87 protein-coding genes, 1 tRNA gene, 2 pseudogenes and 1 riboswitch are annotated in these 111,640 nt (G+C 38.3%); of the genes and pseudogenes, 63 read left to right on the forward strand and 27 right to left on the reverse strand.

Annotated features, from left to right (window positions below):
* The first annotated feature begins 83 nt into the window (after window positions 1-83).
* Complete coding sequence (locus tag H4J69_RS08955) at window positions 84-773, forward strand: tetratricopeptide repeat protein (protein WP_182251936.1); 690 nt, start codon at window positions 84-86, stop codon at window positions 771-773.
* 206 nt (window positions 774-979) lie between these two features.
* Here the strand turns inward: H4J69_RS08955 and dmeF are convergent, their stop codons facing one another.
* On the reverse strand, window positions 980-1,897 hold the full coding sequence (gene dmeF / locus H4J69_RS08960; protein ID WP_182251937.1) for a CDF family Co(II)/Ni(II) efflux transporter DmeF: 918 nt from the start codon (window positions 1,895-1,897) through the stop codon (window positions 980-982).
* A gap of 102 nt (window positions 1,898-1,999) precedes the next feature.
* Here dmeF and H4J69_RS08965 point away from each other — a divergent pair, with 102 nt between their 5' ends.
* The 7 genes from H4J69_RS08965 to H4J69_RS08995 all read left to right on the forward strand — a co-directional run bounded on the left by H4J69_RS08965 (window position 2,000) and on the right by H4J69_RS08995 (window position 12,510).
* Window positions 2,000-2,275, forward strand: coding sequence for a metal/formaldehyde-sensitive transcriptional repressor (locus H4J69_RS08965; RefSeq protein ID WP_182242684.1), 276 nt, complete (start codon window positions 2,000-2,002; stop codon window positions 2,273-2,275).
* 138 nt (window positions 2,276-2,413) lie between these two features.
* The gene (locus H4J69_RS08970; RefSeq protein ID WP_259366448.1) at window positions 2,414-2,764 is read left to right on the forward strand and encodes a hypothetical protein; all 351 of its coding nucleotides are present in this window, start codon (window positions 2,414-2,416) and stop codon (window positions 2,762-2,764) included.
* Between the two features lie 286 nt (window positions 2,765-3,050).
* Window positions 3,051-4,520 carry a TolC family protein gene (locus H4J69_RS08975; protein WP_182251962.1) on the forward strand — a complete coding sequence of 490 codons (1,470 nt, stop codon included), beginning with the start codon at window positions 3,051-3,053 and terminating at the stop codon, window positions 4,518-4,520.
* Entirely contained in the window at window positions 4,517-6,112 is a 1,596-nt protein-coding gene (locus H4J69_RS08980; protein WP_182251938.1) for an efflux RND transporter periplasmic adaptor subunit, read from the forward strand. Before H4J69_RS08975 ends, H4J69_RS08980 begins: the two co-directional genes overlap by 4 nt.
* A gap of 2 nt (window positions 6,113-6,114) precedes the next feature.
* Window positions 6,115-9,234 carry an efflux RND transporter permease subunit gene (locus H4J69_RS08985; RefSeq protein WP_182230789.1) on the forward strand — a complete coding sequence of 1,040 codons (3,120 nt, stop codon included), beginning with the start codon at window positions 6,115-6,117 and terminating at the stop codon, window positions 9,232-9,234.
* Window positions 9,235-9,400: 166 nt separating this feature from the next.
* A complete protein-coding gene (locus H4J69_RS08990) occupies window positions 9,401-11,041 on the forward strand; it encodes an acetolactate synthase large subunit (RefSeq protein ID WP_404842491.1) in 1,641 nt (546 codons plus the stop codon).
* Window positions 11,042-11,100: 59 nt separating this feature from the next.
* Window positions 11,101-12,510 (forward strand): aldehyde dehydrogenase family protein, encoded by a 1,410-nt coding sequence (locus H4J69_RS08995; protein WP_182251939.1) that lies wholly within the window; start codon window positions 11,101-11,103, stop codon window positions 12,508-12,510.
* A 141-nt stretch (window positions 12,511-12,651) separates the two neighbouring features.
* On the opposite strand, the gene H4J69_RS09000 is transcribed toward H4J69_RS08995, so the two are convergent.
* On the reverse strand, window positions 12,652-13,425 hold the full coding sequence (locus tag H4J69_RS09000) for a hypothetical protein (RefSeq protein ID WP_182222616.1): 774 nt from the start codon (window positions 13,423-13,425) through the stop codon (window positions 12,652-12,654).
* A gap of 479 nt (window positions 13,426-13,904) precedes the next feature.
* On the opposite strand from H4J69_RS09000, the gene H4J69_RS09005 reads away from it, so the two are divergent.
* The 15 genes from H4J69_RS09005 (at window position 13,905) to H4J69_RS09075 (ending at window position 33,172) form a co-directional block, all read left to right on the forward strand.
* Entirely contained in the window at window positions 13,905-15,833 is a 1,929-nt protein-coding gene (locus H4J69_RS09005) for a prolyl oligopeptidase family serine peptidase (RefSeq protein ID WP_182251940.1), read from the forward strand.
* A gap of 104 nt (window positions 15,834-15,937) precedes the next feature.
* The gene (locus H4J69_RS09010; protein WP_182251941.1) at window positions 15,938-16,831 is read left to right on the forward strand and encodes a DMT family transporter; all 894 of its coding nucleotides are present in this window, start codon (window positions 15,938-15,940) and stop codon (window positions 16,829-16,831) included.
* A gap of 639 nt (window positions 16,832-17,470) precedes the next feature.
* Window positions 17,471-17,965 (forward strand): (2Fe-2S)-binding protein, encoded by a 495-nt coding sequence (locus tag H4J69_RS09015; RefSeq protein ID WP_070376774.1) that lies wholly within the window; start codon window positions 17,471-17,473, stop codon window positions 17,963-17,965.
* A 6-nt stretch (window positions 17,966-17,971) separates the two neighbouring features.
* Window positions 17,972-20,257, forward strand: coding sequence for a xanthine dehydrogenase family protein molybdopterin-binding subunit (locus H4J69_RS09020; protein ID WP_182251942.1), 2,286 nt, complete (start codon window positions 17,972-17,974; stop codon window positions 20,255-20,257).
* A 233-nt stretch (window positions 20,258-20,490) separates the two neighbouring features.
* Entirely contained in the window at window positions 20,491-20,871 is a 381-nt protein-coding gene (locus tag H4J69_RS09025; protein ID WP_182215932.1) for a VOC family protein, read from the forward strand.
* Between the two features lie 139 nt (window positions 20,872-21,010).
* Complete coding sequence (locus H4J69_RS09030; RefSeq protein WP_182215989.1) at window positions 21,011-21,421, forward strand: PaaI family thioesterase; 411 nt, start codon at window positions 21,011-21,013, stop codon at window positions 21,419-21,421.
* Between the two features lie 113 nt (window positions 21,422-21,534).
* A complete protein-coding gene (locus H4J69_RS09035; protein WP_182251943.1) occupies window positions 21,535-21,804 on the forward strand; it encodes a hypothetical protein in 270 nt (89 codons plus the stop codon).
* A gap of 442 nt (window positions 21,805-22,246) precedes the next feature.
* Window positions 22,247-23,695: an NAD(P)/FAD-dependent oxidoreductase gene (locus H4J69_RS09040; protein WP_220469599.1), complete on the forward strand. Its 1,449-nt coding sequence runs from the start codon at window positions 22,247-22,249 to the stop codon at window positions 23,693-23,695.
* A 54-nt stretch (window positions 23,696-23,749) separates the two neighbouring features.
* Entirely contained in the window at window positions 23,750-24,064 is a 315-nt protein-coding gene (locus H4J69_RS09045) for a DUF4144 family protein (RefSeq protein WP_182251944.1), read from the forward strand.
* 581 nt (window positions 24,065-24,645) lie between these two features.
* Window positions 24,646-29,349: an RHS repeat domain-containing protein gene (locus H4J69_RS20095; RefSeq protein ID WP_182251945.1), complete on the forward strand. Its 4,704-nt coding sequence runs from the start codon at window positions 24,646-24,648 to the stop codon at window positions 29,347-29,349.
* 559 nt (window positions 29,350-29,908) lie between these two features.
* The gene (locus H4J69_RS09055; protein ID WP_182215939.1) at window positions 29,909-30,064 is read left to right on the forward strand and encodes a hypothetical protein; all 156 of its coding nucleotides are present in this window, start codon (window positions 29,909-29,911) and stop codon (window positions 30,062-30,064) included.
* A 1-nt stretch (window position 30,065) separates the two neighbouring features.
* Window positions 30,066-30,491 (forward strand): hypothetical protein, encoded by a 426-nt coding sequence (locus H4J69_RS09060; protein ID WP_182215941.1) that lies wholly within the window; start codon window positions 30,066-30,068, stop codon window positions 30,489-30,491.
* 76 nt (window positions 30,492-30,567) lie between these two features.
* Window positions 30,568-31,224 carry an RHS repeat-associated core domain-containing protein gene (locus tag H4J69_RS20100; RefSeq protein WP_310733521.1) on the forward strand — a complete coding sequence of 219 codons (657 nt, stop codon included), beginning with the start codon at window positions 30,568-30,570 and terminating at the stop codon, window positions 31,222-31,224.
* Window positions 31,225-31,229: 5 nt separating this feature from the next.
* Window positions 31,230-32,015, forward strand: a complete 786-nt coding sequence (locus H4J69_RS09070; protein WP_182215943.1) for a tetratricopeptide repeat protein — start codon at window positions 31,230-31,232, stop codon at window positions 32,013-32,015.
* 332 nt (window positions 32,016-32,347) lie between these two features.
* On the forward strand, window positions 32,348-33,172 hold the full coding sequence (locus H4J69_RS09075; protein ID WP_182215944.1) for a hypothetical protein: 825 nt from the start codon (window positions 32,348-32,350) through the stop codon (window positions 33,170-33,172).
* A 228-nt stretch (window positions 33,173-33,400) separates the two neighbouring features.
* Here H4J69_RS09075 and H4J69_RS09080 read toward each other — a convergent pair whose 3' ends face one another.
* Window positions 33,401-35,584 (reverse strand): prolyl oligopeptidase family protein, encoded by a 2,184-nt coding sequence (locus H4J69_RS09080; protein ID WP_182215946.1) that lies wholly within the window; start codon window positions 35,582-35,584, stop codon window positions 33,401-33,403.
* Window positions 35,585-35,775: 191 nt separating this feature from the next.
* Between H4J69_RS09080 and H4J69_RS09085 the strand changes: the two genes are divergently transcribed.
* A complete protein-coding gene (locus H4J69_RS09085; protein WP_182215948.1) occupies window positions 35,776-36,621 on the forward strand; it encodes a carboxylate/amino acid/amine transporter in 846 nt (281 codons plus the stop codon).
* A gap of 214 nt (window positions 36,622-36,835) precedes the next feature.
* Window positions 36,836-37,270 carry a GNAT family N-acetyltransferase gene (locus tag H4J69_RS09090; RefSeq protein ID WP_182215950.1) on the forward strand — a complete coding sequence of 145 codons (435 nt, stop codon included), beginning with the start codon at window positions 36,836-36,838 and terminating at the stop codon, window positions 37,268-37,270.
* Window positions 37,271-37,348: 78 nt separating this feature from the next.
* On the opposite strand, the gene H4J69_RS09095 is transcribed toward H4J69_RS09090, so the two are convergent.
* Entirely contained in the window at window positions 37,349-38,230 is an 882-nt protein-coding gene (locus tag H4J69_RS09095) for a LysR family transcriptional regulator (protein ID WP_182215951.1), read from the reverse strand.
* A gap of 132 nt (window positions 38,231-38,362) precedes the next feature.
* Between H4J69_RS09095 and H4J69_RS09100 the strand changes: the two genes are divergently transcribed.
* Both H4J69_RS09100 and H4J69_RS09105 read left to right on the forward strand, forming a co-directional pair.
* Window positions 38,363-39,544, forward strand: coding sequence for an acyl-CoA dehydrogenase (locus H4J69_RS09100; RefSeq protein WP_182215953.1), 1,182 nt, complete (start codon window positions 38,363-38,365; stop codon window positions 39,542-39,544).
* Window positions 39,544-40,785, forward strand: a complete 1,242-nt coding sequence (locus H4J69_RS09105) for a CaiB/BaiF CoA-transferase family protein (RefSeq protein ID WP_182251946.1) — start codon at window positions 39,544-39,546, stop codon at window positions 40,783-40,785. The genes H4J69_RS09100 and H4J69_RS09105 overlap by 1 nt, the downstream gene beginning before the upstream one ends.
* A gap of 35 nt (window positions 40,786-40,820) precedes the next feature.
* Here the strand turns inward: H4J69_RS09105 and H4J69_RS09110 are convergent, their stop codons facing one another.
* Entirely contained in the window at window positions 40,821-41,642 is an 822-nt protein-coding gene (locus H4J69_RS09110; RefSeq protein WP_182251947.1) for a sterol desaturase family protein, read from the reverse strand.
* Complete coding sequence (locus tag H4J69_RS09115; RefSeq protein WP_182242641.1) at window positions 41,633-42,097, reverse strand: SRPBCC family protein; 465 nt, start codon at window positions 42,095-42,097, stop codon at window positions 41,633-41,635. The genes H4J69_RS09110 and H4J69_RS09115 overlap by 10 nt, the downstream gene beginning before the upstream one ends.
* A gap of 98 nt (window positions 42,098-42,195) precedes the next feature.
* Here H4J69_RS09115 and H4J69_RS09120 point away from each other — a divergent pair, with 98 nt between their 5' ends.
* The gene (locus tag H4J69_RS09120) at window positions 42,196-43,203 is read left to right on the forward strand and encodes an AraC family transcriptional regulator (RefSeq protein ID WP_182222433.1); all 1,008 of its coding nucleotides are present in this window, start codon (window positions 42,196-42,198) and stop codon (window positions 43,201-43,203) included.
* Between the two features lie 165 nt (window positions 43,204-43,368).
* Here H4J69_RS09120 and H4J69_RS09125 read toward each other — a convergent pair whose 3' ends face one another.
* A complete protein-coding gene (locus H4J69_RS09125) occupies window positions 43,369-46,608 on the reverse strand; it encodes a TonB-dependent receptor (RefSeq protein ID WP_182251948.1) in 3,240 nt (1,079 codons plus the stop codon).
* A gap of 553 nt (window positions 46,609-47,161) precedes the next feature.
* Between H4J69_RS09125 and H4J69_RS20105 the strand changes: the two genes are divergently transcribed.
* Together H4J69_RS20105 and H4J69_RS09135 are read left to right on the forward strand one after the other, a co-directional pair.
* Window positions 47,162-47,353 carry a transketolase-like TK C-terminal-containing protein gene (locus H4J69_RS20105; RefSeq protein ID WP_259366834.1) on the forward strand — a complete coding sequence of 64 codons (192 nt, stop codon included), beginning with the start codon at window positions 47,162-47,164 and terminating at the stop codon, window positions 47,351-47,353.
* 433 nt (window positions 47,354-47,786) lie between these two features.
* Window positions 47,787-49,424 (forward strand): endonuclease, encoded by a 1,638-nt coding sequence (locus H4J69_RS09135; RefSeq protein ID WP_182215966.1) that lies wholly within the window; start codon window positions 47,787-47,789, stop codon window positions 49,422-49,424.
* Window positions 49,425-49,659: 235 nt separating this feature from the next.
* Here H4J69_RS09135 and H4J69_RS09140 read toward each other — a convergent pair whose 3' ends face one another.
* Window positions 49,660-50,235 carry a TetR/AcrR family transcriptional regulator gene (locus H4J69_RS09140; RefSeq protein WP_259364916.1) on the reverse strand — a complete coding sequence of 192 codons (576 nt, stop codon included), beginning with the start codon at window positions 50,233-50,235 and terminating at the stop codon, window positions 49,660-49,662.
* 267 nt (window positions 50,236-50,502) lie between these two features.
* On the opposite strand from H4J69_RS09140, the gene deoD reads away from it, so the two are divergent.
* From deoD to H4J69_RS09185, 9 genes and pseudogenes are all read left to right on the forward strand, one after another.
* Complete coding sequence (gene deoD, locus H4J69_RS09145; protein WP_182251949.1) at window positions 50,503-51,207, forward strand: purine-nucleoside phosphorylase; 705 nt, start codon at window positions 50,503-50,505, stop codon at window positions 51,205-51,207.
* A gap of 35 nt (window positions 51,208-51,242) precedes the next feature.
* On the forward strand, window positions 51,243-52,796 hold the full coding sequence (gene xdhA, locus H4J69_RS09150; RefSeq protein ID WP_182230780.1) for a xanthine dehydrogenase small subunit: 1,554 nt from the start codon (window positions 51,243-51,245) through the stop codon (window positions 52,794-52,796).
* A complete protein-coding gene (xdhB, locus tag H4J69_RS09155; RefSeq protein ID WP_182215973.1) occupies window positions 52,789-55,161 on the forward strand; it encodes a xanthine dehydrogenase molybdopterin binding subunit in 2,373 nt (790 codons plus the stop codon). Before xdhA ends, xdhB begins: the two co-directional genes overlap by 8 nt.
* A complete protein-coding gene (xdhC, locus tag H4J69_RS09160) occupies window positions 55,154-56,092 on the forward strand; it encodes a xanthine dehydrogenase accessory protein XdhC (RefSeq protein WP_182215974.1) in 939 nt (312 codons plus the stop codon). Before xdhB ends, xdhC begins: the two co-directional genes overlap by 8 nt.
* Before the next feature lie 173 nt (window positions 56,093-56,265).
* Complete coding sequence (gene uraD, locus H4J69_RS09165; RefSeq protein WP_182215976.1) at window positions 56,266-56,805, forward strand: 2-oxo-4-hydroxy-4-carboxy-5-ureidoimidazoline decarboxylase; 540 nt, start codon at window positions 56,266-56,268, stop codon at window positions 56,803-56,805.
* 4 nt (window positions 56,806-56,809) lie between these two features.
* Complete coding sequence (gene uraH, locus H4J69_RS09170) at window positions 56,810-57,178, forward strand: hydroxyisourate hydrolase (RefSeq protein WP_182215978.1); 369 nt, start codon at window positions 56,810-56,812, stop codon at window positions 57,176-57,178.
* A gap of 1 nt (window position 57,179) precedes the next feature.
* Window positions 57,180-57,713 carry an ureidoglycolate lyase gene (locus H4J69_RS09175; RefSeq protein ID WP_182215979.1) on the forward strand — a complete coding sequence of 178 codons (534 nt, stop codon included), beginning with the start codon at window positions 57,180-57,182 and terminating at the stop codon, window positions 57,711-57,713.
* A 4-nt stretch (window positions 57,714-57,717) separates the two neighbouring features.
* Window positions 57,718-59,043, forward strand: coding sequence for a guanine deaminase (gene guaD / locus H4J69_RS09180; RefSeq protein WP_182215981.1), 1,326 nt, complete (start codon window positions 57,718-57,720; stop codon window positions 59,041-59,043).
* Between the two features lie 275 nt (window positions 59,044-59,318).
* Window positions 59,319-59,876, forward strand: a pseudogene (locus tag H4J69_RS09185) (EAL domain-containing protein); the annotation flags it as partial.
* 45 nt (window positions 59,877-59,921) lie between these two features.
* On the opposite strand, the gene H4J69_RS09190 reads toward H4J69_RS09185, so the two are convergent.
* Window positions 59,922-60,326: a MerR family transcriptional regulator gene (locus tag H4J69_RS09190; protein ID WP_182215982.1), complete on the reverse strand. Its 405-nt coding sequence runs from the start codon at window positions 60,324-60,326 to the stop codon at window positions 59,922-59,924.
* A gap of 103 nt (window positions 60,327-60,429) precedes the next feature.
* Between H4J69_RS09190 and H4J69_RS09195 the strand changes: the two genes are divergently transcribed.
* Window positions 60,430-61,662 carry an NADH:flavin oxidoreductase/NADH oxidase family protein gene (locus H4J69_RS09195; RefSeq protein WP_182215984.1) on the forward strand — a complete coding sequence of 411 codons (1,233 nt, stop codon included), beginning with the start codon at window positions 60,430-60,432 and terminating at the stop codon, window positions 61,660-61,662.
* 189 nt (window positions 61,663-61,851) lie between these two features.
* On the opposite strand, the gene H4J69_RS09200 is transcribed toward H4J69_RS09195, so the two are convergent.
* Complete coding sequence (locus tag H4J69_RS09200; RefSeq protein WP_259364918.1) at window positions 61,852-62,499, reverse strand: alpha-ketoglutarate-dependent dioxygenase AlkB; 648 nt, start codon at window positions 62,497-62,499, stop codon at window positions 61,852-61,854.
* Between the two features lie 396 nt (window positions 62,500-62,895).
* Here H4J69_RS09200 and H4J69_RS09205 point away from each other — a divergent pair, with 396 nt between their 5' ends.
* The 5 genes from H4J69_RS09205 to H4J69_RS20345 all read left to right on the forward strand — a co-directional run bounded on the left by H4J69_RS09205 (window position 62,896) and on the right by H4J69_RS20345 (window position 67,462).
* A complete protein-coding gene (locus H4J69_RS09205; RefSeq protein WP_182230784.1) occupies window positions 62,896-63,933 on the forward strand; it encodes an AraC family transcriptional regulator in 1,038 nt (345 codons plus the stop codon).
* 635 nt (window positions 63,934-64,568) lie between these two features.
* Window positions 64,569-64,838, forward strand: a complete 270-nt coding sequence (locus H4J69_RS09210; RefSeq protein WP_182218769.1) for a hypothetical protein — start codon at window positions 64,569-64,571, stop codon at window positions 64,836-64,838.
* Window positions 64,835-65,209, forward strand: coding sequence for a hypothetical protein (locus H4J69_RS09215; protein ID WP_182218767.1), 375 nt, complete (start codon window positions 64,835-64,837; stop codon window positions 65,207-65,209). The genes H4J69_RS09210 and H4J69_RS09215 overlap by 4 nt, the downstream gene beginning before the upstream one ends.
* A gap of 104 nt (window positions 65,210-65,313) precedes the next feature.
* Window positions 65,314-66,342 (forward strand): two-component system response regulator, encoded by a 1,029-nt coding sequence (locus tag H4J69_RS09220; protein WP_182251950.1) that lies wholly within the window; start codon window positions 65,314-65,316, stop codon window positions 66,340-66,342.
* Window positions 66,343-66,607: 265 nt separating this feature from the next.
* Entirely contained in the window at window positions 66,608-67,462 is an 855-nt protein-coding gene (locus H4J69_RS20345) for a GGDEF domain-containing protein (RefSeq protein WP_182230785.1), read from the forward strand.
* Window positions 67,463-67,877: 415 nt separating this feature from the next.
* Here the strand turns inward: H4J69_RS20345 and H4J69_RS09230 are convergent, their stop codons facing one another.
* A complete protein-coding gene (locus H4J69_RS09230) occupies window positions 67,878-69,833 on the reverse strand; it encodes a GGDEF domain-containing protein (protein WP_182251951.1) in 1,956 nt (651 codons plus the stop codon).
* Window positions 69,834-70,343: 510 nt separating this feature from the next.
* On the opposite strand from H4J69_RS09230, the gene H4J69_RS09235 reads away from it, so the two are divergent.
* The 5 genes from H4J69_RS09235 (at window position 70,344) to H4J69_RS09255 (ending at window position 72,546) form a co-directional block, all read left to right on the forward strand.
* Window positions 70,344-70,541 carry a hypothetical protein gene (locus tag H4J69_RS09235; protein ID WP_182217376.1) on the forward strand — a complete coding sequence of 66 codons (198 nt, stop codon included), beginning with the start codon at window positions 70,344-70,346 and terminating at the stop codon, window positions 70,539-70,541.
* 126 nt (window positions 70,542-70,667) lie between these two features.
* Complete coding sequence (locus H4J69_RS09240) at window positions 70,668-70,838, forward strand: hypothetical protein (RefSeq protein ID WP_182217377.1); 171 nt, start codon at window positions 70,668-70,670, stop codon at window positions 70,836-70,838.
* Window positions 70,839-70,866: 28 nt separating this feature from the next.
* A complete protein-coding gene (locus H4J69_RS09245; protein WP_182217379.1) occupies window positions 70,867-70,956 on the forward strand; it encodes a hypothetical protein in 90 nt (29 codons plus the stop codon).
* A 207-nt stretch (window positions 70,957-71,163) separates the two neighbouring features.
* Complete coding sequence (locus tag H4J69_RS09250; protein ID WP_070376816.1) at window positions 71,164-71,637, forward strand: Dps family protein; 474 nt, start codon at window positions 71,164-71,166, stop codon at window positions 71,635-71,637.
* A gap of 234 nt (window positions 71,638-71,871) precedes the next feature.
* The gene (locus H4J69_RS09255) at window positions 71,872-72,546 is read left to right on the forward strand and encodes a hypothetical protein (protein ID WP_182251952.1); all 675 of its coding nucleotides are present in this window, start codon (window positions 71,872-71,874) and stop codon (window positions 72,544-72,546) included.
* 175 nt (window positions 72,547-72,721) lie between these two features.
* Here the strand turns inward: H4J69_RS09255 and H4J69_RS09260 are convergent, their stop codons facing one another.
* The 4 genes and pseudogenes from H4J69_RS09260 to H4J69_RS20120 all read right to left on the reverse strand — a co-directional run.
* Complete coding sequence (locus H4J69_RS09260; protein WP_182217382.1) at window positions 72,722-73,504, reverse strand: S1/P1 nuclease; 783 nt, start codon at window positions 73,502-73,504, stop codon at window positions 72,722-72,724.
* 188 nt (window positions 73,505-73,692) lie between these two features.
* A complete protein-coding gene (locus H4J69_RS09265; RefSeq protein ID WP_182251953.1) occupies window positions 73,693-76,083 on the reverse strand; it encodes an endonuclease in 2,391 nt (796 codons plus the stop codon).
* An 85-nt stretch (window positions 76,084-76,168) separates the two neighbouring features.
* Complete coding sequence (locus tag H4J69_RS20115) at window positions 76,169-77,440, reverse strand: alkaline phosphatase (RefSeq protein ID WP_259364731.1); 1,272 nt, start codon at window positions 77,438-77,440, stop codon at window positions 76,169-76,171.
* Window positions 77,420-78,607: pseudogene (locus H4J69_RS20120) on the reverse strand (endonuclease/exonuclease/phosphatase family protein); the annotation flags it as partial. The gene H4J69_RS20115 and the pseudogene H4J69_RS20120, both read right to left, overlap by 21 nt.
* A gap of 225 nt (window positions 78,608-78,832) precedes the next feature.
* Between H4J69_RS20120 and add the strand changes: the two are divergent.
* From add to pgi, 4 genes are all read left to right on the forward strand, one after another.
* A complete protein-coding gene (gene add, locus H4J69_RS09275; protein WP_182217387.1) occupies window positions 78,833-79,834 on the forward strand; it encodes an adenosine deaminase in 1,002 nt (333 codons plus the stop codon).
* A gap of 515 nt (window positions 79,835-80,349) precedes the next feature.
* Window positions 80,350-81,570 (forward strand): NupC/NupG family nucleoside CNT transporter, encoded by a 1,221-nt coding sequence (locus tag H4J69_RS09280; protein WP_070376818.1) that lies wholly within the window; start codon window positions 80,350-80,352, stop codon window positions 81,568-81,570.
* A 64-nt stretch (window positions 81,571-81,634) separates the two neighbouring features.
* Window positions 81,635-82,597: a transaldolase gene (tal, locus tag H4J69_RS09285; protein ID WP_070376819.1), complete on the forward strand. Its 963-nt coding sequence runs from the start codon at window positions 81,635-81,637 to the stop codon at window positions 82,595-82,597.
* A 62-nt stretch (window positions 82,598-82,659) separates the two neighbouring features.
* The gene (gene pgi / locus H4J69_RS09290; RefSeq protein ID WP_182217389.1) at window positions 82,660-84,312 is read left to right on the forward strand and encodes a glucose-6-phosphate isomerase; all 1,653 of its coding nucleotides are present in this window, start codon (window positions 82,660-82,662) and stop codon (window positions 84,310-84,312) included.
* A gap of 210 nt (window positions 84,313-84,522) precedes the next feature.
* Here pgi and H4J69_RS09295 read toward each other — a convergent pair whose 3' ends face one another.
* Entirely contained in the window at window positions 84,523-85,734 is a 1,212-nt protein-coding gene (locus tag H4J69_RS09295; protein ID WP_182217390.1) for a phosphopentomutase, read from the reverse strand.
* Between the two features lie 102 nt (window positions 85,735-85,836).
* Window positions 85,837-87,153: a thymidine phosphorylase gene (deoA, locus tag H4J69_RS09300; RefSeq protein WP_182217392.1), complete on the reverse strand. Its 1,317-nt coding sequence runs from the start codon at window positions 87,151-87,153 to the stop codon at window positions 85,837-85,839.
* Between the two features lie 271 nt (window positions 87,154-87,424).
* On the opposite strand from deoA, the gene H4J69_RS09305 reads away from it, so the two are divergent.
* Window positions 87,425-88,045: a hypothetical protein gene (locus H4J69_RS09305; protein WP_182217394.1), complete on the forward strand. Its 621-nt coding sequence runs from the start codon at window positions 87,425-87,427 to the stop codon at window positions 88,043-88,045.
* Window positions 88,046-88,149: 104 nt separating this feature from the next.
* On the opposite strand, the gene H4J69_RS09310 is transcribed toward H4J69_RS09305, so the two are convergent.
* Complete coding sequence (locus tag H4J69_RS09310) at window positions 88,150-88,329, reverse strand: DUF6435 family protein (protein WP_182217396.1); 180 nt, start codon at window positions 88,327-88,329, stop codon at window positions 88,150-88,152.
* A 138-nt stretch (window positions 88,330-88,467) separates the two neighbouring features.
* On the opposite strand from H4J69_RS09310, the gene H4J69_RS09315 reads away from it, so the two are divergent.
* From H4J69_RS09315 to lysC, 4 genes are all read left to right on the forward strand, one after another.
* Window positions 88,468-88,875 (forward strand): hypothetical protein, encoded by a 408-nt coding sequence (locus tag H4J69_RS09315; RefSeq protein WP_182217398.1) that lies wholly within the window; start codon window positions 88,468-88,470, stop codon window positions 88,873-88,875.
* Between the two features lie 90 nt (window positions 88,876-88,965).
* Window positions 88,966-89,250, forward strand: coding sequence for a hypothetical protein (locus tag H4J69_RS09320; RefSeq protein WP_070376826.1), 285 nt, complete (start codon window positions 88,966-88,968; stop codon window positions 89,248-89,250).
* 60 nt (window positions 89,251-89,310) lie between these two features.
* On the forward strand, window positions 89,311-89,718 hold the full coding sequence (locus tag H4J69_RS09325) for a GNAT family N-acetyltransferase (protein WP_182217399.1): 408 nt from the start codon (window positions 89,311-89,313) through the stop codon (window positions 89,716-89,718).
* Window positions 89,719-89,883: 165 nt separating this feature from the next.
* Window positions 89,884-90,082: riboswitch (Lysine riboswitch) on the forward strand.
* Between the two features lie 111 nt (window positions 90,083-90,193).
* Complete coding sequence (gene lysC, locus H4J69_RS09330; RefSeq protein ID WP_182251954.1) at window positions 90,194-91,546, forward strand: lysine-sensitive aspartokinase 3; 1,353 nt, start codon at window positions 90,194-90,196, stop codon at window positions 91,544-91,546.
* A gap of 74 nt (window positions 91,547-91,620) precedes the next feature.
* Here the strand turns inward: lysC and queC are convergent, their stop codons facing one another.
* The gene (gene queC / locus H4J69_RS09335) at window positions 91,621-92,280 is read right to left on the reverse strand and encodes a 7-cyano-7-deazaguanine synthase QueC (RefSeq protein ID WP_070376829.1); all 660 of its coding nucleotides are present in this window, start codon (window positions 92,278-92,280) and stop codon (window positions 91,621-91,623) included.
* 79 nt (window positions 92,281-92,359) lie between these two features.
* Between queC and queE the strand changes: the two genes are divergently transcribed.
* Window positions 92,360-93,034 carry a 7-carboxy-7-deazaguanine synthase QueE gene (queE, locus tag H4J69_RS09340; RefSeq protein WP_182217401.1) on the forward strand — a complete coding sequence of 225 codons (675 nt, stop codon included), beginning with the start codon at window positions 92,360-92,362 and terminating at the stop codon, window positions 93,032-93,034.
* Between the two features lie 4 nt (window positions 93,035-93,038).
* On the opposite strand, the gene pdsS is transcribed toward queE, so the two are convergent.
* Window positions 93,039-95,234, reverse strand: coding sequence for a proteobacterial dedicated sortase system histidine kinase (gene pdsS / locus H4J69_RS09345; protein WP_182251955.1), 2,196 nt, complete (start codon window positions 95,232-95,234; stop codon window positions 93,039-93,041).
* A complete protein-coding gene (gene pdsR / locus H4J69_RS09350; protein WP_182217405.1) occupies window positions 95,224-95,922 on the reverse strand; it encodes a proteobacterial dedicated sortase system response regulator in 699 nt (232 codons plus the stop codon). Before pdsR ends, pdsS begins: the two co-directional genes overlap by 11 nt.
* Window positions 95,923-96,118: 196 nt before the next feature.
* Here pdsR and pdsO point away from each other — a divergent pair, with 196 nt between their 5' ends.
* Complete coding sequence (pdsO, locus tag H4J69_RS09355; RefSeq protein ID WP_182251956.1) at window positions 96,119-96,919, forward strand: sortase-associated OmpA-like protein PdsO; 801 nt, start codon at window positions 96,119-96,121, stop codon at window positions 96,917-96,919.
* A 172-nt stretch (window positions 96,920-97,091) separates the two neighbouring features.
* Here pdsO and H4J69_RS09360 read toward each other — a convergent pair whose 3' ends face one another.
* The 5 genes from H4J69_RS09360 to H4J69_RS09380 form a co-directional block, all read right to left on the reverse strand.
* Window positions 97,092-98,900: an alpha-amylase family glycosyl hydrolase gene (locus H4J69_RS09360; RefSeq protein ID WP_182251957.1), complete on the reverse strand. Its 1,809-nt coding sequence runs from the start codon at window positions 98,898-98,900 to the stop codon at window positions 97,092-97,094.
* A 50-nt stretch (window positions 98,901-98,950) separates the two neighbouring features.
* The gene (gene malQ, locus H4J69_RS09365) at window positions 98,951-101,131 is read right to left on the reverse strand and encodes a 4-alpha-glucanotransferase (RefSeq protein ID WP_182251958.1); all 2,181 of its coding nucleotides are present in this window, start codon (window positions 101,129-101,131) and stop codon (window positions 98,951-98,953) included.
* Window positions 101,132-101,236: 105 nt separating this feature from the next.
* Window positions 101,237-103,390: a glycogen debranching protein GlgX gene (gene glgX / locus H4J69_RS09370; protein WP_070376836.1), complete on the reverse strand. Its 2,154-nt coding sequence runs from the start codon at window positions 103,388-103,390 to the stop codon at window positions 101,237-101,239.
* Window positions 103,390-105,678 carry a 1,4-alpha-glucan branching protein GlgB gene (gene glgB, locus H4J69_RS09375; protein ID WP_182251959.1) on the reverse strand — a complete coding sequence of 763 codons (2,289 nt, stop codon included), beginning with the start codon at window positions 105,676-105,678 and terminating at the stop codon, window positions 103,390-103,392. The genes glgX and glgB overlap by 1 nt, the downstream gene beginning before the upstream one ends.
* A 32-nt stretch (window positions 105,679-105,710) precedes the next feature.
* Entirely contained in the window at window positions 105,711-108,215 is a 2,505-nt protein-coding gene (locus H4J69_RS09380; protein ID WP_182251960.1) for a glycogen/starch/alpha-glucan phosphorylase, read from the reverse strand.
* Window positions 108,216-108,653: 438 nt separating this feature from the next.
* Between H4J69_RS09380 and H4J69_RS09385 the strand changes: the two genes are divergently transcribed.
* Window positions 108,654-109,685 carry a LacI family DNA-binding transcriptional regulator gene (locus H4J69_RS09385; RefSeq protein ID WP_182217413.1) on the forward strand — a complete coding sequence of 344 codons (1,032 nt, stop codon included), beginning with the start codon at window positions 108,654-108,656 and terminating at the stop codon, window positions 109,683-109,685.
* Window positions 109,686-109,769: 84 nt separating this feature from the next.
* Here the strand turns inward: H4J69_RS09385 and H4J69_RS09390 are convergent, their stop codons facing one another.
* Window positions 109,770-111,221 (reverse strand): MFS transporter, encoded by a 1,452-nt coding sequence (locus tag H4J69_RS09390; RefSeq protein ID WP_182251961.1) that lies wholly within the window; start codon window positions 111,219-111,221, stop codon window positions 109,770-109,772.
* 303 nt (window positions 111,222-111,524) lie between these two features.
* Between H4J69_RS09390 and H4J69_RS09395 the strand changes: the two genes are divergently transcribed.
* A tRNA-Ser gene (locus H4J69_RS09395) sits at window positions 111,525-111,615 on the forward strand.
* Window positions 111,616-111,640 lie beyond the last annotated feature (25 nt).

A 111,640-nucleotide genomic window follows, 5' to 3' on the forward strand; every position in this document is an offset into this window, starting at 1 on the left:
TGTTATATTAAATTTATTCAGATTTTAACCATGAGTTAAGTCTGGTTATATAAAACTTTTTTTACTTTATATGAAGGAATAATATGAAAAGTATCAAACTATTAGCGGGATTTTTAATTGGTTTTTTTTTATTTAATGCCAATGCGGAATCAGCAATAAACTATAGTTATTGTGAGCGCGATTGCAAAATGGAATATAACTTTTTTAAGACATATGCTAGAGAAGGTTCGTCTTTGGCAAACTTAGCGATGGCAATCATGAATTATAGAGGTCATGGGCGTGAAATAAATATACCTTTAGCCAATAAGTTACTGATCCGAGCAGCCAGAGATGGTGAGCCTGGTGCAATGTATCAACTTGCTTATAATATGATGTATGGTTTACACATGGAGCAAGATCTTGAAAAAGCACTCGTTTGGTTTAAAAAAACCGAAAGGTTTAATGTCTTAAACACTAAACGTAATGTTAGTTTGCTAACGCTGCTTTTAAATGAAGAGCAAGTTGAAAAACGACCTTCAATAAAAGCATTACTGAGTAAAGCGAGCCAAACAAAAGAAGAGCGGTTGTCTAACACAGAAAATGATGATGGCATCGAGCATATTGCAGTGACTCATCAGTTCTACTGGGATTATATTTTGTACAATGCCGAGCTGCAAACTTGCACGGTAAAATGTTTACCAACGTCATTCAATACCCTAGTTCCTTTAATTCATGTTGTTAACGAGCAAGCACTGTTGAATGAATTAACATTAGCGGTTAGCGCTAAAATTTAATAATCAATTAATAGCTAGATATTAACCATATGCTGTCAATGCTATGGGAATGGTTATAAAGCTTATCTCACATTAGCAACCCTTTTGGGGCTGCTAATGTGGCTGCATTTTAATTTTAAGGATGAAAAACATCGTAAAAGTAAATTTCAACTTTAACCGCTATTACATCATCAAGTCATAAAATTACCGATGTTTATCGCTTCAAGTTAGGTCATGCATTCACTTTGATCATGGCGTATTTCAATAGATATGTGTGATAACTGTGGTAAAAATCCTTTTAAAATACGTTCATATTCGTTTGAATCTAAAGGCTCGGCAGAGGTTACTTTAAGAATTGCTGCTTGGTGTGCGCTTGCTATTTTCCAAACATGAATATCGTTGATCACGCTATTTTTTTCACTTAATACCGCTGATATTTCATCCATGGTTGATTTCTTTATCGATTTATCAAGCAGTACTTCACTTGATTCTTTAATTAATCCATAAGACCAACGCAAGATAACGATGGCACCGACAATCCCCATGAGTGGATCCATCCATAATAAACCAATATATTTACCCACCAATAAGGCAACAATCGCTAATAAAGAGGTGAGGGTGTCCGCCAGTACATGAAAGTAGGCGGCTTTCATCGTATGGTCGTGCTGGTGATCGTGGTTGTGGTCATGGTGATCATCATGTAAGATGAAAACAGAGGCAACATTCACCACTAACCCTATAATCGCAACAACGATTGCTTCGTTAAAATGAATTGATAGCGGGGCTGACAATCGCTGAGCAGATTCAATTATCATCATCAATGCGACAATCGCTAATGCAATTGCACTGGCAAAACCACCTAAAGAGTTTACTTTGCCTGTTCCAAAACTAAAGTCTTTATTACTGGCATGCTTTTTAGCATAAGAGTAAGCAAAAATAGCAATAAGAAAAGCGGCAGAATGAGTGCCCATATGCCAACCATCAGCAAGCAGAGCCATAGAACCAGACCATGTACCAGCAGCAATCTCAAGTACCATAATGATGGTTGTTAGCCAGAAAACAATTTTTACTTTATTTTCATGAAGCTTACTGTCAATACCAAAATCGTGCGAGTGTTCCCACTGAATACCACTATCTTTTTTCATTAAATATCTCCATCGGTTGCTTAATGCAGTTAGTCATAGCATCAATATATTTTTTGAAATATACTATACCCTAGTATACTACAATTCAAGTAAAGGAAATTTATGTCACATACTGCCGCCGGAAATAAAAAGCTGCTTAGTCGTGTTAGACGAATAAAAGGCCAATCAATTGCTCTAGAGACTGCTTTAGAAGGAGAGCCCGATTGCATGGCTGTTTTGCAACAGGTTGCTGCAATAAAAGGTGCGGTTAATGGTTTGATGAAAGAAGTGCTAGAAGCTCATTTACGAGAGCATTTAGGTGCGGAGGATATGACAAAAGAGCAACGATTAGCAGAAGTAGAAGATGTTATTTCTATTCTTAAAAGTTACTTAAAATAATCACCGTAATTAACACCGATGAAAAGTAGTGATTAATATTTTTTATTGAATAAAAAAAACAGTTATGTAATCATTTATTATTATCATAATATTTTGTTGGCTACTTTGAGATTTCTTTTCCCTAAAACATTAATAGTATTGTTCGTATGTTTGGCCTTTGTTGGTCAGGCAATGGCGTCTACTAGTATGGCTTATCAAATGATAGGTATGAAGGTAATGAATGCGCAGCCACAAGATATGTCTATGATGGATCACAGCGACCACATTATGGCTAGTGACTCAACTGAGCAGTCAGAAAATACAAAAGAAGATTGTTGTACGTCTTCATGTAAATGCTCTGCTGGCGGTTGCTCTATGGTTATCGCATTTATCAAAGGTGTTGCAGGTAACGGACCTGTCGCTAATTTTTCAGCTAAGATTTTTTCTTCTTCTAGTTTGGCTTTAAGCCAACAACCAGCATCTTTGTACCGCCCACCAATATTAAGCTAAATACAGGATAAATGCCTCCAAATTTTGGACCATTTATATCATTACTCTTGTATTAGGCTCTTTTGATATTGCGTTGTTATAACAACTTATCACTGATAAAAAACCTAATTAATCAAAAATATTAATTGATATCCCTCTTGGAGGGGTTATGTTTTCAAAAAAATTCACACCAAAATTAATGGCAGACTTTGCTGTTGGCTCAGATAATAAAGTGCCTGCACTTGCTACTGTGACGCGACCGTTAACATGGGTTCTGACAAACGGTGTTCCATTAAGGAATATGCTGATGAATAATCACAACATCAATAGTAAGTTTTACTTAAAATACAGTGCAGGGCTGCTTGCTTTGATTGTCATTTCTGCCAGCGCCTCTGATGTTAAAATGGTTAAGAGCCCGCCACCATTGTCTTTTATAAAGGCAGTTAAGGTCGCTCAAAAAAATGATCCTTGGTTAACGGGGAATGTTCATCAACAAAACGCTCTTGAATCGATGAGCTCAGCTGCTAGTACCTTACCCGATCCTAAAATGTCAATTGGCTTGGCAAATTTACCGACTAACGGTTTTGACTTTGGCCAGGAAGGTATGACGCAAATTAAAGTAGCTATTTCACAAATGTTTCCACGTGGCGACAGTTTAGCGATTAAAAGCCAACAACTAAAAATTGAAAGTGAAGCGTTTCCCTATCAACGTAAAGACAGAGAATCAAAGGTTGCGGTTACCGTAGGAAGTTTATGGTTGGACACCTATCGAGTTCAGCAAAGTATTGTCTTAATTGAAAAAAACAGATCGTTATTTGAACAGTTAGCTGATGTAGCAACTGCAAGCTATTCATCGGCTTTAGGTAAAACTCGTCAACAAGATATTGTTCGTGCGCAATTAGAATTAACCTATTTAGAAGACAGGTTAGATAAATTAGCACAGCAGAAAAATCACTATGAAGGCATGCTTTTACCCTGGCTAAACACATTTTATAAGACGGGTAGTACAATAGATGAAACGTCATTACTAACTGACTTTTCTTCACATGATATTGTAGTCAGTCATCAATTACCGCAAATAGAGTTAATGAATAGTCACTTAGTTTTGAAAGAAAATTGGCTTACACCAGGAGAGTTGCTGCCATATTTTTCAAATCACCCGGCGGTTATTGCTGTCGATAAGAAGGTGACTGCGACCAAAACAGGGATAAATTTGGCGCAGCAAAAATATAAAACTGAATGGGGTGTAAATGCAAGTTATGGCTATCGTGGCGATGATGCTATGGGAGGAAGTCGCGCCGATTTATTCTCTATAGGCGTAACTTTTGACATCCCCCTTTTTACTGAAAACCGACAAGACAAAGAAGTTCAATCGGCGATATCTCAAGCAGAAGCGGTGAAAACCGAAAAGTTACTATTACTAAGACAACTGCTAGGTGCTTACTCGAGCGCCAAAGGAAGACTATTGCGCTTAAACGACAGACAAAATTTATATAAAAATAAATTATTACCACAAATACATGACCAAGCAGAAGCCTCTTTGACTGCTTATACCAATGATGATGGCGACTTTTCAGAAGTTGTTCGCTCACGTATTGCCGTGCTAAACGCTGAAATCGACGAGCTAACACTTAATGTAGAAGAGCAGAAGATAAGGCTTGAGCTTAATTATCTTTTTATTGGCGGTGCCAATTCGGTCGCTATACAAAACAAAAATAGCAAACTGGCTTTAGACAAAAGTAGACGAAATACGATTATTTCGGGAGAAAAACAATGAGCACATCTACCTCAACAAAATCCGCTAAACCATTAGTTCTTGGCATTATTATTGGTGGGATGCTGACTGTTGCTCTCACTAAACTTATCACTTCGGGCAGTAACTCAGTATCGGATGTTACGTCTAAAGAGAAAGTGCCACTTTATTGGGTCGCACCAATGGATGCCAATTATATCAAAGATAAACCGGGTAAATCACCGATGGGCATGGATTTAGTACCCGTTTACGATGACGGTGGCAAAGGACCCGATGAAGGTCCCGGCACCATTCGTATTTCACCTGATGTTGTTAATAATTTAGGCGTACGCACGGTAAATGTTCAATATAAAAAGCTCAATAGCCAAATTAATACCGTTGGTTATGTTACGTATAACGAAGATAAGCTTGTTCATATTCACCCTCGTGTACAAGGGTGGATTGAGAAGCTCTATGTGAAAGCGGTTGGAGATCCAGTTAAAAAAAATCAGCCATTATATGATATTTATTCTCCTGAGTTAGTTAATGCCCAAGAAGAGCTACTGCTGGCATTAGAGAGAAAAAATAATCGATTAATTAATGCGGCAGAAAATAGATTATCAGCACTACAGTTACCTAAACTAGCGATTAAAGAACTAAAGAAAACGCGAAAAGTACAGCAAAAAATAACTTTTTATTCACCACAAACTGGTGTTGTTGAAAGTCTAAATATCCGTGAAGGTTTTTTTGTAAAGCCAGGTACAACATTAATGTCGGTAGCTAATTTATCAGAAATCTGGGTTGAGGCTGAGGTGTTTGAAAGGCAAGCAAGTTTAGTTAAAACCGCGTTACCCGTTACCATGACACTTGATTATTTACCGGGTCAAAAATGGCAGGGACAAGTGGACTATATTTACCCAATACTTGATGCTAAAACACGTACTGTGAAAGTACGTTTACGTTTTAATAATGAAGCGGGTGACTTTAAGCCTAATATGTTTGCAGAAATTGCCATAGATACAACAAGTGATAAACGAACACTCATTATTCCTAAAGAAGCGTTAATTCGCACGGGTAATCAAGACAGAGTTGTTTTGGCATTAGGAGAAGGCAGTTTTAAGTCAGTTGAGGTTTCTGTTGGGCGTTATGGCAGTGACAGTGTTGAAATACTAACCGGCCTTACTGATGGCGATAAAGTCGTGAGCTCGGCACAATTCTTATTGGATTCTGAATCGAGTAAATCTTCTGACTTTAAACGTATGCATTATCAGCTGGAACAAACAACGTCTGACTCAAATGACTCAAATGACTCAATAGCGATGACGATGAGTGATAGCAATGATAACGTTATCAAAGAGAGTGTTTCCTCTGCAACAGTCAATGGTACCGTTATTTCGACCATGGTAAATCATCGAATGGTGACTATCGACCGAGAAGCCATTGTAAAATGGGATCGAGAAGCCGATAGAGTCGATTTTATTGTCGATGAAGAAGTTGATATAACCTTATTTTCAATCAATGCCTATGTGATGTTTACCTTTGAAGTTCGCGCGGGTAATTTTATTATTGTTAGTGCTATGGCAATGTCGGCACCTGGTGTCGATATAAATAACATGACTAACGACGAAAGGAAATAATGATGATCACTGCTATTATTCGATGGTCTGTTGGTAATCGTTTTTTTGTCTTACTTGCAACATTATTACTGGTGGCTGCTGGTTTATATTCTGTCAGCAAAACGCCTATTGATGCACTACCAGATTTATCTGATGTGCAAGTCATCATAAAAACAAGTTACCCGGGTCAAGCGCCACAAGTTGTTGAAGACCAAGTTACTTATCCCATTACTACAGCTATGTTGTCCGTGCCCGGCGCAGTTACGGTAAGAGGCTATTCATTTTTTGGTGACTCTTATGTTTACGTTATTTTTGATGAAGATACCGATCTTTACTGGGCACGTTCAAGAGTTCTTGAGTATTTAAGTCAAGTTGCCCCAAACTTACCCAGTGATGCTCGCCCTCAATTGGGTCCCGATGCTACAGGCGTGGGCTGGGTATATTTGTATGCCCTAACCGATAAAACTGGTCAACATGATTTAAGCCAATTACGGAGTTTACAAGATTGGTTCTTAAAATTTGAGTTACAAACCGTGCCTGGCGTTTCGGAAGTTTCTGCTATTGGTGGCATGGTTAAACAATATCAAGTACAAATTAACCCAGAAAAACTGCGTGCTTTTGGTATACCTCTCTCTCATATACAACAGGCCATTAAACAAGGTAATCAGGAAATAGGTGCATCAGTTGTTGAGATGGCAGAAGCCGAGTATATGATCAGGACAACAGGTTATATTAAAAGTGTCAGTGATTTAGAAAACATTCCGCTAGGGGTTAACGAGAAGGGAACACCGCTGTTATTAAAAGATGTTGCCGATATAGGCACAGGTCCGCAAATGCGTCGTGGTGTTGCTGAGTTGAACGGCGAAGGTGAAGTTGTTGGTGGTATTGTGGTGATGCGTTTTGGCGAAAACGCACAGCAAGTCATTAATCGTGTTAAAGATAAACTGGAAAAACTCAAAAAAGGTTTGCCCGAAGGCGTTGAGATAGTACCTGTATATGACCGCTCTGCCTTAATTGAACGCGCAGTAGATAACCTAGCCTACAAGTTGCTCGAAGAATTTGGGGTAGTCGCATTAGTGTGTATTATCTTCTTGTTTCATGTTCGCTCTTCTTTAGTGGCAATTATTAGTTTACCGGTAGGTATATTAACCGCTTTTATCATTATGCACTTGCAAGGGCTTAACGCGAATATTATGTCGTTGGGCGGTATTGCTATTGCTATTGGTGCGATGATTGATGGCGCCATTGTCATGATAGAGAATATGCATAAGCATATGGAAAAAACACCCTTAACAAAAGAAAATCGCTGGCAAATCGTCACAGAATCAGCCAGTGAAGTTGGGCCGGCATTATTTTTTAGCTTATTAATTATTACTGTCAGTTTTGTGCCGGTATTTACTTTAGAAGCACAAGAAGGACGAATGTTTGCTCCACTCGCTTTTACTAAAACCTATGCTATGGCGGCTTCTGCGGCGTTAGCTATTACCTTAGTTCCGGTACTTATGGGCTATTTTATTCGCGGTAAAGTGTTAGCAGAGCATAAAAATCCGGTTAATAGATTTCTGACCTTTATTTATATGCCAGCCTTGAAGAAGGTTTTACATTTTCCAAAAATCACTTTAGTTGCGGCATTAGCTGTGTTGGCTATTGGCATATATCCATTGGATAAAATTGGTAGCGAATTTATTCCACCACTTGATGAAGGTGACTTGATGTATATGCCGACAACCTATCCAGGGATTTCTATTGGTCAAGCTCGTCAACTTCTTCAACAAACCGACAAGTTGATTAAAACCGTCCCCGAAGTACAAACCGTGTTTGGTAAAGTTGGTCGAGCTGAAACCGCAACAGATCCTGCGCCACTGACTATGATAGAGACTTTTATTCAGTTAAAACCTCATGACCAATGGCGAGAGGGCGTAACCACAGAGAGCTTAAAGAAAGAACTTGATGCGTTAGTCAAACTACCCGGAGTAACCAACGCTTGGGTTATGCCTATTAAAACGCGTATTGATATGTTGGCAACCGGTATTAAGACACCGGTAGGCATAAAAATAGCGGGGCCACAACTGGACGTTATTCAAGAAATAGGTCAGCAAATAGAAGTCATTTTAGCCGAAGTTCCCGGCACAGCGTCCGTTTATTCAGAGCGAGTTGCCGGTGGCCGTTATATTAAAATAGATATCCAGCGCGCAAAAGCTGCTCGTTATGGCCTAAATATCGCAGAAATTCAACAAGTGGTAGCAACGGCTATTGGTGGAATGAATGTTACTAAAACGGTAGAAGGTTTAGAGCGATATCCCGTTAATTTACGCTATCCACAAGATTATCGTGATTCGCCTGAACAATTATCTTCACTGCCCATAGTGACGCCAAACGGACAACGTATTTCGTTAGGTGATGTTGCCAATATCATCGTAGAAAATGGACCTCCGGGCATTAAATCTGAAAATGCCCGACTCAATGGCTGGGCTTTTGTTGATATTGATGGCGTTGATGTCGGAACCTACGTTGAAGCGGCGCAACAGGTGATTGCTGATAAATTAATCTTGCCTGCTGGCTACTCTATTACTTGGGCTGGACAATATGAATATATGCAACGTGCTAAAGCTAAGCTGACTTATGTGGTGCCATTAACTTTATTTATTATTATTATTTTACTCTATCTGAATTTTAGGAACGTTATTGAAGTGGCGATGATTATGGGAACTTTACCCTTTGCGATGGTAGGAAGCATTTGGTTAATGTACTTAGAAGGCTTTAACTTCTCAGTTGCTGTTGGCGTTGGTTTTATTGCGTTAGCGGGTGTTGCTGTAGAGATTGGGGTTATTATGTTGGTGTACCTCAATCAGGCTTACCAATCGATGCTAAGTGAACATCGCTTAGAAGGTATCATCACTAAAAAAGAAGATGTACTACAGGCTGTTTTACATGGCGCTGGGATGCGTGTTCGTCCTGTTATGATGACTGCTGCTGCTATTATTGTTGGTTTACTCCCTATTTTATATGGCACAGGTACGGGCTCTGAAGTGATGAGTCGTATTGCCGCACCTATGGTTGGCGGTATGTTGAGCGCGGTTATTTTAACATTACTGGTTTTACCAACGCTGTTTTATTTATGGCGATCGTCATCGATAAAATAGTGGCGATAAAAATAGTTTAGCAATCACCCTAATATTCATCGAGGTTATGGCGTTTTAAAATAGCGCCCGTACTTTTAAGTCTCATTGATGGTAGGGTAGTTGGGTAAAGTTTTATAAAGCATTGTGTACAAACTAATGAGGGAAAACTATGAACGAAAATGACAAAATAAAAGCATCCGATTTATTTGTGCAAGCATTAGAAGCCGAAGGAGTCGATCATATCTTTGCTGTTCCCGGCGAAGAAAACCTCGATATGCTCGAGTCCCTTCGCAAGTCGTCGATAAAATTAGTGTTAACTCGCCATGAACAAGGCGCAGGATTTATGGCGGCAACTTATGGACGCTTGACTAATAAAGCGGGCGTTTGTTTGGCAACACTAGGCCCAGGAGCAACAAATTTAGCTACACCTGCGGCCTATGCTCACTTAGGTGGTATGCCCTTAATTATGATCACCGGACAAAAACCAATTAAAAAATCTAAGCAGGGCCAGTTCCAAATTATTGATGTAGTTGGCTTGTTTGACCCCATTTGCAAAATGTCTAAACAAATTGTCCATGGCAATACGATTCCGTCATTAGTGCGTGAAGCTTTCCGTCTCAGTGAAGAAGAGCGCCCGGGTGCTGTATTATTAGAGTTGCCTGAAGATATTGCTGCTGAAGATTGTACGGCAGGGATTATGACACCCCATAAACGTCATTATGCAGGTCCTAATGAGGTGGCACTCGAGGAAGCGGTTACGTTAATAAAGGCCGCTAAAATGCCGTTAATACTTATTGGAGCGGGCGCGAATCGTCAAAATGTTCGAGAGGCAATGTGTGATCTTGTTCACACAACACGTATTCCCTTTTTTGACACTCAAATGGGAAAAGGAGTTGTTGATGAACGCTCAAGTCTCTTTTTAGGCACTGCAGCGTTATCATCTGGTGATTATTTACATTGTGCGATTGAACGTGCAGATTTAATTATTAATATTGGACATGATGTTATTGAAAAACCGCCGTTTTTTATGGAGCAAGGGGGTAAAAAAGTTATTCATGTTAACTATAAATCTGCGAAAGTTGATCAAGTATATTTTCCTCAATCAGAAATTATTGGTGATCTCGCGGCGTCTGTGACTGCTTTAAAAGATAAGTTAGCAGGAGAAGTAAAGTTTGATAGAAGTTATTTTGATAAGGTAAAACTCGCCATAGATGAGCATCTTGAAGAAGGAGCTGACGATAATCGCTTTCCTATTATTCCTCAGCGCTTTGTTGCAGACATTCGAAAAGTCATGGGTGAAAAAGATATCATCGCCTTAGATAACGGTATGTACAAACTTTGGTTTGCCCGTAATTATAAAGCATATCAACCTAATACGGTATTACTCGATAATGCCCTCGCTACAATGGGCGCTGGTTTGCCATCAGGTATGATGGCAGCAATGTTAAACCCTGACCGACGTGTGATGGCAATATGCGGGGATGGCGGTTTTATGATGAATTCACAAGAATTAGAAACAGCAATTCGTTTAGGCTTGAACCTAGTGATCACCGTGTTAAATGATAACTCTTATGGAATGATCCGTTGGAAGCAAGCCAGCTCTGGCTTTGCAGATTGGGGCTTGGAATTTAATAACCCTGATTTTGTTAAATACGCAGAAAGTTACGGCGCAACAGGGCACAGAGTTACCTCTGCTGAAGATATTATTGCTACCTATGAAAAAGCATTCTCAGCGGGAGGTGTTCATCTTGTTGAACTACCCGTTGATTACTCTGAGAATCAAAGGGTATTGATTGATGAATTGGCAGCAAAGGTTTGTTTAATATAAACCTTTTGTCTTAATATCGCTTGTCAGCAAGCATTTTTTAACTTAATAAAGAGCAGATTATGGCCGACTTAGACAAAAATAGTACCGCTGAAACACTCGATGTGGTTAACCCTTATGACCAAACTTATGTAGGTTCAGTTCCAACGGTAACGTGGGATAAAATTGATGAATATTTAGAGACTGCCCAGCAACTCTTCAAAGATCGTAAGCAATGGCTACCTGCCTTTAAGCGGATAAGTATTCTTAAAAAAGCGGCGGTGTTAATCTCACAACGAGCTGATGAATTAGCGTTACTCATCGCAAGTGAAGGCGGAAAGCCGCTGGTCGATGCTCGTGTAGAAGTTACCCGAGCTATCGATGGTGTAGAGCTTTGCGCAAAAGAAATATCGGCATTAACGGGTAAGCAAATACCGATGGATTTAACTGAAGCCGGAGCAGGGCGAATTGCTTTTACCAGTAAAGAGCCTATTGGAGTTGTGGTTGCTGTTTCAGCCTTTAATCACCCACTAAATTTAATTGTTCATCAAGTAGCTCCTGCGATAGCTGCAGGTTGTCCGGTGTTAGTTAAACCGGCTCGAGATACACCATTATCTTGTCAGGTGTTCGTTGATATTATGCACGAAGCGGGATTACCACCTCAGTGGTGTCGCTTTATTACGTGCGAGACATCAACGTCTGAAAGAATGATCACTGACCCTCGCGTCGCCTTTTTTAGTTTTATTGGATCAGCCAAAATTGGTTGGATGTTACGTTCTAAATTAGCGCCAGGAACACGCTGTGCATTAGAGCATGGTGGCGTTGCCCCGGTTATTATCGAAGAAAGTGCCGATATTGCAGCAATGATCCCGAGTTTGCTCAAAGGTGGTTTTTATCATTCGGGGCAAGTATGTGTTTCTGTACAACGTATTTTTGCGCCTCGAAATAAAGCTCAAGCCATTGCAAAAATGCTAGCTGATGGCGCTGAAAAGCTCGTTGTCGGTAACGCTATTGATGAAACAACCGAATGTGGGCCATTAATTCGTCCCAAAGAAGTCGATCGTGTTGAAGAGTGGGTTAATGAAGCCGTGACTGGTGGCGCAACACTTGTTACCGGCGGTAAACGCTTGGGTGATACTACTTATGCGCCAACAGTACTGCTTGAACCGCCAGTTGATGCAAAAGTTTCTAACATGGAAGTTTTTGGTCCAGTCATTTGTGTTTATGGCTATGATGACATTGACCAGGCTATTGCTCAGGCTAATTCACTAGACTATGCTTTTCAGGCATCGGTGTTTACCAAAAATCTTGATGTTGCGATGAAGGCGATACAGGAATTAGACGCTACAGCTGTAATGGTCAACGACCATACTGCCTTTAGGGTTGATTGGATGCCTTTCGCTGGGCGCAAAAGTTCAGGATATAATACCGGAGGCATCGCTTACACTATGCATGATATGTCTCAGGATAAGATGGCCGTTATTAAGCTCTAATACAGTAAGCGCTAATACAGTGAGCTTTAATATAGTGAAATAAATAGTCTTTATAAAATAAAAGCGTCTTTAGTTGTTACCAAAGACGCTTTTTTATTCGCTCTATACGCACTTTCATTCGGCGCCTAGTCATCAAATACCTTACATCGATAAATCTTCACGTAATATGTAAATGTTATAAGAAATTTCATCAAAGTGTGATGACCATCTTTGCAGTACTTTTTTAGCTTTCTTTGGACTATCCAAATGTTTAGCTAGTAATTTACTAAACTTAATATCTGGTGGAGCCATAGCTCCATAAGTCATGTAAGGAATAGCCAGACTCATTTCAAGTGTGCCATTGACTCTGTCATACCATAACCAATTATATGGCCAATTTTCTTTTTTAGCCGCATCACTGATGATTTTCTTATCTTTTTCTAAAGCTTCGCTGTGTCCTAACTTCAGCTGATAGGTATTAACACCGATATATTTATAAGTAACATCTGCTGGCCAATGACTGTTGTTTAGATCATTTTCAGCGCGGTGGTGTTCATAATGAGAAATATATTTGCTGACATTTTTACGCCAGTTTTCAGAGGCTTTCGCTTGAATGTTCCACTGACGGTAATCATCAAGCTCTGACCAAGTATTGCAACAAGACCGAACGATGTAAGCATCCATATTTGCCCCCATATCAGCTTGATAAACAGACCAGCTTCGTGGGTCTTTCATTAATTTTCGATAGGCAATGTGGTCTATAAACGCTTGTTCAAAATTAGCTGTTTGTCCTGGTTTTGGTACAAATAACCACACATTAGCAATGTTTTTTACTGATTTTTCTTCTGCACTTACCGGTACTGACACCCAACCTAACATTAAGAACAAGGTTAATAGTACAAAATAAAATAATATTACTTTTAGATTTTTAGTCATGTTGGCTTCCTTTATATGATTGTTCATCCATGACAACCGCCAACAACTAAATGGAATATGGAAGAGTAATAATAATACAAAGTAATCGTATTATTATTTGAGTTGGTTCATCAAAAGTGTAGGTGAAAAATTAAATAAAAGCCATTTATTGAGGCATGCTCATGCAATAACTTTGTGCTTTAACCGTTTGAGTTACTGTTACTTGGCTTGTCGGTAAAGCCAGAAGATTTTCTGCTATTTATTACCTCACCGTTTTATCCAAGCAAGCGTTATGGATGCTTAATAAAAACTCATTTTATTATAATAAGTTAGCTATAAAGGCTATGGTAAAACTGTCGAATAAATATTGCCCTTTATTAAAACGCAAGGATATAATAAACAGAAATATAATAATAAAAGGATGTTCTGTGTATCCCCAAACAAAAAAAATACTGACCTTAGTTTTCATGTTTTTCAGTTACTGTTCCATGGCTATCGCGTTGGAAAATAAAAATATAGAAAACAAACTAGCGGTAAAAAACCTCGATATTAATACACTCTTTGAGGAAGACGATTACCGTGATGTTAGTTTATCTCCTGATGGTAAACACCTTGCTTTGATCCAAGATCAAAAAGGGACGCCTGTTCTTATCATCGTTGCTGTTGATACGATGAAAGCGATTAATCAAATTTCCTTTGCCAATAAAGACAGTGTCGGTCAATACCGATGGGCAAATAATGAAAGATTACTGGTTTTTCTTGCCAGTAAAAAAAGAAATCAAGAGAGGAAGGGCTACTATGGTGAAATTTATAGCATTAATATAGATGAAGATGAAGGTGACTTTATTTTTGGTGTCCGTTCACTTGTTCGTCGAGGAAAAATAAAAAAAGGCACTAAAGACCACGATTACGAAAAACATTTGGCGCATCCTGAAATAATCAGCATGTTAAAGGATGACCCCGAACATATCATTATTTCAACGTCACAATATAATGATAAAGGTATGTGGGTTTTTAAGTTAAATATATATGAGGGTCAAATAGAAACGTTAGCAAAAATTGAAGATAGCAAGGCAAACCATCAAACGACTCAGCTAGATTACTTCGATGAAAGCCAAGAGTTATGGCTTAGCAGCAACACGGAAGATGATGATATTACTATCGCGCGTTATGATTTTGATGATGAGTCTTGGTTGTACTATAAACCTAAAAATGCAAGCTCTAGCTTATCTATTATCAGTACTTATAAAGATCAAAAGCAACTAGTGGTAAGTGATTATTGTGGTAACGATACTATTTCTATTTGTTTATTTAATCCAAAAACTGAGCAATTATCGACGTTATATACCGTGGATGGTTATGATACCAACTGGCTTTACTTAGATAATCAAAGTAGACCTTTTGCCGTCTCTTACTTTGACGAGTACCCGCAATATAAAATTTTAGATAAAAAGCATCCTATGGCTGAAAAACTTTCGGACTTCTTAGGACAATTTGCCGGTTATCACATTAACGTTAGCTGGGATAAGACATTTGAGACCAAAGCCTTAATCTCTCTTTCGAGCGACATTCAACCGACCTTATGGTATTTATTTGACCGTGAAACCAATAAGTTGAGTTACGTTGCACATAGCAAGAAGGGTATTGATACTAAGAAATTACATCCGCAATACTCGTTTAAATTTGACGCAAGAGATAACACCCCCATTCAAGGATATATAACCTTACCAACAAAAACGACTACTGCCGCAGTACCTGCTGTTGTTTTAGTTCACGGTGGCCCACATGCTCGAGATTATTGGGGATTTAATCCAGAAGTTCAATTATTAGCTTCGAGAGGCTATGCAGTGGTTCAGGTTAACTATCGTGGTTCAACAGGTTTAGGTTGGAAATTTGAAGCCGCTGGTTTTGGCCAATGGGGAGATAAAATTCAGTATGACATTTTAGATGGCATCAATTATTTGGTCGACAAAAAATATATAGATAAAAGCCGTCTCTGCATCATGGGCGCAAGTTTTGGCGGTTATAGTGCTATTCAAAGCAGCATTATTGAACCTGATCTGTTTAAGTGTACTATTGCTCGATCAGGGGTTTATGACTTGCCATTATTGGTTGATCACGAAGAGCCTGAGGTAGCGAAAGTATTAATTAAAAGAGTCGGTCTAGAAAACATCCAAAAAGCCCATTCACCGATTCATAAGATTAATTTATTAAAAGCACCCGTTTTATTAGTACATGGCACCAAGGATGACAGAACACCTTTAGAGCAAGCAGAAGTATTACTTAAGCAATTAAAGAAGCATAACAAGTCGTACGAATGGTTTGAAATTGAAAATGAAGGGCATAATTTTTATAAGTCTGACAACCGAATTATATATCATGAAAAAGTGCTTCAATTTCTAAACAAACATAATCCGGTTACTTTATAATGGCTGCTCCCTTGTGCGCAATGGTATAAGGGAGATTTACTGGCTAATTGCAGCCAAGATATTACCTAAGTCAGTAATCTAGTGTTTTTTAAGTGGGATTTTTTTTGAACATCAATTTTATAAAAATTATTGCGAGTACTATTTTTGCCCTTTTAGCGTTTGCGGCAAACTCTGTGCTATGTAGGTTAGCATTAGGTGATAATGCCATTGACGCAAGCAGTTTTACTATTATACGGCTTCTTTCGGGCATTATTATATTAATTCTTGTGCTGCAACTAACACGTAAATCAAATGAAACAAAACCTAAATCTAAAGGCAGTTGGTTGGCGGCAGGTATGCTCTTTATTTATGCTATCGCTTTTTCATTTGGCTATATCTCATTAGATACAGGAACAGGCGCACTGATTTTATTTGGCGCAGTACAAATAACGATGATTATGGCGAGTGTAATTTCAGGTAATAAACTTCATTTTACTGAATGGGTAGGACTCATTATTGCATTTTCTGGCTTTGTTTATTTAATCGTGCCGAGCCTAGTAACACCATCATTTAAAGGCTTTATACTTATGGCTGTTTCAGGTGTTGCTTGGGGACTTTATACCCTTGCTGGCAGAACATCTAAAAATCCACTTAGTGATACCGCCTATAATTTTATGAGAACATCTCCTTTTATTTTAATACTGATAATTTTTGGACTTAATGATGCTCATATAACACCAATGGGAATATTACTTGCGGTATTGTCTGGTGGTATAGCTTCAGGCATAGGCTATTTTGTTTGGTATATAGCGCTGCGGGGACTCTCTGTTACACAAGCCGCTGTTGTGCAGTTGTTTGTACCTGTTATTGCTGCTGCAGGCGGAATAGTGTTTGCCAATGAACTGATTACATTACGTTTGGTTGAGTCATCCGCTTTAGTGCTTGGTGGTATTTTAACGGTGATCTTAGGTCGATACTATTTTGTTCAGTTAGCAGCAAAGAAGCCACCCATCACTTAATGCATGTTTTTAATCAGCACTCAGCTGACCATTATTGAAAAGTTAGCGTCTTAGCTTAACATTAATGCACATCGCCATTTATAATCGTTTAACCGCCTCATTCATACAACCGATAATCCCAAGGGTTAAGTGGGATTGATCCACATCACTGTGCAGCATCGCACGAAAGCTCAATAGTACCGAAATAGCCCAATAGTACAGTTATAGGGTTCGATCGTATGCGACATTCTTAAACTAAGTGACTACAATAATAGTAATTTTGTACTATTGTACCTTTTTGGTGATAGCGGTCCCGTCGAAAATAGCGCTAATTCTGATGGCGAACGCTTAGCTTAGTTTAATATTTTCCCTTAATGAGGAAAAATAAACCTAAGGTGCTAACCTATGAAGGTAGTAATAAATATTATTGCTCAAACTTTTGATTTTTTAGGCATAAGTTAACTATAAATAAACGCATCATTATATAATTATCAATAAGTTGTTCAAAGTTTATCTTAAGGTAGAAGTTTGCGCTGTTGAAAATAATTCAATCTGTTAATACAGAGATAATCAGAAATAAAAATCAGCTACTTTAATAAGTGGTGTACTTAATAAATAGATGAGTTGATAATTTTTTAGCTCAGTTTTGGAGAGAAAGTTATGATTGCATTCAAGTTAAATGGGAAAAATGTTTCCTCTACTGCAGAGGAAGACACGCCTTTATTATGGGTTATCCGTGATGAATTTGGCTTTAAAGGCACAAAATTTGGCTGTGGTATTGGAATGTGTGGTGCTTGTACTGTACATATCGATGGTGCGGCGATCAGAACCTGCTCTTTTCCATTAATAGCCGCCGCAAATAAAAATATCACCACGATTGAAGGTTTAGACAACAATCATCCATTACAGCAAACCTGGATCGATGAACAAGTACCTCAGTGCGGCTACTGTCAATCTGGACAAATTATGCAGGCCGCAACTTTGCTAGCCAGTAATACTTCGCCAAGTGACCAAGAAATTGTTGATCATATGAGCGGCAATTTATGTCGTTGTATGGCGTATATCCGTATTCAAAGCGCCATTAAAAGTGCTGCAGATGTTATGTCAGCCGATGTACAAACTTTTGATCCACGCTCTTCAACCCAACAATCATAAAGGCGTATGACAATGCAAAATATTAAAGATGCAAAAAACAATGTCAGCTTATCTCGCCGTCGTTTTTTAGTTGGTACGGTCAGTAGTACATTATTAATGGCTTTCGCCCCCCTAGCTAGCGCCGCCAATATCGGGCAAAGCCCACAAGAAACCCTGAAAAATAAATTGTTTTCGCCAACTGTATGGTTTGAAATTAACCCACAGGGCGATGTGAACATTAATATTGCTAAGGCAGAAATGGGGCAGCATATTGGTACGGCACTCGCACGTGTTGTGGCGGATGAGTTAGGCGCAGATTGGTCTAAAGTCTCTATTACTCATGTAGACACTGACCCTAAATGGGGTTATATGGTCACGGGCGGTTCTTGGTCAGTATTTCAAACGTTTAAGCCACTTTCTCAGGCTGGGGCAGCCGGTCGTATTGCGCTAATAGAAGCCGCGGCAAAAATATTGAATTGCCCAGCAGAGCAATGTCGTGTTGAAAATGGTGCAGTAATTTATCAAGAACAATCGTTAAGTTTTGGTGAAATTGTCACTCAGGGCACCTTTAATCGTGTCTTTACACCAAAAGAAATTGATGCCTTACCCTTAAAACCAGCCAGTAAAAGAACATTAGTCGGCAAGCCTAGTTTAGCCCTCGATATTCCCGATAAAACCAATGGCTCGGCGGTTTATGGTATTGATGTTGAGTTGGAAGGGATGGTTTATGCTCGACCTATTGTTCCACCAACACGTTATGGCACTAAGGTCACCAATGTTGATGATAGTGCGGCTAAAAAGGTTAAAGGTTATCTTGGCTATCATATTTTGCAAGACCCAAGTGAAAACATTCAGGGCTGGGTGAGTGTCGAGGCTGATACTTATTACGGCGCGATTAAAGCCGGCGATGCGTTAAAAGTAAGCTATCAAGCGGGTAAAACAGCCAAAGTTAGCGAGCAAGATATTATTAAAGAAGGTGAGCGTTTAGTTGCTGATGAAAACGAAGGTGGGTTGTTTATTAATGACGGCGACTTTTCAGCGGCGAGTGCTAAAGCAGATAAATCTATTAATGCTGTTTACCGCACGCATACCGCGTTACATTTTGCTTTAGAGCCAGTTAACGCAACGGTAGAAGAAAAAAATGGTCTGTGGCACGTTTATACCGGTAATCAATGGCAGTCGTTAACTTTGCCAGCGATCGCTAAAGCGCTACAAGTTTCAGATGAAAATGTTGTTATGCATCAGCAATACTTAGGTGGTGGCTTTGGTCGTCGTTTATTTGGCGATTATGCGATTCCAGCTGTATTAACGGCTAAAGCCATTGGCAAACCGGTAAAAATGGTCTTTACCCGAGAAGATGACTCTAGATTTGACCAACCAAGATCGCCTTCGGTTGTTTCGTTTCAAGCGTTATTTGATCAAAAAAATAAATTTACTGGCATGCAACACGCACTTGCTGCGGGTTGGCCAACCTTATCAATGGCGCCAGGGTTTATGCCTGAAAGTCTAGATAAAAAAATTCGTGTCGATATGTTTTCCACCAGTGGTGCAGATCATTGGTACAGCATGGAAAACCATCGTGTGCGCGTGGCTAACAATAGCCTAGCACAACAAACTATGTTGCCTGGTTGGTTAAGATCCGTAGGGCAGGGTTGGATTGTTTGGGGATTAGAATCATTTATTGATGAAATAGCGCATCAAAGTAAAATGGATCCTATTGATTTTCGTTTATCTATGCTTGATGGTTTAGGAAAGCAAGCGGGTAAAGCACCAGAAAGTGTTGGTGGTGCTAAGCGGTTAGCTCACGTATTAACTAGGCTAAAAGAAAAGACCGCCAATGTTAAGTTAGGAAAAAACGAAGCGATTGGTGTTGCGATAAGTGCGGGACAAGAACGTACCATGCCGGCTTGGATGGCTTGTGCCGCTCAAGTACATGTCGAACCTAGCTCTGGCACAATCACGGTTAAGAAATTGACTATGATTGCTGATGCCGGCGTTATTATTCATCCTGATGGCGCTTTAGCTCAAGTACAAGGGTCAATGCTATGGGGAACAAGCTTAGCATTACACGAACAAAGTCCGATAGAAAATGGTCAAGTAAGTAATCTTAACTTAAACACTTACACTCCATTAAGAATGAATGATGTACCTGAGCTTGATATTGAATTTGTTGAAAGCGAAGAGTTTCCTGTTGGCTTAGGTGAGCCAGGCGTTGTGTCAATAGCGCCCGCTATCGCCAATGCTATTTTTCAGATAACAGGAGTTAGAGTACGAGATTTACCTATTAAGTCAGCGGCGTTAGTAAGTACATAAAATATTATTAGTTTTTTGAATAGCTAATATGGTCAATAAGAAAGATGGTCATAGGTAATAATAACAAAGCCTTTTGTGTTGATAATACGTCACTAAAGGCTTTTTTTATAAGTCAGTAAAAGATAAGGTAGTACTCAATTGTCTTATTAAATTGGCTAACTAAAAAATAAATATTATAGCCGACAAGTTCAGTGGCCTTTAATAGCCTGATTAATATTAATAGGGAGAAAAAAATGTTCAGTCATATAATGATCGGCGCAAATGATGTCGCACAATCAAAGGTTTTTTATGATGCCATTCTTGGTGCCATGGGCCACGAGCCTGGTGTAATTGACGCCAAAGGTCGTTGTTTTTATTTTACCAAAAACGGAGTTTTTGCGCTAAGTAAGCCGATAGATGGTAAGCCTGCTAGTCATGGTAATGGCTCTACTATTGGTTTCGCAGCTGATAGTACCGCTATTGCTGATGCATGGCACGCAGCGGGTGTTGCTAATGGTGGTCGTGCGTGTGAAGACCTTCCGGGTGTAAGAGATGGAACGATAGGTAAGATTTATCTCGCTTATTTACGTGATCCCTCAGATAACAAAATTTGTGCGCTTCATCGAATCGTTTAAAAATAATTGTTAATTTTTACTACCATAATAATTTACAAAAGTAAGGGCAAAAACAGCTTTAAATATGTCCGAAATAGTGGCTTTTAGACATCTTACAGTCAGTATTATTTGCCTTTAGTTTAGTGTTTTTTGGAGAACTATCTTGGCGACTAAGCAAGAAGTAACAGACTTTATGAGAACAGAGTTTCCACAGGCCAAGTGCATTGTTGAAGCTGTTGGAGAACAATCAGCAATAATAAGGCATACCGTAGGTTTTGATGAATTAAGGCCAGGTGGAACTGTATCTGGCCCCGTGTTAATGACCGTTGCCGATTGTGCTCTATATGTGGCTATTCTTGGTGAAATAGGCATAGTTTCTCTTGCTGTGACCACCAGCCTAACCATTAACTTTCTGAGAAAACCCTCTTCAAGCAAAGATATTATTGGTAAATGTACCTTACTAAAAATAGGGAAGTCACTCATTGTTGGAGAGGTATCCTTATACTCTGAAGGTGATGTAAACCCTGTTGCACATGTTGTTGGAACTTATTCAATACCTAAAGCAAGATAAATTAAATAAGTCTATAAAGAAGCAGGGATAATTATCGTTCGAGCCTCATTTTGTATTACACTATTATCAACAATGACGTGTCACTTGACCTTCTGTTATGTCTTTAGGAACTTATGAAAAAAAATTCTATCCCACAGTTTATCGGTGTCATCATTAGTTTTGTTGCTATTTGGTTAGTTAATGATTTCTTTTTGGTTGATCAATGCTTAGATAATGGTGGTAGCTTCAATTACAGCAAAGGTGAATGTGTATTAGTTAATGGTGAAATACAAGCATCTGATTTAGGGAAGTACTTAATCGCCATCTATTTTTTTATGGGCTTATTAATTGCGTTGTCGGTTTCAATGCTCATTCAAAAAATATGTAAAACTGAGCAAGAATAAACACTATCGACTACTAATTTAATCGGCTATTAATTACTCTACCATTGGCGTTGGTTCTATATATGCTGAGCTGAACGCTAAAATAAAGGTAACATATTATACGATTACAAGTCGCTACGTTAAGTGGCGTATTTATTGAATATTGAATATGGGATCTTGAATCTATATATCCACTGTTTTTTCGCTATAGCGTTAATGTTTTCATCAAATGAATGTCTTCTTGATAAAAAGCAGTCTAAAATCCTAGCCCATCAGTTTTTCTTGCAAAATTATGGCTAAATAATTACTGCTATTATTAATTGCAACGATATAGTAAGCCATTTAATTGTTATAGCCTTAGTGAAATGTACCGCTTGGCATTTAACTCTAACATGAGTTGTTAACACGATTTTTCCGCAAAAGTGAAGTTAAAATCAGGTCAAATAAACAGGAACTTATAAAGTTGAACAACGAAGAAATTAATTGGACCATTTGTCAGCAGTGCCAAGGGCTTGGTCAAAAAAATAAAAGACCACGCAAAAAAATGCGACTTCAGTATCAGCGTCAGTTGGATGAATTTGAACAAAAACAAAGCGAAGGTACACCTCCAGTTCGTCCTAAGGGACATTTATTTGATTGTTTAAATTGCAATGGAACTGGCCTTGTTCAGGCGAAAGATATTACCACCGCAGATAAAGAAAACTACCCACATATTGCTATTATCGGCGGCGGTATAGGCGGTGTTGCGCTAGCAGTTGCTTGTTTACACCGCGGTATTCCTTTTACACTTTATGAAAGAGACAGTGGCTTTGATACTCGCTCTCAGGGTTACGGACTGACATTACAACAAGCCAGTAGAGCGATAGCAGGGCTTGGCATTTCTGTGTTAACCCAAGGCGTTATTTCAACTAGGCATGCTGTTCATACCACCACGGGTAAAGTTATTGGTGAATGGGGGATCAGAAAGTGGCACCCCTCTGCGGTGAAATCGTCGGTTAAACGAACCAATGTTCATATCGCTCGCCAATCTTTGCGTTTAGCTTTACTTAAGCAACTCGTTGGTGACAACCAAGTAAAATGGTGTCACCAATTAGTAGGTTATAAGGAGTCGCTGGCGGGAGGTGTTGATTTGAGTTTTCAGGTCGAAGGTGAATTGAAAAGCGCCAAGGCCGATCTTGTTGTTGGCGCCGATGGTATTCGCAGTTCAGTGCGAAAATTGCTGATAGCTGATGATAAAACACCTCTACGTTACTTAGACTGTATTGTTATTTTGGGTATTTGTCCTTTGGCGGCACTCGAAGGACTTAAAAGTTCACTGCTGGACTCAGCGACTGTTTTTCAAACGGCGAATGGTAATGAACGTATTTATATGATGCCTTATGCGTCTGACTCTGTGATGTGGCAGCTGAGTTTTCCGATGCCTGAAGCGGAAGCTAAGGCATTAAGCGCTAAAGGTCCTCAGGCATTAAAAGACGAAGCGTGTCGAAGAACTCAGTGGCATGAACCTATACCGCAAGTTTTAGCTGCTACCTTGGTGGCTCAAGTTTCTGGTTATCCCGTGTATGACCGGCCATTACTCGAAGCAGAATTATTGCAGCAAGGACAACAATCGACGCTCATTGGTGATGCGGCTCACCCGATGAGCCCATTCAAAGGACAGGGAGCAAATCAAGCGCTTCTCGATGCGTTGTCGCTTGCACGAGGCATATCGATAGGATGTCGGCCATTATCTCAATGGCGAGATGCTGGCATAAGGGAAAGTGTACTCAATGAGTTTGAAGAAGAAATGCTAGCGCGCAGTGCCTCTAAAGTGAAAGATTCTGCAGAAGCGGCAAAGTTTCTACATACCGACACTGTACTTCATGAAGGTGATGAACCTAGGGGCCGTTGCCTTCAAAGAGATGGCTTGTAAGTAAACCTTGACTGAGCAGGCTTGTTTTTTCCGTTATATTTATAGAGAGTTTTTATGATCTGTTGGCCATGTGTTTTAAAGTTAGAAGGCGAAGATGAGCTTACATATTTAGCCTCTGCGCTAGATTTTATTTCAGAATGTCAGGATTTAATTCTTAGCGATGAGGATTATGTTATAGATTCTATGGGTGTTTGCTATTTAATAGAATGTGTATCACAACAACGAGTGCTAGTTAAAAAAGGGCGAACAGTCATTATAGCGGAAGTTTTAGATTTGATCCGTGCTCATGAGTTTAGTAAGGCGGAGCTTTGTCTCACTAAAATATATTTTTTAACAGTAGCAGATGCTATTAATTCACTACGCTATTAAATCAAAGTGAACAGCTAATGAGTGGTACAACTGCAGAAAGCCTATCTATTAGGGTTAATTAGCGATTATGTTTTATATAAAACATAATAAATGCCTATCATTACGCGCTATCATTTATTTAATAGCATCATCATTTTGTTAATTAACTCATGATATCAAACACGTAAAATTATTTTATAAATACGCCTTTTATAAAACTTTATACACAGCCATAACTTTATTTCTTTTCTCTCATTAATGTCTACGCATAAATTGCTTTAGCGATATTTAGCAACTATATTTATTTTATGTTTACGTTATATTAACTTTTAATTTACTTTTTTGTATGGATAATGTACAGCTCTTAATATCCATACAACAAGTAAACAAAAAGTTATGCGAATATTTCATTATTTGAAATTGGAAGACTTAAGCATTTACAGCTTTAAATAAAATGAAATAATCTTTTAACCAGCGTTCGAAAAAGTAGATTAGTTTGGGTGTACCTGGTTAATTTATTGGCTGTCTTTTAACTTTTATTTATAAGTTATTAAAATAAGTAACTGAATATTATTGTAATTATTAATAGATAAGGGATTTCTATGAGATATTTAACGATAGCATTAATTTTACCTATAATGGCATTTGCTAAACAAATTCCATTCAATGAAGCAATGACTGCGGAAATTACTTCAGCAATTGTTAGCCAAAACTTACCAACAACGCACAAGTCATCAACAAAAATGTCTACTTTAGCTCCTCCTAGCGGTGGTGATCCCGGAGACGAACCTGGTGGGGATGCTTATGGTATTGCCAATGAAGATATCTTAGCGCGTATGTCTGTAAAAGATTCTGTTACGCCTTATACAACGGACTTACTTGGCGAGCATATTGACCTTAACTCTGGCACGATTGGATTTAGCCATACTGATTTGGTGGCTAAAGGGATTGGCCCCGACATTGTCATAGCTCGAAAGTTCTATCCTGAAGCTGCCGGTTTAACTGCTTATAATTCAGCTTTTTTTGATGATTGGTTACTTGAAATCCCCGCGATTCATACCACACTACTTTTTAATGGTTCTCGATATTCAGGTTCATGGGGAATAGGCAAAGAATGCTCTGGTTCCTTAAACCCTGGCGGAATTTCTGATCATGGTAACGTGTTTGAATCTCATGAATACTGGAACGGTGACTCTCTTATTTTACCGGGTCGGCAAGAGAAGTTAGTTGAAAAAAACGGTAGAAAAACAAAATCTAATTGGAAGTTCGATTGTTTTACTCGTTCAGGTGGCAATGGCGAAGGCTTTATCGGTCACTCACCCGATGGGCTTAAGTACACTTTTGACAAAATGAGATTAATATCCTCTAAGGGTATTTATCGAGATTATAAAGTTACTTCTCGGTATCAAGCCTTTATGTTGGCTTCAAAAGTAGAAGATCGTTTCGGTAATTGGATTCAGTATAATTATTCTGGTAACAAGCTAACTTCAATAACGTCCAGTGATGGCAGAACAGTTCTTATGACTTATGGAACGGGATCCCATCTAAATCATATTACTAAAGTTTCTTATAACGGACGTCATTGGACATATTCATATGGGAGTACGGAAGGGCTAGATTCTGTCACCAGACCTGATGGTAAAAACTGGGTTTTTGATTTAAGCCCATATAGAAATGCTAAACCAACTGTTGGTACCAGGAACGGTGACAAAATGGATGATTGTGTATACACCATAAATTATACACCAAAAAACAGTACTGCAAGTATCACACACCCTGATGGTGTAACTGGCACATTTCAATTTGAAGGAAAAGTTCAAGGAAGAAGTAACACGCTTGAAACCACTACTAGTAATAACGGTCCCTATATACAACCACAATGCTACGCAACCATGTCTATTATTGAAAAAGTGTTAGACGGACCGGGAATGTCCAAGATGACATGGAATTATGATTACTCAGAAAACACAGGTTTTGCCGCTAATGAAAATATCCAAAGTAGTATGTTATTAAAGGGTACATTACCGAGCAATATCAATAATAAAGATTATAAATGGACACAAGTAATAGCTCCAGATAACAGTCGAACAAAATACTATCATAACCGTGATTACTCCAGTTACTTAGACGGTAACTTAGTCGCTGTAGAAGAATTTGATACAAACGGTGCGATGCTACTCCAAACAAAGAAAACATTTACTCGTCAAAATATCGGTAATGTGGGATTTGAGTTAAGCAGTGGTGTTGCTCATTCAAACCGAGCGTTAATTGCTTCTGAAGTAAAAGAATACTATAGAGTAGGTGGTAAAGATGTTTTTACTCACCTAACCACCTCATATGATATTTATGGTAACCCAACGCAGGCACACCAATACAATGATGCTAATGGCAACAAACATAAATATATTCAAACCACCTATAATAATGATCCAACATACTGGCTAATTGGTCGGCCATATCAAACAAAGGTCTTTAACGGTACTATTTATGAAGAAGTAGCAAAAACGACTTATCACTCTGCTGCGGGGATCTACAAATCACAACCCGCTAACCAATACTCTTTTGGTCGTTGGCATACCAATTACACCTATTTATCAAATGGATTACCTAATAAAATAACAAGAAATGCCAATAATCAGTGGGTAAAATATTCAAATTATTATCGTGGAATTCCTAGAACTATTCAGACGCCTAAGAGCCGCAGTACAGTTTCTCAATATGGTTATCGAATAGTCAATGCCAATGCTCAGGTTACTCGAGTAACGGATTTTGAAGGTAACTGTGAAAACTACAGCTATAACACTTTAGGGCGGTTAACCTTAATAGACCCTTGTGACGAAGAATGGTCAAATACCAATATTTCATATTCACAGTCATCAGGTGGTATTGGCGTTCCAGGAACAGTTTCAGGTATGACGGTTCAAACGGTTAGTCAAGGTGACTACCGTAAACAGACTTTTTATGATGGACTATTGAGGCCATTGGCCGTAAAAGAGTGGGATAACGGCGATAGTAGTAATACAACAAGGTATGTAAGAACAAACTTTAACTACTTAAATAAACCAACTTTTCAAAGTCAGCAGACAAGTTCTGCGTCTACTTATTATGGTGTTAATTACAGCTATGATGGATTAGGGCGTCCAAAGACGGTTAATAACAATGCCATTTCAGGTCAAATATCTTATCGATATTTGGTTAATGACAAAGTAGAAGTTAATGATAATAAAGGCAATGTTACCACAACCACTTATTTGTCTTATGCATCACCTAGTCAATCAATGCCTATTTTAATTAGCTCACCCGCTGGTGTTAGTACAAGTATGGCCTACAATATCTACGGTAATGTTAGCAGCGTTAGCCAAGGCGGAGAGCATGAATACCGCGTTTATGATGATTATCAAAAGCTTTGTAAAGTTGTTAGAGAGGATGTTGGCCCGAGAGCTTATTCATTTGATAGTGTCGGACAGCTAAGCTGGAAAGCTTATGGAACGTCAATTAGCACTAGCACCACCTCGTGCGATAGTTTAGTAAGTAGTTCAAATAAAACGAATTACTTCTATGGGTACAGAGGAAATACTATTTCAGAAACATATGAGGATGATAGAGCAAACAAAAGCTTTTATTATGATAGAAATGGTCAGTTAATTACCCTTAATACCGGAAGTGTTGCTAGTCATTATTCATACAATAGTCTAGGGGGATTGGCCTCTGAAAGCTTATCTATAGACGGGAATACCTTCACCTTAACTTATCAAACGGATAATTTAGGTAATAAAAGTTCAATCACTTATCCCAGCGGGCAAGTGATGAATGTCAAGCATAATGCGTTAAGTCAACAATTGCGAGTGGGTAATTACGCAACAAATGCTAAGTATCATGCATTAGGTGCTATTAAGTCTCATAATTATAGCAATGGTTTTGTGTATTCTGCTACGCTAAACAGTGCTGGCTTACTTGCTTCAACCTATGATGTAAGAAGTGGTACTTATGCGATAAAACAAGCCATGACCTACGACTCAAATAATAATTTGACGTTCTTGGATGACCAAAAAAATAATGCCTATGACTTAAAAGCAACTTATGACGGGCTTGATAGGTTAAACCTGATCACCGATAGTTACTCGGGTACAGGAGATGTTAATTACGACACCAAAGGTAATATTACCTACTATAAAATAGGTTCTAAATCGATTGGGTATGCTTATGACAGCTTAAACCGTTTAAATTACACCACAGGAAGTAAATCATATAACTTTCTTTACGACAGTAGAGGGAATGTCACTTCAAATGGTCATGATAGCTTTTCGTATAATGTTGCCGGTCAAATGGACGAAGCAAGTGGTAATACTTATGTTTATGATGGCCATAACCGAAGAGTGAAAACAAACGATGGTTCAGGCTTAAGTTATTCGATGTACAGCTTATCTGGTCAGCTAATGTTTAGAAAAGTTGGTGGTGTTAACAAAGATTACTACCGTTTAGGTGGTAAATTAGTCGCCACAAAAAATACCAGTGTAGAATTCATTCATACTGACTATCTAGGCAGCCCCGCTGCATTTAGTAACTTAGCAGGAGTGATTATAAAAACTCTACACTATCAACCTTTTGGTGAAACGATTGGAACACAAAGTGATGATGTAGGTTATACCGGACATAAGTTCGATACAGATATTGGCTTAAGTTATGTGCAGGCACGATACTATGATCCAGTTATAGGGCGGTTTTATTCGAATGATCCGGTTGGTGTACGTGATATACATAGCTCTAACCGTTATGCTTATGCGAATAACAATCCGTATAAGTATATAGATCCTAATGGAATGCATAGCGCTGTCGCCCATGATAAATTAATATCCAATGCTTTAGGGAGTAGAATAAGTAAGCTAGATGTAAAAATAATACAAACGTCGAGTCGAGATTTTGACAAAAGAACTCAATCAGCAGCTGAATCATTTAAACATTCTATGGCTTCAAGTGCCCAAACTCCCGCAGAGGCAAAATCAGCCACTAATAAATTTGTAACAAACAAATTAGCTGATGCTAGAGATCTTCATCACAATGGAGATAGGGATGGAGCACTTAAGTTATTTGGGGAGGCTATGCACCCTGAAATGGATTCCTCTAGTAAGATGCATACAGATGCAAGAGGAATGCCTAAAGTTTGGACACCTTTGAATCCTATTGGGCATAGTCCAACAGATTGGATCGGTAATGAAACTTCAAATGAATTGACAAAAGAAATAATGGACTCGCAAAAAGAAATGATAAACGAAGCATATGACTCAGTATTTGGGCAGGAAGAATAATATGAAAAGTTTAACATTAAACTATAGGTCTTTTTTTTCAGCTTTACTAATTTATATCATTAGTTATATATGTACTTTCGTAGTGTTTACCGATGCTGATTGGGAGGTGTTTTTTAGCTATGTTGTGTGGAGTTGGTCGGGCGGAGGAGAAATCCCAATATTTATAAATATGATATCAATTGGAGTAACTATTTTACTAATATTTTTGGTGTTTATATTGAAATCTTTTAATAAAAAAAGTAACTAACTAGTCTTTAATTATATTCAAATTCTAAGGGAATGAGGGTTTACTTCGCACTCGCGGGTCTTTTTATTGTGTAAAATTAAAGTAATTAGGATTAGGTTGGTGTTTATTTACGTACATTTTTAAGCTGATAACTTTGATAGGAAGATTTACAAAGGACATTATCGTTCGGTTAAGACTCTGCTGAACGATAATCATCGTTAGCCCTGCAATTTTCTTGTTTGATCAACGGCTGCTGTTATTGAAGCAGTAGCAAGCAATGTTATTGAAACTAGCGCGAATAATATAATAAATTCAGTTTCAGGCTCCAATGAAATGCAAAATATTGATTCTCAAGGTGCCGCAACAAATGCTGTGGCAAATACAGCTACAACTAATACAACTAAATTAGCCGCGAGTAGTAAAAAAGTTGCAGTTATAACAGGTGCAGTTGAAGGTGTTAGAAAAGTAATGACGGAGGCTTTAAAATAAGATGATAAAACTTAAACACTTAATTTATATAAAAGAAATTAAATTATCACGGAAAAATTTTCCATGGACATTCTATGGACTCATTGGGCTGAATTTAAGTGTAATCGTTACTTCCATTGTAGTTGGGTTAGGAAAGAAAAAGGAACTTTTTGAAATTATTAGTGCTATGCCGTATGGTTTTTTAATTGTGACTTGTGTCAGTTTAGCAATATTTCCTTTTGTAGATATTTGGGAGAATATTGCTGACAGAGTTATGTGCTTGAATCTCGATTTAGATTATCAAACTGAGTTTTTAGATCGTTATGATATCAACACGCAAGAAAAAATTCGAGATGCATATATTAAAGGGCAAAAAGATAAAATTTCTGATACAAAAATTAAAGAAATAATTAATCAAATAAATCTAGTCTACGATAGTAAAGAATAGAAAACACTCACCCAAAATGGTTGTTTTTTGAATCCAAAAAATTAACTAGGCCATCCATAATAACTTTTGGTGAACAATTGGAACACAAAGTGATGATGTAGGTTATACCGGACATAAGTTCGATACAGATATTGGCTTAAGTTATATGCAGGCACGATACTATGATCCAGTTATCGGGCGGTTTTATTCGAATGATCCTGTTGGCTGGGTTCCTAGAAATCCGGTACACTCTTTTGGTAGATACACATATGCGAATAATAACCCTTATAAATATACTGACCCGACAGGTATGGAGGGTGAAGATTCATATAAAAGTGAAGTTCAAAAGCCAATACTCAAAGATATTACGGTTAAAATAGATCTTATAGTAACAATGGTAAATCTTGATGGTTCAATTACCTCAACCAGTGCAGACGGAACTACATCAGACACAGCGTCAACAAAACTTGATGAACTTGGCCCAATATCATTTGGCGCAAGTAAGGATAAAGCTACAGGAGAAACAACGCATAGTGTAGCGCTCGGAAAACAACTTGGGCCAGATGAGTTGAATGTTACTCCTTCAGTATCTGCTGATTCAAATGGTAATCTTACTGGTGCAGTTCTATTGAATGTTAGTAAAGTTGATCTAGCGGTTCAGGCACAAGTTCCTGCCTCTGGGATTGTTCACAACTTTAAAGTCTTACTTAAGCAGGCTGGGGATATCGCACTAACCTCTCCAACAGGGAATTAATAATCATGAAAGTATTGTTGTATTTATTCGTCATTTTGTATTGCGTAATTGGGCAAACCAATGAGAAGGTTGCTAATAGTGAAAATGATATTACTATAAAATATCAGGAGCTTAAAATGGCTGCTATTGACGGAGACATTAATAGTCAATATGAAATATTTAACTTTGTTAATAGTAACAATGATCCTAAATTAAATGAACATCTAACAGAAGCATTTAAATTTATGATTAAAGCTGGTGACGCAGGTCATACAGAAGCACAATTTACTATAGGTTCAATGTATCAAGCAGGAAACTTGTTGGAAAAAAATAGCGATGTTGCTCTTGGATGGCTTCTTGGGGCGGCTAAGAATGACCATAGAAAAGCACAACTTCTTGTAGGAAATAATTATTCTATTAGAGCTATTGATGCAACAGAAGCAAAAGTAAAAAATGAGAATAATGAATTAGCTATATATTGGTATGAAAAGTCCATTATTGATAGTTCCATAATGGCATTAAAGCAATATGGAATATTCCTTTTTATGATTGATACATTTTCGGCAAAAGCAGATAAATTGCTAAGTCAAGTAGCTGAAAGTGGTGATTCTGAAGCAATGTATTGGCTAGGTAAAATGTATGCTCATCGGTGGAATGATAACAAAGGGGATGTTGAGTTTGAACTTGCCCATTCATGGCTTGAAAAAGCGAAACTAAATGGGTATAAATCTCAAGAATTTATCGATGGATTAAATGAAAGGAAGAAGAATTACCTAGAAAGAATAGCAAAAGAGAATAAAGAGGAACAATAACTCCGCAGTTGAAAGTCTGTTTTATCACTTATTAGGCCACCCATAATAACTTATGCTGTTTTGTTTTAATAAACTAGACTTAAGTTACTTTTATTAAGTCGAGTGATTTTTATACCTAAACCTAGTTCATAACAAGTTAGTTTATTGGATACACCTTTTTATCTCATTTGCGGTCGCTCTGTACGCAAGACTTTTGTTTGTGGGGTTGATAATGAAAATGGGGCATAACTTGTATTTATAGATAGTTTTTTAATGGAATTTAGCGACTTACTTCTAATGGTAAAGTCACTAAAGATTTTTAAACATATAGTTTAATAAACCTGGAGAACAACATGAAAAAATTTACTACGTTTATAGCTCGCTGCATTATTTTAGTGTCGACTATCATCACAACATCGTATGCCAATGATCAGATAACAGATAAACAAATATATCAGTTAATGGATAAATCAGGGATAACCCAGTCAATTGAAGGACTACCGCTACAATTGCAAGCGATGGGACAACAAATGGCTTTAACGGCTAAAAATCCAGTTGAACATGAAAAATTTATGCAAGTGTTTGTATCGTCATTAAATCCTGATGTGATGCTAAACAAAATGACTGAAAACATAAGGAAGAATGTCTCATTAGCTGAACTACAGCCGATTCTTAAGTGGTTGGATAGTGATCTTGCTTCTCGCGTTATAAGTGCTGAGCTTCAATCTACCGATCCAAAGTTTCAGCAAAACTTAATGCTTTATATGGCTGAGTTGCAATCAAGCCCGCCATCTCCTGAGAGAACAAAAGTAATTATTCATTATGTTGAGTCATCAGAAATTGTAGAACAAGGGATGAATTTGATGATGGCGATGTTAGAAAATATGTTTGAAGCGTTGAAAATTACCCAACCAGAAAATGTTGAGCTTGCCACGCAACTCGATGCTCAATTAGAACAAATGGCGGTCAATATAAAGCCTTCAATGGAACAGCAAATGGTTTTAACGTCATATTTTATTTATCGTGACATCAGTAATGAAGATTTAAATGAATATAGTAATTTTTATAAGCAAGCTACCGGGAAAAAGTATTTGTCGCTGATGGTCGGTGCTATTGGCGATGGAATGAATGATTGGGGTACATCACTTATTCATCAAATATCAAAAGACAAAAGCTAGAGTTTTAAGGTTGTGGGTATTTAATTACCCATATTAGCCTCGCAAGGTACTTTAAATAAAGGTACAAAAATGAAGTTCCTTATAGCTATTGATGACAAGACCTGGTTACTGCCATTAATAAAAAGTCTGTTTAACGACGTTAAACAGACTTCAAAAAACCTACGGTGATAATTAGACAAAAGCTGCGAATTATCCTGCCACTATCATCAGTTTTACGCTATAAAACTGTTAATTACTTGCTAACTTTTGCATTAAATAAGTATGTTGCAGTGCGATTCGCTTGGCGGTTTCTTTAAGGTTGGCTGCAGCAGAGTGACCACCATCAATGTTTTCATAGTATAAAAATTTATGCCCTTGGTCTTCCATGCGTTTCGCTACTTTTCGAGCATGTCCCGGATGAACACGATCATCCTTAGTCGATGTTATAAAGAAGACTTCTGGATAATCTACAGCAGGGTCAATATTATGATAAGGCGAAATGCTCCGCAAAAACTTACCTTCAATTTCGTTTTCAGGGTCGCCATATTCGCCCATCCATGAGGCACCTGCTAATAGTGTATGATAGCGCATCATATCAAGCAGGGGCACAGCACATATTACCGCATTGAATAAATCTGGACGTTGGGTAAACATCACCCCCATTAACAAGCCTCCATTTGAGCCACCTTCGATACCTAAATGCTCAGGAGACGTTATTTTTTTGGTGATTAAATCTTGAGCGACAGCAATAAAATCATCATAAATACGTTGGCGATTGGTTTTTAAACCAGCCTGATGCCATTTAGGTCCATATTCGCCACCGCCTCTAATGTTGGCTAAGACATAGACACCGCCTCTTTCTAACCACAACTTTCCGCGAGTAGCCGAATAACTAGGGTTTAGAGAAACTTCAAAGCCGCCATAGCCATACAAAAGAGTTGGGTTTTTACCATCTAACTTTGTGTTCTTGTGTCGAACAACAAAGTAGGGAACTTGAGTACCGTCGGTTGAAGAAACAAAAAATTGTTCACTGACCATGCTTTCAGCATCAAACCAGCTAGGTAAAGATTTAGCTTTAGCTTTTTCGCCTGTTGCGGTGTTATAAGTATAAAGTGTGTCAGGATTAAGAAAGCTCTCTGCTGAAATAAAAGCAATTTCTTCTTTACTGTTGGTACTGCCAATTGAGACGGAACCATTAGCTGGAAAGTCTAATTTTTTAGAGGTCCATTTATTGTCATGCCAATCGAATTGATGAGCAGAGCCGGTTACATCATGGTAGATGCTCATCAGTACTTTAGATTTTGTGACGCCAAAGTTACCAATTGAAGATTTTTCATCAGGACTAAAAACAAGGTTAACAAGGTCAATTTTGCCATCATTCATAAAATCATCAATGTTAAAGCTGACTAAGTCGCCTAGTTTGAATTCACGCCAGTTTTCGTTTAATTTGACAATCATTTGCCCTTTAAACTCACCACTTAAATTTGATTTTTTAGGTATTGGTAATTTGATTTTTTCACTGATGCTGCCATCACTTTTGCGTGGAAACCAATAATACTCGGTGTCATAAAAGGTTAATGCCCGGGTAGTAATAATTTCGCGGCGGCCATCACTTAGCTCTGTTATACCCCCCCAATAGCCAACATCTGTTTGCTCGCCACGGTCAATTTCAACGGCACTCGATAACGCAGTACCGCGTTGCCATAGTTTAGAAACCATAGGGTAACCAGAAGTTGTCATGGTGTTTTCACCAAAATCAACCCCGATAATTAAGGTGTTCTTGTCTAGCCAATCTATACTGCCTTTACTTTCTTGGGTGATAAAACCATCGGTTACAAAAGTTTGAGTTTTGGTATTAAACTCACGTTGAATAACGGCATCTTTACCGCCATCAGAAAGGCTGACCATGCAAATTTCGTAATCAGGTGAAAGGCAGTTATTGCCTTTGTAGACCCAGTTTTTATTTTCACTTTTTGACAGAGCGTCAAAGTCTAAAACAGTTTGCCAAACCGGAATGTCTGAAAGGTAACTACTGAGGGTCGATTTTCTCCATATCCCCCTTTCATGTTGCTCATCTTGCCAAAAATTATGCACTTCTCCATTTCGATAAGACGCGTATGGAATTTTGTCTTTACTGTTAACAATCTCCAACACTTCGCTATTCATTTTTTCAAATAGAGGGTCTGCCATTAGGCGGTCGAGGGTGCGGGTATTCCAGCTTTTTACTTCAGTTAATGCTTTGTCACCTAAAACTTCCTCAAGATATAAATGATCTTGATCAGTTTTTCCTAAGGTGTCATAGGTAATAGTTTTATCAAGGTTTTCCACTTTCATTACGGGGGCCTTATTAGGTTCTTTATCATTTTGGCAAGCGGTGAGTGAAAGTGCTGCGCATAAAAATAGGGTTTTCTTGGGGTGATTCAATACAGACATAGTTCCCTTCTATTAAGATTTTGCTGAATATGCATCAATATAAGCAGAGTTCGGCATTACATTCAAGTCGCAGCTGAAATAATTGATTTTGCTTGGTTTAGTCTTTATATAGCTTGTTGCGATCTTTTATTGTTTATACCGTAATTAATAACAGATAGACTGCGGTCATTAATTACTTAACGATAGAATTTATGGGCTATTTATTTGCAGTTACCCTGCTATGGGCATTTTCATTTAGTTTAATTGGCGTTTATTTGGCAGGGCAGGTTGATGCATGGTTTAGCGTGCTTATGCGTATAACGCTTGCTACCTTAGTCTTTTTACCTTTTTTGAAATTAACACAAACACCAAAGCCCTTAGCGCTAAAGCTTATGATGATAGGCGCTGTGCAACTTGGCGTTATGTATAGCTTTTATTATCATTCCTTTTTATATTTATCTGTACCGGAAGTCTTATTGTTTACGGTAATGACGCCTATCTATATTACGCTATTAAATGATGCCCTTGAAAAACACTTTAACCCTAAATTTTTTCTAACTGCCGTTATCGCCGTCGGTGGCGCTGTAGCTATCCGTTATGAAAGTATTAACAGCAACTTTTGGACAGGCTTTCTGCTCGTACAAGCCGCCAACATCTGTTTTGCAACTGGACAAGTTACTTACAAACGCTTAATGGCTAATAGCAAGTTAGATGATAAAACGGTCTTTGGTTGGTTTTTTATTGGTGCATTAATCGTTGCTGTTGTTTGCTATGCCTTATTCGGCAATTCAGATAAATTACCCAATACAGCAACGCAATGGGGTGTCCTTATTTACCTAGGCATTGTAGCGTCGGGTTTAGGCTACTTTGGCTGGAATAAAGGTGCTACCTTAGTCAATGTCGGTGCATTAGCCGTGATGAATAATTTACTTATTCCAGCAGGTATTATTGTGAACGTACTTATTTGGAACAGAGATGCCGACCTAGTGAAGTTAAGCATTGGCGCGGGAATTATTTTAGCCGCATTATTATTCAACCATATAAATAATAGAGAATAGTATTTATAAAGGCTCTACTTATTGTTAGTTTCAACGTACGACTTTATTCAAAAGGGCAATGACTAAATTTAGTTGTCTGAAACAATGAACAGCGCTTTATAACGTGCTTACGGTTTCTCTTTTATTGATAAAAGATGATAAAAAGACTAGTCATTATTTTACGATAATAGTCGACAATTGTTAGCCACTTGTTGTGATGTTAAATAAGGAATATATGCAGAACTTTTCATGGGTCTACGACCAAGCCGACATTGATTGGCAGCAGTTATCAAGGTTATATCGTATTGCGCCTTTAGGTAATAAAGCCAAAGACGACCTTAATATTGTTTTTTCAAACAGTAAGTTTAAATGCTTTATTTATGAAAAACAAAAGCTTATTGGTGCAGGGAGAGCTTTAGCTGACGGACTTGATTGTTCATATATATGTGACGTTGCCATTCATCCTGAATATCAGGGGATGGGCTTAGGGCGTAAAATGATTAATCAATTAGTTGAGTTATCTTTCGGACATAAAAAAATAATATTATATGCTAATCCGGGTAAAGAAGGTTTTTATAAAAAGCTTGGCTTTAAACAAATGAATACGGCAATGGCTATTTTTAGTAATGAACAGCAGGCAATCGATGTTGGCATATTAAGTTCAACATAAGGTCAATCTATAAAGACCAAAACAACGAAGATAATTTTCTATGTTGCCTAAGCCTAAGCTATAGCCAGCAAAAAATACTTAGTTGATGGGATCGAGTGTAGAGGTTAAACAAGTCATAAAAGCTTTACTCGCTTTAGAAAGGTAATGATCTTTTTTCCATGCCAAACTCAATTTAAAGGCGAGTTTTGGTTCAAACGGAATTGATGTTATCTGCTGTTCATTTTGCAAAATACGCGATAAACAGGTAGTGATACCTACTTCATTGCGAACCAATGATTTTTGCAGTTCAATAAGATTCGTTTCCATACGTATGTCTAATGATAAGTTATGCGCTTTTGCATAGTGGCTAACCACTTCACGTAAAAAATAACCTTGATGAAACAACACCAGTGGCTCTTGACAAAATTGTGCCAATGATAAAGTTTCTTCTTTTGCTAGCGGGTGTGAAATCGCCATAGCAGCAACAATTTCCTCATCAATAAGCTCGGTATAACGCAGTTGTTGATTCTCTAAATCACCGCGGATCAAGGCTAAGTCGAGTTCGCCATTCATTAACATTTTCTCCAGTGCCGCTGTGCCTTGGTCAATCAAGTGTATTTTTATTTTTGGATACTTTTGCTTAAATGCCGTTAATACTTTCGGAAAATAATATGAGCCCATCATCGCGGAAACACCAAAGCGAATGGTACCTCGTTCTAAATCTTTCAGTTCTTCTAACTCTAATTCAACTTGTTTTGCTTGGCTTAATAATTGTGTTGCCAGTTTATAGAGCACTTCACCTTCAGCGGTTAATAAGGAGTTTTTATCGGTACGATTAATTAGCTTCAAACCAACTTCTTGTTCTAGCTTTTGAATAGCTATACTCAATGCTGGCTGAGCAATACCTATTTTATGTGCAGCCCGAGTAAAATTGCCTAATAAGGCTAATTGACAAAAATATGCTAAACGCTTTAAATTCATATTAAGCCTACTGATAAGTAAAAGTTATGATAAATATAATAACTATATATTATATTTATTTTTATTTTGAGGATAGAGTTAACGTATAAATATAAACTTTAGCGCATAACCGCCTACTAATGGAGTTACCTGATGAGCGACAAATTAACGCCTTTCAACTGGCAAGACCCGATGTTCCTTGATAATCAATTAACCGAAGAAGAGCGTATGATACGCGATACCGCTTATGATTATTGCCAAGAAAAATTGATGCCCAGAGTACTCGAAGCCAATCGACATGAACATTTTGACCGAGAAATAATGCGTGAATTAGGTCAATTGGGTTTACTAGGGGCTACTTTGCCTGCTAAGTATGGTGGCAGTGAAGTTAATTATGTTAGCTATGGCTTAATCGCTCGTGAAGTAGAACGCGTTGACAGTGGCTATCGTAGCGCGATGAGTGTGCAATCATCACTCGTTATGCATCCTATCTATGCCTATGGTACACAAGAGCAGCGGATGAAATATTTACCTAAACTTGCTTCCGGCGAATGGGTGGGTTGTTTCGGGTTAACTGAGCCTAATTCAGGTAGTGATCCTGCTTCAATGAGCACGCACGCCAAGAAAGTTGAGGGTGGCTATGCTTTAACGGGCAGTAAAATGTGGATCACCAATTCGCCTATCGCTGATGTGTTTGTTGTTTGGGCAAAGTTTGAAGGAATAATTCGCGGCTTTGTGCTTGAAAAAGGTATGACAGGGTTAACAGCACCGAAAATCGAGGGCAAATTTTCTTTACGTGCTTCAATCACTGGCGAAATTGTTATGGATAACGTTTTTGTACCCGATGAAAATATGTTCCCAGAGATTAAAGGCTTAGCAGGGCCTTTTGGTTGTTTAAATAAAGCGCGCTATGGCATCGCTTGGGGCTCTTTAGGGGCTGCAGAGTTCTGTTTTAATGCCGCAAGACTTTACACGATAGACCGTGAGCAATTTGGTCGCCCCTTGGCTGCTAACCAATTAATTCAAAAGAAACTTGCCGATATGCAAACTGAGATAAGTCTTGGTCTACAAGGTTGCTTACAAATGGGACGGTTAATGGATGCGGATCAATGTCCGGTTGAATTAATTTCATTATTGAAACGTAATAATTGTGGTAAATCGCTTGATATTGCTCGTGTTGCACGTGATATGCACGGTGGCAATGGCATCAGTGATGAGTATGGGGTTATTCGCCATATGATGAATCTTGAAGCGGTTAATACCTATGAAGGTACCCATGATGTTCATGCCCTGATTTTAGGTCGTGCCATTACCGGTTTACAAGCTTTTTGCTAATGACAGATACTCCTACAAACGTAAACCCTCCATCGGCATTAGCAGGTATCAAGGTAGTCGATTTAAGCCGGATACTTGCGGGGCCTTGGGCCTCGCAAATGCTCGCTGATCTGGGGGCTGAGGTGATAAAAGTTGAACGGCCAAAAGTAGGTGATGACACCCGCTTTTGGGGGCCTCCTTTTGTAAAACCCCAAACAGCCAGTCAACCGCCACAAGCGGCGTACTTTCATTGTGCTAATCGCAACAAGAAATCTATTGCCATTGATATTCAATGTCAGCAAGGTCAACAGATCATTAAAGATTTAGTGGCGCAGTCAGACGTTTTTATTGAAAACTTTAAAGTCGGTGATTTAGCTAAATATGGTTTAGATTATGCTGAGTTGAAAAAAATTAATCCTAATTTGGTGTATTGTTCAATTACTGGCTATGGGCAAACGGGTCCTTATGCTCACAAACCCGGTTACGATGCCATGATACAAGGCGAGGGTGGCCTGATGAGTATTACCGGTGAACAGCAAGGCAGTCCAATGAAGGTTGGGGTTGCAGTCGTGGATATTATGACCGGGCTATATAGCTGTAACGCTATTTTAGCCGCTCTTATGGCTAGGCATCACACCAAGTGTGGTCAATATATTGATATGGCTTTACTTGATGTTCAAACAGCAATGCTGGCTAATCAAGCGATGAATTACTTAACCACTAATGAAAACCCACCTCGATTAGGTAATGCACACCCAAACATCGTGCCCTATCAAACGTTTACCACCCAAGACGGTGACTTAATTTTAGCCATCGGCAATGACAGCCAATTTTCAAGGTTTTGTCATTTGTGTCAGCTAAACGAGTTTGCAGCAGACGACCGCTATAGCACGAATGCTCAACGGGTTCTTCATCGAGACGATGTGGTGTCGACATTGGCTAAAAAAATTAAGACACAAACAACGCAGTGGTGGATAGCGCAACTTGAATTGATATCAGTACCTTGTGGGCCGGTAAATACCCTAGAGCAAGTATTTGACCATCCTCAAATAAAACACCGAGCTATGGTTAAGCAACTGCCAAACGATGATGGCGATTTAATCGATGTTGTGGCATCACCCATTAATCTGTCGGCGACACCTCTGCAATACCATAGTGCAGCACCCGAGTTAGGACAGCATACCTACTTTGTTTTAAAGGATATGCTTAACTATGATGATGCCATTATCTCAAGTGCTTTTGAGCAAGGTGTTGTTGCTTAGTCGTAAGAACCAGCAAAGCTTAGCGGTTATCTCACTTATTTCTCTTTAACGGAGCTGGTCGGATAACCAAAGAGTACCTTCAGTTTTGCTTTCATGCCTTTACTGGTCAACATACTGCTTATTAAATAACGCCATTGATGAAAGGTAATCGTCAGTGGGTTATTACTGTGCAGTTGTCCAACAATACCGTATTTACAAGGTTTTCCAGATTCTTCTTCGGCAAAGGTGCCAAATAATTTATCCCAAATAATCAGAACCCCAGCAAAATTTTTATCAAGGTAACCTGCATTTATTGCATGGTGAACCCTGTGATGCGATGGGGTATTAAAAACTTTTTCGAACCACCCTAACTTATTCACAACTTGAGTGTGAACAAAAAATTGATAAGCCAAATTAAGTGCGACTACAGTAAATACGGTAATGGGGTCAAAACCTAGTAATATCATCGGCAACCAAAATAGCCACATACCGGCAAGCGGATACATTAAGCTCTGTCTAAAGGCGGTAGTAAAGTTCATTTTGGTCGAACTATGATGAACAACATGGGCGGCCCATAACCAATGAATATGGTGCGATGCCTTATGAAACCAATAATACAAGAAGTCTTGCAAGATAAAGGCGCCAAAAATACTGATAGGGGTTAGCGCTATATCAAATAGTCGATAATCATAAAGCCAATAAAAAAAGGGCATTAATATCAGTAAGGCGACAGCATCTGCACCTTGATGCATCAGAGCCAGTGCCGTGTTGGCGAAGCTGTCTTTGATATCGTAATAACGGCGATATTTAATAAATTCTAACGTAACAAAAATAATAAAGACTGGGCTTAGCGCCAGTAAAATAATTTCTATGGACATACCATGTCACCTTTAAAGTGTAACGCTAATTTTTTAAGTGCTTGCACTAAATCTTTTCTAATAAAAAAAGCCAGTATAAAGCTCGGTAACCACCAGGGGGCTTTGCAGCTAATATGGTAGGTAACTTCAGTGGTTGCTGGGATGCTACTATCTTTAGCCAAAGTATTTTCATTAAAATAAATGTCGCCGCGATGCTCTGCAACGGGTTTATTACCCATTATTTGATAACTTATGTGGTGATGGTCAGCGCTAATAATACGCTCAGAAAACTTAATGCCACTGATTTTTACTTGCCTAATAGCGCCTTTACCACCTTTTAGTTCATCTTTATTTTGTGGTTGAATCAGGCTAAAAGTTGCATCAAAAAAACGACTTAATTGATGATGCTCTAGCAAGGTCTCGCAAATTTGTTGCGGCGTTGCATTGATATTCTGTTTTAAGGTTATTGAGATCATAGTTACAACGCACCACTCTTGATAATTACCACTAGTATAAAAAAAACTTCCGTGGCAGACTTGCTCATAGATGACCATTTTTTAGCTTTAGGTGACAAATGACTACGTTGGCCGATCATTATTATACAAGTTGCCTTGATTACCTTGAAACGCTTGGTTTAGAGAGTCAAAGCGTTTTGTCAGCGATACACTTTGATGAATACGCTAATAAGCAAGCACAACAGTTAGCGCCTCGCATTAGTTTAGGCAGTTATAATGCACTGCTTGATTATGCGCAACAGACTCTAAATGAGCCAATTTTTGGATTTAAATTAGGTCAGCAGATCAGAGCCGCCGATTTTGGTGTGCTGGGTTATCTCATCGAATCGAGTAATAATTTAGCAAGCGCAATTTCATCGCTGTTAATTTATGACCGTTTGGTCGCTGATATCGGCAAGGCTGAATTTGAACAACAAGAAGATATTGCTATTATTCGATGGTTGCCAGACGCAAGCTGCAGCCCGCAGGCTATTTTACGTAATATGACGGCTTGGGTCAGTGTTATTCGCCAATTGCTTAACTCCCAGCTTTCACCTAGTTATATTTTTTTTACTGAGTCTTGGCCTGATATTGAAATAAAGAGACTCGCTGATTGGTTTAACTGCCCGATTAAAACTAATGCACAATATAATCAAATTATCTTTCCTAGTAGCTATTTAGCACTGCCTTTTAAAACTGATAACGCCGCTATTAATTTAGCACTTAAACAAGTATCGGCGCAGCAATTGTCAGGTTTTAAAAGCCAACAGTGCTTAGCCGAGAAAATAAGCCATCTCCTAATGGCTAAAAATGATTTGGACGATTGCAATTTAATACGCACAGCAAGTGCTTTAAACATGACAGTTCGAACGGTGCAACGTCAGTTAAAACAACAACAGACCTCGTTTGCTTATTTACTTGAAAGCGAACGCAAAAGGCGGTTACAAGGCTATATGGGTAAATATCCCTTAGGTACTATCGCCTTAAAACTTGGTTTTAACGATCAAAGTTCTTTTAATCGCGCATTTAAACGTTGGTATGGTTGCAGCCCTCTGTATTACTTAAAATATAAATTAATTAAAACATAAGCTTATTCTTCTGGGGACCACTAGATAAACCCCAGCAGGTAATGATATTTGTGAGCATTCTTATCAGTTAAAAGTTAGCCGTAAAATAAAAAAACGGCTTTGAATTAAATCAAAGCCGTTCGATTTTTATACAAAACTGTTATTAAGCAGTTTTACCGATTGGTATTAGAATTTGTAGTTAATACCTACCTTCATCTGCCAACCAGATGAGCCTAATACTGTTCGATCGTAACTGCGAGTATCAGAGCCATTATAAACTTTATCTATTTTATATTTACCATCACCATCTAAACCAGCAAAATCATAAATAGCTTGTTGTGGATAGCCCATTCGCTTTTCAACACCCCAGTCATCATTTAACATGTTAGCAAAATTGTTGACCATCAAGAATACTTCACCTTTATGACCTTCTGCAAAACCTGGGATCTGTTGCTTAATGCTTAGATCCATCGTTGTTACCCAAGGTTGTGTGCCAGTATTACGGTCAAGAATTTCACCTCGTTCGCTAATACCTGCTCGGTCTAAGAGTGCTTCTAACTCGTTCCATTTCATTCCTGAATCGGTCCAATTTACATTTGGATCTTCAGCACCTGTTGGAATGTACGCTAAGTAAGCCGAGTTTGAATAAAAGTCGCGAGTATCACCTAAGTCTTCATCTTGATAGTTACCTGTTACCCAGCTAAATGGACGGCCTGAACGACGTTCAAAGAATAAGTTGATATTGGTTTTATAACCGGTAAAAAACTCAGTTTCATAGCCTAAGTTAATTTTTAGGTTATGCTCAACTTCATAATTACCACGAGCAACGAAATCAATATTACGGCTTTTAATAACATTATTTTTGTAGTTACTTTGTGCGCGTGATGATGAGCCTGCGTGATTTTCTTCGATATCTTGATGAGCGTAAGACATGGTCATACTTAAGCCGTTGTCCCAACGCTTTGCTAGCGCTGTTGAGAAGATAATAGAGCGACCATTGTCTTGCGCGTTAGTCATTTGAATATCAAAGTTATCCTCTACATCACCGGTGTAACGGCTTTCATAGATTAGACGTTCACCATCAGCAGCGGTAATAGGATAAAGTAATGCGGTATTTTTCCAAACAGCTTCATTTTCTTTAACATGGTACATCAACTCTGTTGACCAGTTAAAGTTTTCGCCTAAGCCATCAATGTCAAAAGTGTAATCTGCGGCAATGCGGCTACGCCAACTTGAAGGGAGTTTGAAATTCGGGTCAGTATAGTTTGTACTACCAGCGCCTTTTTCAAGTGAGCTGATTATTTCGCTAGGAACATTGAAGTCAATCTCAACAAGTCTATCTTTATAATAATCTTCAACCACTTTACTTGATGCAGCAACCAGCGTAATACCGTCATTTTGAAATGGGTTGTTATACCAAACATTTGGGATACCACCTTGAAAACGACCAATACCCGCAGAAAGTGTTAGTTTTTCAGAGAATCTCCATTCAATATTAACCCGTGGTAAAATAATATCTAAACCGTCAAGATTTTCTTGATTAGTGTAACCGTAAGTTTCTTGAAATTTGCTATTAAGTGTTGGTTTGTCGCTTGATGATAATCGTTCATAACGAACACCTGCAGTAACATTGATATCGTCTGTTAGGTCGAAGTTGTCTTCAATATAAAAGGATAGTTGGCTACGTGAAACATCGTAAGCAAGGTCTTGAGTATCGCCGGTATAGGAATTTTGATAAGTAAATTCGCCATATCTAGCTAAATCACGTGCGGCAAAATCTTTAAAGCTTGCAAACTCCCAAGACCCTAGTGAATTAGCCCCAAATAAGTTGTATAAGTTTAAATCTTCATATTGGAGACCAAAATTAATTTCATGGTCATCCATCAAGTAAGTCGCATCTAACGACAATGTCAGGTTTTGAGTGGCTGATTCATTGGCATGACGGAACTGGTCTTGTCCAAAAACAAACTGTGGACCACGATATTCTGTAATAGCGGTTATTTCACCGATATCACTATTAGTATTGCTATCTGTTGCAACATCTTTGTAGCTTATGCCCATTTCAGTACTGAAGTCATTAGTCCAGTCTGAATAAATTTTAGTGGCGAAGTTATTAAATGTAGTTGCATAAGTATAGCGGTTTGATGCCATGCTAACGGTTGTACCACCGGTACCGGCATTTCGCTCATCTTGATCATCTTGCCATTGGTAGGTGAAATCAAGTCGGTGATCATCATTGATGTTCCAGCTTAATTTAGCTAATAACGTTTCATTGGTGTCTTCTTGATCGCCACCTAAAGAATCAGTGCGGCCATAAACATCAACTAAAATTGTATTGAAGTCATCAAATTGCTCTTGAGAAATGTCGTATTCATGGGTAGCGCCGCTGCCTTGGAAACCATAATCCATGGCCAACTCACTAGACCAGTTACTATAGTTAACAAAGAAAAATAGTTCGTCTTCTATAATAGGGCCGCCAACGTTAAAACCAAAACGTGATTGTGTTTTGATAGGGGCAACCGTTTTCGTAACAAATGTTTGATGGTCATCATCATCTAATATATTACGTACTCTGGGGTTCTTTTTATCAACGTCTGAATCAGTATAATAAACTTCAGTTGCTATATCGATTGTTTGAACATCACCAGCCATATCCGGTGTTGAAGTTTCAGCAAAGCCTGAAAATTTAAATTCATTAGATCCTGATTTAGTAACTGCATTAATGGTACCACCACCAAAGTTACCTTTTTGTGCTGAAAATGGTGACACATCGACTGATATTTGCGCAATAGCATCTAACGATATTGGTGGTTGCTCTGTTGGGTAGCCACCATAGTTAAGTCCAAAGTCATCATTCTGGCCAATACCATCAACGGTTAAACTGTTTGAACGTGGGTTACCACCAGCAATAATTAACTCGCCGTTACCATTAATACTTGCTAATGGGTTTAAACGGGCAATGTCTTTAATATCGCGGTTAAAACTTGGCGTATTCTGAATAAGCTCTGCTCCAAAAATACTGCTTGAACCACCTGATTTTTGAAGAAAACTTGAGCCTGTTACTTGAATACGTTCAATATTATCTGCTTGTAGTTGTTGGCTAATACGATGGGTATCACCAAGATTAAGAAAAATATTATCTAAAGTGGTATCACTATATGTGTCTGAATCAATAATAACAGTATAAGGACCACCCACACGTAAACCTTTAGCGGTAAAGGTACCTGTGGCATTTGTCATAAACTCACGGCTAGTTTTTGAAGGCTCATGAATAACGGTGATTTTAACATTACTAGCGGCTTCGCCCGTAGGGCTTAGAATTTTACCTCGCATTGAAGACGAGGTATCTGCAGCCATTGCAGAAGTCGATAAGCCAACAGCGATCACAATCGCACTGGCTATTTTTGACAGTCTTAGTTTGTTCATTTTATATTTGTTCCCTAAGTTTTTAAAAAGAACCAACGTTATTCTGTAACATTTTCATTGAAATATCAGTGATCCGTTAGTTCAAATAATCTCTATAAAATAATCAACGTTTCAAATAATTATTTTTACTCTTAAGCTTTATTTAGCAATGTTTTTCAATATCGAGCAGCATTTTTCTTCTATAGAGTCATCATTAAAATAATACTATCTTGTCATATGTGTCAAGTTTTACTTGACCAATTGGACAAGAAAATAATATTTTAAATAATAGTATCATAAACAATGAAACCTAAAGTAGGAGTAACCCTCTTGCCACGTAAAAAGTTAACTAATGCTATGTTTCCTTTGGGCAAGGAGAAGATGACCCAACGCATTAACCGATAGAACAACTAACCCATTTACCTACTATACCTAACCTGACAACTTGGCGTCCTTGTGATGCCACTGAATCTACTGTTGTTTGGAAAATGGCCTTTAAAAATCACCAGTGCATTAATTTTTTTACGTCAAAATTTATCAGCCATACCCCGCAATGAATCACAGTTAGCAAATATTGAAAAAAGGTGCCTGCGTATTAACCACTTGTAAAGGGGCACCAGAGGTTATCTTAATTGTGACAGGCTATGAAGTTGAACTTACTTTCAATGCTGGCAAAGTACTGACCGCGCAAGGACAAAAAGTACAAGTTGTTTCTATGCCATCAACCAATATATTTGATGAGCAAAGTAGCGATTATAAAGAATAAGTACTGCCAGTCGCTTTGACTAAACCTGTTGGAATTGAAGCCGCCCATAGCGATTTTTGGAGAAAGTATGTCGGTTTAAGTGGCGGCGTTGTTGGTCTTAGTCGTTTTGAGAGTTAGCTCCGGGTAAAGTATTAATGGCGTACTTTATCTTTACTGTTGATGAGGTTGTTAAAAAAGTTAACGTTTGGTAATAATAATTTAAAAGTAATGCCACAGCCATTAGATAATAATTTATGCTGTGGTATTAATATACAATCTGCACTATTACTTTTTGTTATTTGTTGACTACTTGGTTAAGATTATTTATCTTGGTGTCGTGTCAAATTTGCACTGTATTTGTGTACGTTTTATTCGGGTTTTATTACGGAGTTGCAAGCATTATGGATAATATAGGGAGTGTTACCATTATTTAATAAAAACATAAGGTATATAAATGAACTATAAAAATAATATTGCTGCTTTATTACTCTGTGCTACCAGCCACTATGCTGTTGCAGACGTTAATAATGGAAGCTTTGAAACATGGTTAGCAGGCTCCCCCTCGGGTTGGACGACGATTGATTCTGGTATTAGCGTGAATAAAAATACCACTGTTTTTCAAGAAGGTTTGAGTTCAGCTGAAATTACCGTTAATACCGGTACACAAGGTTCTACCGACATTCAACAACTGGTTAGTGTTGTTGCAGGGCAAACTTACGAATTTTCTGTTTGGGTTTACCATACAGAAGGTAGTATTAAAGCGCGTTTATATATCGATGGCTATCAGGGCTACTCGAATGAAAGTCTAGTTAATCAATGGCAACAAGTTACCCATAGTTATACCGCAAGCGCAACGTCAGATATTGCTGTTGGCTTACGTTTTTACGACATTGCCGGTTTTGATGGTTCTGAAATTGTCTATGTTGACTATTTTCAACCTACTCAAGCATCGGGCGGTGGGACAGGCAGTTGCAGTACCAATAATGTGACTTTTAGTTTAACCACAGATAATTACGGTTACGAAACTAGTTGGACATTAACAAACACGAGTAATCAAGAAGTTGCTAGTGGTAATAACTACGAAAGTTCGACCAGCTATAATGAAAGTTATTGTTTAGCCGATGACGATTATACTTTTACCATTAATGATACTTATGGTGATGGTATTTGCTGTACTTACGGCAATGGCTCTTATGAATTTTCCCTTGCTGGAACTGCATTAATTAACGGTGGTGACTTCAACAGTAGTGAAACCAAAACCTTTACTTTAGGTAACACAGGCGGAATTCCGGGTGGAGGAGGCAGTGGCTCAGGCACTTATTCTGGTACCTATTATGACGGCATTAGCTCGACATCAGGTTACCCGTTAAAAACAGAGCTTTATAATTTAATCAAAGATCATGCAAATCAGGGCTATTCAGCGCTATGGACCTTCTATGAAAACCATTCTTTGGATGTTTATTTTGAAAATGATGGCTCTATATTAGATATATATTCTGAAAATCCGCTGGTGAGTGACAATTATAATTTTATTAAAGTCACCGATCAGTGTGGTAATTATAGCGGTGAAGGCGGTTGTTATAATCGAGAACATACTTTCCCAAAAAGCTGGTTTGGCGGCAAAGTAGAGCCAATGAACTCTGATGTTCATCACATCTATGCAACCGACGGCTTTGTTAATTCGAAACGCGGTGGTTACCCTTACGGTGAAGTTGCCACAGCATCTTTTACTTCAACTAATAACAGTAAATTAGGCTCAGCAACCACGACTTTAGGTTATAGCGGTACTGTGTTTGAACCCATTGATGAATTTAAAGGTGATTTAGCCCGCGCACAATTTTACATGGCGACGCGTTATGAAAACTTGATTGGCGGCTGGCAGAATAATTCGGTGTATGGTGATGCTATTTTAGATGGTAGTAGTAATCAAGTTTTTGAATTATGGCAATTAGAAATGTTATTACGTTGGCATACCAATGACCCGGTCAGTCAAAAAGAAATAGATCGAAATGAAGCGGCACTTGGTCATCAAGGCAACCGTAATCCTTTTGTTGACCACCCTGAATATGTTGACAGTATCTGGGGTAATTAATTAAGGGAACTTCTCTTATTCATAGCTTTTAAAGTATTAGCTAGCAAAGTAACGTTAAGGCATTTCATTTTTAAAAGTGTAATGCCTTTTTATGTTCAGGATGAACGGTATGTCACGGTCACATGGATGTGAAGGAGAGACGATGTTCAGGATGGCCTCTCTCAGACATCCTGTCTTTCAAGGAATTAGTGCGTAATATTGCACGTCTAGCTTTATATCTATCAGTGTAAATTTTTTACTTACTGATACCACAACCTTTAAGAATTATCTGGGTAAGGGTTTTAGCCACTTGTTCAAAGTCTTCATTACTTAACTTATCTTTACCCATGGCTGCGTTAACTTGTGGGGCAAAATCAGCATAATGTTGCGTGGCTCCCCAAATAGTAAAGAGTAAATAAAGTGGATCAATTGGGTCCATCTTACCTTGCTTAATCCAGCCTTCAATAGTCGCTTTAACCTCATCTATCCAAGTTTTAAAACTGGTTTTTAAGTATTCCTGCAAGCGAGGAGCACCGTGTATAAATTCACCGGCAAATATCCGTGATGCTTCAGGATTAGTTTTTGAATACATCACCTTAGCAAGAATATAATCACCTAAGACTTTAGCAGGTTCTTCAGTCGAGGTAATAATGGATGAATCCCATAAGGTAAGAATTTCTAATAATATATCAGAGTAAATAGCTTCTTTATTTTTATAATAATAATGAACATTTGCCCGTGGGATACCGGCGCGTTCAGCAATGCCTTTTATTGATGCCCCTTTAAAACCATGCTCTAAGAAATCTTGCTCGGCAGCTTTTAAAATGATCAATTGATTCTTTTTTCTGACCCGCCCAGTTGATGACGTGTTTGGTTGTTGATTCTTTATTATTGGCATATTAATCAATCATCTTTGCAGCATTTATTAGCAGGGTGGCAAATATAAGCTATTTCAACAATAAAGTTAATAGTCAATTTAGGGTTTAATTTTAGTAGAATTATGATTTTACTTGACACTGGTGTCAGGTTATTTCTATTATGTGAAAATAAATAGCTATAAAATAATTAAAACATCTCTGAACTATTAGGAAAATTTATTATGCCAACACCACATATCTCAGCTAATGTCGGAGATTTTGCCGAAACGGTTATCATGCCGGGTGATCCCTTACGTGCAAAATTCATCGCAGACAACTACCTAACCAATGTTAAACAGGTCACCGAAGTTAGAAATATGTTTGGTTACACGGGCGAATACAAAGGTAAACGTATTTCAGTGATGGGCTCAGGTATGGGGATCCCTTCGATGTCTATTTATGCGACTGAGCTTTACCGAGATTATGGCGTTGAAAATATTATTCGTGTTGGTAGCTGTGGTTCAATTCGTGACGATATACAACTTGAAGATATCGTTATTGGTATGGGTGCCAGCACCGACTCTAATGTTAATCGTCAACGATTGAATAATTATGATTTTGCGGCTATAGCTAACTATGAGTTACTCGAAAAAGTGGTTAGCACCGCGAAGCGTTTAGGCAAAACGCCGAAAGTAGGTAATGTTTTTTCAGCTGATTTGTTTTATGTACCAGAATTTGAAGTATTCGCGAAGTTAGAACAATATGGCATTCTTGCGGTAGAAATGGAAGCGGCTGGTCTTTATGGCGTTGCCGCTGAATTAGGTAAAAAAGCGCTATGCCTGCTAACAGTAAGTGATCATATTAAAACGGGCGAAAAAATGTCAGCAGAAGATCGTCAGTTAAAATTTGGCGAAATGATTGAAGTTACTCTAGAAAGTATTCTTTAGTTTTAGTACGCATATTTGTATAGGTAATTAACCATATGTCAGAAAATAAAATTCAATTTTTGTTAAATAACGAACGTAAAGTTATCGAAAATTGTGATCCTAATATGACGGTACTCAACTATTTAAGAGAAGAGTTGAGTCGAAAAGGGACGAAAGAAGGTTGTGCTTCAGGAGACTGTGGTGCCTGTACAGCAGTGCTTGCTGAAGTGGTTCACTCAGCAAAAAGTCAAACAATAACCGAACATCTTAGCTATCAATCGATTAATACCTGCATTACTTTTTTATCTGCACTTCATGGCAAACAGCTTGTTACAGTAGAAGACTTACAGCAAGGAAATAAATTACATAGTGTTCAACAAGCTATGGTCGATTGCCATGGCTCACAATGTGGCTTTTGTACTCCTGGTTTTGTAATGTCACTTTTTTCATTAAAGAAAAATTTAGCGCAAGCCAAGTTTATTGATGCGACAGATAATTCTCCTGCTGTTGATCTAGACAAAGACATCGAGCATGGCTTAGCGGGTAACTTGTGCCGCTGTACTGGCTATCGCTCTATTACTGAAGCGGCAAAACAAGCTTGTGATAACAATGACGTTGATCAGTTTGAGCACGAGCAAGCGGCGACTATTAAGCAATTAAAACTCATAGCTCAGCAACAAGAAACTGTTGAACTGCACAATAATGGCAAGAGTCTTTATCTTCCTTATACCTTAGATAAATTAGCAAAATTGGTTGAACAATACCCGAAAGCTAAATTGTTAGCCGGTGGTACAGATTTAGCGTTAAGCGTTACCCAAGGTATGGCGCAAATACAAACCATGATTTCGATGAGCAATGTGCGCGAGCTTGCACAAATTAATGAAACAGCAGAAACTTTGTCTATTGGCGCTATGGTGAGCTATGAGCAAAGCCATCAGTTATTAAGCCAGCATTATCCAGAATTTGGTCAAATGCTTTATCGCCTTGGTTCAACTCAGGTGAGAAACTCGGGCACGTTAGGGGGAAATGTCGGTAATGCTTCTCCTATTGGAGACACGCCACCCGTGTTAATCGCCTTAGGTGCTAAGTTAGTGCTTCGCAAAGGCGAGCGTACTCGTGAAATATCTGTTGAAGATTATTTTGTTGATTACAAAGTAACACAACTCGAAAGTGGTGAGTTCATTGAACGTATTGAAATTCCAAAAGCTAACAGTAATAAACATCTCAAAGTCTTTAAAATATCAAAACGTTTAGATGACGACATCTCAACGGTGCTTGCCTGTTTCTATATTAAGTTTGCCAATAAAAAAGTGGCTAATATTACCATTGCTTTTGGCGGTATGGCAGGCATCCCAAAACGCGCTTTTTCCTGTGAACAAGCTTTAATGGGTAAAGAGCCCAGCGAACAAAATATTGCTTTAGCGATGACAGCATTAGCAAAAGACTTCTCTCCGATGTCAGATGTGCGCGCGAGCAGTGAATATCGCTTACAAGTGGCAAAAAACTTAGTGAGAAAATGCTTTTATGAACTAGAGCAAACGCATGCAGCAACCCGAATCGAAACCTTTGAAGTTGATACCTTTGAAGGGAAAGGAGTGACTCATGCGTAAATTAAGTGAAATTGATAAAGGTCTTGAAAGTAAAAAAAGTTCTGGCGCGGTTGGGCAATCGACCAAGCATGAAAGTGCTGAAATGCATGTTACCGGCAAAGCCGTTTATACCGATGACAAATTAGAGTCGTTAGGGCAATTGCATGCTGCTGTTGGTATGGCAACAATTGCCAGTGGTAATATTACCGCGATAGATTTATCGGCAGTACGCGCCGCCAAGGGTGTAGTTGCTGTTATTACCTTAGATGACATTGTTGGTCATACTGATATTGGTCCTGTTTTTCCGGGCGATCCAATACTCACCAAAGATGTCGTTGAATTTTATGGTCAAGCTATCTTTGCGGTCGCTGCGACGAGCCATGAGTTAGCAAAACAAGCGGTAGCGTTGGCAAAAATTGACTATAAAGAAAAAACACCAGTACTGACTATTAAACAAGCGTTAGAAGCTAAGAGCTTTGTTCGTCCACCGCATAGTATGAAACGTGGTGATAGTGCCACTGCTATTGAGCAAGCTAAGCATCAGCTGAGTGGTGAGATTACCATTGGTGGCCAAGAGCATTTTTATTTGGAAGGTCAAATAGCCAGTGTTATTCCCACCGAAGATGGCGGAATGACCGTTTATTCATCTAGCCAACATCCTGCTGAAGTTCAAAAACTTGTGGCAGAAGTGTTAGGTATCCCTTTTAATCGCGTCGTTGTCGATATGAAACGTATGGGTGGTGGTTTTGGCGGTAAAGAAACACAAGCGGCTGGTTGGTCTTGTTTAGCGGCGGTACTTGCTGATAAAACCCAAAAAGCAGTAAAGCTGCGTTTAAATCGTAGCGACGATATGATGATGACCGGTAAACGTCATCCTTTTGAAAATCATTATCAAGTAGGGTTTAATGGTCAAGGTGTTATTGAAGGCATAGATATAACGGTCAATGGTAATTGTGGTTACTCACCTGATTTATCAGATGCCATCGTCGACAGAGCCATGTTTCATGCTGATAATGGTTATTACTTGGACCATGTTAGTATTATCGGTAATCGTTGTAAGACGAATACCGCCTCCAATACCGCCTTTCGAGGTTTTGGTGGTCCACAAGGTATGATGATTATTGAGTGTGTCATGGATGATATTGCTTACTCTCTAGGATTAGACCCACTTGCTGTGCGTAAAGCTAACCTTTACGGTACAGATACGCGCAATATTACCCCGTACCATCAGCAAGTAGAGCACAATAATTTAGCTGAGATGATAACCAAACTTGAGCATAGCTCTCGTTATGCCAAGCGTTGCCAAGAAATTGATGAATTTAATGCCGGCAGTAAATTTCTTAAAAAAGGTATTTCACTAACACCGGTTAAATTTGGTATTTCGTTTACTGCTCAGCATCTTAATCAAGCAGGGGCGCTGATTAATATTTATACCGACGGAAGTGTTGATGTTACACATGGCGGCACTGAAATGGGCCAAGGGTTGCATACTAAAATTGCCCAAATCGTTGCACAAGTTTTTGGTATCGCCGTTGATAAGGTAAAAGTATCAGCAACGCGGACCGACAAAGTCCCTAATGCTTCACCAACAGCGGCTTCTTCAGGTACCGATCTCAATGGTAAAGCCGCTCAAAACGCTGCACAAACAATTAAACAAAGGTTAATTGATTTTGCTGTCGAGCACTTTGCTGTTGAGAGTAACGAGATAACTTTTAGTGACGATTTAATCGATGCCGGTGAACATAAACTCAGTTTTGTTGAGTTAGTCCAAAAAGCGTATTTTGCTCGGGTGTCTTTATCGTCGACCGGTTTTTATCGAACGCCAAAAATTTATTACGATCGAGAAAATGCCCAAGGTCGACCGTTTTTCTATTTTGCGATGGGTGCTTCAGTATCTGAAGTGTTAATCGATACGCTGACCGGTGAATACAAGTTATTACAAACCGATATCCTTCATGATGTTGGTGACTCTTTAAACCCTGCGATAGATATAGGCCAAATTGAAGGTGGTTATATTCAAGGCGTCGGTTGGTTAACCACTGAAGAATTACATTGGAATGATAAGGGACGTTTGTTAACGACTGGGCCGGCCACCTATAAAATTCCTGCTATTAGCGACGCACCAAAAGTCTTTAACGTTGAGTTGTTGAAAGATTCTCCTAATCGTGAAGCGACCATTTACCATTCTAAAGCGGTAGGCGAGCCACCGTTTATGTTGGCTATTTCTGTCTGGTCAGCGCTGCGCGCCGCTATTGCTAACTCTGTTGCTGCAAAAGATAGAGCCAAAGGTGTTATTCCGTCGCTTGATACTCCTGCCACACCAGAGCGAGTTTTAAAGGCTGTGCAATTAATAACCGCCCAGCAAGGGATGGACACTGATGAATAACCGACAAAGTTGGTCTGAAGCGGTTAGTTCATTAAAGATCAAAGGAGAGGCCTTTGTCTTGCTAACAATTATTGGTGTGCATGGCTCAGCGCCTAGAAATTCTGGTACTAAGATGGTGGTGAGTGCCAATAGCACTTATGACACTATTGGTGGTGGTCACTTAGAGTTTAAGTCTATCGCGATAGCGCAACAATTATTAGCAGACGAGGATAAGAATCAACATATCGAGCACTTTTCTTTAGGTGCTTCCTTAGGGCAATGTTGCGGCGGAGATTGTAGCGTATTATTTGAAAGCTTTGTAGCTTGTAAAACTCAAATAATGCTTTTTGGCGCCGGCCATGTTGGTAAAGCGTTAACGACCATCCTTGCTGACTTACCTTGCCAGCTAAAATGGGTTGATAATCGCCAAGAACAGTTTCCTGTTGAGATGCTGGCAAATGCGCCGGCTAATATTGAGTGTGTTGTTAGTGACAATCCGGTAGATGAAATAGCTAGCATGCCTGCAGGCAGTTTTTTTATCATTATGACCCACAATCATCAATTAGATTTTGAACTATGCCAGGCGCTGTTAAAGCGTGGTGATTTTGCGTATGCCGGTTTAATTGGTTCTGAGACAAAATGGAAACGCTTTCAGCATCGCTTAAAACATCGAGAATTTAGTCAGCAGGCTATTGAACAGCTCACTTGTCCTATTGGTTTAAGTGCCGTGCCGGGTAAACGTCCTATGGAAGTTGCGGTATCAATTGCGGCTGAAATTATTGGTTTATATCAAAAAGACGACCATGCAGGTCATCAGTCAACTACCGCGCAAGGTATCAGTTTCAAAGCGTTAACGCCGTTACTTAATAGCGCGACTAATCTCCATGTTACCGGTCGAAGCAAAAATAAAGTAACTGATAGCAAACCGATTACAGATAAGATTAATGAATAACTTTACCTTAGGTTCAACAGGCGTTTTTACCCTAGAAGGTATAAAAGCGGCAACACTTATTATTAACAGCGACAGGTTAAAAACCGCATAATAATGAGATCAAATTATATATTTATCCTAATAATGCTCTTAAGAAAAAGGGCATTATTGGTTACCTTGAATAAGGAAACGTTATGTCGATTATCGTGTTAAATGCTTTGCAACCTCAGGCGGCCCACTTGGCCTTTATGCAGTGCTGTACAGCCAATACTTGGGTAAGCCGCATGGTGGCTGCTATGCCATATAACAATTTAGCGGCGTTATCTGCACACGCTGATCTCAGCTGGAAAAACCTTACAGAAGCCGATTATTTGCAGGCTTTTGAAGGGCACCCTAAAATTGGCGATGTGTCTAGCCTAAGAGAAAAATACCGCTCGACAGAGAAAATTGCCGCGGGAGAACAATCGGGTGTTAACACAGCGACAGAACAAGCATTAAGTGAGTTAAAGCAATTAAATGATGACTATCAAGAAAAGTTTGGCTTCATTTTTATTGTTTGTGCCACAGGTAAAACAGCCACGCAGATGTTAGATATATTGGTAAAACGTTACGCTAATAATCGCGTGGAAGAAATCATTAATGCAGCAGAAGAGCAACGAAAAATATTTCAGTTAAGAATCAAAAAAATGATTGCTGAAACTGCCACTACTGCTTCAAACGTAAAAGAGACCTAAGTTTATGAGTCAAATAACTTCACATATATTAGACACTAGTCGCGGTAAACCCGCTGCTGGTATTACTATTTCTCTCTTTGAACTTAAGGGTTCAAATGATGGTGACAATAGTATCCAAGCACAGTGGTCACTTTTGGCACAAGGCCAAACAAACAGTGATGGGCGAGTGCCGGCCTTACTTGATAAAGAACGAATATTGCCTGCGGGGAGTTATCGCGTTCATTTTGCGATTAGTGATTATTTTAACGCGCTGAATGAGCAAGCTTTTTATCCCTATGTTGATATTGTTTTTGATATCAGTGGTGATGGTGAACACTATCATATTCCATTATTACTGACCGCTTTTGGTTACTCAACTTACCGTGGCAGCTAAGATGATTTTACATGCTAAACCACTAAGCCAAAAAGCGTTTCAAGCTTTTGGTGATGTGATTGAAGTCAATGATCAAGTAGAAAAAATATCAATAAATTATGGGCTTACACAAAGATATCATGCATTAGCGACGCTAGATGTTAGTGAGGAAGCAGGGCAAGGTATTATCAGTGTTTTTCGCTCGTCGCCTAAAGAATGCTGTCAGATCAACGCCGGTATAGGTCAAATAACCATTGACTGTATGGAACGTCATCCTTTATCAAGCCAGGCTTTTTATCCTTTGTCTGCTAACGCTTATTTGGTAGTTGTTGGACCTGCGGGCGAATTTGATGTGACTAAATTAGCCGTATTTCTTGCTACAGGCAACCAAGGTGTTAATTACCACAAAGGTACTTGGCATCATTATAGTTTAGCTTTAAGTGAAACCGCTGATTTTTTAGTTGTTGACCGAAAAGGTGTCGGCAAAAACTGCGATGAAATCGCTTTAGAAAATAAAATTACCATACATTTCAATTTAGATAACCGGAGCGATTAAGTCGATGTCAGTAAAAGCATTTCGCGGTGAGATTTTACATTTTGTCGAAGACCCAGCCTCGACGCCTTGCCAAGATAAAGAGCAAGCAGAGCAGAGCAGCTACCAGTATTTTGAAGATGGTATTTTGCTGATAGAAAATGGCAAGGTTAAACAGTTGGGCACAGCTAAAGCTATGTTGGCTGATTTAGAGCATTCCCTAGAGATTCAACATATTGAAAATGGCCTGATTGTCCCAGGCTTTATTGATACTCATATCCATTATCCTCAAACTGAGATGATAGGGAGTTATGGTGAACAATTATTACAATGGTTAGAAGATTATACCTTTCCGACCGAAAAAAAGTTTGCTGATAAAGCCTACGCCACTAAAATCAGTGAGTTTTTCCTCAATCAATTGCTTGCTAACGGCACAACAACCGCATTAGTTTTTGGCACTGTCCATGCTGAGTCAGTTAATGCCTTTTTTGAAGTGGCTTTAGCCAAAAATCTCCGCATGATTGCTGGCAAAGTGATGATGGATAGGAATGCTCCTGACTATTTACTCGATACCGCGCAAAGTAGTTATCAGCAGTCTAAGCAACTTATCAAAGATTGGCATGGTAAAGGGCGTTTGCAATATGCTATCACCCCAAGGTTTGCGCCAACCAGTAGTGATGAACAGTTAAGCTTGGCTGGACAACTATTAAAAGAGCACCCAGGTGTTTATATGCAAACCCATTTGTCTGAAAATTTAAAAGAAATTGAATGGGTTAAATCGCTTAATCCCGATTGCGAAAACTATTTAGATGTTTATAAAAAGCATCAATTACTTGGCAGTCGTAGTGTTTTTGCTCATGGTATACATTTATGTGATGCTGAATATAGCGACTTATCTCAATCTAATTCAGCCTTGTCATTTTGTCCAAGTTCAAATCTGTTTTTAGGGAGTGGTCTGTTTAAACTTGATGTTGCCCAGCAACACAATATTAAAGTGGGTCTAGGTACAGATATAGGCGCAGGAACCAGTTTTTCACTATTAGAGACCTTAAAAGATGCCTATAAAACGCAGCAGTTAAGAGGCAAAAAATTAGATTCATTACAATCTTTCTATTTGGCAACTTTAGGTGGCGCAAGGGCGCTAGACTTAGAAGGTACAGTAGGTAATTTTCAAGTGGGTTGTGAGGCTGACTTTATAGTCTTAGATTATCATGCAACACCATTAATGAAATTACGGTTAGAGCAGTGCCAATCATTGGCAGAGAAACTTTTTTCTTTCACTATATTAGGGGATGACCGTGCGGTTAAAGCCACTTATATACAAGGTGAATTAGCTGAGATTAATTGCGATTAGTGCTTACAATAAGATATGTAATAGCTAAAATTAATTTTACAGTTTTTACCTTTAGTGATCGGTTTTACTCAGGTTGGCGCGTTATTCGTGTCGACCACACTAATTACCGGTGCGACAAGACAATATTTCATCCTTCGTTAAACAATATCTAGATAGAGAATCAGCATCATTGCTCAACAAACAGCCTATCTGTTGTTCAGGTGATCATATTTAAGGTCATTAATATAAATTATTGAGTGTTAATTACTGATATACGGCTACAATCGAGTATGAAGGTTGATCAGCTTTGCCGAGTTAAAGCGATAGCTCTTGCCTCCAAGTTAAAACTTCAATCTATGCTCAGCATAAATTTTCTCCCCAACGCTATATATAAACCTGAGCGTTGCATTCGCACAACATTGGAGGCAGCCAAGAAGTATAGCTTTCCCATTGAAAAAATAATGTTTGAATTTACCGAAGTTGAAAAAATTGATGACACCGCTTTTATTAAGAATATTGTTGAGTCTTATAAGAAAATAGGCTTTAAAACTGCAATAGATGACTTTGGCGCAGGGTATGCTGGCTTGGGTTTATTAGCTGATTTTCAAACTAACATCGTAAAAATTGATATGGGGTTAATCCGTAACATTAATGAAGATAAAGTTCGTCAGTCAATAGTAAAAAATTGTTTAAATATTTTTAATGACCTAAACATTACTCCGCTTGCTGAGGGAATAGAGACTAAAGAAGAATACCGCTGTTTACGTGATTTTGGTATTGAACTAATGCAAGGTTACTTTTTTGCCAGACCGGGCTTTGAAAATCTACCTTTGGTTGACTTTAGCGACCTTTAATAATGAGAGCCTAACAAGCTGATTCATCAGTTTTTTATCCCTGTTTTACCTTTTATCTGCTGAAAGTATTTCGTCCACCGCTAAGCATTTACCTTGTTGCCAGCTCTCTTGTAAGCGTTGTTTAAATAATACTATTTCGTCTCGTTGTGCTAATAGTCCCTTAATTAAACTCTCTGCCTCAAGCAAGCGTATATCAAGTTGTTCGACTATTTTGTTGTGATCAAGTCCTTCAGTTACGCCACTATCTGCTAAAACATTTAAGATATCTGCCAATCTAAAACCTAGCCGCTTCGCACATTCAATCGTTGCTAAACGCTGCACACTATCTTGCGAATAATGTCGATAACCATTTATATTTCTTTGTATTTTAGGGAGTAATCCTTTGGCTTCATAAAACCGTATAGTAGAGGCTGTTATACCACTTATTTTTGCTAACTCGCTGATTTTCATCGGTACCTACTTTATGCGTATGTAAACTGTTGACATTAAAGTTAACTTTAAGCTTATACTTGTACAAAATCCAGCTCGTTAAACTTATTAACAGGAGTTCTACTTGAGTCACTCTGTATTTACACCGATAACTCTTCCTAATGGCGCAATTTTGCCAAATCGTTTAGCAAAAGCCGCCATGGAAGAAAATATGGCTGTTGAAGGCCATTTACCCGGCGATGATATTTTTCAACTATATAAAACATGGGCTGCGGGAGGTACTGGCCTGCTTATTACGGGTAATGTTATGGTAGATCACCGCGCAATGACCGGCCCAGGAGGTATTGCTTTAGAGGCAAATACACCCTTAGAGCCCTTTAAAAAGTGGGCTGAAATAGCAAGCAAAAATGGCACAAAAATATGGATGCAAATAAATCATCCTGGCCGACAAGTCTATGCTGCTATGGGAGGGCAAGTGTTTTCTCCCTCAGATATTGCATTGGATATGGGGAAGCATAGTCAGTTATTTAGTAAACCAAGTCCGATGACCGAGCTTGAAATTCAAGCGTTAATTCAGCGATTTGTTATCACAGCATCACGTGCTGTTGAAGCTGGGTTTCATGGTATCGAGATCCACGCAGCCCATGGCTACTTGTTATCACAATTTTTGTCGCCGCTGACCAATAAGAGAAATGATAACTGGGGTGGCAGCCTTGAAAACCGTGCTCGTCTCCTTTTTGAAATTGTTAAAGCGGTCAAGCTAGTTATACCTGAAAATATAGCGATAGCGGTTAAGTTAAACTCCGCAGATTTCCAACGTGGTGGTTTCGATGCACAAGATGCCTTAGTTGTGGTAAAAGAACTTGGCCATTTAAACGTAGATTTAGTTGAATTGTCAGGTGGTAGCTATGAAAGTCCAGCAATGCAGGGTAATACAGCTGATGGACAGCCCCTAAATAGAGAAGCTTATTTTCTTGAGTTTGCGAAAGAAATTGCCAAACAAGCTCCTATGCCAATTATGACAACAGGAGGGATTGTCCGTTTAGCGATTGCACAAAAAGTAGTAGATGAAGGCGTAGATATGGTCGGCATTGGCAGAGCGCTGGCCTTTAGTCCAAATCTTCCTCAACGCTGGAAAACGTCACCAGACGCGGTAGCCATTTTACCTCAAGTAAAATGGCAAGATAAAACTTTAGCCGCACTTGCAACTATGGCTATTACCAAACGTCAGTTACAACGTATTGGCAAAGGTAAAGCCCCAAAATTAAACTCATCACCATTATTTTCACTGATTTTTGACCAACTACGACTTAAAAAACTGACTAAAATCTATCGAAAAACTTATGAAAATGAATAGGGCATATTGATATTTTTTTAATCTTATATAAGGCATTGTCAACAGATAGTGTCGAGTAAGCCCGTTGATTAGCGGTTGACTAGGGCCTAAGGAAGTTGACAATAAAGCATAGTTTGACGGTTAATGGCGGCATATTCATCACCTTGCTTATATAAAGTGACGAAAATTACTCTTGTTAACGATAATACGTTATGTGTTAACAATCGTTCTAAACGTAAGGTTTATCCTTGCGTCTTTAATGAGTTTAGTTGGTGGTAAACGATGTAGCCAATGCTGTTGTGTTGGCCCTTTCATGACTAACAAACTGCCCGCTTTAAGGGGTAAGGTAATGACTTCTTTTGATATCTTGTGCTTAAAAGCAAACTTTCTTTCAGCACCAAAACTTAACGATGCAATCGCACCTTGGTCCTTTAAATCTTTTTCACCATCGCTGTGCCAAGCCATGCCTTCTTCTCCACTGTGATAAAGGTTAAGTAAGCATGAATTATAAGTTTCACCACTATGGCGCTCGACAAGTGCTTTTAATGAAAGCAAATCATCGGTAAAAGGCAACGCTGTTTTAGTAATATTTGAGTAGGTATAGCTAAAACATTCAGCAGCATGCCAAGCCACTTTTCTTTTTGTTTCAATAGTTTTGCCAAATATAACTGCTTGGTCACAACGCCAATCAATACCGTTAAGTAAGCGATTAAAGTAATAGTCGCTATCGTCTAAAGAGATAATTTCACCAAAATAATCGACATCACCATCATATGGCAAAAGATTAATCGGCTGTTCAAATAAAGATGAAAATAGATCCATGTCGATAACACTTAAATGAGAAGGTGAAGTAGCCATAGTACAGACAGCAGTTAATGAAAATGGGCTAAGCGTGTTTAAGTTAACACCCCCAAGCAATTACCTGAACTTTTTGAAAATAATAGCACAGTAGATAATAAAACTCATCGATACTTACGTCGCCACTTTAAAATTCAGCAATATTTACCACAATAAAACAACATTTTGTAGGGGGTTTCCCTGATTGAAGATGAAATTGGATTTAGATACTGTCTGAGCATAATAATATTCTGCAATTAAAAATGTCCTTAACGGTGAAGATAAAGACTTCGTGGGTTAAGACTAAAATTGTTAAAAAACATATGATTAATGTCTTAAGTAGGACCTTTACTGCAGTAAGTAGTTTTATCTAATACTCATTGTCAATTATGTAAGATAAATCTATTTTGGAAGCCCATGGACGTGGTTAAAAAACTAAATTATGCAATTATCCACCCAGAGCAAAATAGCTACGATATAAAGCAGTTCGTTGACGGTAGCTGGATACGTCTTATTTATATGGCGTTGCAACAACAAAATTTACCAGCAAACAAATTATTATCGTCAGTAGGTATTAACGTCGCTTCTTTACGTGAGTTAGATTCTATTCAACGGGACGTTGTGCTTAAGCTATATGATAATATTGCAGTATATTCAGGCTTAGATGCCTTACCTGCTGCAGTGGCTGCTATTTTTCAACTGCATTTCTTACGTCATACGGGTGTCATCGTAGCAGATGCTAAATCGCTAGGTGATTTATTAGAAAAAATTATTTTTGCTAGTGAGCAAATGAATAAATTGATTGAGGTCACTTTAGTCGTTAAGGGCGATTGCAACTTATTAGTTGTTTCATCGCGGGCAGAGCTGGTTAATGTCCATAGAACGACACTAGAAATTGGATTTTGTCTGGTTTATAAAATAATTAATCAAATATTTCCTGCCCACTTAGATATTATTTCAAAGATAACGCTTGATTTAAAAAGTCAAAGAAACAGCTTTGAAAAAACATTTGACTATCCGGTTACGTACACCGATAGCGGGAAATATGTCATTGTTTTTAAGAAAAATGTTCTTGCGACCAAAAATTTATTTTCAACGCACTCGATTGGTTTAGAGCCCTTCGTAGATAATAAATTGTCTAAAACTTATATTCAATTACTCTCTGATATTGAGAATTTAATGACAGAAAATATTGCTTCAAATAATCTAAATATCGTTTTTGTAGCTGAGCAGATGAACATTAGTGTCAAGACCTTGCAACGCCGTTTAAAACGCTTTAATACTGACTTTAGTACTTTATTGAAAACAAAAAAAATCAATCATGCGCAAATACTCTTAAAGCAAAATAAGCTGAATTTAATTCAAATTTCTTATCGGCTGGGTTTTAATTCGCCATCAAGTTTTTCTAGGGCATTTAAGAAATGGACAGGTGTTTCGCCATCAGATTATCAGTAAATAATGTACATCTTGGTAACTCAATAGTTGGCTATGTAACTCCCTGTCAGTTGGTATTAATTTAACGTAACTGTTTTCATTATGGTACTAGACACTTTAAACACTGAACACTTGCTCATAAAAGTTTTGTAGTTGTTGAATAGCCAATGAAATTACAATTTTCTCATTAAATCTACCCACCGTATTCAACTTTTATTAACATCAATAATTTTAACTTGTTTTACTGGGTTAACTCGCGATATTAAGGCGTTATTATTACCTGGTAATCTTTATTAATGATCTAAAAAGCTATATTGAAAACAGCTGACCCCATACTTATGTAGCTTAGTTGTTATAAAGATAATAATTATAAGTTAGCCACTTAGTGAGGTGTCTTTAGTTGTCTAGATAATGTCGTTACTGGTTAAGGATTATTCTAAATAAACGCTTATAGTTAGCTAAATAAAAGCGAGTTTAGTGAATCGTTTAATTGAAGACAAATTTATTGATCATCGTCGTTGTGGTCGTTAAGGCAAATATATTTAATTCAGGTATTAAAAGCTACTTGAGCACATCCAGTCGTATCCTATGATTTTATTATAGTTTTGGATAATAAATTTTTGCGACAAGGATAAGTAATATAAAGGAATATAATCATGAGAATATTACATACCGCACAAGTGCTTACACTATTATTTAGTGCTAGTGCACTGGCTAATGCAAACAATACTAGCATCGATATTACGGGTATTAGTCTTACCGAACTATTCAATCTTAAAATAACCTCACTATCAAAAAAAAAGCAGACTTTACATAAAGTCGCTGCCGCTGTGTATCTGCTTACTCATAATGAAATAGATTACCTTGGCGTGACTACCATCGCAGATGCACTAGGTTATGTTTCAGGTGTTGAGGTAGCATATTGATTCGAGTCGATGGGCATAAGATTACTTGGGTGGTTAATGGGCTAAAAGCAGTGGAAATATTTCCAAGTAAAACCTTTGATATTGTCTTGATGGATTTTCAAATGCCCATTATGAATGATGACTTTAAGTGTAAAAATATCGAAGCAGCACAACATCACCTGACTATTTTAACACATACCTTTACCCGCAGTTTGGCGTTAATCAACGGATTAGTTCAACCAACTAATAGCCGTCAACTTTACCCGGTTATGAGCAAGCTCGAAGCTATTGAACAAATTAAAATTCTACGTGAATTATTCAAGAACTTTCAGCTATTTGACCTGATTTTAAAAAAAATTAATTCAGCAATTGCCTCATTTAAACAATCCTGATGAGCTGACCAACAAGTTACGATGTGCTATTGCCGACTTTTATTTTGAACGAGGAGTCATAGCGTTAATCGATATTGAATTACTACCGAGCAAGGAGTCAGCAAATGCAGTTAACTTATAATGCTAAAGCGAAAATTTTGGTGGTTGATGATGAACCTAATAACCTACAGGTCATTAATCAAGTGCTAGTGGGAAATTATCAATTGGTGTTTGCTAAAAATGGCCAGCGTGCCATTGAAATTGCAATAGAGCAGCAGCCTGATTTAATTTTACTCGACATCATGATGCCAGAAATGGACGGTTATGAAGTCTGTCGAACATTAAAAAAGATTAAAAGTACCGCTCATATTCCTATTATATTTGTTTCGGCAATGTCTAATATGGAAAATGAATGTCAGGGATTTGAAGCAGGGGGCGTCGATTATATTACTAAACCGATATGCCCAGAAATAGTACGCGTCAGAGTGAAAACCCATTTGTCTTTGGTTGGGGTAAATGAGCTAAAAGAAAGCAGAATGCAAATTATCCAGCGGTTAGGACGAGCCGCCGAATATAAAGATAATGAAACTGGATTACATGTTATTCGCATGAGCCACTACTCAAAACTAATTGCTAGGGCTGCTGGTTTAGATGAGTTTTCTCAAGAAACACTTCTTAATGCTGCCCCAATGCATGATATCGGCAAAATTGGTATACCCGATCATATTTTATTAAAGCCGGGGAAATTAGATGCCAAGGAGTGGGCTATTATGAAAACCCATGCCAATATTGGTGCCGACATCATCGGCGAAAATGACTCTCCACTACTAAGTATGGCGCTTAGTATTGCTTTAACTCACCATGAAAAATGGGATGGCTCTGGTTATCCTAATCATCTTAAAGGGCAAGAAATTCCGTTGATTGGGCGAATCGTTGCTATTGCTGATGTCTTTGATGCCCTAACATCTGAGCGGTCATATAAAGCAGCATGGCCAGTTGATAAGGCTATTGCTCATATGAATTCAGTGTCGGGAAGTCATTTTGATCCCGATCTTATTAAACTTTTCAATGCGGTGTTACCGGATATTTTACTTATAAGAAATAAGTGGCCAGAGTTAAAGGCAAGTTCATCGTTTATTAACAAAGTATCTTAGTGATTTTGAAATTTCGTTATTTAAGATCACCATACTCTCAGACAAAAGCATTATTAATTGAAAAACTTCCAACAAACTAAATAACTAAAAATTAGTGGTTAAGTCGCCATTAGAGTTACGAGCGAGATAACAAAATGGACAGGCTTTATTCCTGCAGATTTTCAATTAATAATCTTCAGGTCGATACCTTTATAAAAGGATTAATATTTATGATTTTACTGATATTGAGAAGGTTGGTGACCACTTGTTTAATTTAAGTCATCGAGTGAATAAACCAATTTCGTTGTCTAGAAGTTTTCTAGATGTGATGCCGATACCCGTAGCAATATTTGATGTTGATGGTAAGTTGCTCCATGTGAACATTCAATTTTCACTATGGTTTACTCCTAACGCCGCCGAACTTAAAACCCTTAAGCAGGTATCAATGTTAATCAATGAGTTAATGTCTAATGAGCTGCAATTAATATTGTCAGATGTTATGACAAATAATCAAAGACGATACATCAGAGAAATAGCGATTAGAACTAACATTAAAGGCCACAAAACCTGTAAAACATCTTTTACCAATATTAGGTGTAATGATAAAAGTAATGGTGTGATTATGTTTTTTGAAGATAAAGACCGCGAAACTGAAAATATGGCACTTTATAAGGAGCAAGCTCAATTAGACCAACTTACAGATACCCTAAATAGGTTTGGCTTCTATGAGGCATTCAATAGGGTAACTCATCAATGTCTTAATCATAAATTTCTCTATGCGGTTATGATTGCTGACATCGATAAATTAAAATTATTGAATGATGTTAACGGTCATCAATATGGCGATATGGTGATAAAAAATACGGCGAAAGGGCTGTTAAAAGAACTGAGGACAGAAGACATTTTGGCGCGATGGGGGGGTGACGAATTTATCATTGTCTTGACTAATATATTTTCTGAAAATCATGTGACCAAACTTTCTGAACGACTAGCGAAAGGGGTTGATGAGTATAGTTTGGCGAAAAACACACCTACTTCAATTTCTTATGGTCTCGCTGTCTGGAAAACACATGGCGAATCACTAGATGATTTAATTGGTCACGCTGACCGCATGATGTATCAGCAAAAACAGCTTAAATAACGAGGATAAATTATTGTTGTTATGAACGCTTTAAACCTTACTCTATATTTTTACTAAAATCGGTGATGAATCCCTTGCCTGTAAAGGACTTTTATAACCGTAAATTTGAAAAATTAATATTTAATCTTAATTGAAATTATCGAAAACAGACATTTAATTCACATTTTTGTGTAGTAAACTTTTATTAGATTTAAGGCGGTTTGGAGCAAATAACGCCATAGAGTCCTTGATTTTTTCAGTGCGTTAAATTTAAGTTAGCAAAATTTCAATCTTAAGATCTGACATGATTTTTAAGATGCAGTGACTCTATCAGTGGTTATGATACTACAGACGTTGGAAACAGAGCCTGAGTCGAGTTAACTTTCAGTAAAAAAATTTATGAAACTAAAAAATTAGCTTTATAATAACTGATATTTTAAACCATAACAGCTTGGTTTCTTCCATTCTTTTTTGCTTTGTAAAGCGCAGAGTCTACCCTATCAAGTATTTCAGGCCATTCATTACTATTTATATTGCATGTTGAAACAGTCGTTGCACCAGCAGATATAGTAATATTCAAATCGCCCATGGTAGTTTTAATTGTTTCATTGGATATTGTTTGAATTATTCTATTAACCATCGAAAGTTCATTAACTTGCTGCTTCTTTTCTATAACTAAAACGAACTCTTCTCCACCCCAACGTACTAAAATATCGCTTTCTCTAATTTTAGTGCTTAATAACTTAGCAATTATAACGAGTACTTCATCCCCGACACCATGCCCATATGTGTCGTTGACTTGTTTAAAGTGATCTATATCGATGATAACAATGCAGTAATCTGTTTCTTCTTTGCTAGATTTAGCATCAAATACTTTTATATATTCAGTAAGTGCACGCCTATTACCCAATTTGGTTAACGGATCGATTAAGCTACTCTCTAGTAGTTTAGTATTTGATTTTTCTAGTTTGTTTTTATATTTCCAGATTGAAAAATAACGACTAACTAAGACGAATAAAACAATAACGCTAAAAATTGACACTAGAATTAATAGTTTATTAGAAAGCGTTCTTTCACTTAACTTAGATGATTGTAAATCGTTATTAATTTGTAGCAAGGTTATTTGTTTATCTTTTAACTTAGCTTCGTAGCTTTCATTAATCTCAGCGACTTCTTTTACACGTTCATTAAACATTAATTCAACATGTTTTTCATAATAACTTCTGAGTTGAATTAATGCCTTTTGATAGTCACCTGAACGTTCATAAGCGATACTTAAGCTTAGTTGTTGTTGAATCATGGCTTTAATATTGTTTTGTTTTTCAAAACTGTCTTTAGCATCAATCAGTAACTCAATGGCACTAGAATAATGCCCTAACTCTATTTCAATATGCCCTAAGTTAGAACGACAATGATGTAAAACCGAAGTTACACCGTATTTAATAGAATCATCGATACATTCTTGAACTTCTTTTTTTGCTTCGTTAATATTTTTGGTCTGTAATAATACACCTGAAAGGTTATTTTTTACGTTTAAAATCAAATTAATTGATCCGGACTTTATTGCACTCTCTTTGGCAAGATAAAGTGTGCTAGTTGCTTCGTCGATTTTGCCAATATTTCTCAAGAAGAGTGCCTTCATTATCAGTAGAGAAGTTTTCAGCTGTATATTATCTATTTTTTGGTCATCATATAACTGAAAAGCTAACTCATTAATTTGCAAACCTTTAGTAAAGTCTTCAATTTCCAAATAGATAATAGACATATTGGAGTAGATTTTTACCGTCCAGTCTTCGTTAGGGTATTGAGTTAAAGCATCGAACGCCAAATAATAATCTTTTAATGCACCGCTGTTATCACCGCTGCTTTGTTTATAAATCGCTCGTAAGTTATAGAGCCTACCAACTAAGTGGTTGAAATTTATATTTATTGCGGCTTGTAGTGTATTCTCAATAATATTATAAACAGAATTGGTGTTTCCATCTCGGCTTAAGTCAATATTAGCTTTTTGATAATTTGCTTCTAACATCAGCCAATCTATATTTTTTTCCTCTGCATATTTAGTTAGTTCTTCAACGGCGATATTTTCTTCTTGAGGGGAAGACATCGCCCTCTGAATTTGGATTTTTAAAATATAATATTTAGCATTTATAATGGGAGTATTTTCCCAAGTTTCTGATGCTTTTAATAGCTCTAATTGCTCTAATTGCTCTAATGTTTTTTTTGGGTTTATCGCATATTTACTTTCCGCTTTTAATAGTAGCCGACCTAGTTGACTCTTGTGTAGTGAGACAAAAGGTTGGATTTCTTCCATCGAAGCAAATGCTCGTAGTGAAAGAGCAAAAATTGATAAAAGTACAAAATTGACCAGCAGTTTTTTTAGCTTATACATTTTCCGATACGCCACAAGTAGTCCTTGTAATGTAGATGCAACCAAGGCAGCTAATAATACCCATGAATAATTTTTTTCAATATACCTAAACATCGAAAAAATTTCAGCATTAAAATTAGATAAATAAAGTGTAGTTGATTAATGTTCGCGAATCACCGTTTTGTTAAATTTAGATTTTACACTCCTAAATATAGGAGTTATAAGAAAATATGCAAAAGTAGAGTAACTCTTTTAATTCTTAATATAATTAGATATTCATGAATTTATTCGTGGGTAGGATGTATCAGGTTTCTGAACTCAGTCCGTTATATAGTAATCTATAATATCTGCTTTTTTATATTTGTTAACTTTCACTGTGTGGCAAAAATAGGCGGTTAGCTCTAACTCATAAAAGGGGAGGTCTACCTAGATTTAATATTCTAGATTCATTTGGAACTTGAATATTCCAATGGTAAAAATTGACAAAATTTAATGCCTATTGATATTACACTGAACAAAGGGCTTGTATCTATGGTGAGTATATTAGGTTTTAACATTATTGACGAAGGAGTCGAAACTGAGCAACAGGGACAGCCCTGCAAACAACTTAATATTGGACGGGTACAAGGTTGCTACTATTCTCGCCCTAAACCTCAGCATGATATTGAAATTACTTACCTTCAAACATTAGATTTTTTTGTAAAAGGAACTCAAAAATATATGCAATGATTCAAAAGCTAGCTAAACAAATTTTTCACTACGAGGTAGTCTTAAAGTCAGGTACTGCGGACATTCAGGCTTTTGTACAAAAAATACAGGCAGATCATTAGAAAATATTTTCTAAAAGGCCTAACCTTGCAGATACCTACCCAGGTATTAATGGTATTGGCGTCATTTATTATGTACCAAAATAAAGTTAATTATTTTATCGAACAACAACGAATGTATAGAGCTAATTTTAATCCTAACTCTCAAAATAATGGAGATGAATATTGGGCAATTACCTATATAGATAGAGCCACTTAAAGGTAATGAAAAAGCGGTAGGATTAGACATGGTATTTGAAGAGAATCTGTTTAGTGCCGCCAAAAAAGCAAAAGATAGTGCAACAACACAAATTACTGCGCCTATAGCACGGGTTTAAGATGCAATAAAACACTTGGTTTATAGGCAAGGGTGATTTGTGTTATGATATGAATTGCTTTAGAAATCAAAGCAGAGTAATTATCTAAATTGCTCAAACAAACGCAAACAGTTGACTGGCGTTTGAAGTTTTCAATTTTAGTCAACAATTTATCGTTCGTTCGATAGGCGTTATACATTTATCAAATTCTAAAAATTAGGAAATTACATGACTGATATAGATATTGGCATAAATAAAGAAAATAGAACGGAAATATCAGACGGTTTAAAACGACTTTTAGCCGACTCTTATACGCTATATTTGCAAACACATAATTTTCATTGGAATGTAACCGGTTTACAATTTCGTGAGTTACATTTGATGTTTGAAGAACATTATACCGAATTAGCAATTGCTGTTGATGACATCGCTGAACGTATTAGAACCCTAGATGTACCTGCACCAGGAACCTATAAAGAGTTTTCAAAATTAAGCTCTATTAAAGAGGTTGACGGTGTACCAAGTTCTGCACAGATGGTTGAGTTACTTACCAAAGGGCACGAACAAGTCATTAAAACATCGCGTGAAGTTTTAAAAATTGCACAAGCTGCTGATGATGAATCAACCGCTTCGTTAGTGTCTGATCGTATGCGTATACACGAGAAAACAGCGTGGATGTTAAGAGCGACTAAAGAATCATAATAAGTTAATTAAACGGAAAATAACGGTTGGATATCGCACCCCCTTATTTTCCGTTTTTAGCGTCTACCTTACAAAAACACTCCGACTAGCCCTTAAAAATACTCTATAAATAACGTTTCTAATCGGCCCAGTAGCTTAATTGATGGCTTGCACCCATAAGCTTTTCAAATTAATCTAGCACCCTAACTTACATTATGGGAGAGATTTGTTATTAGTGAACTCAGCTCCTTAGACTTGATACAGTCTAAACAATGGTTGTCAGCTTGGCAAAGAAACGCACTTAGCGAAATTATCAAGGTTAGTTTTGCTGATATAGATGCAGAAGATTATCTGCTAAAATATTTTGATAGCCCTGAGCCCAACCAGAGGAAACTGCGACTTTACTTCAATAATGAGCAAATCGTAGGCTATTGCTTACTCACCTTCACAGACAGTGCAAATTATACGGTAATTAAGGCTTCTGCTGCATTTCTTCCACAATATCGAAAGGGGAGTAATACTTTTTTATTTTCAATTAAAGAGAGCTTTAAAAGCTGGTTGCAAAGACCCTGGCGCAAACACTATTATGCCGATACTATGCTCAGCCCTGCTATGTATCGAGCAATTGCCAAGAATACCGCCATTGTTTGGCCACATTTTGGGCAATCTGCACCCAAGGAATTGTTTACGCGTTTTAATCCAAACGGAAAAAACAGTAATAAAAATCAGTTGCGTTGTTTAGTTTCAGTCAATCGAAGCAGTAATTATAGCGAGCAGGAGTTGGAAATGTTGCGCTGTAGCGACAAAGCAGAAATTCAATATTATTGTCAGCTCAACCCTGACTTTGATCAAGGGATAGCGCTCTTTGTTGTTATTCCAATAAATTTACAGCAGTTCGTGCAGACGACAATTAAATATCTAATGAAGTAAAATCGTATGCGCCAACAAAATAGTAGCGATTGAATAAATTAAGAATTTTGAGATAAAACCATGAATAAACAAGGGTAATATAGCCTAAATAATGATTTTACTCATTTAGTTGAGGCGTTTTACTGAACTGAAAGAGCCCAGGTATTAACTGGGCTTTTATGTGAATAACGATTATTTATTCTTTAAAAATATCGTTTAACATTCCAGCAAGACGGAAGCCTGCTTTGGCTATTTGCTCATTTAATATCGGAGTGTTTTTATACGCATACTGGTAACTTAATTCTTTATCTTCAGGGAAGTCATAGACTGTTTCTCTGTTCGATTTAGATTCTTTAGCCCAATCAAGATAAACGGTATCTTGCCATAGGTTAATGGTGTCAGGCGTTTGATTATTTAAAAAGTTAGCATATTCGGTATAAGAAAGCTTTTGATGCTCAATTATTGACGAATCCCACACAGCATGAAGTTTTGTTGGTTTTCCAAACCATTTAACGGTTATTTTATTACCGCCAAGGTCATCTCTGCGTCCAACGTGAAGCGGTTGGTGAATATCGCCAACAAAGTGAATATAGAATGCTAGTGCTTGCCATTTCTCTTCTTTGGTGATTTTTTTATCGCGAAGTTTTTTTTCAAAATCAGCTAAAGCTTTTAATATGTCGCCATCTTCATTTCTTTTTAGCCCCTTAAATACTTCGTCATCATCAATAGAAATATAATGCCAAGGCTTAGCATAATCCCATTTTTTATCTGAACGTATGTTATCAGGCCAATTAGCCATTTGAGCTAATGGTGCACCATCGGTTAGCTGCATTAGCGCCTTTTTGGCCGAAGGTTCTAAGTTATCTTCTGCTATTTTGGCAACCATACGATGCCCATTAGGGCCAAGTGCTAATGCTGATTTAATCGGCAAGTGTGCGAGTGTAATGACCATAACAGCCATCAAACTTTTATTTATCATCTACATAATCCTTGTTTTAGTGTTTTCTTATCTGCAGTAAACTATTTTATATCTAAGTATGAGTAAGCTTGGTAGAGCAGTAAAGAACTTTATTACTTGGAGAGGTTTTGCTGGCAGTTGCGAGATGCGAGTTGCATTAATTTATCATTAATGCAACTCATTCTGCTAACAAGAAGGTGAGTTGTAACCTACTTATTAAGTCTTCTTAACGATAATAGAGCAAGTCCTGTAAGTAAAAAGTAAAAAGTACCACCACTGGTGTCTTCCTTTGTTATTACTTCAGCGGCGACATTAATAGTAACAGCGGCTGAACTTGTTTTACCTTGATCATCAGTAACAGTCACGTTAAATATTAGGCTTTCATCTTTACCAACTTTCGGTGCAACAAAAGTAATGGTAGCTGTGTCATAAACAGCAATATCAGCAACTTTACCGCTAGTTTGTGTCCAAACATAGCTAGCAATACTGCCATCACTATCTACAGCCGTTGCGGTTAGTGTTACGTTAGCAGCTGAAGCAACTGATTGTTCATCACCAGCTGAAACGGTTGGTGCTGCATTAGCATCACCACCATCACTAGCAGCACCACAAGCTGAAGCATAAAGACTATCGACCCATTCAGGGTGATCGATAAAAGGATTACGGTTGCCTTGAAACTCATAGATAGTGTGGTTACGGTTTATTTCAAAGGTATCTATGGGGTCTTGTGAATGCCAGTCAAACAAGGTACACAATTTACCTAGTTTGCCAGTACCATCACTCAATTTGCTCGTTGCTGTACCAACAGTATCAACTAAGATTAAATCAGGCATGGTACTTTCTGTACCTGCATCGTAACGTACATCCATATAAAACATCATACGGGCAACATCACCTTTAACGTCATCTCTTGGTTCCCAAGTATCTGCTGTGCTTCTGTTTTCAGGCGCTTCAGTATTAGCGGTACCACCAATATCAAAATCACGATTACCACGGTCACTATTCATCGATATATCAGTAGGGCGCAAATGATGAATATCGGTATAACCTAATTGGTTAGTCTCTGGAAAACCATGTGATTTAGCCCATGTATGCTCTCGATTCCAAAAATCCTGGTTACTTGAAGCAGAACCACTACCGTTATCTGCTTTGGCAATTGAACGTCCAGAATAGAGTAAAATTATGTTATCAGCATTTGTAGCATCTTCATCGGTACTGGTTAGCGCGGTCCATACTTCTGAGTAGGTTAGCTGTTTATGATTAACACTGATGTCCGCTGTGATTGCTGCACGTAAATCGGCGGTTTCTGCAGCGTTTGCTTGGCTATAATAAGTGGCTTCGACATAAGTCGTTCGGTCAGCTATTTTTGCTAAATCAGGGCAGTTTGTACAAATTCCTGTAGCAGGTGTTGATCCATCACCAGTAGGCGTTCCAGCAGTAGGTAAAGCTTGTGAACCATCACAAGTTACTTCGCCACTACAGCCTAAACCATCAGCAGTATCTTTAGCAAAAGTAGCCCATTGTGTTGCTGGGTCAAAAGCATCATCAGCAGTGGCATCACCTTCGGTAACCGAGTTTAGGCGACGTAAGGTATGATCTTTTGTTGAAAAATCACCGGTACCCCAATTGCTACCTGGGTCAACACCAAATTGGCCAAAGCTATCAACAATACCGGTATTGTTAATAAGTAAAATAGCATCATCACCATTAAAGTAAGTTACGCTTGTGTCTTCAATACCTTGAGGAGCATCAAATTTAAATAGCTCAGTTGCCGCCTGATTATAAACAACAATACTAGAGCCAGGTACAAGTAAACCTTGCAATAATAGCTCATTTGGTGAATCTGTCTTGCCATTTGCATAAAGCTCTAGTTTATAACCATCTACCGCTAAATCTACATCTGCAGTACCTAAGTTAGATATTTCAATGGCTTTATTACTGCCACCGCCTTCAACATACTCAGTGATAATAACAATGCCTTGGCCAGTGGATGCGCCGCCTTCAGTCGGTAAGGGTTGATTGCCATCACAGGCTGCTATACCAGAACATCCTAAACCGTCTGAGGTGTCTTTTGGAAAGGTTGCCCATTGTGTCGCGGGGTCAAAAGCATCGTCAGAGGTAGTATCACCTTCAGTGACTGATGTTAAGCGGCGTAAAGTATGATCTTTAGTAGAAAAATCACCTTCACCCCAGTTACTGCCTGGGTCTGTTCCTAATTGTCCAAAACTGTCAACAACGCCATTAGCGTTTGAAAGTAATAGGGCATCATCACCATTAAAGTAAGTGGCACTTGAATCTTCAAGGCCTTGAGGAGCATCAAATTTAAATTCGGCAGTGGCATCCTTGTTATAAACAACAATGCTCGAGCCTGGCACTAATACGCCTTGCAATGATATACCGTTAGTTGTTTCTGTTTTACCGTTAGAATAAAGGTCGAGTTTATAACCTTCCGCGGCTAAGTCGACATTTTCGCTGCCAAGATTAGAAATCTCAATGGCTTTATTACTACCTCCACCTTCAATATATTCAGTGATCACAACATTAGCATGACTAGAAAGCACGCTAAGGCCGAGTACCGCTGTTAACATTTGTATTTTCATAATTTTCCTTTAGGTTGTTTGCTCAATGGTATTGAGTCTCTTCGTTAGTATTATTCAGTCATTAATGACCATTAGTGAATCTTAGTTAATTGCCTTCAAGCACCAAAAATAGCTGCTTAGCTATGTCGGTATTAGTTTGATGACGGTTTAAGGCTTTAGCACCATTCCCGGTGGCAAAGACTTGTACGTCAATACCGGTATGGCCACTAGAAGTCCAACCGGTATTAGTTCTTGCATCAATTAATAATTTAATTTGCTCATAGATAGATTTTTCATCGCTGCACCCAATAAACAAATTAGCTTCTTGGTCGGTAATAATAAAGCCGAGTGCGTCTGTTAATTGCTGAGCAGAAATAGCTGTGTTTTGATGCGCTAATTTTGTTGCAATACTTTTAGGTGATACGGATAGGTTTTTTAAAAATTCAGGCTGCCAACGATAATCGCCATTAGCACCAAGGGTTAAGCCACCAGTACTATGATCTGCCGTGGCAACTAATAAGGTGTCATGACGATTTTCTACATAGTTATTCAACCAAGTAAGTGTTTCGGCTAAATCTTGCATTTCAGCCATAGCAGCAGCAATATCATTACTATGACCCGCCCAGTCTATTTGACTTGCTTCAACAAGTAGTACATAACCTTGATTATTTTCTAAATGTCGTACACCAGCTTTAGCCATTGCCAGTAGATGGTTTTCATTTTTATTGTCAAGTGTCCAAGGTAGTCCGACTTCAGCAAATAAACCCAATACCGATTGTTGTTTATTAAGCGAAGTAAGTTTTGATAAGTCATCAATATATTGAAAACCTGCCTGCTTGAATTCGCTGACTAAGTCTCTGTCTGGGCGAATAAAATATTTGCTACCACCGCCGAGCATTAAATCAGCCTTAAAGTGACCGTTAATTTTTTCGTCAAAGTAACTGTCAGCGATTTCATTATAATTTTTGCGACTTTCATTGTGAGAAAAATAAGCAGCAGGAGTTGCATGGTTGATTTGGGAGGTAACCACTAAGCCCGTTTTCTTGCCTAATTGTTTTGCTCGCTCCATTAGCGTTAATAATGGTTTTTTATTTACATCAACGCCAATCGCACCATTATAGGTTTTATAACCGGTAGATAATGCAGTAGCGGCTGCGGCAGAATCGGTAACGTAACCTTGGCTATTAACCGGATAAGTACTGGCCATGCCTGTTAGCAGTTCATCAAAAATAGTTGTTTCTACCCGTGGCGTATTTATATTATCCATATAATAACGATAACCCGTGGTATAAGCGGGTCCCATTCCATCGCCAATAACCATGATAATATTTTTAGCCTGCTTATCTTTGGCTGTTAAAGTTAAATCAGCCCAAACCAAACGATGATCAGATGAAGCGGAGCGGGTTTCAATTAAGCGATAGAGTGGGCTGTCTTTCTTTGGCCAAAAAACACCATTATTTTGTAGGTTAATACCAAGGCGAGAAGGTAAAACATAGTCTGCTTGCATACCCCAACCAGCGGTATGATTAGCAGCAAAAGGGCTGTTACTGTTTTTTATCCCAGCGACACTAGCAGGTGTCATATCATTGTTAATATAAGGACTAGCTAAAAGGTTACTAATACCTTCTTTACGGGCAGCACCTTCATCTTTAGAGGCGTTTTGATCACCCAAAATAACAAAGCGGCTATCTAATGTTAAGCCACCTTTACCACCTTGGTCATCGTAAATATAATTGCCTTTGTTGGGGGTAATATAATCTTGCCAAAAGCGTATTTCGTCATGGTTTCTAGCACCATTACGGTCTTCTTCACCGTCGAACACCGGTGGTGTAGGGTGGCTTGCTAGTATATGAACAAGTTTACCTTGGACATTAATCGGAATATCCCAGTGCGATTTAGACGATAAACGCAGCATTTGCCATTCTTGTTCGTTATACCAGTGTTCTTTCGTACTTGGATTGATTGGCACTATGGCATTGGGCATATCTTTCCAAAGGAAATGTTGGAAAGTTCTAATATTATCCTCAACAATTGGATATTTAGATAGCACCAACATACCAAAATGACCTGGGAAGTGGCCATAACCTTGAGCGTCGCCAAGGTTATTAGTTTTTTTACCGTTATTGTCCAAATCAAAAGGTGTGCTTACACCAGTATTTACCGGTGCAAAATAATAATAAGGGTAATCAATGGCGGCGATTCCCTGTTGTGATTTACCTAAATATTGCTTTAAAAATATTTCAACGCCTTGTTTTGGGTCGGCAATATAGTCAAATTCATTAAGGAGAATAATATCAGGGCGGTTACGTTGAATAATTTCAGCAATATTCTTAATTTGTTGACGATCGTCTTTAAGAGCAGCGATAAGTTCAACACCTGACCCTATTTTATTGTTAGGTAGGTAATTAGTTGCGTCCATGCTGACATTAAATGTTGCTACTCTAATGTGAGGTTGTTGGTCTATTGCAGGTTGAATAACGGATGCTTGAGTGACAAAAACAGCTAATAAAAGCGGTAAAGCTAGCTGAATAAAATTAATTTTCAGCGGTTTATAGGTCTTTTTATGTTTAATTTTAGTCAGTAATTGTATTTTAAATTTCATATATTTATCACAATTTCATGTACTTATATTAGTAGGTGAATAAGTCATTAATCAAACATAACTTGTCACTTGTGTCAGGTTATGTTTAGAATGTAAAATAAATTAACCATATGGTCAAGTTTTCTTTGTCCATGAGTATAAACAGATAAAATGTTAAGGAATAGTAGAATGTTTAGAGATATTCCCTTTATTGATTTACACCGCCATTTAGACGGCAATATAAGAGCAAAAACAATTCTGGCATTAGGACAACAGCATGGTATCGAATTACCCGCAGATAATTTGACTGATTTATTACAGCATGTACAAATTCAAGGTAAAGAAAGTAACTTAGTCTCTTTTTTACAAAAACTTGATTATGGCGTTAGCGTGTTAGCTAATTTAGAGGCATGTAAACGTATCGCTTATGAAAACGTTGAAGACGCTTTTTTGCAAGGGCTTGATTATGCTGAATTAAGATTCTCTCCTTATTATATGGCTATGGAACATAAGCTCAATGTCACCGACGTGGTTGCTGCAGTGGTCGACGGCGTAAAGTTAGCGCAAAAAGATTTTCCTGTCCAAATTAACCTTATTGGTATTTTAAGTCGTACCTTTGGTGTTAATGCCTGTTTTGAGGAGTTACATGCCTTACTTGCACACAAAAATGAACTTGTCGCGGTCGATTTGGCTGGAGATGAGTTAGGCAAGCCAGGCCAACTCTTTGTTGAACACTTTGCTTTGGTTAATAAAGCCGGCTTACAGGTGACTATTCATGCCGGTGAAGCGGATGGAGCATCGAGTATCTATCAGGCTATCAATGAATTACATGCAACCCGCATTGGCCATGGTACTCACGCTGTGGGTGATGAAAAATTAATGGATTATATGTATCAGCATAATATCGCCATTGAATCATGTTTAACGTCAAATTATCAAACAGGGACAGTCAAAAATATCAGTCAGCATCCCGTTAAAACATTTCTTGATAGAGGTTTACTTGTTTGCCTCAACAGTGACGATCCTGCTGTGCAGGGGTGTGACATAAAATATGAATATCAGCATGCGGCACTTGAAGCGGGGCTTAGTCAAGCGCAGTGTCGTACATTACAAGATAACGCGTTAAAAATGGCTTTCTTATCTGACCATGAAAAGCGAGTCTTAAGACAGACAGCAATGAAGAGGGGTTGAGAAGTGTCATAACATAAACGCTAATATTACTGTGTTTATTTGTTGGAGTTGGCTGTGCTAAAGCCTTTAGCAATCTAACTTTGACCAACTAGGTATGACTTATCGCAGATAGTGCAGCAGTCTTACTAACAATCATAAGTAGTTGATATAGTGATTTAAGTTATCTTAATTGCCGTCAATAGCACTATAAAAATTAATTTTTTTTGGTAAATAACAGCAATACATTAAAATTTTAACCTCGTTGTTATGACCTGTCTATAGATTCAATTTATCAACTAAATTGCTAGTGGGATCATCATTAATATTATCGATAATTATTGCTGTTGTAGTATCCGAGTAATTGGTGGTTATTCGATAATATCCTATTGACCTAAGTAGAATCTTAGTTTAGATTAAAAACCTGACTATATAGTCAGGTTTTTAATATCAATACTCAAAATAAATAAAATGCTGTATTTGGTCTTAGTCTCCATTGTCATCAAAATAATAATAAAATCAAAATAACAGGGAATAACATGGATACGAATATACTACGCAGCATTTTGGGGATTTTTGTCCTTTTAGCTATTGCCTATTTCGCCTCGTCAGATAGAAAGAACATTAATTGGCGAACGATTATTGGTGCACTAGTGTTACAAATATCTCTGGGTGCTTTTGTGTTATATATCCCCGCAGGTAAAGATATCTTGTTGAGTGTTGCTAGCGGTGTATCTAATGTTATTGGCTATGCCAATGACGGTATTAGCTTTATATTTGGCGAACAAATAGGTGAAAAAAGCTTAGGCTTTATGTTCGCTTTCCATGTCTTACCCGTCATCGTCTTTTTCTCGGCGTTGATTGCCGTGCTTTATTATATTGGTGTAATGGAGTTGGTAATTAAGTTTATTGGTGGTGGTTTGCAAAAACTTCTTAAAACCAGTCAAGCTGAATCTATGTCAGCGACCGCAAATATTTTTGTTGGTCAAACCGAAGCGCCTTTAGTGATAAAACCTTTTTTGCCTAAGATGACCCGCTCTGAACTTTTTGCGGTAATGGTGGGTGGCTTAGCATCGGTAGCAGGCTCGGTAGTCGCCGGTTACGCTGGTATTGGTATTGATTTAAAATACCTCATCGCTGCTAGCTTTATGGCTGCCCCTGGCGGCTTGCTTATGGCAAAAATGTTAGTGCCTGAAACTGAACAGCCGAACGACAATTTAGACGATATGAAAAGCGATGTTAAAGAGGCCGTTAATGTTATTGATGCAGCCGCCACCGGAGCATCTAATGGCATGATGCTCGCGCTAAATGTTGGTGCTATGTTATTAGCATTTGTTGCTCTACTGGCGATGGTAAACGGTTTGCTAGGTGGCTTTGGAGAATGGTTCGGCCTACAAAACCTAAGCTTACAACTGATTTTAGGTTATATTTTTCAACCGGTCGCTTATCTTATTGGGATCCCTTGGCATGAAGCAAACATGGCTGGGAGTTTCCTTGGTCAAAAAATTATCATCAATGAATTCGTCGCCTATCTAGATTTTATTACTGTTGCTGATCAATTAAGTGCCAGAACCCAAGCCATTATCACCTTTGCACTTTGTGGTTTTGCTAACTTATCTTCCGTGGCTATTTTATTGGGCGGCATGGGTAACATGGCACCTTCTCGTCGCCCCGATATTGCTAAGCTTGGCATGAAAGCGGTTCTCGCTGGGGCTATGGCTAACCTGATGAGCGCAACTATTGCGGGAATTTTTATCTAATTTACCTCATTAATTTAAACGAATAAACAAACGAATAAACAGAAACTTTTTAACAGGAATTATTATGCAAGCACAACTATCTCAACTAGAACAATTAAAAACCATGACAACTGTCGTTGCTGATACGGGGGATATTGAAGCCATAGCAAAATTTTCACCAATGGATGCGACGACTAATCCTTCATTATTATTAAAAGCTGCTGCTATACCTGCTTATCAAAACTTACTGACAGAAGCTGTTAATTGGGCAAAAAGTCAGACTAAAGACAAGGCCATTGAAGTCAGTCTTGCGGCTGATAAATTATCAGTATTAATTGGCTTAGAAATTTTAGCGATTGTACCCGGTCGTATTTCTACTGAAGTTGATGCACGTTTATCTTTTGATAAAGAAGCAAGTATTGTTAAGGCTCGTCAACTTATCGCTATGTATCAAGAAGCCGGTGTTGGTAAAGAACGTATTTTGATAAAAATGGCGTCAACTTGGGAAGGTATTCAAGCGGCTAAACAACTTGAGCAAGAGGGGATTCAATGTAATTTAACCTTGTTATTTAGTTTTGCTCAAGCAAAAGCTTGTGCTGAAGCACAAGTGTATTTAATTTCACCCTTTGTTGGTCGAATTCTTGATTGGCACAAAAAAGATACTGGTCGTGATAGCTATTTAGCCAATGAAGATCCTGGGGTGATTTCTGTTACAGAAATTTTTAATTATTACAAACAGCATGACTACAATACTGTGGTGATGGGCGCAAGTTTTCGTAATATCGATGAAGTTATCGCCCTTGCTGGCTGTGACAGATTAACGATCAGTCCACCATTAATGAGTGAATTATCAGATAATTATCAAGGTATAACGCAGCAATTAATGCCTGCAACTCGTGTTCAAGATAAACCCGTAGCATTAACTGAAGCTGAGTTTCGCTGGGAAATGAATCAAGATGCGATGGCAACAGAAAAACTAGCAGAAGGTATTCGTAACTTTGCCATTGACCAGTGCAAGCTCGAAGTACAACTAAGCCAATTATTTTAAGATAACTTTAGGAAACCCTTCATGCTAATGGATACTTTTAACGACACTTTAGGACAACACTCATGTTAATGGATACTTTTAACGATAAGTGGCGAGAACTTCAACAACACTTGCTTGAGATAAAAAGTAGCCATTTGCGTGACTTGTTTGCCAGTGATCCACTACGAGCAGAAAATTTATCGGTTAGTGCTTGTCGCTTAAATTTAGATTATTCAAAAAATCGTATTACTGAGAAAACGCGCGCTTTGTTAATCGAGTTAGCCGAATCAGCGCAATTAGCTGAAAAAAGAGAGGCGATGTTCGCTGGTGCGCCGATTAATAATACTGAGAACAGATCGGTATTACACACAGCTTTGCGACAACAAGACAGTACACCTGTACTTGTTGACGGTGTTGATATTATACCTCAAATCAAAGCGGTGCGCCTTAAGGTAGAAGCAGTCGTTAACCAAGTGCGTGACAAGAGATGGTTAGGTTATAGTGGTAAATCTATTACTGATGTCTTAAATCTAGGTATTGGTGGCTCTTTCTTAGGGCCTAAAATAGTGACTACTGCATTAAAACCTTATGTTGAAGGTGGGCCTAAACAGCATTTTGTGGCCAATATAGATGGAAATCATCTACATGATGTTTTAACTCATTTAAACCCTGAAACAACCTTGGTGTTGATCGCATCAAAGTCTTTTAATACTCAGGAAACTCTGACGAATGCCGAGTCTACTCGCCAATGGTTTTATGACTATGGTGTTACGTTTGAGCAGCTAAACCGACACTTTATTGCCATATCATCCAATGTAACTAAAGCGGTCGAATTTGGTATTAATGGTGACAATGTTTTTCCGATGTGGGATTGGGTTGGGGGACGATATTCATTATGGTCAGCTATTGGCATGCCTATTGCGATGGCAATAGGTAATCAAGGATTTACTGAATTACTAAAAGGTGCTGCCGATCTTGATAAGCATTTTAAAGAGGCACCGCTTGAGCAAAACTTACCGGTACTCATGGGGATGTTAGGGGTGTGGAACCATAACTTTTTTGGTTGTCAAACTCATGCTTTATTACCATACAGTCATTATTTACGTGGTTTTCCTGCGTATGTACAACAGATGGACATGGAGTCTAACGGTAAAAGCTGCCAGCTTAATAATGAAATTGTCAGCAGTACTACCGGTCCGGTTATTTGGGGCGCAGAAGGCACGAATGGTCAACATGCTTTTCATCAGTTATTACATCAAGGTACGTCAGTAGTACCGGTTGATTTTATTCAGCCATTAGTTGCTGAACATAATATGAACGGTCACCAAGATATGCTCGTTGCCAATTGTTTTGCACAAAGTAAAACGCTAATGCAAGGTAAAACACATCAACAAGCCTATGATGAACTTGTCGCTTCAGGTATGGAAGAAGCATTAGCCAAAGTGATTGCCAAACATAAAGAAATGCCAGGGAATCGACCATCGAATACCTTGACCTTTGACCGATTAACACCATACCAACTTGGGACGCTAATTGCTTTATATGAGCATAAAGTCTTTGTTCAAGGGGTTATTTGGAACTTAAATTCCTTCGACCAATGGGGGGTCGAGCTTGGGAAAATATTAGGTGATGATATATTATCTCGCATTGGACAGCCTAATAATACTGAACTTTCAGACAGTTCGACAGAATTACTCCTTGCGCAATACCGAGATGCTAATAAATCATTGATGTAACATTAGGCCTTCTTTAAATACTCAATAAAAATCAATGATTAATAACCGAGTAAGACTATGTATCAATAATAGTTTACTCGGTTTTTTTATTTAATCTGTTGATATCAGGCAGTGTTGTTAAATCTGTTGGCAAATTGAAAAGCCAATTTATTGTTAGTAAATACGTTTATCAAGGGACCAACTAGGGTCCTTGAGTTAAGGCTTCAATGATTAAAACTTTAGTTCGTCTAAAAAAGACTGACCATAATCCATTGCGTCTAAGGTAAATAAACTGGCTAAAGTTTGTCCCAAATCGGCAAAACTATTGCGTTGGCCTAAGTTTATCGAATGGATATGATTGTGATAAGCGATAACTGGCACGAATTCACGCGTATGATCATTGCCTGGCCAAGTAGGATCACAACCGTGATCAGCGGTTAATAGCAGTAAGTCATCATCAGCCATTTGATCTAAAAACTCCGCTAAACGCTCATCGAAATATTCTAACGCTTCGCCAAACCCGACAGGGTCACGTCGATGACCAAAGTCTTGATCAAAATTAACTAGATTGGTAAAAATAATACTCTTATCTGCTGCGGTTTTCATATGTGCGAGCGTTGCATCTAATAACGCAGGTAGTCCGGTTGCTTTGGTTTTGATACTAATACCCTGATGCGCAAAAATATCGGCAATTTTACCGACACTTATCACCGTACCATCGGCTTGCGTTAATTTTTCTAATACGGTGGTCGCTGGAGGTAATACTGAATAATCTCTGCGATTACCTGTTCGCTCAAAATCGGCAGGAATCTCACCAATAAAAGGGCGAGCGATCACACGTCCTATATTTAACGGATCGAGTATTACCCGCACTTGTTGACAATATTTATAAAGATTATCTAAGCCAAAGTGTTGTTCATGGGCGGCAACTTGGAAAACACTGTCGCCTGAGGTGTAACAAATAGGTAAACCTGTTTTTATATGTTGTTCGCCTAAATTAGCGATAATATCGGTACCAGAGGCATGGCAATTTCCTAACATATCAGCATAACCTGTGGCTTGGTTTATTTGTGCCATCAGTTCTGCTGAGAAGCTATTTTTCTTATCAGTAAAGTAAGTCCAATCAAATAAAACCGGCACTCCTGCCATTTCCCAGTGACCACTAGGGGTATCCTTACCAGTACTTATTTCAGCAGCGTAACCATAAGCCCCTTTCGTTGGCTTAACGGGTTCAACACAAAGCGTGCGACCTGACGCTTGTTGACAAGCCTTAACTAAGCCCAGTTTACTTAAATGAGGAAGCTTTAAAGGGCGTCCTTTAATTTCTTGAAATTTTTCAGCTAAATTTGCAAAGGTGTTGGCGTTAACATCACCAAAAGCTTCTGCATCAGGGGCATGACCTAAGCCAAAACCGTCAATGACCAAAATAATTGCTCTCGACATAATTGTTCTCATTTTATAAATTTATTTAAAGAAGGGGATAAAAAGTTAAGGCGACTTTACAGTCGCCTTAATAATGGATTCATCTCAGTTGAGTATCAATAATTAGGTAATGAGTTGATGTATCACAGGTTCAACAATAACTGGCGCTACTGAAATTTCAACCGCACTTAAGTATTGTTTAATCGCTTGAGTTGCTTGAGCGTCATCTTTGGCATGAACAATAGCAATGATGTCACCTTCAGCGACTTTCGTGCCTTTTGGCTTAATATCACTAAAGCCGACACTGTAATCTAAGCTTTGATTATGGTCGACACGACCACCACCCATTTCTACTAATGCCATACCTATAGCACGAGTATCCATAATGCCAATGTAACCAGCTTTTGAGGCGACGATGTTTTTAGTCATATTAGCTTTAGGCAGTAAACTTTCACTGTGAGTTAATAAATCAGCTGGGCCACCCATCGCGGTGATCATTTTGCCAAATATTTCAGCGGCTTTACCTGATGTTAATGCCTCTTCGGCCAACGTTGTTGCTTGTTCAATATCACGGGCTATTTTACTGGTTAATAACATTCGAGCAGCAAGGGCTATCGTGACTTCATGCAACCTTGGTTCACGATATTTTCCGGTCAAATAATCTATAGTTTCTTGTATTTCAAGCGCATTACCCACTGTGGTTCCCAGCGGTTGATTCATATCAGTGATTAATGCTTGTGTCGGTGTTCCTGCGCCATTGGCGACTGAGACAATTGAATGAGCTAATGCTTGAGCTGATTCAATATCGGCCATCATCGCGCCATTGCCTACTTTTACATCCATGACTAAAGACTCGAGGCCAGCTGCTAATTTTTTTGATAAAATAGAAGCGGTGATCAATGGGATGGATTCTACTGTGCTCGTTACGTCACGAATTGAATAAAGACGTTTGTCGGCTGGTGCTAAATCTTTGGTTTGTGAAATAATTGCTGTGCCTTGCTCTTTAACTGTTGCTTGGAACTCTGCAAGGCTAGGGCGAACATTAAAACCAGGGATGGCCTCTAATTTATCAACCGTACCACCAGTATGACCTAAACCTTGTCCTGCAATCATTGGCACATTAGCCCCACATGCCGCGACTATTGGTGCTAGCATTAAGCTTACTTTATCACCAACACCACCCGTTGAATGTTTATCTACAATGGGTTTGTTTAATTTATTATGCCAATCAACAACCGTACCCGAGTCACGCATAGCCATGGTTAGATTAACAACTTCATCGGTTGTCATGCCATTAAGCCAAATAGCCATAGCCATAGAGCCAACTTGTGCATCGGTGAAATCACCTGTTTTAAGACCGTCAACAAAGCATTGAATTTCATCTACAGTTAAAGCTTGTTTATTACGTTTTTGACGAATGATATTTTGAGGTAAGTGCATAGTGATCCCTTTAGATAATAATTGAGTTGAAAAGCATTAGGTAACAATTATGTAAACGTCCATGCTTTTTAATTTGTTAATTGGTTGCTAATAGCATAGCTATGTATTGCTTTTATTTAGTATTATAGTTGAGCCATAACTAGCTGTTTAATACATTTAATAGCCATATATTGTGTTTTCCTGACTCATGTGTCAAGATCTAATCGTGTTTTTCTGACCAATTGGTCAGATTATTATACTATGCCCGTTGTTTTACTAAAAGAGTATTGTCATGTCCCTGTTAGAAGCCTTTGGTTATGTTGCAAGTGTGCTAATTGCCTTATCGTTAATGATGTCTAATATCAAACGATTGCGTTGGATAAATTTATTTGGTGCTGCTGCCTTTAGTGTTTACGGGTACTTTATTGATGCCTACCCTGTTTTTATTTTAAACGGTTGGATAGCTTTGGTTGATGTATACTATTTAATCCGTATTTATCAAGAAAAAGATCAATTTGATTTAATTAAATTAAAATCAGTGGAATCATCTTTTTTCAACTTGTTAAAGGAACGTTACGGTAAAGATATCATTGGCTTATGTAAAAACTTTCAGTGGCAGCAACTTGATGATGCCGTGGTATTGTTATTGTTTAGGAACATGAAACCCGTAGGATTATTTGCTTATCGGGAGTTAGATGAGGACGGTAAGGTTGAAGTGCTACTCGACTATATCATTCCCGAAGACCGAGATTTTAAAGCAGCCAAATTTATGTTCTCTGCTGAAGAAAATCAACTAAGACAAGAAGGTATTAAACATTTAATCGTCGAGCCATCAGATGATGCTCATGAACTTTACTTGAGACGGGTTGGCTTTACCAAAAAGGCTGATCATTACGAATTATTAATCAATTGAGTGTACTGAAGACCGCAAGCAGATAAATACCGGGTTTAAAAGGGAAAACAATAAAATCCCGCCATCACCTTAAATGAAGTGGCGGGGTGTTCGCTATTAGCGCGTTAGTTCTTTTGTGAATTTTCTAAATCTTTAATCTGCACGGCTATTTTTTCTGCTTCAGCAGTGATCATCGAATATGACTTTATATCTCCATTTCTTTGCGAAAACATCGCTTGTTCAAGCTTAGCTTCATAGAGTTTATTTAATCTTTTTATCGGGTCTTTTTTAAATATTCCAAACATTTTATTTACCATTGAGTTGGTTACTGTTAGTTATACGTATACAAATCGATTTTAGTTTTTATTATTTACATTTTAATTAAAAACTTATTGTATCGTGCTACGTGTTGCAAAAATTTATTCTCATTATAAGAGGGAAAAATGGAAAAAAATAAATTCAGCTCAGAATGGTCCTTACTCCAAAATCAGTTTGACAGCTATGAGAAACATTCGCTTTATATAAAACTTATTGCCGTTATCGTTTTACTAATAGCCATTATATCGAATGTAATCACGATTCCTATCTTTTTAATCTTAGTCGTTTTATGGCTTCAAGATGCTGTTTGGAAGACATTTCAATCACGTATTGAGACACGGCTTTTACAGCTGGAAAAATATATTTCAGCCGACAGTAGTGAAAATGTATGTCAATTTAACTCTGAATATCATAAAGTTAGCTTATCAGGTCTTACCTTAATTAAAGAATATGCCTGTCAATCAATTAGGCCTACTGTTGCATTTCCTCATGTAGTATTGATATTCATCTTATGGGTTCAGCATGTGTTGTAGTGGGTTAGCTTATATTGATAAATCACTTATGACTTTAGATAACTATTGTTTTATTCGCGCGAATATCGCGTTATTTTTTGGATAATTATTATGAACTTAGACAAATCGACTAAACGTATTGATAAAAGAGTTAAGAAAGGATTTCAAGGCTACCCACAAATTTCATTAGCTTATTTTGGTCAGTCAGCTGATTGTGCTACTGAAGTTGTGGTTGGTTTTATTGCCGCTGAAGGTGATGCTCCACAAGAGCAAAAATTTACCAGTAAAGGTGATGCGAGAAAAGATGAAACTATTCAAACAACACTATTAAAAGTTATTGAACGTGCTGATGCAAAAACAGTGGTAGAAGTTGCGGGTGTTACCCTTATTAAATAATGTTGCTGGCTAATTACTGTCTGTTAATAGGTCAGTGAATATTGAGTTTAAAAATTAAAGATGACCATAATTTATAGATTTTCTGACGACCATATAAAGCAAGTTCACCAGCTTTATAAAAGTGTATGGTGGGGTAAAGAACGCTCACTCGAAGACACTCAAAATTGTATTCGTGGTTCTCAAATTTGTATTGGTATTCTCGATGTAGACAATGAGCTCATTGGTTTTACGCGAATTCTAAGCGACTTTATCTATAAAGCAATAATCTTTGATGTGATTGTAAGCGCCTCTCATCGCGGTAATGGTATCGGTCAGCAATTGATGAGCCTGGTTAAAAACCATGATAAATTAATCAAAGTAAAACATTTTGAATTATATTGCTTACCTGAACTGGAGAGCTTTTATAAAAATCTTGGTTTTTCAACGGATGTCGGTGGTATAAAATTAATGCGCTGCAGCAACCGTTAATTTTTATATAAAAGCCTAGCCATGCTTTAGTTGAACTATGGGTAATACTATTAAGCTATTATTTCTAAAAAAGATCGACTTAGCCTGTTGATTTATTATTACAGATAGGATTTAATCCACATGTCGGTTATTAGAATAAATACTCAAATTGTATGTTTTTAATAATCAACCAGAAGAGGAGCAGTAGCTAGGTAGATAACACGAAGAACCACCATTCTTTTGACTGTTATTGAGGGAGACTATTGCCGAGAGTAATTAGCGAGTGGCGTTATTTATTCGGTTACTAGGGCTGAATCCCTAGGATTGTCACCTCTAGTTAGTATGTTAAGTGCTAATTAGATTATGGTGGAGAGCTTCTGGCTGAAAAGTTTAGTTTATCTTACCAAGAACACTTCTTAATTCAGCCATGCTCTTCCTTGAAGTTTATAAAGTTACCCTATAATTATTACTGGGGGCTTAATTAGGGAGACCTTAGATGTCATTATTACCTTTTACTGTTGCAAAATTTGGCGGCACAAGTCTAGCTGATCATCAAGCGATGTTACGATGCGCTCAGATCATTAAAAACGATGCAAGTAACAAAGTTGTTGTCGTATCTGCAAGTTCAGGCGTTACTAATTTACTGGTTCGTTTAAGTCAAAAAGATGTATCTCAGCATGAACAATTAACAATCATTAGCAGTATTCGCGCTATCCAATTTAATATTACCCAACATTTAGCTGAAGAAACACAGCTAAACTTTCAAATTGATCAACTGCTAAATGAGTTAAGCGAGTTCTCTAACGCGCAATCACTTAATTATTGCCCACGCATAGCCGATGCAATTTTGTCATTTGGTGAACAAATGAGTTCATGTATCTTTGCACAAGTCCTTAAATCTGTTGGTGTTAATGGCGAAATGTTTGATGTTCGCCAAGTTATGAAAACCAACGCATTATACGGTAAAGCCGTTGTTAACCTTGAGATGCTCGCTAATAACGCACAGCAATTTCTTATGCCTTTGCTGGTTGATAAAGTTATCGTTACCCAAGGTTTCATTGGTCAATACGAGGACGGTCATACGACAACCCTAGGCCGTGGTGGATCTGATTACAGTGCGGCACTTTTAGCCGAAGCGTTACATGCCGATAATCTTTCTATTTGGACTGATGTTGTCGGTATTTTTACCACAGACCCACGTATTACCGAGCATGCCCGTGCTATTAAAGAAATCAGTTTTGGCGAAGCGGCTGAAATGGCGACCTTTGGCGCAAAAATTCTTCATCCGGCAACACTCATTCCTGCGATGAGAAAGAATATTCCGGTTTTTGTTGGTTCAAGTAAGGAACCAGAGAAGGGGGGTACACGCATTCAACAGTTTGTTGAATCGAGCCCAATATACCGCTCAATAGCCTTACGTAGAGAGCAAACATTAGTAACGGTAAAGAGTCCTGCTATGCTACATGCTAGTGGTTTTCTTGCACAAGTCTTTGGTATTTTAGCCAAACATGAACTGAGTGTTGATTTAATTACCACCAGTGAAATCAGTATTGCGCTAACCTTTGATAATCCAACGGGGTCGACGCAAGCGCTTTTAAATTCAACCGTTGTTGAAGAATTAGAACAGCTTTGTGAAGTGACCGTAGAGCACGGTTTATCGTTAATAGCGGTTATAGGAAATAAAATGCATCGCAGTAATGGCGTTGGTACCAGTATTTTTGAAACTATCTCAGGGATAAACGTGCGGATGATTTGTCATGGCGCCAGTGAACATAACTTATGTTTCTTAGTCGACGAGAAACAAGCAAATGAAACCGTTGAAAAGCTACACAATGCCTTATTTTCATAAGCTTTAAGCGTATTATTTCTTTGGTCAGTAAAGAAAAAAGATAAAACACCTTGTCGTGTTTTATCTTTTATTTATCACGATTCGTAACTTAACGGATCGGTAACATTATTATCACTGAAAGCTTCTAAACGCTCTTGGCAGGCACCACATTTTCCACAGGCTTTTTCACGGCCGTTATAACACGTCCAAGTATTATCATAGCTTAAGCCCATTTTTAATCCATCGGTTAAAATATCACTTTTAGTAACCGTTAAATAAGGGCTAAATATTTCTACTGACTCGTAGTTAGCTATTTTACACACCTCATTCATTTTCATTACAAATTCGGGACGACAATCAGGATATATTGCATGGTCTCCTGAATGTGCGCCGTAATAAACTTGGCTAGCCCCCACTGAAACGGCATAACCGACCGCAAGTGATAACAAAATCATGTTACGGTTAGGTACAACCGTTGATTTCATACTTTCAGCTTCGTAATGACCTTCAGGAATATCAATATTGTCGGTTAATGAAGAACCAGCAAGTAATTGATTAATAGATGATATATCGATAATTTTATGGTTTACATCAAGTGATTGACAAACCGTACTGGCAAATTCAATTTCTTTGACATGACGCTGTCCGTAATCAAAGGTTAATGCGAACACTTCTTTGCCATCATGCAAGGCGCGATTAAGAACAGTGAATGAGTCCATGCCACCAGAATAAATAACAACAACTTTGTTTGTCATTTCTAAAGTCTCTTAGGGTATAATTAATATCGCGCATTTTACTTCAATTTACACCAGCAATAAACAGGCAAAAACCCCGATGACCGTAAAATACAAAATTAATGAATTATTTGAAACTATTCAAGGAGAGGGCGCTTTTACCGGTCAACCTTCAATTTTTATCCGTTTACAAGGTTGCCCCGTTGCTTGCTCGTGGTGTGATACTAAGCATACTTGGGCAATAAACCTTGAAGATGAAGTAACACCGAATGCTATGTTAACAAAAGAAGCTGAATCTCAAACGTGGTCAGCGCTTACGGTTAAAGATATTTTAGCGATGATAACGGCAGAAGGTTATCAAGCCAAACACATTGTTATCACAGGCGGTGAGCCAGCGATGGTTGATTTACTCCCTCTGTGCCAAGTACTTGAAACCAATGGTTTTAGTTGTCAATTAGAAACATCGGGTACTTTTGAAATACAGGTGACGGATAAGTGCTGGGTGACTGTTTCACCCAAAGTAAACATGAAGGGTGGCTACAAAATATTAAACTCAGCGATGTTACGTGCCAATGAAATTAAACATCCAGTGGCGACTGAGCAGCATATAGACGACTTAAAAGCGTTATTAGCCGAACATAATATTGTTAACACCCAAGTTTATTTGCAACCGATTAGCCAAAAAGAACGGGCAACAGCGTTAGCAATAAAAAGCTGTATTGAAAATAATTGGCGTTTATCCGTTCAAGTACATAAATATTTAGGTATAGAGTAAATAATTACTTTACCTGCAATGGCAAAGTAATCGACACCGTGACACCTTGCGGATTATGATGATTACTTGCCACGATATGCCCCTGATGAAATTCACAAATCAAACGGGCAATATATAAGCCTAATCCCAAATGAGGGGTCTTATCTTCTTTCATTTGCGGTGTTTCACGCATTGAAACCATAGAATCAAAAAGTCGCTCTTCCATCGTGTCGGGTAATAACGTGCCGTTATTGCTAACGTGAATGGTGATGTCTTTATTTTTCAACGCTGTAGTTATGAAAAGTTTACTATCTTCACTAAACTCTACGGCATTAGTGACAACCTTATCTAATAATTGCGCTATATGCTCAGGCGATCCCGCCAACATTACTTTTTTATCTGAGGCCAAATACTCAATAGTAAAGTTAGGGTATATCTGCTGATATCCTTGTACACAACCATTAAGCACATCAAAGAGATTAAAACTGACCTTGTCAGTTTGATTGAGCATTTGTTCAAGACGAGTCGCTTCACTCATATTGGTTAATATATTGTTTAAGCGATTAATACCACTTTGGGCACGGTCAATGTAAGCGGAACTTTTCTCAGGCAAGGCTTGTAAAGACAAATTTTCTAAGGATGTTCTAACAATCGCTATCGGGGTGCGGAGTTCATGTGAGAGTCGTGACGACATATTTTCTAAATAATGATTGTACTGGCTTAAACGATTTACTGCCGTAGAAAAACTGCGAGAGAGGTCGCCAATTTCATCATTGGCTGTTGATACTTGCATACTCTCGGCTATCTCGTTATTGATTCGACCGTGTTCATCAATAGCAATTTCTGCCTGATTACGCAGTTGGCGAATGCGATTTGAAATACGTGACGCAAAAAAGAAAAAAGCGAAAGCACCCAATAACATAATCGATAAAATTGACGTAAACAATTTCTCTAAGGCTTTATTTCGTACACTGAGAATGCCATTGGTTGTTTCTTCAACAATGACCGCACCGTTGACCTTATCACTGATATAAATAGGGTATGCAGCTGATATGATTACCGCTTTTTTATCTGTGGTTAATCGCCATTGAGATTTTGGCATACCCGCAAGTGCGGCTTCAATATGTTCACCCGTTAGGTTTTGCGTGTCGTAAAGACGGTCAATAAAATCATCTTGAGGTTTGTTGAGCAAATGTTGAAATAACGGTTGTAAGTATTTTTGTGTCCAAGCATACCAATAGCCATCGTTATCAGAGTTATTGATGTTTTTTTGCCATAAGCCACTGGCTTTTTTTATGTCGCCACTTTTTGCTAGTACGCGATGATGTTGATCAACCACCCAAATACGTGACTGTGTGTAACTCATGCCCTTTACTATGCGTTCAATTTCAGGTGACGGCACCAAAATGGTACCTAAGGTTGTTGCGCTACTTGGATCTGCACTGCCTATTATTGTTGTGGCTGCACTCAATGGCGTATCGACATCATGAATGGCAAAGGCTAAGCGGTCACTGATTTTAGTTAAAGGGATGCGAAGTTCAATATTATAACCTTGCTCGGTATCGCGCCATTGGCCCTGAATGAAGCTAACGGGTCTTGGAAATTGAAGCCGTTCATTACTTTCAAGGTCATTAATGCGATAGGCAGCAAGCCACCCCTGATTTTTATTGCTGACGATAAAACGTTGGAAATTGCCATTAATATCGTTGAATGATAATTCCAGATGATCATTTTTGTTGATGGCTCGAGCATTTTCATCACGATAAATAACCGTATCGTCGATCACCTGAATAAAAAAGTATAAGTATTTATCATATTTTCCAACAGCGGCACTGAAATGATTAGTGAGCTTATCAACGCTTAATTGCCGACCAAGCTGGTTGTTTACCCCGTAATAGTGTGATTTTTCTTGAAAGTTTGGCCAGTCGTTGGGTAAACCGTCGAGATTTATCGCTTGGGATAACTGATAACCGTAAAGGTCTTTACCTTTTTCAACATCGGGTAAAAAACTGGCTTGGTTATTAAAAAGGTTAGGGCGTTCATGCAACGAAGTCGCGAGGGCTCTTGCTGTTCCTATGATTGTTTGTTCTTGACCAAAGCGTAAATACTTTTCCATTTCCCATACGTATTGATAACCAAACCAGGGAATGGCAAAGAGAAAACTAGACAGGAGTAGAAGCTTAGTTCGTAAGCCGAAACGAAAATTGAGCTTATTTTTCATCTTTGTTCCAACGATAGCCCATGCCATAAACTGTTTCTATGCAGTTAAAGTCTTTATCTATTTGGTTAAATTTTTTACGAATGCGTTTTACATGGGAAGTAATGGTACTGTCATCGACATAGATGTTGGAGTCTTTCATCAGTTGTTGACGGTTCTTAACATGTCCGGGGTTTTTAGCTAAGGCAAAGACCATCCAAAATTCGGTGATCGTTAAATCAACACTTTGTTGTTGCCAAACAATGCTCATTCGTTGATTGTCGATAGTTAGCGGCCCTAATGTGAGTAAACTACTTTCAGCAGTTGGCTGTTTTAGTGCTTCTTGGCGACGAAAGAGGGCTGCAATGCGCGCTGATAAATGTGGCAGGCTAATATCTTTAGTTAAATAATCGTCAGCGCCAATACGCAATCCTGACACCGTATCAACATCATTATCACGCGCAGTTAAAAAAATAATAGGCAAGGTCGTTGATATATTCCTAAGCCATTGGCATAGGGTAAAACCGCCGTCATATTCTTGTTCTAAGCCAATATCCAATATCACAAGGTGAGGCAAACTTATTGCAAAGGCCTTACAGGCGTTTTCTCTATTAGCAAAGGTCTGCACTTGATAACCTTGAACGCGCAGCACATCCGCATAGTTTTCTCTTATAGCGGCTTCATCTTCGACTATGGCAATTCGTTTTAACACTCTATACGACTCTATTGGTTAACTTATTTTAAGGCACTATATAAGAGTTTTTTTATAAATGCGCGCAATTGTTGTAATTGCCACATTGTTGCCACATTTGCTCATTACTTTGCCTTTTTTGTGTCGTTTCAAAGCCTATTTTTCTTGTTTTAATTACCTCGTCAACAAAAAACACCTTAATCATTTAGGAATTAACATGAAAAAAATTAACAGTAAATTAAACCCAGCGAAACTTTTCTTAATCACAGCGCTTATTGCTGCACCGACATTAAGTCATTCCGCATACGCCTTTGAAAAGTCAAACTTAACAGCAAGCGATTCGGTTGAACTTAGTGACAGAGATAAAGAAAGTATTGGCTTAGGTAGCGGCATGATCATTGGCGCGATATTTGGTGGTCCTATTGGCGCTATTTTAGTGGGAGCGACCGGTACACTTATTGCGAAAACACAAAACGATAAAGAAAATTTGAGTGAACTACAGGCGTCATTGAAAAAGCAAGAGCATGATTATTTGCAGGCTGCAAACGAGTTCCGCCGCAATTTACAACGCTCTGAACAAAATCATCAATTAGCATTATCGGTTTTAGAACAAAACTTTGATAAAAAATACCAAAATGCCAGTCAACTACAAGCTGAAAATTTACTGATGAGTTTACAATTTTCAACTGGCTCTAGTGACTTACAGCCGCACTATAAAAGTCAAATCGTTGCTTTGGCAGAAATGTTACAACAATCACCAAAACTCTTTATCGATTTATCGGGTTATACCGATAAACAAGGTAATAAAAAATTAAACCAAGCGCTGTCTATTGCTCGTGTTAACACCGTTAAAAATGCCTTAATTGATCAAGGCGTTAAAGCAGAACGCATTAAACTGTTTGCTTTTGGTGAGCAAGCGCCGGTAGTGGCTAACACTCAACAAGAAGTCAGTTTTTATGACCGACGTGTAGTCATAAAGCTGCACAGTAACACCGAGCAAGTGGCTAATAATTATTAAGTGTTGGTATAAGTGAAGGTAAAGGTGTGTTCAATCATTTATTTAAATAATATAAGGAGGTGAAACAGCAAATAATGAAATAGTTTACTAATTAAAGAATAAATTAAAAACCAAGGACACTCCCATAGCGCCTTGGTTTTTCTTTATCTGTACAAAAACACTAAATCCTCAGCTACCTGACCTGATAAATAGCAAAACTTAACGGGGGAACGGTTAATGTTCCATCGACAAACTCATCACTTTTAAAGGCTGGGTATATTTTTTTGCCATTTTTGAGGGTAAAGCCTAACGCGACAGACTTTTCTGTTTTTGCTGTATTAAAGACAATAATGATTTCTTCTTCGTCTTTTAATGTACGAGATACCGCAAAAACCCCCGGCTTATTATCAGCATTTATGAATTTTTGTTCGCCAAACCTAAGTGCTGGGTATTGATAATAGATATCCGCATACTCAGCAAATGTCTTATAAAATAGATGATTTTCATCAAAGTTGTCATCAGCGGTTGTTTTAATATTTGCGAGTAAATCATCATCGTTGTAGCTGTCTACCAAGGAAGGCATCATGTCTTGGCGAGAGTCTTTATCTCCGCCATCACCAACAAAACCTTGCTCGTCGCCATAATAGACAATTGGCACGCCACGCAGAAAGTAAACCATCGCATGGGCTAGCAAGGTGCGTTGAATAATTTCTGCTTCGCTATAGTTGAAATCACTACTTTTCAACATGCCTGAAAAACGTCCCATGTCATGGTTACCGGTAAAGTTAAGCAACTGATTGGCATTACTGTCACTGTCATTATAGTAAGCATCACTCTCGAACACCTCAACAAGTTTATGTGTTCCTTGCTGTTTAATAAGGGTGTCTTGTAAAGCAAATTGTAAGGAAAAATCAAGTACAGACTGCATTTTACCTACTGTGGTATAAGCACTTAATTCTTTAACATCGCCACTATATACTTCACCAAACATAAAAAATTCTGGAATACCAATCGCTTTTGCGTGGTCAACAAGCGCAGGGGCAAAATCTGCCCAAAACTCTATATTGACGTGCTTTACGGTATCAATTCTAAAACCATCAGGTTTAAATTCACTGATGACATTTTTGAATATTTCGGTCATGCCTGTAACCACTTCAGGTGAATTAGTATCAATATCATCTAAGCCACTAAAGTCGCCATATATCGAGTTTTCTCCTTCATAGGTTGTATCTCCTTGGTTGTGATAATATTTTTTATCATTTAACCAAGCGGGTGATTTAAGGTTTTCTTGGCCTTTAGGAATAACGGCTTGATAAGTATCACCCGCTGCCACTTGAGCAAGTGTTTTATATAAACAGCCATCATTTTCTTTCATCAAATACTGTAAGCCATCTTCGCCGTGACATTCAACATACTTAATAACGTCAGCGGTGTGGTTAGTAATAATGTCAAAAAATACTTTTATATTCTCTTTATGTGCAGCGTTAATGAAACGTTTTAAATCTTCATTACTACCCAAATGTGGGTCAATTTCATTAAAGTCCAAGATCCAGTAACCATGATAACCCGAAGAATCACCTTGCATGGCCTGATTACGCATAATAGGTGTTAACCAAATAGCGCTAATCCCCATACCTTTCAAATAAGGCAGTTTAGCCTGCAAACCTTGAATGTCACCCCCGTGATACATGCCTTTGTCGGCTTTATCAAAACCACCAGCAGATATTATGTCGGTCTTAGAACCTTGGTCATTATCGGTGTTGCCATTATAAAAACGGTCGGGCATAACAAAGTAAAAAACTTCATCTTGTATATTTCTATTTAAATAAGGATCTAAATCGTCAGCATTTTTAAGTGGTAAGGCTTTTACCTCACTTAAGCTGGCTGATTTTTCTATGTGAATTGGCTTAGTTTCATTACAAGCGCTAAGAAATAGGCCACTTAAGATAAGTAGCGCAATCTTTGATTTTTTTAATGTGAATGTACTATTTGTTATTATCATTATATTCTCATCCATTATTGTGTTCATTAAAATCGACATTATGACTAATATTAGCTTTTTGGTCTGGCTTTTTGCATCGCTTGTGCAAGCAATTTAACAGAATCTTTTTGCCAAAACTCAGTCATAGTTACCGGTAATTTTTGACGCCAGTTAGGGTGTTCATCGATAGTGCCGGGAATGTTAACTTGTTCAACAATCTCTAAGGTGTCTTCTAATGGAATAAGTTGGATATGGCTGTGTGCTTTCGCCATATATTTCTGGACGGCAATTGATAATTCAGTATTGATTATTGCCGGACTTTGTTGCGGCGCTTTTGTTACATCGATAACGTCTAAGTCTGCTAAGGCTGCAACTAACAAGCTACGGTCTTGTATACGAGCTTGGCGTTCTTGTTGGCCCATTTCGTCTGATGGATATAGATTCAATGCTTGTCGCCAATGTAAATCACGTCCAGTCCACCAACCGGTAAGGGTAGGTAAGTCGTGTGTTGATACTGTTACCATAGATTGGGCTGGATACAACTCCGGCCGTTTAAATAAACCCGATTCCCAACGCTCAAAAAATAGCACCTTGTATGATAGTAAACCTGCGGCTGCCATTATTTCACTAAAGCCATCGGGCACCGTGCCTAAGTCTTCGCCGATAACCACACAGTCATTACGACGAGATTCAAGGGCAATAATGCGCAATATATCTTTAAATGGAAAGGTAATATAAACACCTTGATCGGCTTTCATGCCCGGCGCTACCCAATATTGACGCATTAAACCTAAAATATGATCAATACGTAAAGCACCTGCATATTGCATATTACTGCGCAGTGCCTTTATTAAGGGTAAATATCCTTGTTGCTGCAGTGCTACTGGGTTAATCGGCGTTAGCCCCCAATCTTGCCCTAAGGTATTCATAGCATCGGGTGGAGCACCAACCGCTGCACCAGACACATAAACATCTTTATCAGACCAAACATCAACGCCCGAGCCGTCACAACCAACCGCAAGGTCTAGATATAAACCAATCGGCATGCCAGCTTGTTCTGTTAATGCGGCAACATCAGTTAACTGGCGATGAGCTAGCCATTGCAAAAAAGCAAAGTAATCAAGACGTTTAGCATGCTGTTGTTGAAAAGCAGCGACTTGTGCTGAATGTGGTGATTGAAACTCACTCGGCCACATTTTCCAACCATAAGCATTAGAATCAATCATTCTAAAATGCTCATATAAGGCGTCAAAGGTGGTTAACAGTAATAAATCATCGCCTTGCTCGGCTTTAAAGTCGCTGAACTCTTGGTAGGTCGCGCTTACATTCTGGTCATTATTTGCTTGAATGAAGTCTTCAAAGAGTAATTCAATAATTTCAAATTTAACATCAGCAACACCAGGGTAATCGATAAGTTCAGTGTTACGGACGAAGTTAACTTTTGCTTGAAATTCATCACTGTTAAAGCGAAGTTGAGCGGCCTTACAGCTGGAAAAGTTAGGTACCTGAGTAACATCAATATACAAACTATTGAGAAAACAACGGCTGGTCGGGGAATAAGGGCTGCGATGTGCGGGATTATTTTGATACAAGGGATGCAACGGATTTAAACCTATGGCGGCAGCGCCTTGCTCGGCAGAATTTTTAACCAGTGTTTTTAAATCACCAAAATCGCCCATTCCCCAATTACTTTCACTTTTGAGTGAATATAACTGCGCAGCATATCCCCACATTTTTTCTGGTGAGGCTTCCTGTGGGCTATAACAAGTTTTAGGCGCAAAAATCAAATGACAACTTGCTGTTTGTTGGCCATAACTCAGCTTAAGCTTATGATAACCTTGTGATAACAAAGGGAGTGTTAAGGCAAGCTTTCGATATTCTTTATCGGCAAGCTGATTTTTTTCTTGGAAAATTAACTCGCTAACCAACACTTCACCCGTTAAGAGTTCGCTTTGCTCAGTCGTTATCTGCCAAGCAACTTTTAAACTTTCATCTACCGGTAGGCTAATAATAATAGTGTGACTGTGTTCTTCAAGCTTAGCAATATGGACGCCAGGCAACATTTTACGCCAGCTATCTTCTTGTAAGGCGGTAATACTGTTATTGATAGTATGGTTATTAGACAGGTCATAACCCATAGCACAAAGTAGGCTATGCCTAGCACTTTCGTTTGCCGGAACTTGGTGCCCATAACTATCAGTGTAACTTCTGTGAAAGCCAACTAGGTCGGCAAGTTTTTCTATCAAATTCATAAGTTTAATACTCTATTCTTTTTGAGTGGCTAAAGGAATACTTTTGCCAATGCTTGTGGTGATTTTGTTATCTACGATTCAACTACTTAACGCAAAACCGTGTTGCTATTTGTCTTTTGGGCTATGTAAATACCGCAATACCACACAGCTATGTTCAGCAATGGTAATAGCGGGGTGTCTAATGTTTTTTGGCGATTTTTTGTCAGCGTAACTGTATTCTTGATTATCAACAGCGGTATCAATGAGCACTTGCCAGTAACCGTTAAGTACTGGCAATAAGAAGTTGATACTGCGCTGATGAGCATTAAAAATAATCAGTAGGGCATCGTCTTGCTGATGTTCAGGAGTAGATGAGCGCTCGGTATTGGCTAACATCATTGCAAAGCACTTGATGGATTGATCATGCCAATTGTCTTTAGTCATCGCTTTACCGTGACAATTTAACCAACTGATATCAGCTAAACCGGTATGTTCACTTACTTTTACACCGTGTTGATAATGTGTTCTGTTTAATAGCGGATGTGCTTTTCGCAGTGCAATTAATTTTTTAACAAAATCTGATTCTTGCTGTGCTTGTGGGCTTTGCCAATCTAGCCACGATATTTCATTATCTTGGCAGTAAGCATTATTGTTACCGCGCTGGCTATTATTGAGTTCATCGCCACTGAGTAACATCGGCGTGCCTTGAGCAATAAAGAGGGTGGTCAGTAAATTGCGTTTTTGCTGGCGGCGTAACAGACTAATTCTACAATTGTCGGTTGGCCCTTCAGTCCCTAAATTATTACTAAAGTTACTGTTATGGCCGTCATGGTTTTGTTCGCCGTTCGCCTTGTTTTGCTTGTTATTGAAGCTCACTAAATCGGTTAAGGTAAAACCATCATGTGAAGTAATAAAATTTACACTGGCACTAGGTCGACGACTGGGCTGTTCAAAAATGTCACTTGAGCCGTGCAAACGTTTAGCAAACTCTGCAACTAAGCCTTGTTCACCTCGCCAGAAGCGTCGACAAGAGTCACGAAAACGATCGTTTAGCTCTAACCAGCTATTGGGAAAACGGCCTAGTTGATAGCCGCCATGACCGACATCCCAAGGTTCGGCAATAAGTTTAACTCTTGATAAGATAGGATCTTGTCTTATACTGGTAAAAAAGTGATTGTTGGCTTTAAAATCAGGTGCATCGCGCCCTAGTACTGGCGCTAAGTCGAAACGAAAACCGTCAACGCCCATGATTTCTACCCAGTAGCGCAAACTGTCAGTGATCAGTTGAATAACACGAGGGTGCTGCACATTAATGGTATTGCCACACCCTGAAAAATTCTCATAATAGCGTTTGTCTGCTGGGTGTAAACGATAATAACTAGCATTGTCTATGCCTTTAAAACTCAGCGTTTGACCAAGTTCATCACCTTCTGCCGTATGGTTATAAACCACATCAAGAATAACTTCGATACCTGCTTCATGGTAAGTTTCAACCATAGAACGAAACTCGCCAACCTCACCTGAATGGCAGTAAGCGGCGTGCGGAACAAAAAATGAAATGGTGTTATAGCCCCAGTAATTAGTTAACCCTTTGTCTTGGACAAAGTCCTCATTAATAAACTGTTGCACGGGTAGCAGTTCAATACTGGTTACCCCTAAAGACTTTAAATACTGGCAAACCTTTTTATTAGCAAGACCCGCGAATGTTCCGCGTAGCTCAATGGGTACATCGGGATTTTGTTGGGTAAAGCCTTTAACATGTAATTCATAAAGAATGGTGTCACGGCGACGAACTTGTGGATGCGTTTGACTAAACAGTAATGGTGAAACAACCACACACTTTGGCATAGTCGCCGAATTATCCCGATTATCAACGGTTAAATCTTTTTGGGTGCTTTTTAGATCATAACTAAAATTAAGGTCGCTGCGGATAAAGCTACCGTGCAATTTTTTAGCATAGGGGTCTAACAATAATTTATTAGCATTAAAACGATGGCCATTATGAGGTTCAAAAGGACCATGAACACGGTAGCCATATAAACAACCTTCTGCGATCCCTTCAACGAAACCATGCCAAACATCATCGGTAAACTCAGGTAATTCAATGCGCTGTAGTTCATATTTACCGTCACCTGAAAATAGACAAAGCTCTACTTTTGTTGCATGTGCAGAAAATAGGGCAAAGTTACAGCCCAGACCACTTTTAGCCAGTGAAGCACCCATCGGATACGAACGCCCCGAAGTTACTTTGTATGCAGTGTTAATTGCGCAAGTTGTCATTATTTACCCTCAAGTGGTAAACGTACATCTTTGAGGATAAACATCGCTGTCGCTAACGGCGGTACAGTAATGTCTATATAGTGTTGCTGACCTTGCCAGGCCAATTCAACACTCGGTAAAATACCTAGGTTCAAGGTGTTACTGCCGCCATAAATTTCAGCGTCCGAGTTAAGTAATTCGACGTACTCTCCCGATTTTGGTACCCCTAACTTAACGTTATGATGGGTTTGTGAGGTAAAGTTACATACCACGACAACCGCATTCTCTTGGGCGTCATTGCCAAAACGAATAAAGCTGTAAATTGATTGTTCGCTGTTTTGATGATCTAACCAACTAAAACCCTCGCTTTGGCAATCTTTTTCATAGAATGCTGGCGTGTTGCAATAAACCTTATTTAACGCTTTAATCAGTCGCTGTACGCCACTGTGCCAGTGAACGTCAAGTTGATGCCAATCAAGTTCGTGGTCATGATCCCATTCTTTACCTTGGGCAAATTCACAGCCCATAAATAGTAGCTTTTTACCGGGATGTGCCCACATAAAACTGTAATAAGCGCGTATATTGGCAAACTGTTGCCAAGCATCATCGCCAGGCATCTTTTGTAAAATAGAGCCTTTACCATGAACAACTTCGTCATGACTAAGTGGCAGAATAAAGTTTTCATCAAAGGCATAAACTAGGCTAAAGCTAAGTTCGTTATGGTGATGGCAACGATGCACAGATTCACGCTGCATGTATTGTAAACTGTCGTTCATCCAGCCCATATTCCATTTATAACCAAAGCCTAAACCGCCATCATGGGTCGCGCGAGAAACACCCGGCCATGACGTAGATTCTTCGGCAACAGAAAATGTACCAGGGTATTGTTGATAGAGTTCTTCGTTAAAGCGTTTTAAAAAGTCGACAGCGGCTAAGTTTTCTCTGCCTCCGTGGATGTTAGGGATCCATTCATTTTCTTTGCGGCTGTAGTCGAGATAAAGCATCGAGGCAACTGCGTCAACGCGAATGCCATCAACATGGTATTTATCTAACCAATGCAGGGCACTTGCACGCAAAAAATTGGCAACTTCAACACGCTCGTAATTATAAATAAGGGTATTCCAGTCGGGGTGATATCCCTGTCTGGGGTCTTCATGCTCAAAAAGATGAGTACCATCGAAGGTCGCTAAACCGTGATCATCACTTGGAAAATGTCCTGGTACCCAATCAATCAATAAGCCTAAATTGGCTTGATGACAGGCATCAACAAAATACTGAAAGTCAGCTTCATTACCAAACCGAGCTGTTGGTGCAAATAAGCCAACCGGTTGATATCCCCATGAACCATCGAATGGAAATTCACTGACCGGCATTAGCTGAATATGGGTAAAACCCATTGATAAAGTGTAAGGAATAAGCTGGTCAGCTATCTGACGGTAATTTAAAAATTCGTTATTTTTATCTCGGCGCCAAGAGCCTAAATGGACTTCGTAAATTGAAATTGCAGCGTTTCTACTGTTACGTTTTTCACGTTTGTCTAACCAATCTTGGTCTTGCCAAAGATAATTGTCTTTTGCACTGATAATTGACGCTGTGTCAGGTCGGTATTGGGCTTGGTTGCCATAAGGGTCGGCTTTAAATGGTAACGTGTTACCGTTTTTGTCTTTAATCGCATACTTATATTGTTGCCCAACTGACGCTTGTGGGATAAATATATTCCAATAGCCACTAGCGACATCGCCCAAGGTGATATTTTGCATGGCATGGCTACGTTCATCCCAGTGATTAAAGTCACCAAGCAAAGAAACATGACTTGCATTAGGTGCCCAAACAGCAAACGAAACACCCTGAATTTTTTGGCCATTAAGGGGTTTATTTTGCAGATGAGCGCCTAATTTCTCGTAAGGTTTTTGATGATTACCTTGTTGCAGCAAGTAAATATCAAGCTCCCCTAAGGTAGCTGAAAACTGATAGGGATCGTCAATTAACCATGATGCGTTTGCAGAGGTCAGCTTGAGTTTATAAGTGAATAATTTTTTACGACGTAGCTTAAGTGAGTAAAGTCCACTGTGATGAACTTTCACCAACTTACCTAATGATTTTATCTGTTCATTACTATTAAGTTGCGCTGATTTTTTATTAGGGGCTAAGGCCATTATCTCAACAGCGTCAATATCGTTAAGGTGAGGAAAATAGCAAGTGATCCGTAAATAACGAGTGTTTTGGTCAGCATTTAACCCTAAAACCTCGTAAGGTGTCTTATGGCAAGCGCTAACTAAAGCTTTGATGTCATTTACAGATAAACTCATATATTTTCCTCAGTTTTCTTAATAATTAATGCTTAAGCGCTCGGTGTTAAAAACCAAATGTTTTTCACATAGTCTTCAATCGAGCGATCAGAATTAAATTTACCCATCAACGCCGTATTTAAAATGGCCATTTTTGCCCAACGTTTTTTGTCTTGATAAGCGACACCTAAGTCTTGTTGAGCGTCACTGTAGCTTTCAAAATCAGCCAGCACTTTGTATGGATCGCCACCTTCAAGGAAACTTTGTTTAATCGAAGATAATTCTCCCATATGGCCTGGCGTAAAGTAGTCCGTGTCTAACCAGTCTAAACAGGCTTTGATTTCATTATTCGTTTCATAAAAGTGATAAGGGTTGTAGCCTTTGTTATCTAGGGCTTTAACTTCATCAACGGTTAAGCCAAAGATGAAAATATTGTCGTCGCCAACTTCTTCAGCTATTTCAATGTTTGCGCCATCTAAAGTCCCAATGGTTACGGCACCGTTGAGGGCGAGCTTCATATTGCCAGTACCAGAGGCTTCTTTACCTGCTGTTGATATTTGCTCTGAAACATCGGCTGCCGGAATTATTTTTTCGGCTAAACTGACCCGATAGTTAGGTAAAAACACCACTTTTAATTTGTCTTGAATGCGGGTGTCATTATTGATTTTTTCAGCAATTTTATTGGTTGCGTAAATAATTTCTTTGGCTAACTGATAGCCCGGCGCTGCTTTTGCACCAAAGATAAATACGCGTGGTTGCATAGGTAAGTCAGGATCAGCCAATAAACGGCGGTATAGCGCTAAGATATGCAATAAATTAAGGTGCTGGCGTTTGTATTCATGAAGTCGTTTAATTTGGACATCAAAGATGGCCTCTGGGCTGACATCTATACCGGTTAAGGTTTTAATTTCAGTGGTTAATGCCACTTTGTTTTGATGTTTAATTGCCATGAATTTCTTTTGGAAACTGGCATTATCAGCAAGGGTTGATAATGAAGATAAGCTGTTTAAGTTTTTAGCCCAGTCATCGTCAACGTGCTTTGATAGTAATTCAGACAGTAATGGGTTACATGATTTCAACCAACGTCTTGGGGTAATACCATTAGTTACATTGGTTAATTTCTCTGGCCAAAGTTGGTTGAATTCTGGGAATAGATCTTTTTTTACTAAGTCTGAATGGATTTGAGCAACACCGTTAACTTTATGTGAAGTAATGACACATAAATGTGCCATACGGACTTTACGTTGTTCACCTTCTTCAATAATTGAAAGGCGAGCGCGCATTGCCTCGTTGTTTGGCCACATCGCATTCACTTCATCATTCAAAAATGCTTCGTTGATACGATATAAAATAGTTAAATGGCGTGGTAGTACACGTTCAAACAATGAAACAGACCATTTTTCTAACGCTTCAGGTAACAGGGTGTGGTTAGTATAAGAAAATACTTTACCGGCTAATTGCCAGGCTTTTTGCCATGAGAAGTCATACTCATCAAGTAATACGCGCATTAACTCTAAAATGGCAATGGTAGGGTGGGTATCGTTGAGTTGGATCGCTACTTTTTCAGCAAAGTTTGTACTACTTCCTTGGGTAAGTGGACCAAATTGCAGTTGATAACGACTAATAATGTCTTTAATTGAACAAGCACAGAAAAAGTACTGTTGAATAAAGCGTAATTCATTACCCGCATCGTGTTCGTCATTAGGATAAAGAACTTTAGATACTGTTTCAGCATTGACTTGATCGTGGTGCGCTTGTAGATAGTCACCCTGATTAAGTGTATCCCAGTCAAAGGCAGAGTCTGCGCGACATTCCCATAAGCGTAAAGCATTTACGGTTGACGAGTTATAGCCAACGATAGGAATATCCCAAGGAACTCCTTTGAGCATTTTTCCTGCACGCCAAACCGATGTTAAACTACCGTCGGCTTGTGCTTGTTGTTCAACATAACCATAAACGGGAATAAGCTGGGTAGATTCAGGGCGGCAAATTTCCCAAGGACTACCAAACTCACGCCACATATCAGGCTGTTCTATTTGGTGTCCGTCTTTAAAACTTTGTTTGAATAAACCATGTTGGTAATGAATGCCGTAACCCATAGCGTTGTAATCAAGTGTCGCTAATGAATCAAGAAAACATGCGGCTAAACGGCCTAATCCACCATTACCTAGGGCTAAATCAGCCCCTTCTTCACATAAATCGGCTAAATCAAAACCAAGTGATTTAAGGGCCTTTTCGGTATTTTTATATAAATCTAAATTATGTAAGTTGTTAGAAAGTAGTCGCCCCATCAAATATTCAAGTGACAGGTAGTTAATACTTTTAGTCGCTGATTTTGCTTGTTGAACCTTACTTGCTTGCAGTTTATCAATAATAATTTCATTAAGCGCCATTGATGTCGCTTGCCAATAAGCCTGCTTGTTTTGTGGTGTGTTTTTGTAGGCATCTTCACAAATAACGCGATCACCTAAGGTACTGTTCAAATGGTGCTGAATGCGTTTTTTTAAGTCTGTGGCGGTAATATCAGCTGTGCTACTTTTTATTTTTTTATTTATCATAATAAATTTTTATCATCAAAAACCGTCTTGTTCGTTGCTGACGTTTTGATTTATTTCCTGTTTATTTAAAATCTGTGGCGTATATATAGGACTTTATGCATCCTTATTTTTTATTTGCATCAGTTGTACGAATTCTTTCCACAATAAATAACGTGATGATTAAATTATGCCGATGTTAGAAATTAGAGCAATAAACTACATACGTATGCATGATGGATTTATGCACTATTTGCCATGCATACGTATGCATTTTTGATGATTATTGGCGCTTGATGAAAAGTTCAGGGTGATAACTTACTCGCTACCTTTAAAATTTGATGGAAGTCGGCGTTTATCAGCTGAGTAATTTTTTGCTTTACTCTTAATAAGGTATACAAGGCTAGGGGGCTAAGTTAGTATCTAAGTAGTATATTTATTAATAAGTTATTGGTTAATTTAATGGTTAAAGCTAAAAACACTTCGTTTGATATTGCTTATCGTGCGGGCGTTTCTCAGTCAACAGTTTCAAGAGCACTACGTAATAGTCCGTTAGTAAATGAAGAAACACGGCTACGTGTTCAAGCCATTGCCAAAGAACTTAATTACAAAGTAGATAAAAACGCCAGCAGTTTACGTACTCAACGTAGTGGCACCATTGCCTTGCTATTGTTTGAAGACCCAACCAACGATGACTCATTAATCAATCCTTTTTTTATGTCAATGTTAGGCAGCATTACCCGAGCTTGTGGTAATAAGGGCTATGATTTATTAGTCTCTTTTCAGCAAATGAGCCACGATTGGCATGCTGACTTTGAAGATACCCGTAAAGCTGACGGGATAATATTGTTGGGTTATGGTGACTACACCGATTACGAAGAAAAGCTTGTTCAGTTAATAGAGCAAGAAACCCATTTCGTTCGTTGGGGGGCTGAAGTAAAAGACCTCGATGTTGTCTCTGTCGGTTGCGATAACTTCCAAGGAGGCTATCAACTCACCGAACATGTCATTAATAATAACCGCAAAAAATTTGCTTTTTTAGGCGGAGTTTCAACGGGCTCTCCTGAATTTTTAGATCGTTATTTAGGTCATTGTAAAGCGCAAACTGATCACGACTTAGTCGTTAATACCCAACTTCAATTTGACGCGATTTCTACCGAAGAATCTGGCCATAACGCTGCATTAAACCTTATTAAGGGTGGTGAAAGTTTTGATGCCATTATGGCGGCCAGTGATTTAATTGCCGTGGGCGCGATGCGCGCTTTGCAAGAACACAATATGCGCGTACCCGAAGATATAGCCGTGTTTGGTTTTGATGATATTCCGGTTGCTAGTTTTACTTTTCCGACCTTAACTACGGCTAAACAAGATACGATGTTAGCAGGAGAATTATTAGTAGAAAAGCTTTTAGCACTAGTGAATGGCGAAGAAGCAAAAACAGAATTGATGGCAACCACACTTGTGGTTCGTCAATCTTGTGGCAGTGGTAATTGATGTTTTATAGCGTTTATGTAGGTTAGTTTTTTCACTAACAAATTTTAGGTAGAGCCCTAACCTACAAACAAAAGCGAGTAGAGGTTACTCGCTTTTTTCTTTGACAAAATAAACGGATACAGCGCCAAGTACCATAGAGACACCCGCTAAGATAATAATATTTATTGCCTGGTTTTCAAAAACTGAATTTAATATCCAGCCAGCAAAAATTCCTGAGATAATCTGTGGCGCGGCAATGGTAAAGTTAAAGATCCCCATGTATACACCAGTTTTGTTGGCAGGTAATGCACCAGCAAGTATTGTGTAGGGCATTGCTAAAATAGCAGCCCAAGCAATACCTACACCTATCATAGGAATAAATAAAGTAACCGCGCCTTGTGGCACCGTGATTTCAGTGATCAATAAATTGACTAAAGTTGGTTCAGGGTTATTGATAAACATAAAGCTTAAATAACCTAAGCCACCGGCGAGTAAGGAAAACGAGTAAACCGCTTTTCGGCCGAAGGTATTGGCAAGCTTGGCCAGCACAATTGAGAAAAAGGCCGCAAACAAAGAATACGCTGCAAACAAAATACCTACCCAGTCACCAGCTGCGCCTTTTGCCGCAGCGATATCATTGGGAATACCACCAACAGAGCTAATATAGGTAGGATCAAACCACTTTACGTCTATGCCCCAAACCTGTTGAGCAATGGCCGGCATGGTATAAACCCACATAATGAATAGAGAAAACCAAGAGAAAAACTGTACGAGTGCTAAACGCTTCATTACCTCGGGCATAGTTTTCATTAAGCCAACGAAGTCAGTTAGTTTTTCAATTAACGACTTTTCAATGGCTTGTTCTTTGGCAACCTGTTCAGCATCCATTCCTTTGAACTCATAATATTCTTTAGGTGAATATTCTTTGGTTTTAAAAACCGTCCATAACACCGAGCCTAATAAAACCGTGGCGCCGATATAAAATGCCCAAACAACGGATGGAGCAATGCTACCTTGCTGTGAGGTGTTCTCTAAACCAACAACATTTGTAAGAACAAATGGCAATATAGAGCCGATAACGGCACCAATATTAATCAAAAAGGCTTGGATAGCATAACCCTTGTTCATTTGATTATCGGGCACCATATCAGACACTAGCGCTCTAAAAGGTTGAAAAGCGATATTAAAAGATGCGTCCATAACCGCTAACATCATCGCACCAAAAATCATTGGTGTGATAACAGAAACAAATAATGGCGCGTTTGGCATTAATAACATACCGACAGTTGCGCATATGGCACCGATTAATATATAGGGGTTACGGCGACCAAACTTATTCCATGTTCTATCTGACGCTGCGCCGACGAGAGGCTGGATAAGTAAGCCCATAATAGGAGCGAGCAACCAAAATAAAGATAAAGAGTGCAGATCAGCACCCAAGTCTGAAAGTATTCGACTGACATTAGCGTTTTGTAAAGCAAAGCCAAATTGAACGCCCAAAAAGCCGAAGCTAACATTCCATATTTGCCAAAAACTGAGTTGAGGTTTGTTTTTCATTTATTATTTTTCTTATGAGAGTAACACACGATGAAGTTATATAATCACAACCAAAAAACTGACACAACAAATTACATACGTATTCAGCATGATATAAACAGGTAATATTATTATTTAAATACAGGTAAAGTTTTTGTGTAAATCGTCAATAATGGTAAATTATCGCTAAATAGCTGTTTTTTTCGCACACTTGCTGATTTATCGAACATAAAGAAGAAATAGTAAAATTAGTGCTTTACAAATGCTATTGCAGGTCTTAATATCTGCCCCGTCTTGAAGCAAGCAATTGTTTTAAGACATTCAGGTGAGATGGCTGAGTGGTCGAAAGCACTGGTCTTGAAAACCAGCAAGGGTTTATAGCCCTTCTAGAGTTCAAATCTCTATCTCACCGCCAAACAAAGAAAAACCGCTAATCGAAA

Origin of the sequence: Colwellia sp. BRX10-9, from assembly GCF_014077405.1 — a bacterium.
GTDB lineage: Bacteria > Pseudomonadota > Gammaproteobacteria > Enterobacterales > Alteromonadaceae > Colwellia_A.

Coding starts and splice junctions, on each gene's coding strand:
- H4J69_RS09380 (WP_182251960.1), bottom strand. CDS start 108,215: ATGATAAATAAAAAAATAAAAAGTAGCACAGCTGATATTACCGCCACA.
- H4J69_RS09385 (WP_182217413.1), top strand. CDS start 108,654: ATGGTTAAAGCTAAAAACACTTCGTTTGATATTGCTTATCGTGCGGGC.
- H4J69_RS08955 (WP_182251936.1), top strand. CDS start 84: ATGAAAAGTATCAAACTATTAGCGGGATTTTTAATTGGTTTTTTTTTA.
- tal (WP_070376819.1), top strand. CDS start 81,635: ATGCAAGCACAACTATCTCAACTAGAACAATTAAAAACCATGACAACT.
- H4J69_RS09105 (WP_182251946.1), top strand. CDS start 39,544: ATGACAGATACTCCTACAAACGTAAACCCTCCATCGGCATTAGCAGGT.
- H4J69_RS09305 (WP_182217394.1), top strand. CDS start 87,425: ATGTCCCTGTTAGAAGCCTTTGGTTATGTTGCAAGTGTGCTAATTGCC.
- H4J69_RS09295 (WP_182217390.1), bottom strand. CDS start 85,734: ATGTCGAGAGCAATTATTTTGGTCATTGACGGTTTTGGCTTAGGTCAT.
- H4J69_RS08980 (WP_182251938.1), top strand. CDS start 4,517: ATGAGCACATCTACCTCAACAAAATCCGCTAAACCATTAGTTCTTGGC.
- H4J69_RS09115 (WP_182242641.1), bottom strand. CDS start 42,097: ATGATCTCAATAACCTTAAAACAGAATATCAATGCAACGCCGCAACAA.
- malQ (WP_182251958.1), bottom strand. CDS start 101,131: ATGAATTTGATAGAAAAACTTGCCGACCTAGTTGGCTTTCACAGAAGT.
- H4J69_RS09045 (WP_182251944.1), top strand. CDS start 23,750: ATGATCTGTTGGCCATGTGTTTTAAAGTTAGAAGGCGAAGATGAGCTT.
- H4J69_RS09080 (WP_182215946.1), bottom strand. CDS start 35,584: ATGTCTGTATTGAATCACCCCAAGAAAACCCTATTTTTATGCGCAGCA.
- H4J69_RS09100 (WP_182215953.1), top strand. CDS start 38,363: ATGAGCGACAAATTAACGCCTTTCAACTGGCAAGACCCGATGTTCCTT.
- H4J69_RS09120 (WP_182222433.1), top strand. CDS start 42,196: ATGACTACGTTGGCCGATCATTATTATACAAGTTGCCTTGATTACCTT.
- glgX (WP_070376836.1), bottom strand. CDS start 103,390: ATGACAACTTGCGCAATTAACACTGCATACAAAGTAACTTCGGGGCGT.
- xdhA (WP_182230780.1), top strand. CDS start 51,243: ATGTCAGAAAATAAAATTCAATTTTTGTTAAATAACGAACGTAAAGTT.
- H4J69_RS08995 (WP_182251939.1), top strand. CDS start 11,101: ATGGCCGACTTAGACAAAAATAGTACCGCTGAAACACTCGATGTGGTT.
- dmeF (WP_182251937.1), bottom strand. CDS start 1,897: ATGAAAAAAGATAGTGGTATTCAGTGGGAACACTCGCACGATTTTGGT.
- H4J69_RS09000 (WP_182222616.1), bottom strand. CDS start 13,425: ATGACTAAAAATCTAAAAGTAATATTATTTTATTTTGTACTATTAACC.
- H4J69_RS09245 (WP_182217379.1), top strand. CDS start 70,867: ATGGTATTTGAAGAGAATCTGTTTAGTGCCGCCAAAAAAGCAAAAGAT.
- H4J69_RS09205 (WP_182230784.1), top strand. CDS start 62,896: ATGGACGTGGTTAAAAAACTAAATTATGCAATTATCCACCCAGAGCAA.
- H4J69_RS09260 (WP_182217382.1), bottom strand. CDS start 73,504: ATGATAAATAAAAGTTTGATGGCTGTTATGGTCATTACACTCGCACAC.
- lysC (WP_182251954.1), top strand. CDS start 90,194: ATGTCATTATTACCTTTTACTGTTGCAAAATTTGGCGGCACAAGTCTA.
- pgi (WP_182217389.1), top strand. CDS start 82,660: ATGTTAATGGATACTTTTAACGATAAGTGGCGAGAACTTCAACAACAC.
- H4J69_RS09325 (WP_182217399.1), top strand. CDS start 89,311: ATGACCATAATTTATAGATTTTCTGACGACCATATAAAGCAAGTTCAC.
- H4J69_RS09060 (WP_182215941.1), top strand. CDS start 30,066: ATGATAAAACTTAAACACTTAATTTATATAAAAGAAATTAAATTATCA.
- H4J69_RS09360 (WP_182251957.1), bottom strand. CDS start 98,900: ATGATAATAACAAATAGTACATTCACATTAAAAAAATCAAAGATTGCG.
- deoA (WP_182217392.1), bottom strand. CDS start 87,153: ATGCACTTACCTCAAAATATCATTCGTCAAAAACGTAATAAACAAGCT.
- uraD (WP_182215976.1), top strand. CDS start 56,266: ATGTCGATTATCGTGTTAAATGCTTTGCAACCTCAGGCGGCCCACTTG.
- H4J69_RS09095 (WP_182215951.1), bottom strand. CDS start 38,230: ATGAATTTAAAGCGTTTAGCATATTTTTGTCAATTAGCCTTATTAGGC.
- uraH (WP_182215978.1), top strand. CDS start 56,810: ATGAGTCAAATAACTTCACATATATTAGACACTAGTCGCGGTAAACCC.
- H4J69_RS20095 (WP_182251945.1), top strand. CDS start 24,646: ATGAGATATTTAACGATAGCATTAATTTTACCTATAATGGCATTTGCT.
- H4J69_RS09020 (WP_182251942.1), top strand. CDS start 17,972: ATGACAATGCAAAATATTAAAGATGCAAAAAACAATGTCAGCTTATCT.
- H4J69_RS09250 (WP_070376816.1), top strand. CDS start 71,164: ATGACTGATATAGATATTGGCATAAATAAAGAAAATAGAACGGAAATA.
- H4J69_RS08985 (WP_182230789.1), top strand. CDS start 6,115: ATGATCACTGCTATTATTCGATGGTCTGTTGGTAATCGTTTTTTTGTC.
- deoD (WP_182251949.1), top strand. CDS start 50,503: ATGCCAACACCACATATCTCAGCTAATGTCGGAGATTTTGCCGAAACG.
- pdsS (WP_182251955.1), bottom strand. CDS start 95,234: ATGAAAAATAAGCTCAATTTTCGTTTCGGCTTACGAACTAAGCTTCTA.
- H4J69_RS09320 (WP_070376826.1), top strand. CDS start 88,966: ATGAACTTAGACAAATCGACTAAACGTATTGATAAAAGAGTTAAGAAA.
- H4J69_RS09190 (WP_182215982.1), bottom strand. CDS start 60,326: ATGAAAATCAGCGAGTTAGCAAAAATAAGTGGTATAACAGCCTCTACT.
- add (WP_182217387.1), top strand. CDS start 78,833: ATGTTTAGAGATATTCCCTTTATTGATTTACACCGCCATTTAGACGGC.
- H4J69_RS09315 (WP_182217398.1), top strand. CDS start 88,468: ATGGAAAAAAATAAATTCAGCTCAGAATGGTCCTTACTCCAAAATCAG.
- H4J69_RS09015 (WP_070376774.1), top strand. CDS start 17,471: ATGATTGCATTCAAGTTAAATGGGAAAAATGTTTCCTCTACTGCAGAG.
- glgB (WP_182251959.1), bottom strand. CDS start 105,678: ATGAGTTTATCTGTAAATGACATCAAAGCTTTAGTTAGCGCTTGCCAT.
- queE (WP_182217401.1), top strand. CDS start 92,360: ATGACCGTAAAATACAAAATTAATGAATTATTTGAAACTATTCAAGGA.
- H4J69_RS09200 (WP_259364918.1), bottom strand. CDS start 62,499: ATGGCTACTTCACCTTCTCATTTAAGTGTTATCGACATGGATCTATTT.
- guaD (WP_182215981.1), top strand. CDS start 57,718: ATGTCAGTAAAAGCATTTCGCGGTGAGATTTTACATTTTGTCGAAGAC.
- H4J69_RS09220 (WP_182251950.1), top strand. CDS start 65,314: ATGCAGTTAACTTATAATGCTAAAGCGAAAATTTTGGTGGTTGATGAT.
- H4J69_RS09230 (WP_182251951.1), bottom strand. CDS start 69,833: ATGTATAAGCTAAAAAAACTGCTGGTCAATTTTGTACTTTTATCAATT.
- H4J69_RS09125 (WP_182251948.1), bottom strand. CDS start 46,608: ATGAACAAACTAAGACTGTCAAAAATAGCCAGTGCGATTGTGATCGCT.
- H4J69_RS09135 (WP_182215966.1), top strand. CDS start 47,787: ATGAACTATAAAAATAATATTGCTGCTTTATTACTCTGTGCTACCAGC.
- H4J69_RS09025 (WP_182215932.1), top strand. CDS start 20,491: ATGTTCAGTCATATAATGATCGGCGCAAATGATGTCGCACAATCAAAG.
- H4J69_RS08975 (WP_182251962.1), top strand. CDS start 3,051: ATGAATAATCACAACATCAATAGTAAGTTTTACTTAAAATACAGTGCA.
- queC (WP_070376829.1), bottom strand. CDS start 92,280: ATGACAAACAAAGTTGTTGTTATTTATTCTGGTGGCATGGACTCATTC.
- H4J69_RS08965 (WP_182242684.1), top strand. CDS start 2,000: ATGTCACATACTGCCGCCGGAAATAAAAAGCTGCTTAGTCGTGTTAGA.
- H4J69_RS09210 (WP_182218769.1), top strand. CDS start 64,569: ATGAGAATATTACATACCGCACAAGTGCTTACACTATTATTTAGTGCT.
- xdhB (WP_182215973.1), top strand. CDS start 52,789: ATGCGTAAATTAAGTGAAATTGATAAAGGTCTTGAAAGTAAAAAAAGT.
- H4J69_RS09390 (WP_182251961.1), bottom strand. CDS start 111,221: ATGAAAAACAAACCTCAACTCAGTTTTTGGCAAATATGGAATGTTAGC.
- H4J69_RS09110 (WP_182251947.1), bottom strand. CDS start 41,642: ATGTCCATAGAAATTATTTTACTGGCGCTAAGCCCAGTCTTTATTATT.
- H4J69_RS09090 (WP_182215950.1), top strand. CDS start 36,836: ATGCAGAACTTTTCATGGGTCTACGACCAAGCCGACATTGATTGGCAG.
- H4J69_RS09075 (WP_182215944.1), top strand. CDS start 32,348: ATGAAAAAATTTACTACGTTTATAGCTCGCTGCATTATTTTAGTGTCG.
- H4J69_RS09035 (WP_182251943.1), top strand. CDS start 21,535: ATGAAAAAAAATTCTATCCCACAGTTTATCGGTGTCATCATTAGTTTT.
- pdsO (WP_182251956.1), top strand. CDS start 96,119: ATGAAAAAAATTAACAGTAAATTAAACCCAGCGAAACTTTTCTTAATC.
- H4J69_RS09310 (WP_182217396.1), bottom strand. CDS start 88,329: ATGTTTGGAATATTTAAAAAAGACCCGATAAAAAGATTAAATAAACTC.
- H4J69_RS09280 (WP_070376818.1), top strand. CDS start 80,350: ATGGATACGAATATACTACGCAGCATTTTGGGGATTTTTGTCCTTTTA.
- H4J69_RS09085 (WP_182215948.1), top strand. CDS start 35,776: ATGGGCTATTTATTTGCAGTTACCCTGCTATGGGCATTTTCATTTAGT.
- H4J69_RS09055 (WP_182215939.1), top strand. CDS start 29,909: ATGCAAAATATTGATTCTCAAGGTGCCGCAACAAATGCTGTGGCAAAT.
- xdhC (WP_182215974.1), top strand. CDS start 55,154: ATGAATAACCGACAAAGTTGGTCTGAAGCGGTTAGTTCATTAAAGATC.
- H4J69_RS09175 (WP_182215979.1), top strand. CDS start 57,180: ATGATTTTACATGCTAAACCACTAAGCCAAAAAGCGTTTCAAGCTTTT.
- H4J69_RS09265 (WP_182251953.1), bottom strand. CDS start 76,083: ATGAAAATACAAATGTTAACAGCGGTACTCGGCCTTAGCGTGCTTTCT.
- H4J69_RS09235 (WP_182217376.1), top strand. CDS start 70,344: ATGGTGAGTATATTAGGTTTTAACATTATTGACGAAGGAGTCGAAACT.
- H4J69_RS09070 (WP_182215943.1), top strand. CDS start 31,230: ATGAAAGTATTGTTGTATTTATTCGTCATTTTGTATTGCGTAATTGGG.